Source organism: Hyalangium ruber (genome assembly GCF_034259325.1).
Taxonomy (GTDB): Bacteria; Myxococcota; Myxococcia; order Myxococcales; family Myxococcaceae; genus Hyalangium_A; species Hyalangium_A rubrum.
In genome coordinates this window covers 1-101,131 of the sequence record NZ_JAXIVS010000024.1, presented here as the reverse complement: position 1 = coordinate 101,131, position 101,131 = coordinate 1, and the positions used below count along the sequence as shown (strand labels likewise).

General features: G+C 67.6%; 87 protein-coding genes, 2 tRNA genes and 1 pseudogene. 47 read left to right on the top strand and 43 right to left on the bottom strand.

Features of this window, described 5'->3' with window-relative positions:
• Positions 1-811: 811 nt before the first annotated feature.
• On the bottom strand, positions 812-1,357 hold the full coding sequence (locus SYV04_RS41415) for a hypothetical protein (protein ID WP_321551627.1): 546 nt from the start codon (positions 1,355-1,357) through the stop codon (positions 812-814).
• 744 nt (positions 1,358-2,101) lie between these two features.
• Here SYV04_RS41415 and SYV04_RS41410 point away from each other — a divergent pair.
• Both SYV04_RS41410 and SYV04_RS41405 read left to right on the top strand, forming a co-directional pair.
• On the top strand, positions 2,102-2,554 hold the full coding sequence (locus SYV04_RS41410) for a DUF6310 domain-containing protein (protein ID WP_321551626.1): 453 nt from the start codon (positions 2,102-2,104) through the stop codon (positions 2,552-2,554).
• A complete protein-coding gene (locus tag SYV04_RS41405; RefSeq protein ID WP_321551625.1) occupies positions 2,551-3,309 on the top strand; it encodes a DUF5953 family protein in 759 nt (252 codons plus the stop codon). The genes SYV04_RS41410 and SYV04_RS41405 overlap by 4 nt, the downstream gene beginning before the upstream one ends.
• Positions 3,310-3,445: 136 nt before the next feature.
• Here SYV04_RS41405 and SYV04_RS41400 read toward each other — a convergent pair whose 3' ends face one another.
• The 3 genes from SYV04_RS41400 to SYV04_RS41390 all read right to left on the bottom strand — a co-directional run bounded on the left by SYV04_RS41400 (position 3,446) and on the right by SYV04_RS41390 (position 4,895).
• Complete coding sequence (locus SYV04_RS41400) at positions 3,446-3,526, bottom strand: hypothetical protein (RefSeq protein WP_321551630.1); 81 nt, start codon at positions 3,524-3,526, stop codon at positions 3,446-3,448.
• Entirely contained in the window at positions 3,489-3,980 is a 492-nt protein-coding gene (locus SYV04_RS41395; protein ID WP_321551624.1) for an RCC1 domain-containing protein, read from the bottom strand. The genes SYV04_RS41400 and SYV04_RS41395 overlap by 38 nt, the downstream gene beginning before the upstream one ends.
• 261 nt (positions 3,981-4,241) lie before the next feature.
• Positions 4,242-4,895 carry a glutathione S-transferase family protein gene (locus SYV04_RS41390; protein ID WP_321551623.1) on the bottom strand — a complete coding sequence of 218 codons (654 nt, stop codon included), beginning with the start codon at positions 4,893-4,895 and terminating at the stop codon, positions 4,242-4,244.
• Positions 4,896-5,057: 162 nt separating this feature from the next.
• Between SYV04_RS41390 and comJ the strand changes: the two genes are divergently transcribed.
• From comJ to SYV04_RS41375, 3 genes are all read left to right on the top strand, one after another.
• Complete coding sequence (gene comJ / locus SYV04_RS41385; RefSeq protein WP_321551622.1) at positions 5,058-6,161, top strand: competence protein ComJ; 1,104 nt, start codon at positions 5,058-5,060, stop codon at positions 6,159-6,161.
• A gap of 137 nt (positions 6,162-6,298) precedes the next feature.
• The gene (locus tag SYV04_RS41380) at positions 6,299-7,309 is read left to right on the top strand and encodes a pesticin C-terminus-like muramidase (protein ID WP_321551621.1); all 1,011 of its coding nucleotides are present in this window, start codon (positions 6,299-6,301) and stop codon (positions 7,307-7,309) included.
• 10 nt (positions 7,310-7,319) lie between these two features.
• Complete coding sequence (locus tag SYV04_RS41375) at positions 7,320-8,357, top strand: hypothetical protein (RefSeq protein WP_321551620.1); 1,038 nt, start codon at positions 7,320-7,322, stop codon at positions 8,355-8,357.
• A 20-nt stretch (positions 8,358-8,377) separates the two neighbouring features.
• Here the strand turns inward: SYV04_RS41375 and SYV04_RS41370 are convergent, their stop codons facing one another.
• Positions 8,378-9,814: a DUF92 domain-containing protein gene (locus SYV04_RS41370; protein ID WP_321551619.1), complete on the bottom strand. Its 1,437-nt coding sequence runs from the start codon at positions 9,812-9,814 to the stop codon at positions 8,378-8,380.
• A gap of 321 nt (positions 9,815-10,135) precedes the next feature.
• Here SYV04_RS41370 and SYV04_RS41365 point away from each other — a divergent pair, with 321 nt between their 5' ends.
• Positions 10,136-10,396 carry a hypothetical protein gene (locus tag SYV04_RS41365; protein WP_321551618.1) on the top strand — a complete coding sequence of 87 codons (261 nt, stop codon included), beginning with the start codon at positions 10,136-10,138 and terminating at the stop codon, positions 10,394-10,396.
• 13 nt (positions 10,397-10,409) lie between these two features.
• Here the strand turns inward: SYV04_RS41365 and SYV04_RS41360 are convergent, their stop codons facing one another.
• The 7 genes from SYV04_RS41360 to SYV04_RS41330 form a co-directional block, all read right to left on the bottom strand.
• Entirely contained in the window at positions 10,410-11,654 is a 1,245-nt protein-coding gene (locus tag SYV04_RS41360; RefSeq protein WP_321551617.1) for a c-type cytochrome, read from the bottom strand.
• 63 nt (positions 11,655-11,717) lie between these two features.
• Positions 11,718-12,548, bottom strand: a complete 831-nt coding sequence (locus tag SYV04_RS41355) for a nucleic acid/nucleotide deaminase domain-containing protein (protein WP_321551616.1) — start codon at positions 12,546-12,548, stop codon at positions 11,718-11,720.
• A 71-nt stretch (positions 12,549-12,619) separates the two neighbouring features.
• Positions 12,620-13,477, bottom strand: a complete 858-nt coding sequence (locus tag SYV04_RS41350) for a hypothetical protein (RefSeq protein ID WP_321551615.1) — start codon at positions 13,475-13,477, stop codon at positions 12,620-12,622.
• Between the two features lie 37 nt (positions 13,478-13,514).
• The gene (locus tag SYV04_RS41345) at positions 13,515-16,331 is read right to left on the bottom strand and encodes a serine/threonine-protein kinase (protein WP_321551614.1); all 2,817 of its coding nucleotides are present in this window, start codon (positions 16,329-16,331) and stop codon (positions 13,515-13,517) included.
• Between the two features lie 130 nt (positions 16,332-16,461).
• Positions 16,462-17,058: a response regulator transcription factor gene (locus tag SYV04_RS41340; RefSeq protein ID WP_321551613.1), complete on the bottom strand. Its 597-nt coding sequence runs from the start codon at positions 17,056-17,058 to the stop codon at positions 16,462-16,464.
• 82 nt (positions 17,059-17,140) lie between these two features.
• Entirely contained in the window at positions 17,141-19,363 is a 2,223-nt protein-coding gene (locus tag SYV04_RS41335) for a sensor histidine kinase (RefSeq protein WP_321551612.1), read from the bottom strand.
• Between the two features lie 57 nt (positions 19,364-19,420).
• Positions 19,421-20,608 (bottom strand): alpha/beta hydrolase family protein, encoded by a 1,188-nt coding sequence (locus SYV04_RS41330; protein ID WP_321551611.1) that lies wholly within the window; start codon positions 20,606-20,608, stop codon positions 19,421-19,423.
• 174 nt (positions 20,609-20,782) lie between these two features.
• Here SYV04_RS41330 and SYV04_RS41325 point away from each other — a divergent pair, with 174 nt between their 5' ends.
• Complete coding sequence (locus tag SYV04_RS41325; protein ID WP_321551610.1) at positions 20,783-21,463, top strand: hypothetical protein; 681 nt, start codon at positions 20,783-20,785, stop codon at positions 21,461-21,463.
• Here the strand turns inward: SYV04_RS41325 and SYV04_RS41320 are convergent.
• Positions 21,457-22,446 carry a hypothetical protein gene (locus tag SYV04_RS41320; RefSeq protein ID WP_321551609.1) on the bottom strand — a complete coding sequence of 330 codons (990 nt, stop codon included), beginning with the start codon at positions 22,444-22,446 and terminating at the stop codon, positions 21,457-21,459. The genes SYV04_RS41325 and SYV04_RS41320 overlap by 7 nt on opposite strands.
• 44 nt (positions 22,447-22,490) lie before the next feature.
• On the opposite strand from SYV04_RS41320, the gene SYV04_RS41315 reads away from it, so the two are divergent.
• Both SYV04_RS41315 and SYV04_RS41310 read left to right on the top strand, forming a co-directional pair.
• Positions 22,491-24,641 (top strand): xanthine dehydrogenase family protein molybdopterin-binding subunit, encoded by a 2,151-nt coding sequence (locus SYV04_RS41315; protein ID WP_321551608.1) that lies wholly within the window; start codon positions 22,491-22,493, stop codon positions 24,639-24,641.
• 2 nt (positions 24,642-24,643) lie between these two features.
• A complete protein-coding gene (locus tag SYV04_RS41310) occupies positions 24,644-25,141 on the top strand; it encodes a (2Fe-2S)-binding protein (RefSeq protein ID WP_321551607.1) in 498 nt (165 codons plus the stop codon).
• Between the two features lie 11 nt (positions 25,142-25,152).
• Here SYV04_RS41310 and SYV04_RS41305 read toward each other — a convergent pair whose 3' ends face one another.
• The gene (locus SYV04_RS41305; RefSeq protein WP_321551606.1) at positions 25,153-25,716 is read right to left on the bottom strand and encodes an imm11 family protein; all 564 of its coding nucleotides are present in this window, start codon (positions 25,714-25,716) and stop codon (positions 25,153-25,155) included.
• Positions 25,717-25,725: 9 nt separating this feature from the next.
• A complete protein-coding gene (locus tag SYV04_RS41300) occupies positions 25,726-27,096 on the bottom strand; it encodes an AHH domain-containing protein (RefSeq protein WP_321551605.1) in 1,371 nt (456 codons plus the stop codon).
• A gap of 227 nt (positions 27,097-27,323) precedes the next feature.
• On the opposite strand from SYV04_RS41300, the gene SYV04_RS41295 reads away from it, so the two are divergent.
• Together SYV04_RS41295 and SYV04_RS41290 are read left to right on the top strand one after the other, a co-directional pair.
• Positions 27,324-27,830, top strand: a complete 507-nt coding sequence (locus SYV04_RS41295; RefSeq protein ID WP_321551604.1) for an RNA polymerase sigma factor — start codon at positions 27,324-27,326, stop codon at positions 27,828-27,830.
• Between the two features lie 2 nt (positions 27,831-27,832).
• The gene (locus SYV04_RS41290) at positions 27,833-28,510 is read left to right on the top strand and encodes a hypothetical protein (RefSeq protein ID WP_321551603.1); all 678 of its coding nucleotides are present in this window, start codon (positions 27,833-27,835) and stop codon (positions 28,508-28,510) included.
• A gap of 4 nt (positions 28,511-28,514) precedes the next feature.
• Here the strand turns inward: SYV04_RS41290 and SYV04_RS41285 are convergent, their stop codons facing one another.
• Genes SYV04_RS41285 through SYV04_RS41275 form a run of 3 tightly spaced genes read right to left on the bottom strand, consistent with a single transcriptional unit; the run spans position 28,515 to position 32,829 of the window.
• Positions 28,515-29,381 carry a fatty acid desaturase family protein gene (locus tag SYV04_RS41285; RefSeq protein WP_321551602.1) on the bottom strand — a complete coding sequence of 289 codons (867 nt, stop codon included), beginning with the start codon at positions 29,379-29,381 and terminating at the stop codon, positions 28,515-28,517.
• A complete protein-coding gene (locus tag SYV04_RS41280; protein ID WP_321551601.1) occupies positions 29,378-30,787 on the bottom strand; it encodes a cytochrome P450 in 1,410 nt (469 codons plus the stop codon). Before SYV04_RS41280 ends, SYV04_RS41285 begins: the two co-directional genes overlap by 4 nt.
• A gap of 11 nt (positions 30,788-30,798) precedes the next feature.
• Positions 30,799-32,829, bottom strand: coding sequence for a lipoxygenase family protein (locus SYV04_RS41275; RefSeq protein WP_321551600.1), 2,031 nt, complete (start codon positions 32,827-32,829; stop codon positions 30,799-30,801).
• Positions 32,830-32,920: 91 nt separating this feature from the next.
• Between SYV04_RS41275 and SYV04_RS41270 the strand changes: the two genes are divergently transcribed.
• Positions 32,921-34,993, top strand: a complete 2,073-nt coding sequence (locus SYV04_RS41270; protein ID WP_321551599.1) for a lipoxygenase family protein — start codon at positions 32,921-32,923, stop codon at positions 34,991-34,993.
• A 21-nt stretch (positions 34,994-35,014) separates the two neighbouring features.
• The gene (locus SYV04_RS41265; protein WP_321551598.1) at positions 35,015-36,193 is read left to right on the top strand and encodes an alpha/beta hydrolase; all 1,179 of its coding nucleotides are present in this window, start codon (positions 35,015-35,017) and stop codon (positions 36,191-36,193) included.
• A 6-nt stretch (positions 36,194-36,199) separates the two neighbouring features.
• Here SYV04_RS41265 and SYV04_RS41260 read toward each other — a convergent pair whose 3' ends face one another.
• The 5 genes from SYV04_RS41260 to SYV04_RS41240 form a co-directional block, all read right to left on the bottom strand.
• On the bottom strand, positions 36,200-36,760 hold the full coding sequence (locus tag SYV04_RS41260; RefSeq protein WP_321551597.1) for a DUF2780 domain-containing protein: 561 nt from the start codon (positions 36,758-36,760) through the stop codon (positions 36,200-36,202).
• A gap of 1 nt (position 36,761) precedes the next feature.
• Positions 36,762-37,361, bottom strand: coding sequence for a hypothetical protein (locus SYV04_RS41255; protein ID WP_321551596.1), 600 nt, complete (start codon positions 37,359-37,361; stop codon positions 36,762-36,764).
• Positions 37,362-37,454: 93 nt separating this feature from the next.
• Positions 37,455-38,195, bottom strand: a complete 741-nt coding sequence (locus SYV04_RS41250; protein WP_321551595.1) for a hypothetical protein — start codon at positions 38,193-38,195, stop codon at positions 37,455-37,457.
• Positions 38,192-39,538, bottom strand: coding sequence for a hypothetical protein (locus SYV04_RS41245; RefSeq protein ID WP_321551594.1), 1,347 nt, complete (start codon positions 39,536-39,538; stop codon positions 38,192-38,194). The genes SYV04_RS41250 and SYV04_RS41245 overlap by 4 nt, the downstream gene beginning before the upstream one ends.
• A gap of 42 nt (positions 39,539-39,580) precedes the next feature.
• Positions 39,581-40,168 (bottom strand): hypothetical protein, encoded by a 588-nt coding sequence (locus tag SYV04_RS41240; RefSeq protein WP_321551593.1) that lies wholly within the window; start codon positions 40,166-40,168, stop codon positions 39,581-39,583.
• 130 nt (positions 40,169-40,298) lie between these two features.
• Here SYV04_RS41240 and SYV04_RS41235 point away from each other — a divergent pair, with 130 nt between their 5' ends.
• From SYV04_RS41235 to hisS, 9 genes are all read left to right on the top strand, one after another.
• Positions 40,299-41,114 carry an MlaE family ABC transporter permease gene (locus tag SYV04_RS41235; protein WP_321551592.1) on the top strand — a complete coding sequence of 272 codons (816 nt, stop codon included), beginning with the start codon at positions 40,299-40,301 and terminating at the stop codon, positions 41,112-41,114.
• Positions 41,115-41,156: 42 nt separating this feature from the next.
• Entirely contained in the window at positions 41,157-41,897 is a 741-nt protein-coding gene (locus SYV04_RS41230; RefSeq protein WP_321551629.1) for an ABC transporter ATP-binding protein, read from the top strand.
• Between the two features lie 84 nt (positions 41,898-41,981).
• Positions 41,982-43,505, top strand: coding sequence for an MlaD family protein (locus tag SYV04_RS41225; protein ID WP_321551591.1), 1,524 nt, complete (start codon positions 41,982-41,984; stop codon positions 43,503-43,505).
• A 107-nt stretch (positions 43,506-43,612) separates the two neighbouring features.
• Complete coding sequence (locus tag SYV04_RS41220) at positions 43,613-44,536, top strand: PfkB family carbohydrate kinase (RefSeq protein ID WP_321551590.1); 924 nt, start codon at positions 43,613-43,615, stop codon at positions 44,534-44,536.
• Between the two features lie 140 nt (positions 44,537-44,676).
• Positions 44,677-45,018: a TIGR02266 family protein gene (locus tag SYV04_RS41215; RefSeq protein WP_321551589.1), complete on the top strand. Its 342-nt coding sequence runs from the start codon at positions 44,677-44,679 to the stop codon at positions 45,016-45,018.
• 29 nt (positions 45,019-45,047) lie between these two features.
• Positions 45,048-45,779 (top strand): metallophosphoesterase family protein, encoded by a 732-nt coding sequence (locus tag SYV04_RS41210; protein ID WP_321551588.1) that lies wholly within the window; start codon positions 45,048-45,050, stop codon positions 45,777-45,779.
• Between the two features lie 74 nt (positions 45,780-45,853).
• Positions 45,854-46,540 (top strand): hypothetical protein, encoded by a 687-nt coding sequence (locus SYV04_RS41205; RefSeq protein WP_321551587.1) that lies wholly within the window; start codon positions 45,854-45,856, stop codon positions 46,538-46,540.
• A gap of 52 nt (positions 46,541-46,592) precedes the next feature.
• A complete protein-coding gene (gene asd, locus SYV04_RS41200; protein ID WP_321551586.1) occupies positions 46,593-47,435 on the top strand; it encodes an archaetidylserine decarboxylase in 843 nt (280 codons plus the stop codon).
• Between the two features lie 26 nt (positions 47,436-47,461).
• Positions 47,462-48,727, top strand: coding sequence for a histidine--tRNA ligase (gene hisS, locus SYV04_RS41195; RefSeq protein ID WP_321551628.1), 1,266 nt, complete (start codon positions 47,462-47,464; stop codon positions 48,725-48,727).
• A 3-nt stretch (positions 48,728-48,730) separates the two neighbouring features.
• Here hisS and cobT read toward each other — a convergent pair whose 3' ends face one another.
• Positions 48,731-49,789, bottom strand: coding sequence for a nicotinate-nucleotide--dimethylbenzimidazole phosphoribosyltransferase (gene cobT / locus SYV04_RS41190; RefSeq protein ID WP_321551585.1), 1,059 nt, complete (start codon positions 49,787-49,789; stop codon positions 48,731-48,733).
• Between the two features lie 146 nt (positions 49,790-49,935).
• Here cobT and miaA point away from each other — a divergent pair, with 146 nt between their 5' ends.
• Positions 49,936-50,832, top strand: coding sequence for a tRNA (adenosine(37)-N6)-dimethylallyltransferase MiaA (gene miaA, locus SYV04_RS41185; RefSeq protein ID WP_321551584.1), 897 nt, complete (start codon positions 49,936-49,938; stop codon positions 50,830-50,832).
• Between the two features lie 3 nt (positions 50,833-50,835).
• Here miaA and SYV04_RS41180 read toward each other — a convergent pair whose 3' ends face one another.
• The 3 genes from SYV04_RS41180 to SYV04_RS41170 all read right to left on the bottom strand — a co-directional run bounded on the left by SYV04_RS41180 (position 50,836) and on the right by SYV04_RS41170 (position 54,723).
• Positions 50,836-52,560, bottom strand: a complete 1,725-nt coding sequence (locus SYV04_RS41180) for a response regulator (protein WP_321551583.1) — start codon at positions 52,558-52,560, stop codon at positions 50,836-50,838.
• Between the two features lie 48 nt (positions 52,561-52,608).
• Complete coding sequence (locus SYV04_RS41175; protein ID WP_321551582.1) at positions 52,609-53,574, bottom strand: diguanylate cyclase; 966 nt, start codon at positions 53,572-53,574, stop codon at positions 52,609-52,611.
• A gap of 396 nt (positions 53,575-53,970) precedes the next feature.
• Entirely contained in the window at positions 53,971-54,723 is a 753-nt protein-coding gene (locus SYV04_RS41170; RefSeq protein WP_321551581.1) for a tetratricopeptide repeat protein, read from the bottom strand.
• A 101-nt stretch (positions 54,724-54,824) separates the two neighbouring features.
• On the opposite strand from SYV04_RS41170, the gene SYV04_RS41165 reads away from it, so the two are divergent.
• The 6 genes from SYV04_RS41165 to SYV04_RS41140 all read left to right on the top strand — a co-directional run bounded on the left by SYV04_RS41165 (position 54,825) and on the right by SYV04_RS41140 (position 58,901).
• Positions 54,825-54,910, top strand: a tRNA-Leu gene (locus SYV04_RS41165).
• Between the two features lie 39 nt (positions 54,911-54,949).
• A complete protein-coding gene (locus SYV04_RS41160) occupies positions 54,950-55,600 on the top strand; it encodes a response regulator (protein WP_321551580.1) in 651 nt (216 codons plus the stop codon).
• A 22-nt stretch (positions 55,601-55,622) separates the two neighbouring features.
• The gene (locus SYV04_RS41155) at positions 55,623-56,993 is read left to right on the top strand and encodes an RsmB/NOP family class I SAM-dependent RNA methyltransferase (protein WP_321551579.1); all 1,371 of its coding nucleotides are present in this window, start codon (positions 55,623-55,625) and stop codon (positions 56,991-56,993) included.
• Positions 56,994-57,049: 56 nt separating this feature from the next.
• Positions 57,050-57,454 (top strand): hypothetical protein, encoded by a 405-nt coding sequence (locus tag SYV04_RS41150; RefSeq protein WP_321551578.1) that lies wholly within the window; start codon positions 57,050-57,052, stop codon positions 57,452-57,454.
• Positions 57,455-57,510: 56 nt separating this feature from the next.
• Positions 57,511-57,583, top strand: a tRNA-Ala gene (locus SYV04_RS41145).
• A gap of 49 nt (positions 57,584-57,632) precedes the next feature.
• Positions 57,633-58,901: a TCR/Tet family MFS transporter gene (locus SYV04_RS41140; protein ID WP_321551577.1), complete on the top strand. Its 1,269-nt coding sequence runs from the start codon at positions 57,633-57,635 to the stop codon at positions 58,899-58,901.
• 10 nt (positions 58,902-58,911) lie between these two features.
• Here the strand turns inward: SYV04_RS41140 and SYV04_RS41135 are convergent, their stop codons facing one another.
• A complete protein-coding gene (locus SYV04_RS41135; protein WP_321551576.1) occupies positions 58,912-59,835 on the bottom strand; it encodes a class I fructose-bisphosphate aldolase in 924 nt (307 codons plus the stop codon).
• A 300-nt stretch (positions 59,836-60,135) separates the two neighbouring features.
• Here SYV04_RS41135 and SYV04_RS41130 point away from each other — a divergent pair, with 300 nt between their 5' ends.
• Both SYV04_RS41130 and SYV04_RS41125 read left to right on the top strand, forming a co-directional pair.
• Positions 60,136-61,659: a TolC family protein gene (locus SYV04_RS41130; protein WP_422724025.1), complete on the top strand. Its 1,524-nt coding sequence runs from the start codon at positions 60,136-60,138 to the stop codon at positions 61,657-61,659.
• A gap of 63 nt (positions 61,660-61,722) precedes the next feature.
• The gene (locus SYV04_RS41125; RefSeq protein WP_321551574.1) at positions 61,723-62,295 is read left to right on the top strand and encodes an MlaC/ttg2D family ABC transporter substrate-binding protein; all 573 of its coding nucleotides are present in this window, start codon (positions 61,723-61,725) and stop codon (positions 62,293-62,295) included.
• Positions 62,296-62,308: 13 nt separating this feature from the next.
• Here the strand turns inward: SYV04_RS41125 and SYV04_RS41120 are convergent, their stop codons facing one another.
• Genes SYV04_RS41120 through SYV04_RS41110 form a run of 3 tightly spaced genes read right to left on the bottom strand, consistent with a single transcriptional unit; the run spans position 62,309 to position 66,058 of the window.
• The gene (locus SYV04_RS41120; RefSeq protein WP_321551573.1) at positions 62,309-63,307 is read right to left on the bottom strand and encodes an NAD-dependent epimerase/dehydratase family protein; all 999 of its coding nucleotides are present in this window, start codon (positions 63,305-63,307) and stop codon (positions 62,309-62,311) included.
• A gap of 15 nt (positions 63,308-63,322) precedes the next feature.
• Positions 63,323-64,501 (bottom strand): N-acetyltransferase, encoded by a 1,179-nt coding sequence (locus SYV04_RS41115; protein WP_321551572.1) that lies wholly within the window; start codon positions 64,499-64,501, stop codon positions 63,323-63,325.
• A 6-nt stretch (positions 64,502-64,507) separates the two neighbouring features.
• A complete protein-coding gene (locus SYV04_RS41110; RefSeq protein WP_321551571.1) occupies positions 64,508-66,058 on the bottom strand; it encodes an aminotransferase class I/II-fold pyridoxal phosphate-dependent enzyme in 1,551 nt (516 codons plus the stop codon).
• Positions 66,059-66,417: 359 nt separating this feature from the next.
• On the opposite strand from SYV04_RS41110, the gene SYV04_RS41105 reads away from it, so the two are divergent.
• From SYV04_RS41105 to SYV04_RS41090, 4 genes are read left to right on the top strand one after another with little or no spacing between them, the layout of a single operon-like run.
• Positions 66,418-68,874: an efflux RND transporter permease subunit gene (locus tag SYV04_RS41105; protein WP_321551570.1), complete on the top strand. Its 2,457-nt coding sequence runs from the start codon at positions 66,418-66,420 to the stop codon at positions 68,872-68,874.
• Positions 68,871-69,827: a phosphatase PAP2 family protein gene (locus SYV04_RS41100; protein WP_321551569.1), complete on the top strand. Its 957-nt coding sequence runs from the start codon at positions 68,871-68,873 to the stop codon at positions 69,825-69,827. The genes SYV04_RS41105 and SYV04_RS41100 overlap by 4 nt, the downstream gene beginning before the upstream one ends.
• Positions 69,828-69,867: 40 nt before the next feature.
• Positions 69,868-71,061 (top strand): aminotransferase class I/II-fold pyridoxal phosphate-dependent enzyme, encoded by a 1,194-nt coding sequence (locus tag SYV04_RS41095; RefSeq protein ID WP_321551568.1) that lies wholly within the window; start codon positions 69,868-69,870, stop codon positions 71,059-71,061.
• 56 nt (positions 71,062-71,117) lie between these two features.
• Complete coding sequence (locus SYV04_RS41090) at positions 71,118-73,025, top strand: acyl-CoA mutase large subunit family protein (RefSeq protein WP_321551567.1); 1,908 nt, start codon at positions 71,118-71,120, stop codon at positions 73,023-73,025.
• Between the two features lie 72 nt (positions 73,026-73,097).
• Here the strand turns inward: SYV04_RS41090 and SYV04_RS41085 are convergent, their stop codons facing one another.
• Positions 73,098-74,501 (bottom strand): Gfo/Idh/MocA family oxidoreductase, encoded by a 1,404-nt coding sequence (locus tag SYV04_RS41085; protein ID WP_321551566.1) that lies wholly within the window; start codon positions 74,499-74,501, stop codon positions 73,098-73,100.
• Complete coding sequence (locus SYV04_RS41080) at positions 74,498-76,759, bottom strand: nucleoside monophosphate kinase (RefSeq protein ID WP_321551565.1); 2,262 nt, start codon at positions 76,757-76,759, stop codon at positions 74,498-74,500. The genes SYV04_RS41085 and SYV04_RS41080 overlap by 4 nt, the downstream gene beginning before the upstream one ends.
• Before the next feature lie 62 nt (positions 76,760-76,821).
• Between SYV04_RS41080 and SYV04_RS41075 the strand changes: the two genes are divergently transcribed.
• The 3 genes from SYV04_RS41075 to SYV04_RS41065 are packed head-to-tail and all read left to right on the top strand — an operon-like array spanning position 76,822 to position 78,903.
• Complete coding sequence (locus tag SYV04_RS41075) at positions 76,822-77,550, top strand: class I SAM-dependent methyltransferase (protein ID WP_321551564.1); 729 nt, start codon at positions 76,822-76,824, stop codon at positions 77,548-77,550.
• Positions 77,543-77,947 carry a coenzyme B12-dependent isobutyryl CoA mutase small subunit gene (locus tag SYV04_RS41070; RefSeq protein WP_321551563.1) on the top strand — a complete coding sequence of 135 codons (405 nt, stop codon included), beginning with the start codon at positions 77,543-77,545 and terminating at the stop codon, positions 77,945-77,947. The genes SYV04_RS41075 and SYV04_RS41070 overlap by 8 nt, the downstream gene beginning before the upstream one ends.
• Positions 77,914-78,903 carry a hydroxymethylglutaryl-CoA lyase gene (locus tag SYV04_RS41065; RefSeq protein WP_321551562.1) on the top strand — a complete coding sequence of 330 codons (990 nt, stop codon included), beginning with the start codon at positions 77,914-77,916 and terminating at the stop codon, positions 78,901-78,903. The genes SYV04_RS41070 and SYV04_RS41065 overlap by 34 nt, the downstream gene beginning before the upstream one ends.
• Positions 78,904-78,909: 6 nt before the next feature.
• Here the strand turns inward: SYV04_RS41065 and SYV04_RS41060 are convergent, their stop codons facing one another.
• Complete coding sequence (locus SYV04_RS41060) at positions 78,910-79,548, bottom strand: prepilin-type N-terminal cleavage/methylation domain-containing protein (protein WP_321551561.1); 639 nt, start codon at positions 79,546-79,548, stop codon at positions 78,910-78,912.
• 168 nt (positions 79,549-79,716) lie between these two features.
• A complete protein-coding gene (locus tag SYV04_RS41055) occupies positions 79,717-80,493 on the bottom strand; it encodes a dienelactone hydrolase family protein (protein ID WP_321551560.1) in 777 nt (258 codons plus the stop codon).
• Between the two features lie 126 nt (positions 80,494-80,619).
• On the opposite strand from SYV04_RS41055, the gene SYV04_RS41050 reads away from it, so the two are divergent.
• Positions 80,620-82,014 (top strand): NADase-type glycan-binding domain-containing protein, encoded by a 1,395-nt coding sequence (locus SYV04_RS41050; protein WP_321551559.1) that lies wholly within the window; start codon positions 80,620-80,622, stop codon positions 82,012-82,014.
• A complete protein-coding gene (locus SYV04_RS41045) occupies positions 82,011-83,060 on the top strand; it encodes a hypothetical protein (RefSeq protein WP_321551558.1) in 1,050 nt (349 codons plus the stop codon). Before SYV04_RS41050 ends, SYV04_RS41045 begins: the two co-directional genes overlap by 4 nt.
• A gap of 9 nt (positions 83,061-83,069) precedes the next feature.
• Here the strand turns inward: SYV04_RS41045 and SYV04_RS41040 are convergent, their stop codons facing one another.
• Together SYV04_RS41040 and SYV04_RS41035 are read right to left on the bottom strand one after the other, a co-directional pair.
• Positions 83,070-83,981 (bottom strand): hypothetical protein, encoded by a 912-nt coding sequence (locus SYV04_RS41040; RefSeq protein WP_321551557.1) that lies wholly within the window; start codon positions 83,979-83,981, stop codon positions 83,070-83,072.
• A 212-nt stretch (positions 83,982-84,193) separates the two neighbouring features.
• Positions 84,194-86,116 (bottom strand): TIM44-like domain-containing protein, encoded by a 1,923-nt coding sequence (locus SYV04_RS41035; RefSeq protein WP_321551556.1) that lies wholly within the window; start codon positions 86,114-86,116, stop codon positions 84,194-84,196.
• Between the two features lie 102 nt (positions 86,117-86,218).
• Between SYV04_RS41035 and SYV04_RS41030 the strand changes: the two genes are divergently transcribed.
• Both SYV04_RS41030 and SYV04_RS41025 read left to right on the top strand, forming a co-directional pair.
• Complete coding sequence (locus SYV04_RS41030; protein WP_321551555.1) at positions 86,219-86,995, top strand: enoyl-CoA hydratase-related protein; 777 nt, start codon at positions 86,219-86,221, stop codon at positions 86,993-86,995.
• A 249-nt stretch (positions 86,996-87,244) separates the two neighbouring features.
• Entirely contained in the window at positions 87,245-88,795 is a 1,551-nt protein-coding gene (locus tag SYV04_RS41025; RefSeq protein ID WP_321551554.1) for a ricin-type beta-trefoil lectin domain protein, read from the top strand.
• 47 nt (positions 88,796-88,842) lie between these two features.
• Here SYV04_RS41025 and SYV04_RS41020 read toward each other — a convergent pair whose 3' ends face one another.
• Both SYV04_RS41020 and SYV04_RS41015 read right to left on the bottom strand, forming a co-directional pair.
• Entirely contained in the window at positions 88,843-89,406 is a 564-nt protein-coding gene (locus tag SYV04_RS41020; RefSeq protein WP_321551553.1) for an imm11 family protein, read from the bottom strand.
• Positions 89,407-89,418: 12 nt separating this feature from the next.
• The gene (locus SYV04_RS41015; protein ID WP_479691459.1) at positions 89,419-90,783 is read right to left on the bottom strand and encodes an AHH domain-containing protein; all 1,365 of its coding nucleotides are present in this window, start codon (positions 90,781-90,783) and stop codon (positions 89,419-89,421) included.
• 100 nt (positions 90,784-90,883) lie between these two features.
• On the opposite strand from SYV04_RS41015, the gene SYV04_RS41010 reads away from it, so the two are divergent.
• The 3 genes from SYV04_RS41010 (at position 90,884) to SYV04_RS41000 (ending at position 94,886) form a co-directional block, all read left to right on the top strand.
• A complete protein-coding gene (locus SYV04_RS41010; protein WP_321551551.1) occupies positions 90,884-92,377 on the top strand; it encodes a papain-like cysteine protease family protein in 1,494 nt (497 codons plus the stop codon).
• Between the two features lie 236 nt (positions 92,378-92,613).
• A complete protein-coding gene (locus tag SYV04_RS41005; protein ID WP_321551550.1) occupies positions 92,614-94,158 on the top strand; it encodes an AAA family ATPase in 1,545 nt (514 codons plus the stop codon).
• On the top strand, positions 94,158-94,886 hold the full coding sequence (locus tag SYV04_RS41000; protein WP_321551549.1) for a hypothetical protein: 729 nt from the start codon (positions 94,158-94,160) through the stop codon (positions 94,884-94,886). Before SYV04_RS41005 ends, SYV04_RS41000 begins: the two co-directional genes overlap by 1 nt.
• A gap of 271 nt (positions 94,887-95,157) precedes the next feature.
• Here the strand turns inward: SYV04_RS41000 and SYV04_RS40995 are convergent, their stop codons facing one another.
• Together SYV04_RS40995 and SYV04_RS40990 are read right to left on the bottom strand one after the other, a co-directional pair.
• Positions 95,158-95,472 carry a helix-turn-helix domain-containing protein gene (locus SYV04_RS40995; RefSeq protein ID WP_321551548.1) on the bottom strand — a complete coding sequence of 105 codons (315 nt, stop codon included), beginning with the start codon at positions 95,470-95,472 and terminating at the stop codon, positions 95,158-95,160.
• Entirely contained in the window at positions 95,473-95,838 is a 366-nt protein-coding gene (locus SYV04_RS40990; protein ID WP_321551547.1) for a hypothetical protein, read from the bottom strand. It abuts the gene before it with no gap.
• Between the two features lie 744 nt (positions 95,839-96,582).
• Here SYV04_RS40990 and SYV04_RS40985 point away from each other — a divergent pair.
• Positions 96,583-99,732 (top strand): tetratricopeptide repeat protein, encoded by a 3,150-nt coding sequence (locus tag SYV04_RS40985; RefSeq protein ID WP_321551546.1) that lies wholly within the window; start codon positions 96,583-96,585, stop codon positions 99,730-99,732.
• Positions 99,733-99,781: 49 nt separating this feature from the next.
• Positions 99,782-100,300, top strand: a complete 519-nt coding sequence (locus SYV04_RS40980) for a DUF1801 domain-containing protein (RefSeq protein ID WP_321551545.1) — start codon at positions 99,782-99,784, stop codon at positions 100,298-100,300.
• Between the two features lie 9 nt (positions 100,301-100,309).
• Here the strand turns inward: SYV04_RS40980 and SYV04_RS40975 are convergent, their stop codons facing one another.
• Both SYV04_RS40975 and SYV04_RS40970 read right to left on the bottom strand, forming a co-directional pair.
• Positions 100,310-100,564, bottom strand: coding sequence for a YaeQ family protein (locus tag SYV04_RS40975; protein WP_321551544.1), 255 nt, complete (start codon positions 100,562-100,564; stop codon positions 100,310-100,312).
• A pseudogene (locus SYV04_RS40970) lies at positions 100,543-101,131 on the bottom strand (hypothetical protein); the annotation flags it as partial. The gene SYV04_RS40975 and the pseudogene SYV04_RS40970, both read right to left, overlap by 22 nt.

The following is a 101,131-nucleotide window of genomic DNA, read 5'->3' as shown; positions in this document are numbered from 1 at the left end:
CCGCTGCGCCTCCTGACGGAACTGCTCCAAGTCCTTCTCCAACTCCACGGACCACCTCCTGGTGTGTGGCCGCAGGTGGTCTCACGAGAAGGGGAACCCGTCACGACGGGGCACGGCGAGGTCTTACAGCGATGCTGGCGGCGCTCTGCCCCTGCGCGCTCCATAGGACGATGGCCGCTCGCAGAGCGACGCCCTCTTCACCCTGCTGCCGCAGGGCTCGCAGGAGCCTCTTCCGCTCCGTCGGCGTCAGCTTCAGACTCCGCTTGGCCCGGGCCATCGCGCCGCCCCTCCCCATCCCAGCGGGGAGCGGCGATACTACCCCTGAAAAGACTTAGCCCCGATTACTTAGAGGCGGCGGGAATCGAAGCCGTGTAGGGGTAAGACCTCGCCGTGCCCCGCCGTGACGGGTTCTCCTTCTCGTGAGACCACCTGCGGCCACACACCAGGAGGTGGTCGGTGGAGTTGGAGAAGGACTTGGAGCAGTTCCGTCAGGAGGCGCAGCGGCTGAAGGCTGGGCGGCGCAGTGGCTCGTTGCCGTTCCCTGAGGCGCTGCGCGTCTTCGCGGTGCGCTATGCCGAGCACACCGTGGCGGCGGGAGGGACGGTGACGGACGCGGCGCAGAAGCTGGGGGTGTCCGGGCCGACGCTCTACCTCCGTGCGGCCAAGGACGGGGCAGCTCCGTGTCGGGACGGGGCACGGCGAGGACTTACAACTCGCCCAGCGCGTTGCGGCCCCAGGCCCTGTGCAACTCTGCCTGCTGTTGTGTGCTCATGCCCGCCGCCCCTGCGCGGTGCATGCCAGGGCGCGGGCTCTACTTCCCAGGCTCCTCGTCTTTCCCTGCGCCAGCCTCTTCAATCGATTTCCGGTAGCTCTGCACGTGTTTCTCTGCCTTCTTCAGCATGGCTCCAGCCCCCTTCGCCTTGACCTGGGCGCCTTTGAGAGCACGCTTGAGGTTGGTGAGCGGGACACCATTGGCCATTCTCGTAAGGCGCGCCTCGAGCCTCGGGACCTCGTCGCCGATGTTGCGCCGCCACCAGTCAATCACCTTCTCAGCCTTCGGCTTCGGCTTCTGCTGGGTTTGGGTCTTCGGCTTGAGCCCAAGCTTCTGGCGCCTGATTGGTCGTACACTCCGGTGGACCTCATCCAGGATCTTCTGAGGATCCTTGTCGGGATGTTTCGCCAGTGTGCTCTTGAGGGCGTTCCATACGGTCGGCGCTTTCAGGTGCGTCAGCAGTCCTCCGAGCGCCGCTTCCAGAATCGCTGGGCGCGGTCCGACCTCGGCTTCCCACCATGTGACCATGGCGTTGGTCTCCTTTTGCCGCGCCTTCTTCTTCTCTTTCTTCGCGTTCGTTGGCATCTGCGCCCCCTCCGGTCCGCCGCATCCTACTACGCGGCGCGCCCGTCAGCGTGCGGAGGCCGCTGGCACCGGGATCGCACTTGGGGCGCGCGTGCTGCTCGGTGCGCTCAGCGCCTCCTCCGCCGAGCCCACCTGCACGTCCTCCGTGGGGGCTTGCGCAGGCGCGGTGTTTCGGATGCTCGGGAGGCACAGGCTGGCCACGCGGAGTACAGCGCGAAGCGCAGCCCAGTAGGGCGAGCTGTCCGCCGCTCGCGCCACCGGGGCCGAGCTGGGCGCCGCGACGATGGCTGCCGTCCTAGTGCGCCACCGGGGCCGAGCTGGAGCTGTCCGACGTGCGCGCTTTGCTCCGAGCTGGAGCTGACGGACGCGCGCCCCCGGTTCAAGCCGTCAGAGCATGTTGGCAGACTTCCGAGCGGAACTGGCCCAGCCTTGACCCGCACCGCCCCCTCTTCGGTGAAAGGACGTGGAATGAACTTCCGAACTCGCAGCGCGCTCCTCCAAGCCGTTGCCGCTGCCGTGTCCGTTGCTGGGTGTGCCACTTCTCAAAAGGCGCATGAGACTCAAGAGGCGCCTGAGACCTACGCTTGGGCGCCCGTACGCCCACCCGCTGTGCCCGGCACGGGCCTTCCCACCCCCGGGCAGCCAGGGCAGGTTCGCCCCCAGCCCCTGCCAAGGAGCCCGCACAAGCGCGTCTTGCCGCCAACCCAGGAGCCGGGCCTTTGGGCCGGAGACGCTCCTCGGGCCTTGAAGGAACCGGAGGCGAACCCCGCACCGGAGGAGCCCAGAGCGAACAGGAGCGCCCCGCCTGCCCCAGCGACGCTGGAGCGCCGCCCGGAGTGCCATCCCATCTTCGTGCCGCACGCGGGCGGGGATGATGCGCATGACGAGTGCGCCGATAAGTTTCCGCCCAACCGTTATCCCGGTATGGACGTGCTCGTGCGCGGTGTGCGCTTCGATGCGCTGCAAGTGGGCGTACGCATGCTGTGGGAGATCAAGACCAACAAATTCGACACATACGCTCCCTTCATCCGGAGGCGGGAGATTGAGAAGGAAATGGAGCAGCTAGAAAAGGAGCAAGACGCGGCGGCGGCATGCGGATATGGCTACAAGATTGGGGTGAGCACCCAAGCGCACAAAGACGCGCTGCTGGAACGGGATCGGTCCCTCAATATCGTCGTCACGGGGTGCAAACGATGACCAAGCTTAGAACCCTCAGCGTCAGAGCCTACGCGCCTGCTCTCGTGGGGAACGACGGTCGCGCGCTCGCTGTCGTCCACGGGATGGAAAAGGCGCTCCCTGGCTTGTGCCTGGAGTGGCGGATCTCCGACAGCGGGCGCCCCATCGCCTTGCCGCAGCGCGATGCGTGGCTCGCAGAAAAGACGCGTGACGGGAAATTCCCTCTCCTGTGCAACGGGGACGAGAGCTACCCCGTGACGGTTAACGGTAGGGAAAGATCGGGACGCCGCAACCCAGGCGGTCAACCCCTGTTTGAAGTGCATGCGGAACTGCCACTGGACGAGCGCGTGAGCGCGTCAGCGGCGGCTGTGCTCGAGGGCGTGGCGGAGGGGGCGTGTGCGCTGTGGGGGGAGGCGACGCCATACGACGCTGCGGTAGACATCGCGTATCAGACGGCCCCCACGGAGGAGGGGCCGCCATCCCCACGCCGGGGGCTGCCCGCCCTGAAGTTCTACGAGCACCTCCGCTCACCCGAAATTCCCGCTCACCTCGGGTGGCTGAACTACTGGTCTGCCGCTGCCGCACGAGCCATCGGATTCCCAGATTCCTCGCGCGACGCCGAACTGCTCTCGCGGGCGCGGCGCACGGCGTCGGGCGGGTGGGTGGTGCAGCTCACGGAGGCACCGCTTGATCTCGATGACCGCGCCCACTTGGACGCGCTGAAGCGGGCTTACGAGCGCTTCCCGGAGATCGGCGGGCGCGTCACTCCGCGCTGAGGGGACTGCTGCGCGTCCCCTGGCACGCTCCACCGGCCCGGGATGGAGCTGTCCGACGTGCGCGCAACCGGGGGCGAGCTGAACGCGGTGACGATGGCTGCCGTCCTGGTGCGCCCACCGGGCCGAGCTGGAGCCGTCAGACGTGCGCGCCACCGGGGCCGAGCTGGAGCTGTCGGGTATTACTGCCCCAGGCCCACACCGTGCCATCCGAGCGCAACGCCAGCGAGTGGGTGGCGAGCGTGGCCACGGCCACCACTCCCGCTCACGCCCTGCACCGCCCACGGAAGCGTGCGGTTGCTCGTGGTGCCATCCCCCAACTGGCCCGAGGTGTTGGAGCCCCAGGCCCACACCCTGCCGTTCGCGCCCAACGCCAGCGAGTGGGTGTAGTTCGCGGCCACGTCCACCACGCCGTTCACGATGAGCACCCGTACCGGCACCGTCCGGCTGGTCGTGTTGCCATTGCCCAGCTGGCCGTAGGTGTTGTCGCCCACGGCCCACACTGAGCCGTCCGAGCGAACCGTCAGCGAGTGGGAGGCACCGGCGGCACGGGTTCGTGCCGGGGCGCCACGGAGGGCCGAGAAGCGTGAGGTCTGCTCTTCCCGCTCCACCGTGGGCTGTCCGCAGCCAACCCCCAGCCAGAGCCCAAGCCACACTCCCAACAGCCTGCTCATCCATCCTCGAGGACTGATCGGCATTCGATGACTCCTAATCATGAAGCATTCGATGCGAATGCATCCAAAGCCAGGGCGTAGCATCAAATCCGTCAACGCCAACAAAGCGGCTCGTCACCAGACGGACGAGAGGCCCCAGCTTCGAGTCCGCCGCGGCGCATCCCTGGGCCGCGTGGGGCGGCCCGCGCCCGCGCCTTGCCTGGCTTACCCGGGCCACTACCTGCGGGGCGCTGCACTCGCGGCCAGTAAGCTCGCGCGCCGTCACCCGGTCGGCGGGGCGGCGTTGAACACCGCGAGTTGCGCAGCGAACGCACGCTTGTAGGCCGGCCGCGCTTCGGCGCGGGCGATATAGGCGGCGAGGTTCGGATACGCCTCGAGAATGTCCGACCCCTGCAACCTGCGCAGGACCGTCACCATGAGAATGTCGGCCGCGCTGAAGGCGCCGTCGAGCCAGTCGGCGTCGCCGAGGCGCGCGGAGAGATCGTCCAGCCGTTTCCGGATGAGGTCGTCCAGCGCGCGCAGGCGATGCTCGTACCAGGGCTGGTCGCGCTCGAGAATCATCACCAGACTGCGGTCGAAGATCGGCGGCTCGACCGTGTTGAGCGCCGCGAACATCCACGCGATCGCGCGCGCGCGGCCATTCGCATTTTCCGGCAGCAGGCCGGCATGGCGCTCCGCGATGTGGAAGACAATCGCGCCGGACTCGAACAGGGAGAGATCGCCCTCCTCGTAGGTTGGGATCTGCCCGAACGGATGCAGCGCCTTGTGCGCGGGCTCCTTCATCGCATCGAATGACAGCAGACGGACGTCGTAGGGCTGGCCCACCTCTTCCAGCGCCCAGCGCACCCGCATGTCCCGCGCCAGTCCCTTGCCGCGATCGGGCGAGCGTTCAAAGGCGGTGATAGTGATGGTCATGTCCTGCTCCTTGATCGCTCAAAGGACGAGCCGATGACGGCGTTCCCAGCACCCCGCCTCGGCGCGGCGTGAGTCCGGTTGCATCCGACCTTGCGATAGCACCATACCGGTTGTCCATCACGGCTCAGCCGAGGCCGTCCGTCCATAACGAGAGAAGAGCTCATGGCCACGCGAAAGAAGAAGGTTGCGGTAAAGAGGGCTTCCGCGTCGAAGCGCCCGAAGCGTGGCTCGAAGGCGAAGCGCGTCATCCTCGCGGAGTTCGTCGTCAGCATCGTGCAGAGCTTCGTGACGGTCAGCTCACGCTGGTTGCCTTATCCCGGTCACAACAGCTGGACGGATCAGGCGATGCGTCAAGGCTTCTCCTGGCGTCGCGGCAATGTGTCGTTCCGCGTGAACGAAGACGCCGGGGACGTGCCTTTCGAGGTGGCGATGGCGGACACGCTGCAAGTCTCGCCTGGGGCGTTTCGCGCGATCGTCGTTCCGTTCGAAGCGGCGAAGGGCGGCATCGAGATCTGCGACATGTACTACGCGAGCGTGCATCCGATCGAGCTGCCAGAAGGTCACTATGCGCTGCTCTTCGAGATGGAATATCGCAATCCCTCTCCCGAAATCGAATCTTCAGAGGACAAGCCCGTGCGCTGCCGGGTCACCTTCGTACCTTCCGAAGACGTGAGTGCCGCCATTCTCAAGAAGGATTCCGAGCTTCGGCCGCCGAAGTCCCTCGCCCTCGACGGCCAGCGCGCGAGTCCCGACAGGAGGCTGACAGAGCTTCTGGAGGGCCGCAGCGCCGATGACCAGGGCGCTGCCGCGCGCAGGAACGCGGCGCTGGCGCCGCTCGACGAGCTCCTCGACGCGCTCGACCTCGAGCCGCTCGGCGAATGGGCGCTCCTTCACATTACCTACGAGTTGACCCAGCGCGGCGCGGAGATCATCGCGCCGATCGCGGCAAGGCTCGTGGCGCGCCCCACACGGCCCGCGACATATGGGCTCACCGAGGCGCTGATAGGACTCTTGAGCCGCGAGCCTGATGCCGCGGGGTCCGCGATCGTCCGCGCGCTCATCGGGGGTGGGGAAGCGGCCCTCCGCGCCGGGGCCAGCTCCCGCAGTGCCGGTACCTATGTCATCCAACTTGCAGGCTGCGCCCAGATAATCGAGCGGCCACTGCCGGAAGCGCGGCCGCTAGCGCTCGCCTTCCTCGAAAGAGCCCAAGGCGAGGCGGAGCCCGACCACTTCGCCGTCGGCGAAGCGGCATTCCTCGTCAAATGAAGGTGAATGTGTGTCAAAGTGGTTGCCGATCCTCCTCTCATCCAGAGACAGCGCTCACATACGGATTGTCTCGACATGGACACACACGGGGAGTACCATTCTCACCATCGCTCACTTCAGCCCCCCCGAGATTACCCATGGGTCTTGATTCCGTCGGTGGTTCGTCTTCGCGCTCCTCTGCCTCCCGCTCTGCTTCGAACTCGGTCTCCGCCGACAACACTCGGGGGCTCTCGAACACCACCGCCAACAAGGCCGCCACGGACGCAGCCAAGGACCAGGCCGCCGTTGCGACCTCCCCGGTGAACTTCGAGCAGAGCTCGTTCGAGCCCGCCAAGAACCTCTCCGGGATGCCCAACCTCTCGGGGGTGTCCAACCTCACGTCGTCCACGCCCATCGCCAACGCGACGCTCGATGCGGCCGCGTTCAATCCGGCCCAGGCCGTGGCGGCGATGCCTGAGCTCCTTCAGGCCACCCCTCTGAGCGCCACGCCGCAGACTTTCGTCAGCGACTTCACCGTTCCGGAGGGACAACTGACGTTCGATGCCGAGGGGCTCGAGACGAAGGGGGCCTACTTCAGCCGCGTCTCCCACTGGCCCGGAGGCGCCTCGGGGGTCACCATCGGTCGCGGTTACGACATGAAGGAGCGGGAGACGGAGGACATCGTCTCCGATCTGACCACCGCGGGCGTGCCTCAGGCAGATGCCGAGCTCCTCGCCCAGGGAGCGGGCTTGACCGGCCAGGAGGCCGCCGACTTCATCGCCAGGGAGGATGTCAAAGCCGTCGAGATCTCCTCGCTGGCACAGAAGAACTTGTTCACCAAGATGTATGACCAGTACGAGGCGGATGTGAAGCGCATCTCCAGCAAGACAGACACGGTCGCCAAGTACGGCACCGTCGACTGGGACAAGCTGGACCCTGCGATCAAGGACATCGCCGTGGACCTCAGGTACCGGGGGGATTACACGACGGCCACCCGCAAGGAGGTTCAGGAGCTCATGGTCGCCAATGATCTCCAGGGGCTCCGGGATCTGCTCAGTGACGAGACCAAGATGACCGTCGACTGGGGAGTCCCGCAGGATCGCTTCGAGCGGCGCAGGGATTACTTGCAGGCGGCGGTAGACGCTCAAGCGGCGGTGGACGCTCAATAGGCGCTCGGGCTTGAACGCGAGATTGCTGCCCCTGGCTGCCCTGGTGTTCGCCGGGGCTCTGCTCACGCAGTGCCGGCATGGCACCGTGGCGGGCGGGGCCCCAGCGGCCTCCATGCCGGTTGAAGCGCTCGAGGTCTCCACGCTGCTCGATCTCCGAGACAGCCGCCTGGAGGAGCTCCGGGTCTCGGCCAACGGCACCTTGCTCTTCACCCGGTGGGCGCTCCCCGAGGGAGCTTTCGACTACCGCGTGGTGCGCCTGCCAGATGGAGCACCGGTGTGGAGCTGGCGGGGCCGCTTGCGGAACGATCTCTGGCATCTCGCGCTGAGCCCGGACGGGACGGCGGGCTTCGTCTTTCTGCCGCTGGGCCCGGAGGCCCCCTTCATCATCTTCCGGGACTCCGGCGCTCCCATCCCCATGACGGATGTGGAGTTCACGGGAGGAGCCTGGGCCAGCGGCAGTGGCTGGTTCGGAGGCTCCGCTGGAGCGTACAACGCCGACGGCACGCTCCTCGGCAGTCCGGTTCCGGACTGGGTGAAGGTGAAGGACGAGCTGTTCATGACGGGCACCCGGCCCAACACCTTGCGGTACATGCATGGCGGGAGCGTGATGGAGTGGGATGGCCGCTCCCCGCCTACCGTGGTCGGAGCCTGGCAGTGTGCCTCCCGGGTGGAGCAGCACCGGCTCTCGCCCAAGGCACCCGGGCGATTCTCGCCTGACGGTCGTTACATCGCCTGGATACTCCAAGCTTCGAGCGCACTCACCGTCTGCGATGGGGAGAGCGGCCTCGAGTTCCAGATTGCTTCCAGCCTGGCTCCCGCGGCCTGGACGGACAGCAGGCACCTGTGGTGGCTCGACGCGGGAGACCTCGCCGGCATGGATGTCCTCACGCGCGAAAGCCTGCCGCGCATCCAACTGCCCGGTGGAGCCAAGGCTGTCTCACTGGCGGCCTCGACCCAACCTCCCGCCCTGTTCGTTGGCACCGGCACGGGGCACCTGTTCCGGGTTCCCCTGAGCCATGAATCGAGCGGGAAGGCCGTCCCGGAGTAGCTCCACTTGAAGGGAAGAAGTCATGCCCAGAAGGCCAGCAAGGCTCCTGCGGCGGTGGCCACCCCGTTGACGGTGTCGTTGCCCAGCCAGGACAAGCCCCGAAGGGCACGGGTGGGCTGGCCGCAGCGGTGGATGCGGCGCTCGGTCTCCCGGGCACAGGGCTCGCACCAGCGCACGTCCTGCACCGTGGCTCCGAGGAAGCTGTCCACCAACGAGCCCACGACTCCCGCCAACACGAGCCAGGGCAGGAGCTTCCACGAGAGGCCCGCCAGCAGGGCGAGGATTCCCACGAAGGCGGCGCCCGCGGTGGAGGCCAGCAGTCCCACTCCCGATACCGCGCCGGACGTGCCGGGAGCCACTGGCCGCAGGGTGGTGATCAGCCGGGGAGGGGAGCGAGAGAGAACCCCCAGCTCCGTGGCCCACGTGTCCGCGTTGGCTGCGACCAGGGCGCCGAGCATCGCCAGCAGATAGCGCGAGTCCCCCGTGAGGGCCAGGAGCACGGCCGCCAGCGCCGCCACGCCACCGTTGGCCAAGGCCTGCCCCAGATCGCGTGTCCCTGTCTTGGCGTACTCCGCCTCCACGCCGGCCTTCCGCTCCCGGAAGGCCTTGGACAGCGCGCTCGAAGAAAAGAAGAAGCCGAGCAGCGCCGCCACCCCCACCGTGCCCGCCAGCCCGAAGACCGGTGCCCCGACGACGATCGCTCCCAGTACGCCGCTGGGACTCAGTGAGCCCCGAAGCCAGGCGGCCACGCCAATGAGCAGGGCCACCCCCGCGCCCATGCCCAGGCCCGTGGCATAGGCAGTCGGAGTCCAGGCGAGCACGGCCAGGGCGCTCAGCGGCACCCACAGGTTGTCCCGGCCCCGGATGCCGAGAGCTTCGGCGCAGGTGGCCACCACGGCGCACAGCACGGCCAGTGACACCCGGGGCATGTCCGGCGAGAGGCCCGGCATCCACGTGAGCACGGCCAGCACGGCCAGGAAGGTGCCCGCGAGCATGGCCAGCGAGCCCTCCAGACTCTTCCGCTCCCCGCTGAGCGTCTCATAGCGGTGGCGGCCGAAGCGCCGGCCCACCAGCGATGCCAGCGCATCCCCCACGACCATGGCCAGCAGGCTTCCCGCCGCTACCGAGGGCTGGTCCCACGCCACCCAGAGGCACACCGAGAAGGAGAGCGCGAACCAGACCGTTCCCAGGTTGTCGGGCTCGGTCTCCACCGCCTTCAGCAGGCGCTTGCGGTGGATGACCCAGTTGGCCACCGCCGCCGTCAGCGAGGGCACCACCGCCAGCTCCCGGTGCTCGAACAGCGCCAGCGCGCCGAAGACCCACAGGCCCACGCTCACATGGATGAGCTTGCGCGAGAACTCCCGGGACACCCCGCGTCGAGCCGCCACCTCGCCCACCAAAACGCACGCGCCCACGTAGGCATAGGACACGAGGAGTGCCTGGAGATCCTGGCTCATGGCGACCGAGTTTAGCCCTCGCCTCGAGACACCGGAGAGATAGAGTGCGCGCCCTGGAGGTCGTCCGTGCCGAAGATGCGCTCTCTTTTCCGATGGGCCGTGCTCGCCATGATCGTCGTGGGGTGCAAACCCTGCACATCCGAGATCAAGCAGCCCCCCAGCGCGGACAGCGCCCCCCGTGACTCGGGTGTCTCCACGGCGAGCGCTGCCACTCCCGAGCCTCCGAACGCGTGCCGGGCGCCCACGGAACCTGGCTGCAATCCATGCTGTGCGCCGCAAGCGGATGGTTCCTGCGCCGTCAACAGGTGGGAACCCTCGGGCATGACGGAGCAGGAACTGGCGGGGATAACGCCCTGGTACAACGCCAGCAGCTTCGAAGAAGGGGCCTGCCCCAGCGAGTGCCGGATCTGCGCGCGGTGTACGCAGCGCGCGGCCTCGGATCTCCAACAGCTCGGCAAGCGCCCCGACTGTGACTGCTCCAAGCCCGTGGGCATCGACGCATGCAGATCGCCAGACTCGTGCGGCTGCTACTGCTCGAGGTTCCAGCGGCTCTCCGAGGCTTGCCCGAACCTCGTCCCGTGAGCGAGATCGCCGCCTACTCGGGCGCGCCCTGCTCGATCCACGTGTAGATCAGATCGATGTCCTCGTCAGGAAGGGGCGGGAGCCCCAGCGGCATGCCCAGGACTGTCGGGTCGTATCGCCCGTTCAGCTCGGCGTGGCGGGCGCGCAGGCTGGCGACCAGTCGGGGCGTTCCATCCTCCAGTCGATCCGGAAGCCCCTGGAACCGACCGTCCCGGTTGATGCCACGGAGGATGCCCTCCCGGGTGGCCAGATCGAGCAAGACGCCGTCGTAGCCGAATCCGCCGGTGTTTCCCGGCCCCTGATCACCCGGCCGGCTCATGTCGGAGTGGCAGTGGAAGCAGAGATGGCGTGAGAGCTTCTGCGCGACCTCCGGGTAATGCACCTCGCGATCGAGCAGCCGGGGCGGAGGAGCGGGTCGTGGCTCGGCCGTCACCTCTGGCAGCGCTTCGCTCAGGAAGGTCACCAGATCCTCGACCTCCTTCGGGGTGAACTGGAAGGTGGGCATCTCGGTGTCGGGGAGGAGGCGGTGCGGATCCACCAGCCAGCTCCGAAGCTGCGGGAGCGACATGCGGCTGCGCACATACCGGAGGTCGGGGGCTCGCCGCCGGGCCGAGGGGCTACGGAACTCCGGCGCGCCGTAGCGCAGGGACGCGACCGGAGCGTCTCCACGGTAGTGACAGCTCGCGCACTGGCTCTTCGCGTAGAGCGCGCGGCCCGCCGCCGCGTCTCCTCTCGCGGGCTCACCGGACTCCTCCTCGGTCACCGCGAAGAAGTCGGCGATGAGCTCGGCTTCCCGTGGGCCGATCTTCAGCTTGGGCATGGTGGCCCCGTAGAGCGGCCGCACCGCGTGCGGCGCCTGGAGCCAGCCGGTGAGCCAGCTCCGCTTCACGCGCTGGCCCAGCGAGCCAAGGTCCGGGGTCCGAACCAGGTGCGTGAGGTTCTGGTTCCAGCGCGCGATCTCCTCCTCCTGGTACCAGAGGTCGAGCCGCCCTGCGTTGATGGCCTGATGGCAGGTCACGCAGTTCTCGCCCAGGGACGCCGACTCCGGCTCGACGCCGGCCACCACGTGGCACCGATTGCACTGGAAGTGTTCCACGGCTTCTCGGGGGCCCTCGATTGCGTGCTGTGTGGGAGCCAGGATCCGCGTCGGCAGGCGCAGCGCCAGCACGTCGGCATCGCGGACCAGCACGAAGCCGCCGGCGGCCGTTGCCAGCAGGATCGCGGTGCCGGCCAGGTAGGCGAGGGGAAGGGAGCGCATGGACACGAGGAGCTTCGGAGGGCTCAGGACTCCTCGCAGAATAGCAGGTGCCGCGGCGTGCCCTCACGTCTGCAGGGCGTGCTTCAGCGTCTTCCAATACGCGATGCCGTCGGTGAGTCGCTTGAGTGCCCGGGGGACGTGCCACTGGTGGTCCACCCGCCCATGGACTCCCTGCCGCTCGACGGTGAACCACCCGCCAGCCCATCCGTTATAGGCTGCGAGAATGGCCTCGCACTTGGCGCAGCACAGCTTGGAGATGCCGATGTAGTGGCGATCCGCGAGCCTGGCCACCCCCGCGCCTCGGTCTCCTCCGAGGTGCAGATGCATGTACTCGAGCACGCGCATTTCGGCATGAATCGTCAGCCGGTTGTCGTAGGCGAGGGTCACCGCGGTGGGCGCGCCGCCTGCGTAGATCTGGCCGCTCGTGCCGTTGAGGAAGATCACCCGACGGACGCTTGTCTTGTACGCCGCCAGCTCCTTGCTGACAGCCACCGTCGCGGCTTTGACCTTGTCGGTGACGTTCGACTCCGTGCTGCTGTCGTTGACGCCCATCACCAGCTCCACCGTGGACTTGTCCGTGGTGCCGACGGCCTGCTTCTGCCAGACGCACAACGCCAGGCAGGTACCGAACACGTTGGACTTGGCCACGGAGTCCAGCGCGTAGCCCCAGGCCGACTCGTTGTCCGTGTGGAACTTCTCGGTGAGGGGAGCCGCGGTGCCCTGGAGCTGGGTGAACAACACCTTGCCGACAGCGGTCTGCTCGGCGGAAGAGAGCTGGGAGAAGGACGTCGGCTTGGCTCCCTGCGCCCGCAGCGCGACGTAGTTGTGCGCAAAGCACTTGGCCTTGGTAGGCAGAGCCTCTTGCGTACAGCCTGTGGCGTTACATTGGGCCATTGCCTCTTCCCGGATGACAGGCCCAGCCTATTCGACCGCTGGGCCTACTCCGATTTTCTGGCCGCCCTCGCTCACTGACAGCTGCTCGTCTCCAGCTTCGCCCGGACCGTCTCCGTCTGCAGCGGAGCCAACAGGCCCGGCCGACATTTCCAATACGGGCCATTCTGCACACACGACAAGGCGCAGGGCCCCACCGGGATGGCGCCGCACAGCGGGAGGTCGTCGCAGATCCGCTTCTCCAGGATGAGGGGCAACCCCAGCAGGCCACAGGACTGGGGCAGGAGCGGCTCCCAGCAAACGAACACGTTGAACGCGGGCAGCAGCCCCAGCAGGGGCGTGGTGGACGAGAACAGGTCTCCGAAGACGGTCGACTCCGAGATGGGGTACTGCGAGCCATACGTCTCGCTCTGCGCGATGGCGGGGGAGGGCCCCTCCAGGAGGAGGGGGACCTGGGCTCCGTAGTAATTCAACCGTTGGACCATGCACCCCGTCACGTACCGGCGGCCCGGCACATCCAACACCTCGCCCAGCCACGAGGGAGCAAGCCCCCACCAGCCCGTGTAGACCTCTCCCGTCACCGGATCCTGTACGGACTGCTCCTGGGTGAGGGCACACTCGACGGCGGAGCGGAGGACGTGCCGACAGGACGCGTTGACCTGGCTCAGGGGGATGTTCGACAACCACCCCTCGCCCTGATCGAGCGCGGCGCCGCCCAGGGACCTGAGCGCCTTCTGGGTGCCGTGGGCCCAGAAGCAGGAGGGACTCGTCCCGTTGAGTCCATTGGGCGGAGGACGCTGGGAGTTCCTCGCGGCCTGTTCCGTAGTGTCGAGGTGCGGGTCCAGCTCGAGGTCCTCCTCGATGGGCCCGCATCCAGCGAGGCCGGTCATGAGGACCGTGAAGATCAGAAGACGCGGGGGCGCGAGCGGCATGGGCTTCTCCGGGGGGAAGAACGGGTGAGGGGGAAATTCAGGGGACAGGTGCGTGGGCTTCAATCGAGACTCGCCGGCACTCCCGGGCAAGGCTCGGGCTCAGCAGAACCGCCGCCTCGCACGCGGCCATGGCGCGCTGGCGGTTCAGGTTGCCCAGCGTTCGCACTCCCGCGCGTGCCGCTTCGAGCGCGGGTGCCGAGTCGCGGTCCTGGCGCCGCTCATTCTCGACCGAGAGGGCACGGCCCAGGACCCACTCCTCGATCAGCCAGGCATCCGTTGGGGGCACACCGGCCAGGTCGCGGATGACCGAGGAGGCCCGCTCCAGCGGCAGCCGCGCATCCCGGCCGAGCACGAAGTCGTGGTGGGCTTGGAGTCGGAACGCGCGCGCCTTCCAGAGCGCGATGACCCAAGGGCTGGAACCGATCGGCTCGAGCCGGTTCACGGCCCGAGAGAGCGCCTCCAGCGCTTCGGGTGCCTCGTGCTTTCGGGCGATCTCCGCCTCGAGCCGCATGGTCGCCGCTTCCAGCAAGCCGCCCACGGGCAATGTGAAGGCAGGATCGAGCTCCAGAGCCTTCTCGTACTGGGCGATCGCCAGCTCCAGCAGGGGCGTGGCCGCTCGGCCCTGATTGAGGGCCGTTCCCGCCTCATCGAGATACGCCTCTCCCAGCTCGTTGTGAGCCCAGGTGAAACCGGGCTCCAGCGAGAGGACCCGCTGGTACGCGGTGATGGCCGGCTCCATGGATGCCTCGTGGCCCAGCACCTCCAGGAGATAGGCTCGACGGTAGAGGGCCTGGGCCACCGCGTAGTGGGCCATGACATCCTCGGGGCGCGCGCGCATTCCCGCCTGGGCGCTCTCGAGCGCCTCTTCCACCACGGGGAGCGTGGCCTCCGAGACGTGGATGCCCAGCACATGCACCCGCGCCAGGAGTACGAGGGCCCGCTGTACCAGGGCCCCGCTCTGCTTCGAGCTCGAGCGCACCGCGCGGTCGCATGCCGCTTGAGCGGTCTCGAAGGAGGTATCCGACGGCACGCCCTGGGAGAAGTCCGCCCACCCTCGCTTCTGCCAGAGCTCACACTCCGCCTGGTGGAGGGAGGGATCGCTGCGGCCCATCTCCGCCGCGACCTGGTAGGCCCGCGAGGCCCGCTCGAAGTAGCCCTTCATCTTCTCGTAGTCGAACGCCGCGTCATGTCGGTACTTGCTGCCCTCCGCGTACAGGGCGTCCCCCTCGAGCTTCTTCGGCTCGTACATCCACGGGGCCTTGGCGAACGCCGCCTGGGCCTTCGCGATCGCCGCCTCGTGGTTTCCCGCGTAGAGGGAGATCAGCCCCTCCACATACTCGGGGACCTCGAGTCGGGCGCCCATCGCCGCGCGCAGGTGGAGCAGGGCAGGGTCGCGGAGCTCCCGTTCGAGGAGCGCGACCTTCTTCTGTCGCTCCTTTGGCTGGGTGATGCGCCGGGTGTCCTCCAAGGCTTCCCGGAAGAGCTCTCCGAGCGCTCGCCCCAGCGCATATTCGAGGTTCGCCGAGGAGTATCCGGCCGCCAGCGCCTGCTCCAGGTGGGTTCGAGCCCTCGCAGGCTCACCGAGCGCGAGCGCTCCCAACCCGAGCGCGTAGTGCCCGGGCCCCACGCCGGCCTCGCCCGTCTCGCGCATGCCCCGCTCGAGCTCCTCAAGCCGGGTGCGCACCAGGCTCCGTTCCCGCTCCACGTCATGGAGCGGCAGGGCGTACGCTCCGCGAAGGAACAGCTCCATCTCCTTCACGCTCTCGCCCAGCTCCTGGGCCAGCCGTGACTGCTCCGCCGCGTGCCGTTGGCCCTGTACCCAGATCGTTCCCGAGGCGAGCAGCCCCAGCAGGAGCGTTCCCAGGCTCACCGTGAGCAGCTTGTGCCGCAGGGCCTTCTTCCAGAGGCGGTACCCCCACGAGGCCTGCTTCGCGTGGATCGGCACGCCATCCAGGGTGCGCCGCAAGTCCTCCGCGAGGGCCTTCGCTGACTCGTAGCGGCGCGAGGGATCTCGCTCCAGGCACTTCATCACCACGGTCTCGAGATCCTTCGGGACGCCGGGCTTCACCTGTCCCAGCGGAGGAGGGTCCTCCAGCGCCGAGATCAACAGCAGCTTCCACGGGTGCTCCGAGACGAAGGGAGGCCGCCCGGCGATCACGTCGTACAGCGTGGCGCCCAGCGAGTACACGTCCGAGCGGCGATCGAGCTGGTGGACATCCCCATTGGCCTGCTCTGGAGACATATATGCGGGCGTCCCGAGGACCTCACCTGTCTGCGTCTGTCCTTGCTCCGCGACCTGGCGCGCGAGGCCGAAGTCCACGATGTATGGCTTCCACGTCCCGTTCTCGCGCTGTTCGACGAGGATGTTTCCCGGCTTGAGATCCCGATGGATCATCCCCTGCCGGTGCGCCTCGTGCGCCGCGAGGGAGACCTCCTGGAGCAGCTTCACCTGCTGCTCGAGCGTCATGCGCGTGCGCACCCGCGACAGCGGCTCGCCATCGATGTACTGCATCACGATGTACGGCTCGCCATCCGCCAGTCCGGCTTCGTACACGCAGCACACGTGCTCGTGCTGGATGCGAGCCTGGGAGCGCGCCTCCGCGATGAACCTGAGGCAGAGTTTGGGATCGTCGCTCTTGAGGAGCTTCAGCGCGATGGGCCGTCCAAGCCGCGCATCCACCGCCCGGTGGACGGTGCCCATCGCCCCCTCACCCGCGAGCTGGAGGTCCTCGTACCGCGCGGCGAGTGTGGGAGGTATCCGCCTGCGCGCCGTGGGGGACTTCGGCCCCTCTTTCATCAGGGTCGCGTCGAGCTCGAGATCGCTCGGGCTGTCCTTCGGCGGCATGGGACTCATGGACAGTCATCCCGAGAAGCGGTGAGGGGCAGGGCTTAAGTAGTCATGAACTCAGAGTGAAACTATAGGCTTTGTGTTGAATGGATGCGGATTGTGGAGATTTGCTAAGATTTCGAAGTTCTGCGGACCGTCAGGGCTGTGTGTCCAGGCGCTCCACCAAGCGCACAAGCTCCGCGACGGAATCCACCGCCAGCTTCTCCATGACGCGGCTGCGCTGCAGGCGTACGGTCTGCTCGGCCGTGCCCAGCTCGGCGGCGATCTGCTTGTTGAGCATTCCCCGCGACACCCCTCGGCAGACCTGCCACTCGCGAGGTGTCAGCGAGGAGAAGCGGGCTCGAAGCGTCTCGAGTTCTTGCTCGGAGTCCCTCGCCGCCTGCTCCCACGCCAGCGCGCGCCCCACCGCCGCCAGCAGCTCCGCAGTGCCGACAGGCTTGAGGAGGAAGTCCACGGCTCCGGCCTTCATGGCCGTCACCGCCGCCGGTACGTCTCCGTGGCCACTGATGAAGATGATGGGATGCTTCCACCCCGCCTGCCGCAGCTCCGCCTGAAGCTCCAGCCCGTTCAACTCGGGCATGCGCAGGTCCATGACCACGCACCCCGGGCGACGCCCGGGCCCACGCTCCAGCATCTGCCTCGGGTGGGCGAAGCTCTCCACCGCGAATCCCTCCAGCTCGAACATGCGCGAGAGGCTGCGCAGCACCGAGGGATCATCGTCCACGACGAACACCGTGGGACGCTCTTGGCTCGAAGGGCTGGGCACGGTGTGGTTTTGGTTTGCTCTCCCCGTGCGTCAGTCTAACACAAGGAGTTCAGGCGAGCGGAAGGGTGCAGCGGAAGAGGGCGCCACGCTCCGGCCGGCGCTCGCCGTGGAGGCGGCCCTGGTGTACCTCGAGGATGGAGCGGCTGATGGACAAGCCCATGCCCAGGCCCTTGGGCTTGGTGGTGAAGAAGGGCTCGAAGATGCGCGCGAGTACCTCGTCATTCAGTCCCGGGCCCGTGTCCTCCACCACCAGCTCCACCCGGTCTCCCTCCTTGCGGGTGTAGACCCAGACGTTCCGCTCTCCGGGCAAGCATGAGCCCGTCGCGTCCATCGCGTTGACGATCAAGTTGAGCATGACCTGCTGGAGCTGAACGTCGTCTCCCCAGACGGGGAGGGGGGCTTCGGCCAGCCTCAGCGTGAGGTGGACTCCGCGAAGCTGTGCGTCATTGCTCACCAGGCGCGACACTTGACGCACCAGCTCGTTGAAGTCGTGGCGGGCGTACGGAGTCTCGCCCTTCTTCAACAGCGTCCGCATGTGGTGGATGACTTCTCCTGCCCGCTTGTTGTCGGAGACGATGTCCTCGAGCATCTCGTGCAGCAGGGAAAGGTTCGTGGGCGAGCGCTGCAGCAGGCGCTGAGCCATCTCCGCGTTGGTGAGGATGGCCGCCAGGGGCTGGTTCAGCTCATGGGCGATGGAGACGCCCAGCTCCCCCACGGCGGCCACGCGCTCCAGGTGGGCGCGCTCGTCCCGGGCCTTGCGAGCCTCCTGCTCGGCGCGTCTGCGGGGAGTGACGTCCACCAGGGAGACGACGGCCCCTCCCTCGGGCAGCCGCAGCCGCCGGGCACGCAGCTCGAACCAGGTGTCCGCTTCGAACCCACGGAACTCCGCCAGGGCCTCATGGCTGCGGCCCGAGAGCACGTCCTCGAGCCGCGTGGCCACCATTGCCGCCTCGGAGTGGCCCGAGCGCGCCGCCTCACGGAAGGTCTCCAGGTATGAGCCTCCGGAAGAGAGGAGGGGGGCCGCGAGGGGTTCTCCCAAGCCCTCGAGCTGACTCGAGGCCTGCGTGGTCCGCCGCACCACCCCGTGCCTGTCGAGAATGGCCACGGCGCCTGGCAACGAATCCAGCACGGCCAGGTTCAGCACCTGGGCGCCCATGCGGCGCCGGCGCTCCAGCAGCAGCACGATGATGAGCGCCGCTTTCAGCAGGCTGGCCACCAGGATCGCAGACACCTGCCAGCGGTAACGCTCCCAGAGGCCCGGTTCGCGAAACCGCACCACGCTGCCGGGGGGCAGCCTGCTGTCGGGAATGCTCCAGCGCTTCAGCTCCCGGTCATCGAAGGCGAGCAGGTTGGTGTCCAGGGCACCCTGGGGCAGGTTCGAGACGGGCTCGCCCTTCAGCACCCGCAGGGTGCGCCGCGCCACCTGCTGGCCGATCAGCTCGTAGTCCAGCAGCACGCCCCCGACGATGCCCTCGCCCAGCATCGTCTTGTGGACGCTGAAGAGGGGAGGGCTGCCCTGGGCATGCAGCAACCGCAGCACGTCGCGTGAGACGAGGCTCCGCTGCTTCGCGTCCTGCATGAAGCCCACCATCATGACCACGCTGTCCTCGGGCAACGTGCGCACCTGCTGCTGCAACTCCTCCAGCGTCAGCCCAGAGAGGGAGATGAGCTCGCGGTCCGGTGCGGCGGAGCGGATCTCCTGCTCCACGAAGAGCCGGGCGTCCAGCTCCCGCTGGCTGGAGCCCAGGACGAGGGCGACATGGCGTGTGTCCGGTAGGAGTCGCAGTGCCACCTGCGTGGCGCCGGGGACGTCGAGGTCCGCCCAGTTGGCTCGGATGAAGGGGCTCTGGGGAAGCTCCTTGGCCAGGAAGTCATCATTGAGAACGGCGAGGAGCGGCACCTGCGGCCACAGCTCCTGCTGGAGCTTGACCACGAAGGGGGTGGCATCCGCGAAGACGACGATGGCCTCGGGCCGCCGTGCCCGGTGCTTGGCGACATAGAAGTCGCGCAGCGCGCGTGCGTACTCGGGGCTCTCGAACCAGGCCATGTCGAGGTATTCGATGTTGACCGTGACGGGTTCCTGCCGCTCACGCTCGACCGTCTGCCGGAAGCTGCGGGTGAACGAGGCGATGGACGGAACCGTGGAGTCCTCGGGGACGAAGATCAGCACCGTCTTCGCCTGGGGGGACTGCGCGAACGAAGGGGCCGCCAGCAACAAGAGCAGGAGTCTCAGGGCACGCATGCCGAAGGGAATGATACTCGCTGAGGGCATGGCTTGGTGAGAGGGATCCCGCCTCCGCGCAAAGGAGCGGAGGCGGGGGCTGGAGCTTTATTCGACCTTCGGGAGGAATCCGGCGAGCCAGTCCGTCACCTCGTCCGAGTCCGTGTCGATCAGGCCAAAGTGGAATCCGAGCTCTTCGGGATCGTGGGTCGGCGCGACCCTGAGATACGGCCGATACAGCACGTTTTCTTTTCCGTTCGTTGTCTTGAGTTGTTGCTCGAGGATGCTCGTGAGGGCGGCGTTCACGCGCTTGTCCGCGATGGCCTGAGAGATTCGGATCGGCACCTTGATGACGAGGTTCGGGTGCATGGCCTCGAACTGCTTGTACAGGGCATCCTTGCTCGCGCTCGCCTCCGGCCGGAGGAGGTTGGTCCCCGCCAGCCCGCCCCAGGAGTCTGTCTGGCTCAGCTCGACACGGGCCCGCTTCTCGACATGGGCGAAGCGCTCGAGGGCATCGGGCGTCAGCACCTCTTCCAGTTTGATGCTCGGGTCTCCCGCGAGGGCTCCGGTGATGAAGAGGGCAACGAAGGCGTTGCCGCCCTCGGGTTCTGTCTCCACGCAGGCGAGATCGACGAGGGCTCCGACCGCCGAGGCAGGGGCCAGCGCCGCCACGGCGCGCAGGGTGAGCTCGGGTGTCCAGTCCGGGGCGTAGTGGGCGCCGAACAGCGCCGCTTGACCGCCCTGGGAGTGACCGACGATGGCGAACTGGTCGGAGAGCTCCGGGTGGAGCTGGCGCGCGGCGAGCACGATGTCGAGGATGCCGCGGGCCTCGGATTTGCCAAGCAGGTAGGGGTGCGGGCCCTCCGTGCCGAGCCCCTCGTAGTCGGTCATGAGCACGGCCCAGCCCCGATCCAGGAACTTGTTGAGCAGGATATGAGGGAAGGCATTGTAGGGGTGCGCCGCGGCGCCCTGGACGTCGCGGGAAGGCGCGGCGGTGTCAGCGCTGCCCACGGTGCCGTGCGCCCAGCTGATGACCGGGTAGCCATTGGTGGGGGCGGCCTTCTTGGGCAGGGCGATGATGCCAGAGACAGCGATGGGCTTTCCGTGAACGCTCTCCGAGACATACACCACGAGTTCGTTCACCCGGGCGGAGGAGAGGGCGGCCAGGCTGTCTTTGTCCAGCGGGCGAGACCAGATCACGTCTCCATGCTTCTTGCCCTCGAGCATGGACGCGGGCGGGTGATAACAGTCCGGGCTCGCGGGGGCTTGCGGCAGTGTGGTTGTAGGCTCGGTCATGGTTGCCTCAATCCCTTTCATGAGGTGAACACCGCGGGTGAATTCAATGCAGGCACTGTCTTTTACGAGTCGTCCAGCACTCTCGCCAATAGGCACTTTGTTGAATTGACGTGCTCAGTAAGGAAGTAGGCTAGGCTGGGGGCCGAAGAACGCTCATCCCAAGGAGTCCCCGGCATGGCCGATGGCTTCGAGACACCCAAAGGCCCACGCCCTGCGAGCCCCGCGTCGCAACCCCTCGTCCAGATCGAGGCCGCCCTTCGTCGGACCGGAGTGCCCGATGCGAAACGCGCGCGCATCGCCGCGCACCTCAAGAGCCTGAGCGGTGCCGACCTTCAGCGTGAGCTCCTCCTGCTTCAGCACGTGCTGGAGAGCCCCAACGCGAAGCAGGCCGTCGACACCTATGCTCGCGTGCTCGACATGTCCCAGGAGAGCCCTCGGGCCACCCAGCGGCTGCCTCCGGAGATCCGTCATGCGTTGACCAAGGGCGTGGCGGATCCGCGCGCCACGACGCTCACAGGGCACGAGGGCATCCTGGTGCCAGCTCAGGCGGAGCTGGCCGCTCAGACGCTGACGCACATGCCGCAGGCGCAGTTCGAGCAGGCGAAGACCCTGCTGTCCCGGGCAGGGCAGGGAGGCGCGCATGGGCTCAACGAGGCTCGGGCGGATGCCGGGGCCGAGCGCGCCTACATCCTCAAGTTCATCGCCCAGCGCAGCGAGCGGCTGCGCGCCACCCCCGAGGACGCGAACGCCAAGGGCTCGGACACCGAGGCCAGCCGGGCGATGGATGAAATCTCCGGCATTGCCGATGACATGCGCGCCATGAGCCGCACCCAGCTCATCCGGTTGAATCAGTAGCCCAGGTAGACGAAGCGCACGGAGGAGGTCTTGTCGCCGAAGCCCACCGAGTGGAGGTTCAAGGAGCCCGAGCCGTTCAGCTCCTTGTAGCTGCCGCCGTACGAGTCGTTCTCGTAGAGGCGGACGCGCCAGCCGAAGGGCAGGCACCAGCGCACCGACGACGTCTTGTCGCCGAAGCCCTCCACGTTCCGGAAGTCGTTGTAGCGCTCGAGCGAGACGTCCCGGTAGTCGATCATCAGCCCGCGATCGCTGAAGTCCGAGTCGTCATAGAGCTCGACGAAGGCCTCATTGATCGAGCTGCCGCAACTGGGGTTGGGGAAGATGGAGCGGAACTCCATCATCTTCACCGAGGCGCCCGGTCCGTCGTTGTCGTGCTCCGTCCCATAGACCAGGAGCTGGCCGGAGGGGTCCACGTACACGCCGCCCGCGGCGTCCAGGTTGCAGTGGGTGTTCTGGCCCGAGCTGCCCCCCGGCGAGGGGTAGCTGCAGAAGAGGTGCTTCTTGGCCACCTTGGTGATGACCATCTGGCCGGACTCGTCGGTGAGCCGGTACAGGTCGATCCAGTCCTGGCTGGTGGCCGAGTTGCGGTGCGTCCCCGCCAGGAAGAGCGAGCCGTCGCACTGCGTGATCAGGTTGAGGTTCTGGTAGTTGCCGAACTCCCAGTCACCGATCGTGGAGCGCAGCTCGCCCTCGTTCCACAGGTCCACCGGGTCGAAGCTCGTCGTGGACTGGGTGAGATCTCCGGAGCTGGAGCGATAGAACTCCAGGTTGTTGGCATCGGTCTGTCCGAGGATGAGCAGGAACGCGCCGTCCGAGAGCTTCGCCAGCGAGGCCGTCCCCGCCGCCGCCGTGTTCCCCATGCGTCTCGGGGGCAGGAGAACGGGGGTTCCGGGGTTGCTCATGTCGTAGAAGACGACCTGACCGTTCTGCCCGGTGCTGCTGGTCTCCAGCGAGACGGCGAGGATGTTCCCCGCGGCCTGCATTCCTCCGGAGTGCGTATAGGAGAGGTACCCGGGCAGCCCCCCGGATGGCTGACTCGCTGAAACCGGATACAGCCGCTTCGGGGGGACTCGACCGCCGCCGCTTCCTCACGTGGGTCGTGGCTTCGCCCACGTTGGTGGTCGCGGCGCGATTGGGGCTCGACGTTCCTTCCGCGGAGGCGGCGACGTCGTCCGAGGAGAGGGCGTTCAACCTCTACATCGCCCTCCAAAGTGATGGTCGGGTCCTCACCACCTTGCCTCGCACCGAGATGGGTCAGGGCATCACCACGGGTGTGGCCATGCTCGTCGCCGAGGAGCTCGACACGGACCTCGGCTCGGTGGACGTGCGCCCCGCCGATGCGGATTCGCGCTGGCTCATCCAGCTCACCGGGCTGTCGTCGACGATGCGCTACCTGGCTGGCCCGCTGCGTGCCGCTGCCGCGGAGGCCCGTGCGCGGCTGGTCACCGCCGCCGCGCACCGCTGGCGCGTGCTGGCGCTCACCCTGACCACCGCCAACGGCGAGGTGATCGCTCCCGATGGTCGCCGTGCCAGCTATGGGGAGCTGGCGGAGGAAGCCGCGCGCGTGTTGCTTCCCGAGGTGCTTCCGCTGCCGAAGGATCCGAGCGAGTACACGGTGGTCGGGCAGCCCACGGGCCGCCTCGATGCCCGGGACATCGTCACCGGCGCGGCGAACTACACCCTGGATCTCGACATCCCCGGCGCGGTGCCGGTGGTGTTGGCGCGGCCTCCCACGATTCGGGGATCGGTCCAGTCCTTCGATGCCTCGGCGGCGCTGGCGATGCCGGGCGTGCTGGGGGTGGCGCCCCTGCCCACGGGCATCGCGGTGGCCGCACAGAACTTCGCGCAGGCCTTCGCGGCTCGCGAGGCCTTGCAGATCTCCTGGGCGCCGGGCCCCGCCAGCCATCTGTCCGACGTGGACATCCGGGCTCAGCTGCGTGAGGCCATTGGCTCCAGGCCGCTGCCTCCACTACTCACGGTCAAGACGCTGGAAGGGCGCTTCGACTTCCCCTATCTCGCCCACGCTCCCATGGAGACGCAGAGCTGCGTCGCCAGCGTGGTGGGAGACCGCGCGGAGGTCTGGTCGGGGGCCCAGGATCCGAAGTTCGCACAGCGTGAGGTGGCCGCGGCGCTCGGGTGGGCGCTCACTCCGCAGCGGGTCAAGGTGCATGTCGTTCGCGCGGGGGGTGGGTTCGGCCGCAGGTTCTTCCCCGAGGCCGCGGTGGAAGCCGCTCTCGCCTCGCGAGCGCTCGGGCGGCCGGTGAAGCTGATGTGGACGCGCAACGATGACATGCGCCATGGGCGCTACCGGCCCGCCAGCCACCACCGGATCCTCGCCTATGTCGGCCTGGGGGGATTGATCCTGGGCTGGCATCACCGCGCCGCCATCCCCACCGTGGAGTTCCCGCACGGCTTTGGCGATCTCGTCACCGCGATGGCGGGGAAGTACCTGCCCGATGTGACCAGCGCGGTGTTCTTCGCGATCACGCAGCATGTACCGTACCTGTTCGGCCTCGTGTCGCAGGAGTTGCGCGAGGTGCCGCTTCCGATTCCCACCGCCTCTTTCCGGTCCGTGTTCACCAGTCAGGTGGGCGTGGCCAATGAGATCTTCGTCGACCAATTGGCCCGGGAGCTCCACCGCGATCCGGTCGAGCTGAGGCGGTCCCTGCTCACGTCGAACCGGCTCAAGGCGGTCCTGAACAAGGTCGTGCTCGAGGGGCAGTGGGGCAGGGCGCTGCCGCCCGGTGTCGCTCAGGGAGTCGCCGTCCTGGAGGAATGGGACAGCGCCATCGCCCACCTCGTCGAGGTGGATGTCACCGGAGAGGTTCCCCAGGTGCTGCGCGTCGTCATCGCGGCGGATGTCGGCCTGCCGATCAACCCCAAGAGCGTCGAGGCCCAGCTCCAAGGCGCCGCCGTGGACGCGATGTCCACCACCCTGAGCGCGGGAATCCACATCGACTCGGGGGCTGTGCGCGAGGGCAGCTTCGCCGACTACCGGTGGCTGCGGATGAAGCACACTCCCAAGACGATCGAGGTACACCTCGTCCGGTCGGATGACCGCGTCGGTGGCGTGGGGGAACTCGGTTACCCCAGCGCGGCTGCGGCGCTGGCCAACGCCATCGCCCGTGCGCGAGGCATCATGCCCACCCGCTTCCCGATCCTCGACGGAGGAGCCTGACCATGCCGGCCTATCAATTCACCCTCAATGGTCAGACGGTGTCGGTGGAGGCGCCCGGGGATCTGCCTCTGCTGTGGGTGCTGCGCGACATCCTGGGAGTGACGGGGCCCAAATATGGCTGTGGGGTAGGGGTGTGCGGCGCCTGCACCAGCCACCTCGATGGCGAGGCCTTCCGCCCCTGCATCCAGCCCGTGAACGGCGTGGTGGGTCACCAGGTGACCACCATCGAGGGACTGGGCGGCGAGGGGCTGCACCCGGTGCAGCAGGCTTGGATCACCGAGGATGTGGCCCAGTGCGGCTTCTGCCAACCGGGACAGATCATGGCCGCGGTCGCGCTGCTTCGGACCCACCCGAATCCGTCCGACGCGGACATCGACGCGGCCATGAGCGAGAACGTCTGCCGGTGCGGCACCTATGTCCGCATCCGGTCCGCCATCAAGCGGGCTGCCCTGCTGCTCCGGAGCGGAGCGGGCGCCACGACCGGAACGGCAACCCCCTGACAGCCTTCAGGCTATACCTGCTCGAACTTCACCCCGGTGGCGCTAATGGCCTCTAGCGCCTCCTTGATGTCCCGAGAGACGATAAGAGCAACCTCCCAGCCCTCGGGGCGGAACACCTTGGCGGGCCCGACCTTCGCCTCGTCAATGTGCAGGTCATCCACGGCGTAGTACTTGCCGACCATGTCGGGGAGCCCGTCTTCGGGCTTCCAGCGCTGCACCTTGGAAGCTTTCTCGTCGATACAGCGGATCGATCGCGTGGCCACGAGGACCAAGTACTGATCCGGCTGGCCCTCGACGTCCACAGGGAGGAGCTGCACGTCCGAGGAAGCTCGCTCTGTGAACACGGACGCTGCCTTGACGTGGACAACGGGGACCATCACCCCTGCCTCCGAGAAGTCGAGCGAACTGCCTGCATGCTCAAGGGGTATACGCAATCGACCCTTGGACTTCACGGCTGCTCCTTTCGTGAAGTCCCAGCAGTCCACCTTGTGTCCTTGCCCATCGAGAGGTGTAGCGAGGTGCCACCGGCGCGGGACGTAGACATCGTCAACGAGTCTGTAGAAGCGCCGCGACATGAGTCCCCTCTATCGTGGATTGCCCTGGGTGACGAGTTGGTTGAGTTCTGTCCCTGGCGTGCCGATCTCCTGCGCCAGTCTCTCGAGCGTCTGCGTCAGCTTCGCACGACACTCCGTGATGCTTCGGCAAGTGGCCGTCGCCCTGACGACACGGTCATACACGATTCGATGGTACCGCTCAGGGTGTGGCCCTTTGTGTCCCTGAACGGGCAGCCTGTTCGCTGGGTCGTTCAGCTTCATTCCCGCTTTGGCGAAAAGCTCCCGGAACCTGGGAGTCCACGGACCACCCCGCGAGGCAGACTTGTCGTTGCAGATGGTCGCGATGTGGTGCGTTTCGATGCAGGTGTCATTGCCCCGACCCGCCCCTGCCGCCATGGCCACCACGCCCGGTGGCAAGGTCATGCTGAAGCCCTCGGCCGTCACTGCCACCTCCTCCACCATCCCGGCCGCGGATAGCGAGAAGCCTGCCTGCGCTTCGGCCTGTGTGGCCACCTGTGCCGAGCCGGGCAGCGTCTGCACCTTCCCCGCGAATCCCTGAGCTGTCTGGCCGATGGCGGCTACCGCGAGCATGGCAAGAACCCGCGCTGCATCGCGTCCGATCCGCTTGCCGTACCTCTCGCCTGCCGCGCGGAGCTCCTCGAAGGTGGTGGCGGACGTCACCTCTTGCGCCAATTCGAGCCAGCCCGTCACGAGGTTGTAGAGCGTCTCGATCCCCACCCAGAAAATCAGGACCACGGCCAGACTGGCCGCCAGCCCCTTGGTCACCGGCTCTGGTATCGCGAGCAGAACCAGCAGGGTCATGATCATCCATAGCGCCGCACTCATGATCGCTTGGAAGCTGACCATCTCCCCCAGCGCGGCCTGCATTTCGGAGATGACGGGGCTCTTACTGAGGGCCAGTGCCAGGACATAACGGCCTTGCAGGTCCAAGTAGCGCCCACCTACCAGTGCGCCCCCGAGACAGTCTCCCACGAAGCCATGTGCGCGAGAGCACCAGCCCCTGTAGTCATCCGCCAGCTTCTCTTCCTCCGCGGTCAGCGCCCCTTCCAGCGAAGCCCCCCCTCCCATGGGGACCAGCTTCCTGTCTCGGGGCAGATAGAGGAAATCGCCGCTCAGCGTATCGAGGCTGAGCGTGTCCAACAGGAACGTCCTGCGCACGGTTTCTCGAGCAGTACCGAGCAGACGCACCTGTCGAGCCACGCCTCGAAAAGCAGGAGCGAACTCATCTGCTTCCAACTTCACCGGCGCTGCCTGGTTGGAGCGGGGAATGCGGATGACGATGCTTCCACCCTTGCCCGTGTCCGAGTGAACGATTCTCGAAGTACCATTGCACCCGACCACCAGTGCCATCAGCAGCGCGGTTGCTCGCGGTAGCAGCATGGGTCACCCCTCCTCGTGAGAGGGGCACAGGTTAAATTCGGGGAGAGCCTCCCGTGAACCAAGGACCCGAGGAGGGAGTCCATCCTCCGGGCGCTCGGTACGCTGCCCCCTCTGGCCAAGGGAAGCGAAGAAAAAAACACCCCGTGTGATATCCGTCGACCTGCCGCGAATAACGGGGTGAGAGCTACCCAGGCGCCGAAAGCGCTGGAGGCACCCACGGGATCGCGATGGCCGAACTGGACCCACAAGAACGCTTCCTCGCCCTCGTAGAGGACCACCGACGGATCCTTTACAAGGTGGCGAGAGCCTACGGCCGCACGGCCTCCGACCAGGATGACCTGGTGCAGGAGACCATCGTCCAGTTGTGGAAGTCATTCCCTCGCTACGACGCGCGGTACCCGTTCTCGACCTGGATGTACCGCATCGCCCTCAACGTGGCGATCTCCTTCCAGCGCCGCGAGAGCACTCGGCACCAGCACCTCACCGCCGCTGGCGACGAGGTGCTCCAGGTCGTCGGCGAGGCGGGCTCGGAGCCGACGGAAGAGATCGAGCTCCTCTACCGCTCCATTGCCCAACTCGATGACCTGAACAAGGCCCTGGCGATGCTCTACCTGGACGGCCACAGCCACGCCGAGATCGCCGAGGTGCTCGGCATCAGCACCACCAATGTGGCCACCCGGATTGGACGCCTGAAAGAGCGGCTCCGGGACCACCTACGCGACATGGAGGCTTGACCATGGAACTCGATGAGCTTCGGCAGCGTTGGGCTGCGCAGGATCGACGGTTGGATGAGGTGCTCCGCCTCAATCGGCGGCGGCTGCGCACCCTGGATCTCGACAAGACGAAGTCCGCGATGCAGCGCGTACGGGCGATGATCGCCATCCGGCTGGTCATCGACGGGGTGGCCGTGGTGGCCATGGGCGCGTTCATCGCCGCGCACCTCTCCGAGTTCCGCTTCCTCGTCCCAGCCCTCTCCCTGCACCTCGTGGTCCTGGGCGTGCTCATCTCGACGATCCGGGAATGGGTGATGGCCAGTGCCATCGACTACGACGCCCCGGTGATCGAGATCCAGCGCCGCTTGGAGTCTCTGCGCGTGGCCAGGATCCGGACCACGCAGGCGGTGATGCTGCTCGCTCCACTTCTCTGGACACCGCTCTTGATCGTCGGCCTGCGGGTGCTGCCGGGGTTGGATGCGTACGCGCTGCTGGGTGCCAAGTACCTGCTCGCCAACCTGCTGTTCGGGCTGGCGTTCATTCCCGCCATGGTGTGGGCCTGCCGGCGGTTCGCGGACCGCCTCGACCGGGCTCCGTGGGTACGGAGCCTCGCTCGGGACGTCGCCGGCCCGAGCCTCACCGCGGCGCTGGATCAGCTCGCTCGAATCTCTGCCTTCGAGCACGAGGAGCGCGGCACCTGAGCGCTCAGGTGCGCGCGGTGCGGCCGTACTGGGCAAGCGCCTCGACTTCCGAGGGGCTCAGTTCCACCTTCGCCCCCGAGCCGAACCACACGAACGGAATGCCCGCCTGCCGGTAGAGGGTGGGGGGAATGTCCTTCGCCATCTGCGCGTGCAGTTCGGGCAGCTGCGACCAGTGCAGGCCGTGCTTCGCGTGGTGCGCGGCGTGGTAGCCGAGGTTGCCCGTCATCAGGTTGTAGCCCCGATGAACGATGTTGTACGAGGCATGGCTGTGCTCCGTCGTCTCGAGCCCCGTGTGGTGGAAGTAGGTGGCCCAGACCGTCACGTACAACGACACGCACATGGGCAGCAGGAAGACGCAGAGCGCGTTGTACCAGTTGTGCCAGAACAGCAGGCCCAGCAGCGCCACCTGCAGCACGCCCATCACCAGGAAGGTTCGCAGCGCTCGCGGGTGCTGCAGCCCTACCTTGAACGCCCGGGGGTAGGCCACCAGGGCATTGAAGAACGAATACTCCAGCTCTCCCATGGTCGTGCCATCCCGGCGCTTCCAGCGTGACTCGTCCTTCTCCTGGTCCAGGTAGTTGCGGTGGTGGCCGACCACGTGGTGCAGGAACCACGCGTGCGAGGTCACTCCCGTCAGGAAGCCGAACACCACCTCGAGCAGGCGGTTGGGCAGGGTGTGCCGGAACATCGGCACGTGCTGGTGGTGGTGGTTCCACGCGCAGATCCAGCCCTTGGGAATCACCCCCAGGCCCAGCCACAGGATCGGGAACCACCAGTTGGTGGCCGTGAAGTACACCGTCAGGTCCAACGCGAACATGCACGCGAACAGCAGAACGGGGATGCGGTCTCTAGGGTGTCGAAACAGGGTCATGCGGATTCCACGAGGGAGGTGGGACGGGAGGCGACGCGAGGGACGAGCTTGCCAGTAACGCCTTTCGGGAGGACCACCCCGAAGAAGAAGCCCTCCTCGAAGGGCTCTGTCGAGTCTACGTGGACCTTCACGCGAGCGGCGATTGTCGCGAGCGCCGTCTGCAGGACGGCCACCGCGAAGGCGCCACCCACGCATGCTCGGGGTCCACGCCCGAATGGGAAGAAGTGACCGCTCCCTAGCGGGTCGCGCGCCACGCCGCCGTCCAGCCACCGGGAGGGATCGAAGGTGTCCGCGTCACGCCAGTAGGAGGGATCGCGGTGCAGGTGCTGGTTCGAGATCATGATCAGCGAACCCGCGGGCAGGGTAACGCCGGCGAGCTTCGCGTCGGCCACCGGCGTACGGGTGAAGATGCGCACCGCCGGCAGGAGCCTCATCGACTCATACGCGATGGCCTCGATCCAGTGCGCGCCGCGCAGCCTCTCCAGGGTCAGCCTGGCCTCGGCCAGCGTGGCGGCCTCGGCAGCGAGGCGCTCCTCGGCGGCAGCGTGCTTCTGGAGTTGGTGGAACGCCCCGACCAGGGTGGTGCTCGTGGAGAAGACACCGCCGAAGTAGAGCGCTCCGAGGATGTGCGCCAGCGCCAGGTCATCGAGCTGGGGCATCTCGCGCAGCATCCGCGACAGCAGGTCCACCGCGCTCGGGTTGCGTGCTTGGCGTGCCGCGCGGGCCCGTTCGGCGAAGTACCCGTAGAAGCGGGCCCGGGCGGCCTCGAAGCCCTTGGGCGGAGAGACGAACTTCAAGGGGAGCTTCGCCTGGATTCGCGCGTCCGCCGCTTGGGCGAGCAGCATGAAGTCCACGAACACCGGCTCCGGGAGCTTCTCTCCGACCGCCGCGACGGTGAACGCGTCGGCGGTCATCCGGCGCAGCGCGGGGGTGAGATCGATCGACGCTTGCCCGATGAGGGACTCCACGGCCTCCGCGATCGACACCTGCATCGGGCCCACCTGGGCGGCCAGCCAGTCCTCGTACCACGGCTGCTCGAAGGGGTCGGCCCTGCGCTTCTCCGCCCAGTCCTCGTTCAGCTTGGCGATGAAGAGTGTGTCGTGCGGGACGCTCGGCCGGATCTGATCGCTGATCGCGCCCTTCTCGAACTCCATCCGGCGGGAGTCGAGCACCTGCTCGATGAGCGCCGGATCGTTGAGCACCAGTGCCGGGCTGGGGCCCATCCAGATCAAGGTGATTCCGCCGTACTCGCGGCCATAACGCGCGCAGACGTCCCAGGGCGAGGCCCCGATGAAGTCGCCGACGGTGCCGAGAATGCCGGGCTGTGGCCCCGGGAGGGACTCCAGGCCTTTGCGCCTGGAGCCGAAGAGCAGGTTGAACACGCTGCGAGAGAGCAGGTTCGGCACGGGTGGGCGCCTCAGATGGTGATCCCGCAGGGGATCTTGTCAGCCTGCAGGACGGTGTAGGGCGCATCGCTCTTGGCGTTGCGCGCCTTCACCGCGGCAAGCTGGGCGCGCAGGCGCTCGTGGAACCGCTCGCGGATCGCTACCAGCTCGGGCTCCTGGAAGTACTCCTCGCGCCATCCGCCCTCGTGGAGCAGGAACTCCTCGTCCTCACCGAAGCTGGAGAGCGCGCGACCGATGGCGACCTGCCAGAGCGTCTGGGACTTGGATGGGATCATCTCGGCGATGTCGTTCGGGCCGAGCACTCCCTTCGTCCTCGGCGGCGGCTGGCGCATGCACAGCGGCGCGTTCGGCACGAAGGCGTAGTGCTCGTATTGGAGGTAGTTCACCGCCGCGTGCTGAACGCTGACCGTGAAGATCACCGTGGCGAGCATGTCGACGAGGTCCGCCACGCGCGTGAGCTGCGTGCAGGGGAGCTTCTCGACGGGCAGCCCTCGCTCGGTCAGATCCGCCCACCAAGCCTGCATCTCGGGGTCGTTCACGAGGTCGGCATCGGACTTGTAGAAGTGCCGGAGCACATCGCCGACGTACTCCTCGATCGCATCCCACAGCGGCAGCGCGTCGTCCCGGTAGGGGTAGTGGGGGAGGACCGCCGGATCGAGGACACCTCGGCGCTCGATGTCCGGCCGTGGCTTGTTGTCCGCCAGCTTCCAGCGCACGAAGCCCTTCTTGCCCAGCTGCAGGTGGCCCTTGTCAGGACCTCCCGTGGCGATGAAGGCATCGAACACGCCGCCCTCGGCGAGCAGGCCCTGGCGCGCTCCCTCGTTGATCGCCAGCGTGTAGCGGAAGTGGCGCCGCATCAGCTTGTAGACAGGGTGCGGGTCCGGGAGGTTGCGCATCGTCGCCATGACGAACGGCTCCGCCACGAAGTGCGTCCGCAGCGCGTGCCCGACCATCTGGTGGGTGTTGCCCTCGCTGCAGCGCACGTAGATCTTCGCGGCGAGCCAGTCGTGCTCGGCGTCATTTGGCGTGAACACCGGATCCTGCGCGGGATCGCGGCCGAGCTGGATCGCGATCGGCCGGAGCTGCCGGGTGTCGTCGAGATACAGGAGGCATCGGGAGGCCGGCGCCCAGCGCTGCTCCTCGACACCGTCCTTGTTGACGTGCCGGTACATCGCGATGTCTTCCAGGATCTCGAAGTCCAGCAGGAAGACCCGCTTCGCCGCCAGGGCCTGCTCCAGCGAGGTGCCCGGAGAGAGGAGGCCTCGCAGCTCGCTGTCGGTGAGCGGCAGCCCTTCGGGCAGGGCGGTGATGGACTGGATGTGGACCGGGCTGATGCCCTGCACGGCCTGGCGCGCGAACTCGTAGTCGTCCTGCCACCGCTGGGCGATCCGGGGCAGCTCGATGCGCTTGAAGACATCGAAGATGTCCACCAGCCCGTTCCAGGCGTTGGCCAGCACGGGCATGTGCAGCTTGATCGCCGCCATCGTCTTGGCGAAGACGGCCTCGTAGCTACCGTCGGTCAGCCCCCGGTAGCGCTCATCCTTCGGGAGCGGCCGCTCCTTGCTGATGTCGAGCGCGCCGGGAAGCTGGGCGGTCGCCTCGGCGGGGCGCCAGACATACAGCGCCTTGCGGCTCTCGAGCTGCTCGCCACGGGCGGATGCCTCACGCTCGTTGCGCGCGTGCTGCGGGAGCCGCGCCGTGCCTTCGAGGACCTCGGCCGTTGAGCCGCTCACGACCCAGCGGAAGTAGGGGAAGTACCAGCGCTTCTCTCCCGCGGTGACGTGGACGGAGTCGAGCAGCCAGTCGCCCGCCAGGCCTCCCCCCGCGTTGGTGAACCGAAGCAGGAGCAGCTCGCCGAGATCGCGCGTCTGGATGTCGTAGACGCCCTCCGACCCGGCCTCGAAGTCATTGTGGAAGCGCTTGTCCAGCTTGTACTTCTCGCTCTCGCCCTTCGTCCCGACCATGCTGACGCCGATCTCGGCGTTCGTCCCCGAGCCGAGCTTGGCGCTCGTGCGGATCGTGAGCTTGTAGGTGACGGTCATGGAATCCCCAATGGGCGGCTATTCCAGACCATGGATTGACCGGAATGCAACACTACTGGGCACTTCGACTCTCTGATACCTTCCTTTTGGCATGAGCCCCGCCTCTCGCGGCCCGCTGCGCCGCCTGCTGTCCTTTCTGGGTGTCAGGACCCGAGACGGCGAGTCAAACCTCCTCGAACCCTCCGAACTGGCCCGGTGGTACGCGAGCCTGGGTCCCGAAGAGCGCGCCGCGGTCAGCCGCGAGCTGGCTCCGCGCGTGCGGCCTCGGCCCACCCGGGACCTCGCCACGCTCCCCGCCGTCGCCACCGGGCGCCTCGTCTTCGAGCAGGACGGCCCCCAGGGCCCCATTCCGCTGCACCACCTGAAGGTCGAGCTGTGGGACCGGGACCCTGGTGCTCCGGACGACTTCCTGGGCGAGGGCTTCACGGACGCCGAGGGGCACTTCGCCATCCGCTACGATCCCGCGGATGCGGGGAGCGGGGACCTGCCGGATCTGGAGCTCCTCTTCTTCGAGCCCCAGCACACCTTCCGCAAGGATGGGCGGGTGGTGGAGAGCTGGCGGCGCATCGGCTCGCAGCGGGGACCGGACGATCACGGCGGGCTCCATTACGACTTCGGCACGCTCCGGCTGCCCTACTGGGAATACGATCCGAGCACGCCCCTGGCCCGGCTGCTCGTCAACGAGGAGGGCACCCCTCCGACGGCCTATGCCCCGGGGCGCTCCCTGGCGATGTTGAAGGCCGTCAATCCCATCGAGCTCGTCAAGCGCCAGCACCTCCTCCAGATCCGCCTGGGGCGGGTTCCCAGCATGGAGAAGCTGCAGGCCGACTATCCCGAGTCGATGACCGTCCGCATGGAGCGGCAGGAGCCGGGCTCCTCCCGCAGTGATGCCTTCTTCGGCGAACGCCTGCTCAACGGCATGTTCGCGACGATCCTGGACCGGGACCCCGAGGTCCCCGGCGATCCGAACGCCTTCCGGCTCTACTTCCCGTGGAACGCCTATGAACAGGACGGCATCCACTGCCTGCCCGACGTCGACGTGCGGCTGCGGCTGGTGGAGGGCCGGGTGCTGCCCGTGCGCATCATCCTGGGGCTGCGGGAGCCCGGGGCGACGGCGCCTGGATCGCCGATCACCCGCAGGACCTTCACACCCGAGGATGGCCCGGACTGGGAGGCCGCCAAGCGCATCGCCCGGGTGAGCGCGACGCTGGACACCGAGCTGGGCAACCACCTCGGGCAGTGTCACTTCAACGTCGAGCAGTACGCCGTCGCCGCGCACCGGAACCTGCGATGGAACCCCGTTCGCTGGCTGCTCCTGCCCCACCTGCGGGAGGTGGTGCTCATCAATCAGTCCGCCAACAGCTTCCTGATCGGCCCGAGCGGCTACGTCACCCGCGCCAGCGCGTTGACCGAGAAGGGGGTCGAGGAGCGGCTGCAGCACCTGATGGGCAGCTACGACTGGCGGGGGTTCTCACCCGCGACGCCGGTGTGCGAAGGGCACCGCTACGCTCACGCCGCGCAGCTGTTCTGGAAGCTGCTCGGCGAGCACGTCGACGCCTTCTTCGCCGAGCACGGCAACGCGGTGGTGGCGCAGTGGAAGGAGGTTCGCCGCTTCTCGGAGGATCTCGTGGCCCACTCGGTGCCCGCCTTCGTGTGCCGCTACCTGCGGGCGCGGGTGGCGGGGAAGGACGCGCCGTGGTTCGTGCGCTCCGAGCGCATGAACCTGGACGAGAAGGCCGCTCAGCCGCCGCCCCGGGCCGTGAGCGCGGTGACCCAGACCGACGCCCCCCAGCCCGGCGAGCTGGAGGCGCTCAAGCAGCTCTGCCGCTACGTCATCTACTTCGCGACCTTCCGGCACGCCTGGGCCAACAACCTCCAATGGGACGACGCCGGCGAGGTTCAGTACGCCTGCCTGGGGCTGCGCTGGGGCAAGGACGGGCGCCTGCCGTCCGAGGACGATCTGGACACCGCTCCGCCTCCGGACCAGGCCACCGAGATGCTGTGGATCTCCTGGATGCTGTCCAAGACCAACTACGGCTTCCTCCTGACCAACGAGGAGGATGACGTACACCCGAGGCTGGTGGAGATGCTGCGCGCCCACGCTACCGAGTTCTCAGCGCTGGGCATGGACATCCGAACGGTCAGCTCGCGCATCAACATCTAGGTTCTGCTGGGAGTCCCTTTCGTGGAACTGCTCGACATCCTGCGTCTGATTCTCTCCAGCCTGTTGTTCGGGCTGGGACTGCTCGGGTTCTTCAAGGCCCCCGTGGGCTCCCTCTGGAAGCCCGCGGTGGCCGCGACCGAGTGGGGGCACGTCCTGGCCGTCTTTCCGCTCCTCTTGTTGCTGCTGCCGGGCGGCGTGGGCCTGGGCTCCCAGATCGCCTGGGGGCTGGCCGCGCTGGCCGCGCTCCTCCTGCTCTCCTCGCTGGGTCGAGCCCTCGGCTACGTGAAGGGACTGGAGGCGCGCTTCGCGCAGACCTTCGGCCCCGTCCTGCCGCAGGGGCGCCCAGGTGCTCCGGCTCGGACCTCGCCCCTCGTTTTGGGTGATCTGCTCTCGGTCTCCACCCCCAAGGTGGTGCCCACCCGGCACACCTACCGGGAAGTCGATGGCCATGTGCTGCAGCTCGATCTGTACCGGAGCCCGGATGCGCCCCGGCCCCTGCCGCTCGTGGTGGTGGTTCACGGAGGCTCCTGGAACAGTGGGGACAGCACCCAGCTCGACTGGCTGAACAGCTATCTCGCCGCCCGGGGCGTCGCCGTCGCGGCGATCAACTACCGGCTCGCGCCCCGGCACACCTTCCCCAGCCAGCGAGACGACGTGCTCGCGGCCCTGGCCTGGCTGCGGGAGAACGCCTCCCAGCTGGAGCTCGACGCCTCGCGCATCGCCTTCCTCGGGCGCTCCGCGGGAGGCCAGCTGGCCCTGCTCGCCGCCTATACCGCCCGCGATCCCGCGATCCGCGCCGTCGTCGCGCTGTATGCGCCCACCGATATGAACTGGGGCTGGGCCAACCCCACCAACCCCAGGGTGATGGACAGCCCGAAGACGCTACGCGAGTACCTCGGAGGAACGCCCGCCCAGGTCCAGGAGCACTTCGACGCGGCTTCGCCCATCGACTTCGTGATTCCCAGCTCGCCTCCCACGCTGTTGGTCCATGGGACCCGGGACGAGCTGGTCTTCGCCGAGCAGAGCCGACGTCTCGCCCGGCGCCTGAACGAGGCCAAGGTGCCCCACCTGGAACTCGAGCTGCCCTGGGCCACCCACGGCTGCGACGCGAACCCCGCGGGCCCGGGTGGGCAGATCACCACCTGGGCCGTGGAGCGCTTCCTGACCGCCGCCTTTCAGCGCGGCAGCGAGAGCCGGTGAAGGAGCTCAGCCCAGCAGTCCGCCGAGCGCGCCGCCGAGCCCACCTCCACCCGGTCCACCCGAGCCGCCGCCAGCCAGCATCGGCACCACGGAGAGGATCTTGCTCACCAGCCCTGGATCGAGCCGCGACTTGAGGAAGTCGAGGACGAGCGGGGCCACCAGCATGGCCTTGCTCGAGTCGATGTTGAACCGCTGGGCCAGCGACACGAGCGCCGCCACGTCACCAGCCTGGGACGCGGCCCCGCCGAGCGCGCCCAGCATCCCGCCCAGGCCGCCGCCTTGCGAGCTCCCACCGCCCAGCATCCCGCCGAGCGCGCCCAACATCCCGCCGCCCGTGTCCGACGCGGGCGCCGCCGCCTGAGCCGCCTGCTGCCAGCCCTGCAGTTCGGGCACCGCACGACCCACCTGGCTCGCGGCGTCCTCTCCGAGCTTCTCCTTCACGGTGCCCTGGACCAGGCCCAGCACGGAGCCAGCGAGCCCCTGCGCTTGCTGCGGATTGACTCCGAGGTGCTGCGTGAGCTGCCCAATCAAGTCCATGTGGTGGTCTCCCAGCAGGTGGCGGTACACGTCACGGCCTCGAGTCGAGGCGGAACTCGTTCGACTTAACCACCCGACCCGTACAGTCCTCCACCTCGATGAGGACGTTGTTGCCCGCAGCGTCATCCATCGTGACTTCCTGCACGAGCACCCCTTCCACGAAGGGCGCGCTCAAAGCCGGCTCGATGCGGGCCCGGTTGGAGCGCAGCTTCACCCGGCTCTGGAAGAGCTTCGCGTCCGGCCCTGTCACCCGGATCGTCAGCGTGAAGGGCACCTGGCGCACCTGATCCAGCACGTATTCGATCTGGAACCCCTCGAGCACCAGCGGCCGGGTCACCTCGAAGGCCGCCGGGCGCACCAGTTGCTGGCCATCCGCGAGCGTCACGCGCACGTCCTGGACCCCCACGGGCAGCCCCGCGGGCACCTCGGTGAGGAGCCGCCGTCCCTGGTCCTCCATCCGGAGGATGGAGAAGCTCCGGTCCGCGATGCCCAGCGCTCCCAGCGAGAGCAGCTCCACCGAGTCCTTGGCGTAGTCCAGCTTCAGCGGCAGCGCGCCGTTCAGCTCGACCGCCAGCGCGACGCACTCACTGGTCGAGATGCGCTGAGGCGTCACGGACGCGATGGAAGGCATCGGTGGCTCGGAGGAGCCACAGGCACACAGCACCAGGCCAAGCAGGGAGGTCCATCGATTCACGAGGGACAGCATAACCGGAGCAGTGCCCGCTCAGTGCGGTCGCACCCGGAAGGAGTTCGACAGTCCCCGATTGCCCAGCGAGTCCTCGATCATGAGGTAGATGTTGGGACCTGGGTGGTGCAGGGAGATCTCCTCCACGAGGACGCCGGTGTCGAAGCGCCCCGGCCTGCCGGATTCCACTCTTCCCCGGTTGGCGCGCAAGGACAGCTCGCCCTGGTAGGTATTCGCGCCCGGCCCCAGGGCCCGCACGGTGACCCGGAACGGAACTCCCCGGACCTGATCCCGGATGGGGTCGATCTGGAAGCCGGTCAGGCCTCCCCGGACGATGCCTCCGCCAGGATGGGGCGGGTGACGTGGATCCTTGCCACCGCCACCGGGCGGGTCCGAGAGCGTGGACGCGGGCACGACGGAGAAGGCGGCTCCGCGCACGGCCTCGCGGCCATCCGTCATCGCCACGCCGATGTCATAGGCGCCCAGGGGGAGCCCCTCGGGCAATGGCGCCACCAGTGTGCCATCGGGATCGGCGAAGGCGATCTCGGTCGGCACCCCGGCGACGCGCAGCTTCAGCTCGAGCTGAGCCGGATCCACGCTCTCGTTCCCATAGTCCACCGAGACGGGCAGCACCGCGTCCACCCGGACCACGAGCACCGCGGGGCCGCCCTCGACGATCTGCTCGGGCTCCACGGAGAGGATCGACGGCACTGGCAGCGGAGCGGGCTCGCAGCCTCCCAGCAGGAGCAGGGTGAGCAGTACGCCGGTGACGCGGTTCATGGTTCGTACCTCACACCGAGGGTTGCGCCCACGCCGCCCAGCTGTGCATCGAGGCGCGAAGTGTGGGCGGGGCCATACTCCGCACGCAGTTCCACCAGGCCGCTCACGCGCCCGAAGCGGTACGCCCCTTGCGCGGAGAGGAAGGCCATGAGGCCCAGCCTGCTCTCATCGAAGCCGGGCTGAAAGTCACTGGAGACCACGTGCTGGAAGGGCATCACGCCCAGGCCCGTACGGCCATACAGCGTGAAGGCCGAGCGCTCCAGGACGGCCATCCGCGCCGAGGCCAGCACCGGCCCCGCGAGCACGCGTGAGTGCAACGTCCCGTAGCCTTCGATCCGCGCCTCGAGCGCGGCACGGCGCAGGCCGACCTCCAGCTCCGCCGCGAGCCGGCCGTTCCAGACGGGCAGGGCATAGGACACGCCCAGGGCCGCCGAGGGCCCTCGATTGGCGCCTCCCGCGAAGAAGCCCCCGGCCAGCAGGTGGACGGCGAGTCCCCGGCGAACGGGAGCGGCTTGCGCCACGGTAGGCGCTGGCACTTCCACCGGTTCGCCCGGAATGACGGAGGCCTGCGCTCGAGCGCTGTCCGCGGCGTCCCGGCGCTTCACCTCCACGGAGACGCTTTCCGCATCCTGGAGCGGGCTCACCCGGTACCTGCCGGGAGCACCCGGCTCGGGAGCCACGCGCGCCCCCTCGACGGTGAGCTGCAGCGCCGAAGCCTCCACGCTGCCTTCGCCCGCCACCACCAGCCATCCACCCGAACGGGGCAGGGGCTCCTGCGGGAACACGGCCACCAGCGGCTTGTGGGGTGGCACTTCCAGCGGCACGCGGCGATCCGTCTTCAGTGCTCCCCGCGTGGCCAGCACGCGCGCGTCCTTCACTCCGGGGGGCACCTCCACGGGCACCTTCGCCTTGCCGCGGCGATCGGCCTTCACGGGCCCGAACTGCGCCTCGGCGATCTCGATCACCACCTCCGCGCCGGGATCCGTGGTGATGGGCAGCGTGGTGCGCCCCAGCAGCGGGACACGGACGACGGCCACCTCGGGAGTCCCGCTGCGCCCCTCCTCCCAGAAGACCAGGATGGCGGCCAGCGGGTAGCGGACCTCCGGCGGCGTCCACTGGAACACCCGCACCGGGCCCGACTCCACCACCGGCTGCGCGAAGCTCCCCGAGGAAGCGGCGGCCCGCACCGGCCCGGCTCCCGCCGGCACCCGGACCTCCAGCCGCACCCCCACATCCCGGCCGAGCACCACCCGCGCCGGCTCTGCTCGAACCTCCGGCGCCACCGCCACCGCGACGCGGGGCAGGGTGAGGACAGCCAGGGAAAGCAGGAGCACCGCGCGCATGGAGAAATCCCCGGCGCAGTTCACCGCTCCCTGGGCTTCAGGTCAATCCTCGGCTGGCACGGAAGGAGCCGAAGCCTCCGGCGGCGCGGCCTCCGCGCCCTCTGTGGGCGAAGGTGCGACCGGCTTGTCCGCAGGCCCCGACTGCCGCGCGCTGGGCGGCTGGAAGGCGGGGCGCTCGGCGGGAGCGCCTCCGCGGCCGTGGACCAGCGTCTTCGTCTCCGACTTGAAGGCGATGTCCACCTTGTCGCCTCGAACCACGGTCACCAGCCCCAACCCGAAGGTGGGATGCTGAATGACCTGGTCCACCTTATAGGTGTCCTTGGGGCTGTACTTGGGGGCGTTGGCGATGTCCTTGCCGGCCAGCTGCTCCTCGAAGGAGATGACGACCTTCTCGGGCTTCTCGGCCCGGGGAGTGCTGGAGCGCGAGCTGCTGCTGGCGCGCGACGTGGTGGAGGCGGAGGGACGATCGGTCGTTCCCGGGGCGCTGCGGTAGGCGTGGTCACCTCCGCAGGTGTTGCAGCGCACCCGAGCGATTTTGGTGCCCACCATCGCGAGGATGGTATGCGCCAGGGAGAGCTTGCAGCGGGTGCAGAGCGCGTCGACCTCGCCGCCAACCTTCTGAGTAGCCATCGTGAAAGTCCTGCTGTCGTGAAAAGAAAAACGGGGCGCGCAAGATAGCGATCCACCCCGAGACGTACAACCCAATGAAGGCCGGCACTTGTGCCCGGGCCTCGGGCACGTAGAGTAGGTCCTACCCGCCATGGCCACTGAGAACGCAGACCAACCCCCCAAGGAGCCAAGCCTCCTCCAGCAGTCGGTGGAGAACTTCGGAAAGGGCGCCGTAGCCGCCATCAGCGATGTGGGGGGCGTGGCCTACCTGGGCTTCCAGGTTTTCCGTTGGACGTTCCGGCGGCCTTTCCGGCTGCAGAACTTCTTCGCGCAGCTGGACTTCGTGGGGGTGGGCTCCATCTTCATCGTGGGGCTGACGGGCATGTTCACCGGCATGGTGATGGCCCACCAGTCGGCGCGCGCCTTCGAGCTGTTCGACGCCGAGAGCATGGTGGGCCCCACGGTGGCGCTCACCCTCACGCGCGAGCTGGCCCCGGTGTTCTCCGCCCTCATGGTGACCATGCGAGCAGGCTCCTCCATGTGTACGGAGCTGGGCACCATGCGCGTCACCGAGCAGGTGGACGCCCTGGAGACCATGGCCGTCAACCCCATCCAGTACCTGCTGGTGCCTCGGGTGCTCTCGAGCCTCATCATGGTGCCGGCGCTCACCATGCTCTTCAACACCGCGGGCATGGGCGGCTCGTACATGGTGTCCGTCATCCTCAAGGGCATCTCCGCCGGCACCTTCCTCAACCGCACCCAGCAGTGGCTCGACCCCATCGATCTCTATGAGGGCCTCATCAAGGCGGCCGTCTTCGGCCTCTCGGTGTCGCTGGTGTGCTGCTACAAGGGCTTCAACGCCTCGGGCGGCGCCAAGGGCGTGGGTCAGGCCACCACCCAGGCCATGGTGGCCAGCGCCCTGTCCATCTTCATCCTCGACTTCGTCGTCGGCGTGATGCTGCACTGATTCATGAGCGCCGCCCCCGCTACCTCTCCCGCCGAGCGGCCGATGATCCAGATCGTCGACCTGCACAAGACGTTCGGCGCGCACAAGGTGCTCACCGGCATCAACCTCACCATCCCCGAGGGCGCCACCTGCGTGATTCTCGGCGGCTCGGGCTCGGGCAAGACGGTGCTGATGAAGCACATGATCGGCCTGCTCAAGCCCGACAGCGGCCAGGTGCTCGTGGACGGGGAGGATCTCGTCCCGCTGGGAGACCGGGAGCTGGAGCAGGCGCGGCGCAAGTTCGGCATGGTGTTCCAGGCCGCCGCGCTCTTCGACTCGATGACGGTGTTCGAGAACGTGGCCTTCCCGCTGCGCGAGCACCGCAAGGAGCTGTCCGAGGAGCAGGTGCGCGAGCGGGTCCGCTCGAAGCTGGACCTCATGGGCATGCCCACCTCGGTGGAGGGCAAGTTCCCCTCGGACCTGTCGGGCGGCATGCGCAAGCGCGTGGGCCTGGCGCGCGCCGTGGTGCTGGAGCCGAAGATCGTCCTCTATGACGAGCCCACCACCGGCCTGGACCCCATCACCACCGACTACGTGGACGAGATGATCCTGGCGGCGCAGGCGAAGCTGAAGGTGACCAGCGTCGTCATCAGCCACGACATCTCCTCGGCCTTCAACGTGGCCGACTACATCGCCTTCCTGTCCAAGGGGCTGATCGTCGAGTTCGGCCCACCCGAGCAGCTGCGCGCCTCCGAGCATCCGGCCGTCAAGCTGTTCCTGCAGACCTGGTTCGGGAACATCTAGCCCGGCAGGTCGGTGGGAAATGCTGGAACGCACCCTGCAAACGGCTAGAGTCCCCCCGGCCGGACCCCCTCGGAGTAAGCCCTGGTGAAGAAGCTCGTCACGCCGTTCCGTGTAGGACTGCTGGTGCTCACCGCGGGAGCCTTCTTCTTCGCGTTCTTCATGTTCACCCGCAAGGGAGGCCTCAGTGACAAGGAGGCCACCACCGTGTGGGCCTACTTCCGGGATGCCTCGGGCCTGTCCGCCAAGAGCCGCGTGCAGATCGCCGGCATCGCCGTGGGCGAGATCAGCTCCATCACCCTCGAGGGCACGCGCGCCAAGGTCTTCCTGAAGATCCGCCGGGACGTGGACCTGCGCGAGGACGCGGTGCTCACCAAGCGCTCGGAGTCGCTGCTGGGTGACTTCCTGTTGGACCTGAACCCCGGCACCGAGCAGGGCCAGCCCATGCCGGACAACGGGCAGATCCGCCGGGTCATCGACACCCAGGGCATGGAGGCCGTCTTCCAGTCGCTGAGCCAGATCACCGCCGACATCCAGCAGGTGACGGCGGCGCTCAGAGACGTGCTGGGCGGAGAGCGGGGCGCTGGCTCCCTGCAGCGCATCGTCGAGAACCTCATCCGCCTGTCCGAGTCGGTGGACAACACGGTGCGCAGCAGCGGCGAGCGGCTCAACGCCATCCTGGCCAACTTCGAGGGCGTGTCCGAGGACGTGCGCGGGCTGACCCAGGAGAACGAGGCGGAGGTCACCCGCATCGTCAACAACATCGAGACGATCACCCGCGATGTGCGCGAGGTGCTCGGCGACGTGAAGAAGATCGTCGGCAACAACGAGGGCGACCTGAAGGAGGGCGTGGCCAGCCTGAAGGACACGCTCCAGAAGCTTGACCGGACGCTGGGCAACATGGAGGAGATCACCGCCAAGGTGAAGAACGGCGAGGGCACGGTGGGCACGCTGCTGGCCGACGAGCGCCTGGGCCAGAAGCTCGCCGAGACGGTGGAGGACGTGTCCGACTACGCCTCGCGCCTCACCGGCCTACAGACGGAGGTGGGCCTGCAGAGCACGTACCTGGCGGCCCAGGGGCGCTCCAAGAACAGCTTCTCGCTGCGGCTCATCCCCAAGCCGGACAAGTACTACCTGCTGGAGATCATCGACGATCCGCGCGGCATGGTGGAGGTCCAGGAGGTGCAGACCAACCCTCCGGGCTCCGGCCAGCCGGTGACGCAGGTGCAGAAGATCACCAAGGAGACCTTCAAGATCAGCGCCCAGTTCGCCAAGCGCTACTACTTCACCACGCTGCGCTTCGGCCTGATCGAGTCCACCGGTGGCGTGGGCGCCGACCTGCACTTCCTGCAGGACGCGCTGGCGCTGAAGCTGGACGCCTTCAACTTCTCCGCCGAGGAGCTGCGCTACCCGCGCATCCGCGCCCAGCTGCGCGCCCAGGCGTTCGACCACCTTTTCGTCGTCGCCGGCATGGACGACATCCTCAACGCTCAGCAGCGCGACCAGTCCACGAACCGGCTGATCGCCGGCCGGGACTTCTTCTTCGGCGGCGGCATCTTCTTCACGGACGATGACCTGAAGGCCCTGCTTCCGAGCGTACCTACGCCCTAGCGGCGGCGCCTTGACCCGGCGCGCCAATCGTCGTAACTCGCCGCGGCACGGCTCCTGCGTTCTCCCGTGCCCGGACTGCTCACCTCTGGTCTTTCTCAGGAAGCCCCATGTCTCTCCTCGTCGTTGGCTCGGTCGCGCTGGATTCGGTGGAAACCCCCTTCGGGGTGAAGGACGAAGTCCTCGGGGGCTCGGCCACCTTCTTCTCCACCTCGGCCTCCTTCTTCAACCCCGTGAAGCTCGTGGCGGTGGTGGGCGAGGACTTCCCCGAAGCGCACGTGCAGTTCCTGCGCTCGCGTGGTGTGGACCTCGAGGGCCTCATCCGTGAGAAGGGCCGCACCTTCCGCTGGAAGGGCAAGTACGGCTACCAGCTCAACGAGGCGCAGACGCTGGACACCCAGCTCAACGTCTTCCAGAGCTTCTCGCCCAAGCTGCCCGAGTCCTACCGCAACCCCACCCACGTCTTCCTGGGCAACATCCACCCGGAGCTCCAGTCCCAGGTGCTGGACCAGGTGAAGAGCCCCCGCCTCGTGGCCGCCGACACCATGAACTTCTGGATCCAGGGCAGCCGTCAGGCCCTGCTCCAGACGCTCAAGCGCGTGGACCTGCTCTTCGTCAACGACGCCGAGGCGCGCCAGCTCGCCGGCGAGCACAACATCCTCAAGGCCGCCCGCGCCATCCTCGGCATGGGCCCCAGCCGTGTCGTCATCAAGCGCGGCGAGTACGGCGCGCTGCTGCTCGAGCGCGAGCACATCTTCGTCTGCCCCGCCATGCCGCTGGAGGAGGTGTTCGACCCGACCGGCGCCGGAGACACCTTCGCTGGCGGCTTCATGGGCACCTTGGCCACCTCCGAGAAGCTCGATCGTGACACGCTGCGTCGCGCCATGGTCATGGGCAGCGTCATGGCTTCCTTCACCGTGGAGCGCTTCAGCCTGGACCGTCTGCGCGAGTTGACGCAGCGTGAAATCCACGCCCGCTTCAGTGAATTCAAGCGGTTGACGCACTTCGAGGACCTCGGCCCCTTGGAGGGGTGACAAGAAGGCTGAGAAAGCCGGTTTCTCTGACTTGACGGATGTAAGCCCACCCCGTACTGTGCGCCCACACTGTCTTTTTCCAGGGTGCTGGAAGGGCTGGAGCGGGCTTTATGGGCTACGCGGTGGAGGAACTCGGGTCGATGGAGAACCGTAGGAACGCGCGGGTTCCGTCCCGTATGCGCTGCTGGTGCGAAGGGGGCAACGTCACCCTGTACTCGCGCGTGGGCAATCTGAGCGAGGGGGGCATGTTCCTGCGCACGAGCACGCCGCTGCAGGAGGGCACGCGCGCCACGGTGCGACTGGGGGTGGGGGAGGAGAACGGACCGGAGCTGCACACGGCGGTGAAGGTGGTGTGGTCGCGGAAGAACGGGCACACCTGGCCGCCGGGCATGGGCTTGGCGTTCGAGGAACTGGATGCTGCGAACCTCGAGAGATTGAGGCAGATCATCTCCCACGAGCAGACCCGCTGGCCCGGGGCCTGATGGGCTCGGCAACCCTGGAAGAGGTTTGAATGCGGATCGCCGTCATCTCCGACATCCACAGCAACATCGAGGCGCTCACCGAGGTGCTCCGCGCGGCGGATCGGCACAAGGTAGACCGCATCGTCTCGCTGGGAGACATCGTCGGTTACGGCGCTTCGCCCAACGAGTGCTGTGAGCTGGTGCGCTCGGTGACGGAAGTCACGCTGCTGGGCAACCACGACGCGGCGGTGGCCGGCCGCATGGACTACTCGTACTACTACGACGCGGCGAGGCACGCGCTGGACTGGTCCGCCAGCGTGTTGTCGGACGAGAACATCTCGTGGCTGCGCAGCCTGCCGTACACCTACCGCATGGGCGAGGTGGGCTTCTGCCACGGCTCGCCGGTGGAGCCCAAGGCGTACGAGTACATCTTCGCGCTGGAGCAGGCCCGGGAGCTGACGCCCTTCGTGGCGGAGCTGCCGGAAGTGACGTTCATCGGCCACAGCCACCTGTGCAAGGCGTTCGCCATCGGCAACGGCGAGGTGAACGACGTGGTGGCCCAGAAGTTCGGCATCCGCCGGGGCTACAAGTACATCATCTCGGTGGGCAGCGTGGGGCAGCCGCGGGACTACGACAACCGGGCCTGCTTCGTCATCTGCGACACGGACGCGCGCACGGTGGAGTACACCCGTGTGGAGTACGACATCGAGACGTCCGCGCAGAAGATCTTCGACGCGGACCTGGCGCTCAATTTCGGCAAGCGACTGTTCCTGGGTGTCTGAGCCCGGGTGGCGTATAAACGCCCCCCGTGCGGACCCATAGCCTGATTTCCCTGCGTCGGCCCCTCGCGGGCCTTGTGTCCACCCTGCTGCTCGTGCTGGCGCCTGTCGCGTGCCGCAAGGAGTCCGGGCCTCCGTCCCAGGACTACGAGCAGGCCCACACGCGCTTCAGCAAGCTCTACGGCCAGAAGCTGGACGAGGCCTTCCTCGAGCCGGAGATGGCCGAGATCGAAGCGCAGCTCCAGCTGGTGCCTCCCGACAGCATGGACGCGCAGTCGGCCCGGGAGCTGAGCCAGCGCATCCAGCAGGGCCGCGCGCGCATGGAGGCCGCGCAGCAGGAGAAGGAGGATGCCATCGCCTCCGCGCGCGAGTTCGACACGTTCCCCAGCACGGGGACGGGCTCGGGCAGCACGGGCACGGAGCCGGCGGCTCCCGCAGAGCCCGTCCCGGCCCCTGCGGCGCGGGATGCGGGCACGCCGGACGCGGGCGCGGCCTCGGTCGGCCCCACGATTGGCAGCCCGGCGTCCGAGCTCTCGTCTGGCTACTCGCGCTGCTTCCAGCGGGGCCAGCCCATCAACGTGGAGGGCCGCGGCAGCCGGGAAACGTGGGAGATGATTGATCGGCTGGCGTGCCGCCAGTCGTTCCCTCGCTTCGTCGATCAGGTCGTCCTCGTCGAAGAGGGCAAGGTCCTCACGGTGTTGCCCAAGAGCGCCATCCAGATCACCTACTCGGGGAAGGATGGCGGCGCGGCTCCTGCCCGTTAAGCCTGTCCACGCGTTTCCTCTCCTCCATCCTGGAAGTCGAGCTCCGGTCGCAATGAACGATCAGACCTTCATGAAGTTGATGCAGCTGTTGCCCAAGTCCGCCCTGTCCTCCGCGGTGGGGCTGGCCACGCGCCTGCCCGCGCCGGCGCCCGTCCACCGCATGGCGATGAAGGCCTTCGCCAAGGCGTACAACGTGGACATGCAGGAGGCGGAGCACTCGTTCGATCGCTACTCCACCTTCGCCGAGTTCTTCACCCGTGGCCTGAAGCCGGGCATGCGCCCGGTGGACGCGGGGGAGAAGGTGGTGGTGTCCCCGGTGGACGGCCGGGTGTCCCAGGTGGGCTACTCCGAGCACGGCCGGTGCCTGCAGGCCAAGGGCATCGAGTACACGGTGGACGAGCTGCTCGGGGACTCCGAGGCGGCCAAGCCCTTCCATGGGGGCGCCTGGACGACGGTGTACCTGTCGCCCCGCGACTACCACCGCATCCACGCGCCGCTGGGCGGCATGATTACCGGCTACGCGTACATCCCCGGTGAGTTCTGGCCGGTGAACCCCGCGTCGGTAAAGAACAAGAAGTCGCTGTTCTGCGTGAACGAGCGGCTGGTGACGTACCTGGACACCGTGGCCGGCAAGTGCGCGGTGGTGAAGGTCGGCGCCACGTGCGTGTCGCGCATCAAGGCGGCGTATGACGAGGTCGTCACCCACACGGGCCAGCCGGGCAAGGTCCACAAGTACGACGCGCACAAGCCCGTGGAGAAGGGTGGGGAGCTGGGCCGCTTCGAGATGGGGTCCACGATCATCCTCCTGTTCGAGCCCAAGCGGGTGAAGTGGGACGAGAGCCTGCAGCCGGAGGCGGTGCTGCGGTTGGGGCAGCGCATCGGGGAGATTCCGTGAGTCAGAAGATCAGCGGCGTGAAGGGGATGAACGATCTCCTGCCCGGAGAGCTGGGCGGGGAGATGGCGCCGGTGGAGACGTGGCAGCACGTGGAGCGCACCACGCGCGAGCTGTTCTCGCGCTTCGGCTACGGAGAGATCCGCACGCCGACGCTGGAGGACACGGCGCTGTTCGTGCGCAGCGTGGGCGAGGAGACGGACATCGTCGGCAAGGAGATGTACACCTTCGACGACAAGGCGGGCCGCAGCCTGTCGCTGCGTCCGGAGGGCACGGCGCCCGCGGCGCGCGCGTACATCGAGCACGCGGTGTCCAACCAGGAGCCGCTGACGCGCTGGTACTACATCGGCCCGATGTTCCGGTACGAGCGGATGAAGACGGGCCGCTACCGGCAGTTCTTCCAGATCGGCGCGGAGGCGTACGGCTCGAAGGAGCCGGCGCAGGACGTCGAGGTGATGGACATGGTCGTCCAGCTCCTCGAGGCGCTGGGGCTCCAGGACATCTCGCTCAACATCAACTCGCTGGGCGACGAGGCGTGCCGGCCGGCGTACCAGCAGAAGCTGGTGGAGCACCTGACGGCGCACCGGGCCGAGCTGTGCGAGGACTGCCAGCGCCGGCTGGAGCGCAACCCGCTGCGGGTGCTCGACTGCAAGAACGAGAAGTGCCAGGCGATCGCTCGGGCGGCGCCGGACATCCTCCAGTTCCTGTGCGAGCCCTGCAAGGCGCACTTCGATGAGGTGAAGCGCAAGCTGGACGCGCTGGGCGTGCGCTACGTCATCAACCCTCAGATGGTGCGCGGGCTGGACTACTACACGCGCACGACGTTCGAGTTCATCGCGGCGCACCCGGCGCTGGGCACGGCGAGCACGGTGGGCGGCGGCGGACGGTACGACAAGCTGGTGAAGAGCCTGGGCGGGCCGGACGTGCCGGCGGTGGGCTTCGGGCTGGGGCTGGATCGGCTGACGCTGCTCTTGAAGGAGGGCGGTCAGCAGTACGGCGCGCCGCCGGACGTGTTCATCGCGGTGGCGGACGAGGGCTCGGCGGACGAGGCCTTCGCGCTGGCCAGCCGGCTGCGCCGCGAGGGCCTGAAGGTGGAGTTCGACACGCGTGGCGGCAGCCTCCGCAGCCAGATGAAGCGCGCGGACAAGACGCGGGCGCGCTTCACGCTGGTGCTCGGCCAGGCGGAGCGCGAGAGCGGCAAGGCGCAGCTCAAGCCCATGGCGGGGGGCGAGCCCATCCCCGTGGCGCTGGGCGAGGTGGCCCAAGCGGTGCGAGCCGCCGCGGCCCCTCGCTGAGCCTCAGCGGCCCGTATCGATGACGCCTGCCGAGGTGAAGGTGGCCATCTCGTGCAGGATGCACAGCGCGGTGTCCACCAGCCCGAAGGCGACGGCGGCGCCGCTGCCTTCGCCCAGCCGCAGGCCTAGATCCAGCAGCGGCCGCTGCTCCAGCTCCTGGAGCACCCGCGTGTGCCCCGCCTCGACGGAGAGGTGGCTGGCCAGCAGGTAGGGCTTCACCTGGGGGCACAGCCGGGCCGCCACCATTCCGGCCACCGAGGAGATGAAGCCATCGAGCACGACGGGCACGCGCCGGGAGGCCGCGCCCAGCGCCGCACCCGCCAGCCCGGCGATCTCGAAGCCTCCCAGTTGGGCCAGCACTCCCAGGGGATCCTCCGGGTTGGGGCGGTTCACCTCCAGCGCGCGCTTCACGGCCTGGACCTTGCGACGCCACCCCTCCTCATCCACGCCGGTGCCGCGCCCCGTGGCCTCCTCGGGAGAGAGCCCGGTGAGCGCGCAGGTGAGCGCGCTCGACGCGGTGGTGTTGCCAATGCCCATCTCGCCCAGGCCCAGCAGCGTCACGCCGGTCATGGCCATGTCGACGGCCAGCCGCGTGCCCACGTCCAGGGCTTCCTCGGCCGTCTCGCGGCTCATGGCCGGGCCCTTGGTGAAGTTGTCCGTGCCCGGGCCCATGCGGTGGACCTTCACGCCGGTGAGGCTCTTCACCGGGAAGCGCACTCCCATGTCCACCACCGTCACCCAGGCTCCCACCTGGCGAGCCAGCACGTTGATAGCGGCGCCGCCCCGGGCGAAGTTGGCCACCATCTGCCCCGTCACCTCGGGGGGATAGGCGCTGACGCCCTCCTGCACCACGCCATGGTCGGCGGCCATGACGAGCACGGCTTTGGAGGGCATGGCGGGCCGGGCCTCACCGCGCAGGGCGGCCATGCGACAGGCCAGCTCTTCCAGACGGCCAAGACTGCCACGTGGCTTGGTCTTGGCGTCCAGCAGGGCCTGGCACTGCGAGGCAGCACGGGAGTCCGGAGCCGGAATGGCTTCACAAGCGGAGCGATAGGCACGCACGAAACGTCCCCCCTGGCGACAGTCACGACTTGGACATTCTCTCCAAGGAGGGTGGGAGATACCAGGGCGGAGCACGCTCCTCACATGTAGGAGGCGAGGCCCTCTTTTCAGCGACGTCTATCGAGGGGCTCTGGCACACTCAAGGCGTGAAGCCACGGCTCACCGTCATTGCGGGCCCGACGGCCTCGGGCAAGACGGCGATCGCCGTGGAGCTGGCCCGGCGCGCTGGCGGGGAGATCGTCAACGCGGACTCGCAGCAGGTGTACCGCTCCTTCGACCTGGGTACGGCCAAGCCGTCCGCCGAGGAGCTGGCCGCGGTGCCGCACCACCTGATCTCCGTGGTGGATCCACTCGAGTCGTTCTCCGCGGCGGAGTATCAGCGCCGGGCGGACGCGGCCATCGAGGACATCGCCTCGCGAGGGCGTCCGGTGTTCGTGGTGGGAGGCACGGGCCTGTACCTGCGCATCCTGCTCCACGGGGTGGTGGAGGCACCGGGAGCAGATCCCACGCTCCGCGCTTCCTTGGAGGCGCTGGCGGCCGCCGAGGGCCGGGAGGCCGTACACCGCAAGCTCGCCGAGGTGGATCCGGAGACGGCGGCGAAGCTGCCGACGCAGGATCTGGTCCGCACCATCCGGGCGCTGGAGATCCACGCGCAGACGGGTGTGCCGGCCTCGCAGTGGCGGCGGGAGCACGGCTTCGCGCCGGACCGCTACCCGTTCCGACTGTTCGTGTTGGAACCGGAGCGGGAGTCGCTCTACCGCGCCATCAACGCGCGCACGGAGGGCATGTTCGCGCGGGGACTCGTGGAAGAGACGCGGGAGCTCCTGGCGCGCGGCTACGCGGCAGCGGCCCCCATGCGCAGCGTGGGCTACGTCCAGGCCCGCGCCGTCGTCGAGGGTCGGATGACGCGAGAGGAGGCCATTCAGGACACGGCGCAAGAGACACGCCGGTACGCCAAGCGGCAGCTCACCTGGTTCCGCAAGGAGGCTGGGGCGGTGCATGTGGCACCGCCGTATGAGGTGCTGAGGACGCTGGAGAGCTGAGCGTCAGGAGGCGTAGCGGTCGGACTCCAGACCCGTGGTGCCCTCGGCCACCCGAACCGGCGCCGGAGCCTCCGGAGCATGGCCCATCAGCAGTCGCAGGAGGCGCTCGGGTTCCACGGGCTTGGGGAAGAACGCCTCGGCGCCCGCGTCCAGGGCCCGCTGCCGCACGTGGGGCCGGTTCAGGCCGCTCATCACCACCACGCGCGTGTTGCGCGTCAGCGGGTGCTGCTTGAGGCCCTCGCACAGCCGCAGCCCGTCCACCCAGTGCAGCACCACGTCCAGGAGGATCGCCGTGGGGGGCCGCCGCGCCACCGCGCAGAACAGCGCCAGCTCATCCGCGAAGGACACCACCGTGGCGCCCGTGGACTCCAGGAGCTGGGTGATCGCCTCGCGCGCGTCCGGATCGTCATCCACCACGTAATAGAGGTCCGGCTCCAGCGAGGGGATGGCCGTGGGCACCGGCTCCACCGTGGTGCGCAGCCACGAGCCCAGCACCTCGCGCAGGCCCGCCCAGCGCGCCGAGGCCAGCAGTGCCAGTGGGGTAGGGGCGGCCAGTCCCAGCACGCCGCCGCTGTAGACACCCCCCACCGAGCCCCGGCGCCGCGCCGCGAGAAACGCCTCGGGCGCCCGAGGACCGGCCCGCCGCAGCCAGGCAATGGAGCGAGCTCCCGCCGCCGCGTCCTCCATCAACTCCGAGAGTCCCTCGCGCACATAGCGGCGCTCCAGGGCAGCGGCCTCCAAGCCTCCATCCAGCAGGCCCACCGCCGCGCGGCTGCACGTGGCCAGCGTCTCCGACAGACCGATCTGCAGCGGATGCCCGAGCGCGGCCGGCCCCACGGCGACCTGTCCCGGCGCCACCACACAGCGCCCCGGACCGAAGGGCAGCCGGGTGGTCTCCATCGCGGAGAGCTCGAAGCCTTCCTCCAGGAGCCCATCCCGCGCCGCCATCATCAGCACCTGGCACAGGTCGGCCGGAGTCACCGCCGGGCCGAAGGCCAGCGCGTAGACGGAGTGGGCGCCCGGCAGCAGGAACAGGCCATCCACCGTGGGAAGGGGAGCGATCCACAGCCGCGCCAGCGGAGCGATCGACAGCCGCGAGGAGCCATGGCGCACCCGGGCCTGCACCGCGGCCACCGTGGGCGCGGGCTGGAAGCCAGGGAAGAAGGCATCGCCGAGCGAAGCCCCGGCGCCCGTGGCGAGCGCCACCGCGTGGTAGCGCTCACCGCTGCCCTGGGCGCGCACCACGAGCGGACCGCTGTTCTTCACCGCGGCGGGCGCATCCGGAGCCGGAAGCTGGCGCTCGACGCGCTCGACATGGCGATCCAGGAAGCGAGCGCCCTGGGCCGTGGCGGCCGTGACGAGGGCCTCGCGAACCACCGCCAGCCCGCCAGCGCCATTGGGCCAGCCATCCACGACCCACAGGCCACCGGGAGGCGCGGGCAGCAGCTCCCGCCGTCCCTGGGCAAGCACCTCCACGCCGCGCAGCTCATGCGCGCGCCAGTCCATGGACACGCGGCAGCCCAGCGCGGCGAGCCGGGAGCGACACTCCGGCGTGAGCACCACCGGCGGCGGCACGCTCTCCGGATCCCCATGCGAGTACACACGCACGTCCAATGGAACCCCGCGCGCCCGTCCATTGAAGAGCAGGGAGGCAGCCAAGCCCGCGCCAGCGATGCCCCCACCGATGACCGCCACCCTCGAACCGCTCACCAGCCTGCTTCCGCTCATCCTCGACCCCGCTCGCCCTCGGTTCGCTCTTCGCCAGGAACAGCCGCCTCAGTGTCGCTGCGCTACCGCCGAGAGGTGGACCGCCATCGAGGCGCCGTACACCACCACCCGATCCCGTCCCTCGCGCTTGGCCACGTAGAGGGCCGCGTCCGCCGCCTTCAGCAGCGCGTCCGTGTTCTCCCGGGGCGTCTCCTGCGAGTGGTCCGCGATGCCCACGCTCACGCTCAGCCCGAACGGAGCGGGCCGGCCGTCGCTGCGCTGGACGATCACGTTGCGAAGCCCGGCGCGGATGCGCTCGGCGAAGGCCGCCGCCTCCATGGCCGTCTGGTGGGGCAGCAGCGCGACGAACTCATCCCCGCCAAAGCGCGCCGCGAAGTCCGAGTCGCGCAGGTTGCTCTTCAGGTGGGAGGCGAGCGCCAGGATGGCCCGGTTGCCCACGTCATGGCCCATCCCGTCATTGATGGCCTTGAGGTGATCCAGATCGATGACCACCACCGAGAGCGGATACTGGTAGCGGCTGGCGCGTCGGAACTCCTCCTCCATGCGCAGGGTGAGCGCCCGGAAGTTGGCCAGGCCCGTGAGGGCGTCCGTCTGGGCGAGCACCCGCAGGCGGTGCTGCTGCTCGCTCTGACGCAGGGCCCGGTCGATGCGCGCCAGCAACTCGCGCGCGCTTGCCGGCTTCTGGATGAAGTCCACGGCTCCCATGTCCAGGCAGCGCTCCAAGGTGGCCTCGTCGGTGTCTCCCGTGAGGAAGATGACCGGCAGCGCCTCGGTGCGCACATCGCCCTGCAGGGCCTCCAAGACCGACAGCCCATCCCCGCTGGGCAGGAAACGGTCCAGAAGGATGAGATCTGGCCCCTGCTCGCGGGCAAGCTCGATGCCAGCCTCGGCATCACTCGCGGTGAGCACCTCGAATCGCGAATCGAGGAGATCCAGGAGACTTTCTCGAACACCTGCATCGTCCTCGATGATGAGGACGAGGGCCCGCTCACTGCCACGGCCGCGCCGTTCCATGCAACGCTCCGCTGCGCACGCCTGCCCCGAAATGGCAGGCCGAAGATCTCGAGCGCTACGCCCCGCCGAGTGCCCCCCACGCCCACGCGCCCCACGCGCTTCCTGCGTCACCCGCGACTGCGAGCACTCTCCAACCGTTGCAACCTTCACCCGAGACCCCCGGCTGCCAAGTCCGTCCGTCTCTTTTCTCCGGTACGAGTTACCGGAGCCATGCAAGACAGGGGAGCAAGCTGCGTGCCCCCGGGACAACCTGGGCGGTCGGAGTGTTTTCGGGTGGTTGCACTGACCTCTGCGGAATCAGGTCTTACTCGGATGGAAGAGCTTTCAGCGTAAGAACTCTCGTCCCAGTAGGATTTCCCGTGCGCCGGAGAACGGATGCCGGACGGGAGTACGCCGCTAACGTCGATTAATGAACTGCACGCGGCGGCCGCCGCCTCCGCCGCCCCCCATGGTGGGCGCGGGCGGGGCCTCGAGGCCGAACTGCCACCAGGTGGGCTCGTAGGGCTTCATCTTCAGCCGCTTGTCGTTCTGCAGCTGGGTGAGGCTGGCCTTGAGCTTCTCATCGGAGGGGTTGGTCTGCGTGGCGCGGGCGAGCACCTGCAGGGCCTTGTCCTTCTCCTTGAGCTGCAGGAGGCACCAGGCGTACACGGCCCAGACGATGGACTCCTTCTTGCCGGTCTTCACCGCGGCCTCGAAGGAGGCCTGCATGGCGGCCATGTCCTTGCGCTGGTAGTGCAGGGCGCCCTCCATGGCCTTGGCCATGTAGTTGCGCGTGCTGGCCTTGGCGAAGTGGACCTTGGCGCCGTCCAGGTCCTTGGCCATGTACTTGAGCATGCCGATCTGGGCGTGGATCTCCGGGCCGACCATGATCTGCCACTTGTCGTAGATCAGCCCCTGCTCCAGCGTCTTCACGGCGCGCTCCACGCGCTGGAGGGCCTCCTTCTGGTTGGCCGGCTGCCCCTGGAACTCCTTCTGGACGGAGTCCATGAGGAGCTGGATGCGCTTGGCGACCCAACGGGCCAGCAGGATGAAGGTGATGATGAAGGCCAGGGTCCCCGGGATGAGGCCGGCCCAGATGGAGAACCCGGCGGCCCTGACGCCCAGGGCCACCAGGATGCCGACACCCAGGGATATAAGGAGGTTGTACATTGTGCGGTCCCTCTAGCCATTCGAGCGCGGGGCCGCAATCTTCCGATGCAAGGAAACGTCGGGCGCGGTATACGTCTGCCCGCCGTTCGAATGTCCAAGAGGGCCCTCTGTCGAAATTGGTAGACGAGGCGGACTCAAAATCCGCTGCGGCTGACCCCGCGTCCCGGTTCGAGTCCGGGGAGGGCCATACGAAGTGCGCGTCGCGCGACCGGGCGGGAGGTTCCCCATGAAGGTGCTGCTGGTCGAAGACGACCCGAGCCTGCGCGAGGGGATGGGCGAGGTGATCGCCGACTTCGTGGATGTCCGCACGGTCGCCTCGGTGGACGCGGCCCTGGCGGCGCTTCGAGAAGAGCGCTTCGAGCTGGTCCTGGCGGATCTGCGCATTGGCGGCGCGGCCACGGGAGGGAAGACGATCCTCGAGGCGGCCCGGCGGCGGCTGCAGCCAGTGGCCATCGTCAGCGCGGCGGCCGAGGAGGAGATCCGCAAGGCGCTGCACCCCTTCACGGCGGACGCCCTCCTGGGCAAGCCCTTCCAGCTCGAGGAGATGACGGCGCTCGTGGAGCGCTTCCTGGCCTTGAGGAAGGACGCGGACCGGCTCTCGAAGGAGCAGCCACCCGAGTCGGCGTGGACGGAGGCTGCTCCGGGAGTGTACCTGGCGCGGCAATCGTCCGAGACATGGGTCCGGTTCCAGCCAGGGACCCAGAGCGCCTGGCCGTTTCCTCTCGAGGGGACGGCGAGCCTGCTCCTCGAAGGGGATCTCGAGGTAGGGGGCGAGCCGCAGACGGCCCCCCGGTACTTCTTCCTCTCGACCGGTCATCCCCCCACGGCGCGCAGCGAGAAGGGGTGCCTGGTGCTCTCACTGCCGCTGCGCGGTTGAGCCCCACGGGACGCGTCGCTCTGTGAACTCGCTCTGGCCCACACCTTTGGATCCGTCCCATCTGGGACGCCCCTCGCGGCGGGCCGCCACGGCTGCCATCGAGGCGCATGTGGCGGTGCTGCGGGGTGAGCCGCTGAAGGCCTCCCTGGCCACGGCGCTGCGGGAGGCCGAAGGGCTGGGCGGCCAGGAGCGTCGCTTCGCGGCTCTGGCGGTCCGGGAGCTCTCCCGGCACCAGCGCCTGTTGGATCTCGCGGCGCGCACGCTCGGCCATCCTCCGGGCAAGGTGGGGCTCACCGAGGATCAGGCCCTGCTGCGCTATGCCCTCTGGCGGCGGCTCTTCTGTGGAGAGAGCTGGGCCCGGATCGGCCCCGAGGTGCGGCTGCCCGGGCCGGTGCGGCCCCGCACCATCAAGGACGATCTGCTCTCCAAGATCGTGGAGTCTCCGCTGTCGGAGCCTCCGCTGCCGGAGAGCGCCGCCGAGCGGCTGGCGATCCGCTACTCGTTCCCCAACTGGCTGGTGGAGCGGCTGGCCGCGCTGCACTCCGAGCCCGTGTTGGAGGCCCTGCTCGCCGCGCTCGACGAGGAGCCGTCGCTGCACTTCCGGGTTCGTCCTTCGGGAACGCGAGCGGAAGTGCTCGCCCAGCTGGTGGAGGAGGGGGTGGCGGCCGAGGCCGTGGAACTGGCGCCGGATGCCGTGCGCATCGCGGATGCGAGCCACCGGGTCTTCGAAACGAAGGTGATGAAGTCGGGCCGCCTCCAGGTGCAGGACGTGGGCAGCCAGCTCATCGCCGAGGTGTGCCGTCCCCTGAGCGGCTCCCTGGAGGGGAGCATCGTGGCGGACGTCTGCGCCGGGGCAGGGGGCAAGACGCTGGCGCTGGCGGACATGGTGGGGACCACGGGCCGGGTGCTGGCGGGCGACCGCTCTCGGCGTCGGTTGTCCCAGGCGCGCGAGCGGGTGCGAGACCTCTCGGTGCGCAACGTCTCCTTTCCGCACCCGCTGCCCATCGGAGAGGCGCAGGTGCTGCTGGTGGACGCGCCCTGCAGTGGAACGGGCTCGCTGGGGCGTGAGCCGGATCAGAAGTGGAAGCTCACGCCCAAGGCCATCACCGACTTCCAGGCCACTCAGCTCTCCTTATTAGAGGAGGTGGCGCGGGAGGCCCGGCCCGGGGCGTTGATCGTCTACGCCACCTGCTCGCTGCTGCCCGAGGAGAACGACGAGGTGGTTCGGGGCTTCCTGGAAAAGTCGCCGGGCTTCACGCTGGAGCCGGTGGCGCCGGTGCTGGGCGCGGAGCGGGCAGCGGTGCTCTGCGACGGCCCCTTCCTGCGTCCCATTCCCCCCCGGGTACCGGGCGGGGGCTTCTTCGCGGCGCGCCTGCGCAAGGCTCAGGGTTGACAGTGCCCAACGCGCCACGCTACGGAACTTGTCCGCTCTTCCGGGGGTAGCCCGTCTTGGCAGATGGAAAGCAGCAGTCCCAGACCGACGTGATGAAGCAGATCCAGCAGGCGTTCCAGGCGGCGCAGGCGCAGCTGGCGCAGCTGCGCGAGGCCGTGACGCACACGGCGGAGCTGGCCCGGTTGAACTCGCAGGGCAACTACCTGCAGATGGAGAAGGAGAAGGCGCTTCGGGAGCTGGGCGAGGCGGTCTGGCGGCAGGTGCAGAAGGGCAAGCTGGAGCTTCCCTCCTCGCTCGCACAGGCGGTGAAGGCGGTGGAAGCAGCCGAGCAGCGGGCGGCGGCGCACGCGCACGAGATCTCCGACATCCTCCAGGAAGGAGTGGAGGTGGCGGCGCGGTTGAAGGGAAAAAACGACGGGAAGGCGCAAACTTCTCTAGCGCCCAAGCCGAAAAAGAAGTAGAAGTCCGCCCGCTTCAACGGCACCCGCTCCCCAGAGCGGAGGCGCCACAGAGTTTCGGGGCTATAGCTCAGCTGGGAGAGCGCTTGAATGGCATTCAAGAGGTCACCGGTTCGATCCCGGTTAGCTCCACAATCAAGCCCGCCAGGTTCGCCTGGCGGGCTTTTTGTTTTCCCGCCCCATGACTGACTCGACGTCGCCCGCCCCCGTGCGCCAGGCAGCGCTGGCGTTCATCTTCATCACCGTCGCGCTCGACATGCTGGCGGTGGGGATGATCGTCCCCATCCTTCCGAAGCTGGTCGTCTCCTTCCTGAACGGGGACACCGTACGGTCGGCGGAGATCTACGGCCTGTTCGGCACGGTGTGGGCGCTGATGCAGTTCGGGGCTTCGCCGGTGCTGGGCGCGCTCTCGGATCGCTTCGGCCGGCGGCCGGTCATCCTCGTGTCGAACTTCGGGTTGGGGCTCGACTACGTGCTGATGGCGCTGGCGCCGTCGCTGGCCTGGCTGTTCGTGGGGCGCATCCTCTCGGGCATCACCGCGGCGAGCATCAGCACGGCGGGCGCCTACATCGCCGACGTGACGCCGCCAGAGAAGCGCGCGGCCTCCTTCGGCATGCTGGGCGCGGCCTTCGGGCTCGGCTTCGTGCTGGGGCCCGCGCTGGGAGGCATGCTCGGCGCCACGGATCCGCGCCTGCCGTTCTGGATCGCGGCGGGGCTGAGCCTCCTCAACGGAATGTATGGCCTGTTCGTACTGCCAGAGTCGCTGCCGCGCGAGCGCCGCGCGGCCTTCTCGTGGCGGAGGGCCAACCCGCTGGGCTCGCTGAAGCTGCTGCGCTCCAACCGCGATCTGTTCGGGCTGGCGACGGTCACCTTCCTGAGCCACCTGTCGCACGGGGTGCTGATCAGCGTGTACGTGCTCTACGTCGGCTACCGCTACGGCTGGGACGAGCGCACCGTGGGCCTCACCTTGGCGGGCTCGGGCATCGCCTCCACCGTGGTGCAGGCGGGCCTGGTGCGGCCCATCGTCGCGCGACTCGGGGAGCGTCGCACGCTCCTGCTGGGGCTGGGGTTCGGCGTGGTGGGATTCGCCCTCTACGGGCTGGCCACGACCGGCGTGGGCTTCTGGATGGCGATCCCCGTGATGGCGCTTTGGGGCCTGGCTGGACCCGCGGCGCAGGGGTTGATGACGCGTCGGGTGGGAGCCTCGGAGCAGGGCCAGCTGCAGGGCGCGAACAGCAGCCTCATGGGGATCTCCTCGCTGATCGGGCCGATCCTCTTCACGCAGACGTTCGCCTGGTCCATCAACCCGGACACGGGCTGGCACCTGCCCGGCGCGCCCTTCCTGCTCGCGGCCGTGCTGCTCGCTTGCGCGGCGCTCCAAGCCTGGCGGGTGACTCGCCCGGTGGAGCAGGAGGCCGAGGTCATTCCGCCTCCCGCTCCAACGATGTAAGGCCTAGGGCCTACGCCTTACCGGCGAAGACGTTCATCACGTCCTTGAGCAGCTTGATGGACTCGTCGCGCGGACGCTGGAAGGCGTTGCGGCCCATGATGGAGCCGAAGCCGCCACCCTGGTGGATCTGCTTGATCTCCGCCAGCAGGTCCTCGGTGGTCTTGGACTCGCCGCCCGAGAAGATGACGATGCGCTTGCCGTTGAACGCCGAGCGCACCACCTCGCGCACGCGGTCGGCCATCGTCTTGGTGGCGATGCCGGCCTTCTCGAAGGCCTTCTTGGCCTCGGGCTGCTCGAGGAAGTCCTGCGGCGGCTTCACCTTGATGATGTGGGCGCCGAGCTGGGCGCTGATCTGCGCCGCGTAGGCAATCACGTCGATGCCCGTCTCACCCTCCTTGGACAGGGCGCCGCGGGGGTAGGCCCAGAGGACGGTGGGCAGGCCGTAGGACTTGGCCTCGGCAATGATGTCGCGCAGATCCTGGTACTGCTCGTTGCGAGCGCCCGAGCCCGGGTAGATGGTGTAACCCACGGCCACGCAGCCCAGCCGCACCGCGTCCTTCACGGAGGACGTCACCGCGGACATGGGGTTGGGCACCTTGGCCAGCGTGTCCGAGTTGTTCACCTTGAGGATGAGGGGAATCTCACCCGCGAGCTTGCCGGCGACGGCCTCCAGGAAGCCGAGCGGCGCCGCGTAGGCGTTGCAGCCCGAGTCGATGGCGAGCTGGGCGTGGTAGTCGGGATCGTACCCGGCCGGGTTGGGCCCGAAGGAGCGGGCCGGGCCGTGCTCGAAGCCCTGGTCCACCGGGAGGATGACCAGCTTGCCGGTGCCGGCCAGGGTGCCGGTGTTGAGCAGGCGGGCCAGGTTGGTGAGCGTGCCCGGGCTGTCGGAGGGGTACCACGAGAGGATCTGCTTTACGCGATCGGTATACGCCATGAGGCTCCTCGGGTTTCAGGGACCCGGCCTCCCCGGCCGGGCCAGTCGAAAACGGCGCGGATTGTGCTTCTGGCGTAGCAGCGCGCCAAGGAGTTCCCGCGAAAAAGTGTCAGCACCCGTACGGGAGCGGGGGGCGGAAGTCAGAAGCGCAAAGAAGCGATGACGGAGCCCCCGCGAAGATGGATGCTGCGCCGCCGCGGTCCGTTCGAGCTGAGGGGGCCGCGAATGAGGCCATCGGTGAAACGGACACTGCTGGGACAAGTCGTGGGAGTGGGGCTGGCGCTGGCTGCAGGAAGGGCGATGGGGCAGAGCGCGCCAGGAGTGGCGCCCGCCGCGCCGGCTCCCGTGCCCGGAGCTTCGAGCCCTGGGGCGGCACAGCCGACACCCGCTCCAGCGACTCCGGGGACAGACGCGCCAACGAGGGGCGTGACGCCGGATGCCCAGGGAGAAGCGGGCCAGCAGGCTACCCAGCAGCCTACGGGCGTCCCGAGCACGAAGGGCCCAGCCGCCTCGAAAGAGGAGCCCCTCACGCTCGAGCAACTGGTGGAGCGGGCGCGCCGCACGGACGCCCGGGTGGAAGAGTCGGAGGCCGAGCTGCGCCGACTCCAGGCGCTCCAGCGCCAGGCCCACTGGGCGTGGTTCCCCAAGTTCGAGACGGTGGTGGGCTTCGGAGGCCCCATCCCCGAGGCGCGCAATGACGGGCTCGGAGGGCCTCCCACCACGGAGGCCTCGCTGGAGGGAGACTGGAACTTCGGTGAGCTGGGGGTGACGTTCCGCGCGGAGGCCAATGCGCTGCTGCCGCTCTACACCTTCGGCAAGCTCACGGCGCTGGAGAAGGCGGGAGACCAAGGGCCTCTCATCGGCGCGGCGCTGAGGGAGCGCGCCAAGGACGAAGCGGGCTTCCAGGCCGCGCAGGCCTTCTACGGGTATCAACTGGCGCACGCCGGCCTCGTCCAACTGGGCGATGTGGAGAAGCAGTTGGAGAACGCGGGCAAGCGCATCAACGATCTGCTCGAGGAGGAGTCCGAGCAGGTGTCCAAGGTGGACACATACAAGGTGAACTTCTTCCGGCAGGTGGTGGCGGCACGCCGCAGCGAGGCCCGGCAGGGGCAAGCGTTGGCGCTGGCGGCCATCCGGATGCTGTCGGGCGCCAAGCCCGAGGAGCCGCTGGAGATCGCCGAGGTGGACCTGCCGCTGGAGGAGGGGGAGTTCACTCCTCCTTCGCTGGAGAAGGCGCTGGCGCTGGCCGAGCAGTACCGGCCCGAACTGGGCGCCATCCAGGCCGGCATTGCCGCACGCGAACAGGAGGTCATCATCCGCGAGCGCGCCTACTACCCGGACCTGGGGCTCGTGGGCTTCGCGAGGTTCATCCACACCACCAACGCCACGCCTCAGCGCTCCCCGTTTGCCTTCGATCCTTATAACGAGGCCAGCGCGGGCGTCGGCTTCGCCGCGCGCGGGACGTTCGACATCCCGATCAAGAACGCGCAGGCCGATCAGGCCCGCGCCGAGCTCGACAAGCTCAAGGCCCAGCAGCGGCTGCTCCAGGCCGCCATCCGCCTGGAGGTGACGAAGACGCACGGCGACCTCATGACCGCCATCGAGCGCGCCCGGGCCCTCACCGAGGCGGAGAAGAACGCCAAGCGCTGGTCCACCGCCGCCTATGCCGCCTTCGATCTGGGCACTGGCGACACTCGCGAACTGGTGGACTCCTTCACCGCGTTCGCCCAGGCCTCGGGCGACAAGGCGAAGAGCTGGCATGACGTGCGTGTGGGAATAGCGGCCCTGGACCGCGTCACCGGCACGCCTCCTGCAAGCCGTTGAATAACGGGCCACCTTGGCCTGTCGACTCAAGCGACACGACACTCATCCGGAGACTCGCACACGATGCTCGCAACCCTGCTTACCGCCACGCTGCTCGCCGCTGCCACGCCGGGACCGTTGGACGTCGTCAAGTCCGGCAACACGGATGTTCAGAAGGCGGCCTCGGCGCCGGGCGCCACCGTTGAACAACTCGCTACTGTTGTTGAGAAGTTCGTCGACTTCGAGGAGCTCGCCAAGCGCGCCCTCGGGAAGGAGTGGGACAAGCGCACTCCCGCGGAGCAGAAGGACTTCGCCGACACCATGAAGGGCCTGCTCCGGGCCTCCTACGCGCAGAAGGCCATCGGCCAGGCCAATGCCGATGTGAAGTACGGCAAGGAGACCGTCGAGGGCGCCGAAGCCACCGTCAACACCACCCTCGCGGTGAAGAAGGACCAGATCCCCGTTGACTACAAGCTCTACAAAACGGGGAAGGGCAACTGGCGCATCTACGACGTCGTCACCGACGAGGTGTCCCTGGTGGAGACGTACCGGGGCCAGTTCCGCAAGCTGCTAGCCGACAAGGGCTTCGATGGCTTGCTCTCCACCTTGAAGAGCAAGCGGGCGCAGCTGGAGAAGTCGTCCGCCACCACCAAGTAGCAGCGGGCCGGGGTCAGCGTCGCAGCTCGGGGTAGTCCGAGAGGGCGCTGACCAGTCCCTGGGCGAGCGGGATCGCGGGCGTGAAGCCCAGCTCCCGCGCTGCCCTATCCGTCGAGCAGGTCCACGCCGGGCACCGCATCTCGCGGACCTTGTCCCGGCTGAGCATCGGAACCGTGCCACGCACGCGCGCGGCCAGCTCCGAGCCCAAACCCACGACATAGCTGACAGTCTCGGGCACCGGCACCACCGCGGGCGGAGAGCGTCCCAGGGCCTGCGACAGCGTCACGCAGAAGTCCTCCCAGGCGTACTCGGTGCCGTCGGACACCGTGTACACACCGGCGGAGGGGTCCTGCTTGCTCAGCGTCTGGCCCCGCTCGGCCGCCGCGAGCAGCGCGGTACACAGATCGTCCACATGGATGAGCGAGTAGTGCTTGGGGCCGAAGCCGCTCTTGAGCACCAGCCCCAGCCGCGCCATGGGCAGCAGGGAGGGGAGGAACTCCTGATCCCCCGGCCCGTAGACGATGGGCGGGCGCAGGATGAGGCTGGGCACGCGGTCGGCGAACTCCCGCAGCGCCTGCTCTCCGCCCAGCTTGCTGCGGCCGTAGAGCGAGACGGGGGCGGGGATCTCCTCCTCGCGCCGGGGACGTCCCGGAACGGAGGGGCCCGCGGCCGCCAGGGAGGAGCAGTAGACGAGCCGGGGCGGGGTGGGCAGCTCCGCCAGGGCCTTCGCCAGCCGACGGGTGCCCTCGGCGTTGCCCTGGAAGTAGCCCTCCGAGTCCTTGGACTTGGTGACACCGGCCAGGTGCAGCACGCAGTCCACGCCGCGCGCGGCCTCGGCGAGCCCCTCACCGGTGAGCAGATCGCCCGGGGCGAAACGGGCGCCAAGCTTCTCCAGCGCCCCGCGCTTGGACGTCTTGCGCACGAGCACGGTGAGCGTGTCTCCGCGCTCGATGATGCGGCTGGCAAGGCGCTGACCGATGAAGCCGGTGCCGCCCGTGAGGAGGAAATGCACGGTGACTCTCCTTGATTAGAGCGGACGCTGGTAGATGCGGTGGGTCTTGGAGCGCTGGCCACCCATGGACTCGATGGCCCGGTTCACGAGGTGGTTGTCCTCGAGCGTCCAGGAGATCTCTCCGCCCTCGTAGCCGAGCTGCTTCGCGGTGCGCAGGGTGTCCAGGTACAGGATGGCGTCCAGGCCGCGGCGGCGGTAGCCCTCCTTGATGCCCAGGGTGATGAGGCGCAGCCGGCGGATCTTCTTCGAAGCCAGCACCAGCTTCACCAGGCCGATGGGCAGCCCGAAGGTCGTCAGGCGCCCGTTGGCGGCCTTGATGGCCGAGTTCGCGTCCGGAATGGTCATCGAGAAGGCCACGGGCTCGCCCTTGACCTCCGCGATGAGCAGCAGCTCCGGCCGGACGATCTGCTTCATCTCCCGCGCCAGGTGATCGAACTCGCGGTCCGTCATGGGGACGAAGCCCCAGTTCTTCTCCCAGGCCGCGTTGTAGATCGTCTTGATGAGGGCGACTTCCTCCTCGAACTTCTTCAGATCCACCGAGCGCACGGTGATGCCCTCGCGCTGGCGGATCTTCTCGGCGATGCGGACCACCTTCTCCGGCGGCTGGGCCGACGAGGACAGCTCGAAGGCCCACAGATCCTTGGCCTTGGTGAAGCCGTTCGCCTCGATGAGCGAGGCGTAGTAGGGCGGGTTGTACGTCGTCATGATCGCCGGGGGCGTGTTGAACCCGTCCACCAGCAGGCCGCACTCCTGGTTGGTGGAGAAGTTCATCGGCCCGATCACCGAGTCGAAGCCGCGGGCGCGCAACCACTGCGACGCGGCATCGAACAGGGCACGGGCCACCCCCGCGTCATTGACGCACTCGAACAGGCCGAAGAAGCCGTGGTTCGTCTCGTGGAACTGGTTGAAGTGCGGATCCTTCACCGCCGCGATCCGCCCCACCACCTCACCGCCCCTCCGCGCGAGGAACAGCTCCACCTCTCCGAACTCGAAGAAGGGGTTCTTGCGCGGATCGATGAAGTCCTTTTGCGCCATCTCCAGCGGCGGCACCCAGTTCGGGTCGCCCTGGTAGATCGGGTAGGCCATGCGGACGAACGCGGTCTTGTCCGCGCTGCTCCGAACGGGCGCCACCGCCACATCCGAGGGGAGTGGGGGCAGGGAAGGGGTGGAAGACGGCTCGGCGGGGAGGGCCATGTGCGGCTAGTTCCTTTCGGCCTGGGAGCCGTTGCTGTCCTGGCCGTTGCGCATGAAGAAGTGGGCGCCCTTCTCCAGGATCTTCCCACCCAGCTCGCCGCGCTTCTCCCACAGCTTCAGCGAGGCACCGCCCAGCTTGCGCAGGTCCGCCGGCTGCAGGTTGGCGGCGCGCCACGTCAGGTGCTCCACCGCGTCGAAGAGCTTGCCGGCCATCTCGCGAGAGGACATGCGCGAGAGCTGATCCAGCGTGAAGCCCTTGGCCGCGAGCTCGCCCGCGCTGGCCGCCGCCCACTTGTCCGAGGCCTTGTTGGAGCGCACGCCCGAGCCCGGCCGGGCGATCTGCACCTTCTCGTACGAGGTGGGCCGCGTCTCGGGGATGACCTCCATGCGCCGGCCGATCTTCTCGAAGGTGTCCAGCACCCGGTCCAGCTGCGCGTCGGTGTGCGTGGCCATGAAGCTGGTGCGGATGAGCGCGTGGCCCGCCTCCACCGCCGGCGGAATCACCGGGTTGGCGAACACGCCCGCCTCGTGCAGCGCCTTCCAGAAGCGGAAGCACTTCACCTGCTCGCCGATATGCACCGGCACCACCGGCGTCACCGACACGCCCGTGTCGAAGCCCATGGCGCGGAAGCCGTTGTGCATCTTCTCCGCGATGTCCAGCAGGCGCGCGCGCCGCTCCGGCTCCGCCTCGATGATCTCCAGCGCCTTGAGCGCCGAGGCGATCGACGCCGGCGTCATGGACGCCGAGAAGATGACCGAGCGCGCCTTGTGGCGGATGTAGTTGATGACCTCGAAGGGCCCGGCCAGCACACCGCCCAGCGACGCGAAGCTCTTGGAGAACGTGCCCATCACCAGGTCCGTCTCCGCCTCCAGCCCGAAGTACTCGGGCACGCCGCGGCCCTTCTCGCCCAGCACGCCCATGGAGTGGGCGTCATCCGTCATTACCCGCGCGTTGTACTTCTTGGCCAGCTCGACGATGCGGGGCAGGTTGCACAGGTCGCCCTCCATCGAGAAGACGCCGTCGGTGACGATGATCTTGCCCGCGTCGGGCTCGGCCGCCGCCAGCAGCTGCTCCAGGTGGTCAACGTCGTTGTGGCGGAACTTGCGCTCGGTGGCGAAGCCCAGCCGGATGCCGTCCACCAGCGAGGCGTGGTTCTGCCGATCCGTGAAGACGATGTCGTGCCGGCCCAGAATGGACGAGAGCGCCAGGTTCGTCTGGAAACCGGTGGAGATGACGAGCGCGGACTCGCGGTTGAGGAACTTGGCCAGCTTCGTCTCGAGCTCCTCGTGCAGCGCCAGGGTGCCGTTGAGCAGGCGCGAGCCGGAGCACGTGGTGCCGAACTTCTCCACCGCCTTGATGGCCGCCTCGCGTACGCGCGGGTCGGCCGACAGGCCCAGGTAGTTGTTCGAGCCCACCATGATGACCCGACGACCTTCGATCTCCACCTCGGTGGCCCCGTGCGAGGCCTCGATGGAGCGGAAGTAGGGGTAGAGGCCAGTGGCCTTCGCGATGCGGAAGTCCTTCCAGTTGCTGCACTTGTCGAAGACGTCGCTCATGGTGGTCCTTCTGTCTGCGTCGGGGGATCCGGGAACAGACCCGGGGCGCGCACATTGCAGGGCGCGTTCCGGCCTGCCGCACCCATGTGTGCTGCGTGCGACCTTCTCGGGGCGACGCGGGGGCGTGAATAAAGAGGGTTTCCAGGACTGTCAAGGCGCCAACTTTCGATACCATGGCAATCGTGTCAGGGGGGTGACTCGGAAAATCGGCGTCTTGCGCGCCAACCCCCTGGAAGTCTTGCCCCCCACTGGATTTAGGCGCGAGAGCCTGACAGGAATGTGGCCGAAAGTTTGCTTCATGCGGCCTATAGCGGGGGAGCCCGGTGCAGATGTGGCGTCAGCAGGGGTTCAGTCGATTCATGCGGTTAGCGCTGACCCGCCCCTGGCGGGTGCTGGCCGCGTTCCTGGTTTTGGGGGTCGGCGGCGGGCTGTTGGCGTCGCGGCTGGAGTTCCGTGGCTCCTTCGTGGAACTGCTGCCCGAGGGGGCGCGCGAAGTTCAGGATCTGACACGCGTGTCGCAGAAGGCGGGGGGTGACGGGTACCTGGTGCTGCGCGCCCGGGGGGCCGCTCCCGACGCGCTACGGGCCTTCGCGGTGGAGCTTCAGGGCCGGCTGGAGGCGCTGCCCAACGTCCGCTACGTCGAGCACCGCTATGACGTGGGCTTCTTCAAGCGCCACGGTCTGTTGCTGATGCCGACCGAGCAGCTGCGCGCGCTGTACGCCGAACTCTCGGCGCGGCTTCGCTACGAGCGGCAACAGGTCAACCCCTTCTACGTGGAGCTGGTGAAGACGCAGCCTCCGCCGAGCTTCGATGAGATCAAGGCTAAGTACACGGCGGCCCCGCCGGTGAAGGAGTACCTGGCCTCGGCGGACGGCTCCGAGGTGTACCTGATGATCAAGCCGGCCGGGACGGCCGGAGACCTGGGCTTCGCGCGCCAGTTCGTGGAGGAGGCCAAGGCAGTCGCCGCGACGGTGGCCAAGGGCTACCCGGGTGTGGAGGTGGACGCGACGGGCAACTTCCAGAGCCGCATCGAGGAGGACGCGGTGATGCGGCAGGACCTGGCTCGCTCTGGCCTGTTGTCGGCGCTGCTGGCGGCGGGGCTCATTCTGTTGGCCACGCGGAGGCTGTCGGCGCTGGCGGTGGTGGGGCTGCCGGTGATGGTGGGCGTCATCCTCACGTTCGCCTTCGCGCAGCTGGCCATCGGGCACCTGAACGTGGTGACGGGCTTCCTGGTGGCCATCCTCATCGGCCTGGGCATCGAGTACGGCGTGCATCTGTCCATGCGCTACTGGGAGGAGCGCCAGCGCCAGGACGTGCCCGAGGCGCTCGCGGCGGCGGTGCGCGGCACCTTCGCAGGCGCCATCACCTCGGCTGTCACCAACGCGGCCGCCTTCTTCGTGCTGATGTTCGCGCAGTTCCACGCCTTCAATCAGTTCGGCCTGCTGGCCGGCATGGGCGTGCTGCTGGCGGTGCTCGTCACGTACGGGCTGGGGCCGTCGCTGCTGGCCATCGCCGAGCGTCTGCGCCCGAACCGCGCGCGGGCCGCCACCGTGTCCGAGGGGGCGCGTCCCAGCACGCCGGAGCGCTCTGGCAGGCGCTGGCCCACGCCCATCATCAGCGGCGTCGCCCTGGCGGTGCTGGCCTTCGCGAGCTTCTCCGCCATCGTCTCGCCCCAGCTCGGTTTCGAGACGGACATGCGCAAGCTCAAGGGGGACTCGCCCTCCTCGCGCCTGGACGATCACATCACCACGCAGCTCGGTGCGCCCCTCAACCCGGCCATCCTCCTGGTGAAGGATCTGGAGGAGGCGCGGGTGGTGCGCGACCTCATCTCCGAGGTCCAGGCTCGGCACGGCGCCGACTCCGTGTTCCTGCGCTCCACCTCGCTCGTGGATCTGCTCCCCAGCGATCTGGAGAACCGGCAGAAGGAGCTCCAGCGCCTGCGCGAACTGGTGGCCAACGTCCCCGAGTCGTTCGACGACGATCCGCGCCTGACGGTCTTCAAGTACCTGCTGAAGGCCCAGCCGTATGGCTTGAACGAGCTACCGGTGGAGGCGCGCCGGCGCTTCGAGGCGCTGGATGGGCAGGGGATGTTCCTGCTGCTGTTCCCCTCGGTGTCCAACTACGACACGCGGGATCTGCACCGCTGGGCCGCGCAGCTCGATGAGGTGGTGGAGGGGGCGCGGGGGCGGAACATCGATCTGTCGGTGCTCGACAGCAACCGCATCGCCTCGCGCATCTTCGCGCTGGTGCGGGGAGATGGGCCCTTCATCCTCGGCGCGGCGGCGGTGGTGGTGTTCCTGGCCATCTTCGCCAGCCTGCGCAGCCTGAAGCGCGCGCTGCTGGTGGCGGGGCCGCTGTTCCTCGGCATGGTGTGCCTCGCTGGGGGCATGTACCTGTTCGACGTGCAGCTCAACTTCATCAACGCGGTGGTGTTGCCCAACCTGCTGGCCATCGCGGTGGACAACTCCGTACACCTCTTCCACCGCTATGAAGAGGAGGGGCCGGGCTCACTGGGCAAGGTGGTGCGACACACAGGCCTGGCCGCCGTGGTGGCCACGCTGTCCAACGCCGCGGGCTACGGCGCCTTGCTGGTGGCCAGCCACCAGGGCCTGCGCTCCATTGGACAGATTGCGCTCCTAGGGGTCGTGTGCACCTTTCTGGGAACAACAATCTTCTTCCCGGCGCTGCTGGCGCTGATTGAGCGGTGGAAGGCACGAGGGGTAGAGGGGGCAGGGGAGGGAGCGGTGGTTCGAAGCCTGGAGATCGACGCGACACGTGCGCATGGGGAGGCCGCCGAGGAGCGGAAGTCGGCATGAGTCCCTGGTCGCTCGACAGCTTGAGATGGCTCGAACGCGGGCGAAAGGTGCGCCTGCGAGGCGCGGACCTCGTCCTCATCGCCGCCTGCTCGCTCGCTGCCCTGTTGCTCCTGGGACCGGCGCGCTGGGCGCCTGGAGCGCTGAAGTCCGCGCTGGCCTTTGGCCTCTTCGCCCTCGGGCTGCTGGGGCTTCGCACGGTGCAGGCCACGTGGCCGCGTTTCCGGCCCGTGAAGTGGGTGGCGGACTTCTGGCTGCTGCCCGTGGCGGGCTTGGGCCACGATCTGCTCAACCCGCTGGTGGATGCCCTCAACCCCGTGCTCCGGGACGCGCAGCTTGCCCAGTTGGAGGCGCGGCTGTTCGGCGTTCAGGTGTCCGTCCACGTCTCGAACGCGGTGCCGCCGTGGCTCCATGACGTGCTGATGCTCTGCTACTACGGCCACTTCGTGTGGGCCGTGGCGCTGGGCGTGGTGCTGTACCTCCAAAGGCGCACCACGGCTTTCGATGAGCTCATCCTGGGCCTCAGCCTCTTCTTCACCCTGAACTACGCCGGCTATGCGCTGGTGCCCGCGATCGGCCCCCGGTTCTTCCTCCTGGATGCCTTCCCGGGGCCCCTCACCGGGCCGCTGCTCACCCCGCTGCTGGATTCGCTGATGCGCCTGCCCGCCTTCACCCGGGATTGCTTCCCCTCGGGCCACACCGGGACGACGCTGCTGCTGTTCTTCTATGCGTGGCGGTTCGCGCGGCGCTTCTTCTGGGTGATGCTGCTGCCCGGCCTGGGCCTCATCGTCGCGACGCTCTCGGGGCGCTTCCACTACGCCACGGACCTCGTGGTCGTGCTGCCCGTGGTGGTGCTGGTGGCGGGGCTCTCGGTGGCCCTGTCGCGGGTGGGGAGCCGCCGCCGGAGCTTCGCAACCGAGCGTTCCGTCGCCATGAACGCTATCGTGCGCCCCTAGCGCCGGCCGCTCCTCCACCGCCGGCTCCAGGAGTCTCCCCATGAGCCGGTCTCCCGCCGCGGAACGCGTCTCCCGCTTCGGCACCACGGTCTTCTCCGAGTTCAGCGCGCTCGCCCTGAAACACGGGGCGGTGAACCTGGGGCAGGGCTTCCCCGACTTCGACGGCCCGGAGGCGGTGAAGGAGGCCGCCCAGCGCGCCATCCGCGACGGCGTCAACCAGTACGCCATGGGCATGGGGGCCAAGGACCTGCGCCAGGCCATCGCCGAGCACGCCGCGCGCTTCTACGGCCAGCAGGTGAACCCGGACACCATGGTCACCGTCACCAGCGGTGCCACCGAGGCCATCCTCGACGTCATCCTCGGGCTGGTGGATCCCGGCGACGAGGTGGTGGCGTTCGAGCCCTTCTACGACTCCTACGACGCGAACATCACCTTCGTCGGGGCCAAGGCGCGCTACGTGCCGCTGCGGCCGCCGGACGCCCAGCACGCCACGTGGTGGTTCGACCGCGAGGAGGTCCGCGCGGCGTTCGGTCCTCGCACGCGGCTGCTCATCCTCAACACGCCGCACAACCCCACTGGCAAGGTCTTCACCCGCGAGGAATTGGAGTTCCTCGGAGGCCTGTGCGCGGAGCATGACGTGAAGGTGCTCTCGGACGAGGTGTACGAGCACATCGTCTTCGCGCCAGCCCGACACGTGCGCCCCTCCACCGTGCCCGTGCTAGCGGACCGGACCGTCACCGTGAGCAGCATGGGCAAGACGTTCAGCCTCACCGGGTGGAAGATCGGCTGGGTCATCGCGCCGCCTTCGCTCCGTGACGCGGTGCAGCGCGCACACCAGTTCGTGACATTCGCCACCGCCTCGCCGTTGCAGGTGGCCACCGCCGCCGCACTGCGTCTACCGGACAGCTACTTCCAGGAGCTGGCGACGCAGTACCTGGCCCGGCGTGAGAAGCTGCTGCGCGGGCTCAAGGAGGCGGGGCTTCCGGCGCACGCTCCCGAGGGGAGCTACTTCATCCTGACGAACATCTCCCACCTGGGCTTTCCAGACGACATGGCTTTCTGTCGGCACCTGGTGACGCAGGTGGGCGTGGCGGCCATTCCCCCCAGCGTCTTCTATTCCCCGGAGCACCGGCACCTGGGCCAAGGCTTCGCGCGCTTCGCCTTCTGCAAGACGGACGGGGTGCTGGACGAGGGCGTCCGCCGCCTGCGTGAAGGGCTCACGAAGCACCGCTAACAGCCGGAGTCCGCTCGGCTTGCGACCCCTGGGTGCGGGTGCTACATCCCCGCGCCATGCCTGCGCGCACTTCCTCCAAGACCGTCGCTCGCTCCATCTCCACGAAGTCCTCCAAGAAGGCCGTTGCCCCGCCGAAGAAGGCAGGCAAGCCCTCGAAGCTCGCCAAGGCCGGCAAGGCGGTGGCCAAAGCCAGCAAGGCGGTGGCCAAGGCTGGCAAAGCGGTGGCCAAGGCCAGCAAGGCCGTGGTGAAGAAGGCCGCACCGAAGAAGAAGGCTCCCGCGCTGAAGGCCTATGACGCGGCGGCGGTGAAGGCCACGGCGAAGGCCTCGGAGAAGTGGGCGAAGGAGGAGCTCGCTCAGATCACCTCGAAGATGCCGCTGCGGCGCAAGCAGTTCGTCACCGACTCGGGCATTCCGATCCCGGACCTGACGACGCTGGCCGACCGCAAGGACGAGCAGCTCGAGCGGATCGGGCTGCCGGGACAGTTCCCGTTCACCCGCGGCACGCAGCCGACCATGTACCGCGGTCGGCTCTGGACGATGCGCCAGTTCGCCGGCTTCGGGACTCCGGCCGATACGAACAAGCGCTTCAAGTACCTCATCAGCCACGGCATGACGGGCCTGTCCACGGCCTTCGATATGCCGGCGCTGATGGGCTACGACGCGGACCACTCCATGAGCCGCGGCGAGGTGGGCAAGGAGGGCGTGGCCATCTCCTCGCTGCGTGACTTCGAGATCCTCTTCGACGGGATCCAGCTGGACAAGGTCACCACGTCGATGACGATCAACGCGAGCGCGATCGTGGCGCTCTGCATGTACATCGCGGTGGGCGAGAAGCAGGGCATTCCGATGTCGAAGCTGGCGGGCACCATCCAGAACGACATGCTCAAGGAGTACATCGCGCAGAAGGAGTGGATCGTCGCTCCTCGGCCGGCCGTGCGCATCGTCACGGACATGATCGAGTTCTGCACGAAGAACATGCCCAAGTGGTACCCGGTGTCGATCAGCGGCTACCACATCCGCGAGGCGGGGGCGACGGCGGTGCAGGAGCTGGCCTTCACGCTGGCCGACGGCATCGGCTACGTGGAGGAGTGCGTGAAGCGCGGCATGGACGTGGACGCGTTCGCTCCGCAGCTGAGCTTCTTCTGGGACGTGCATAACGACTTCTTCGAGGAGATCGCCAAGTTCCGCGCCGCGCGGCGCATCTGGGCGAACGTGCTGCGCTACCGGTTCGGGGCGAAGAACCCGCGCTCGTGGCAGCTCAAGACGCACGCGCAGACGGCGGGCGTGTCGCTGACGGCGCAGCAGCCGTACAACAACGTGGTGCGCACGGCGCTGCAGGCGATGGCGGCGGTGCTGGGCGGCACGCAGTCGCTGCACACCAACTCGCTGGATGAGACGTACGCGCTGCCGACGGAGGAGTCGGTGACGATCGCGCTGCGCACGCAGCAGCTGATCGCGCACGAGTCGGGAGTGGACCGGGTGGTGGACCCGCTGGCGGGCAGCTACTACGTGGAGTACCTCACCGACGAGATGGAGAAGCGGGCGATGGAGTACATCCGCCGCATCGACGAGATGGGCGGCATCATCCGCGCGGTGGAGGAGCAGTACCCGCAGAAGGAGATCGGCGAGAGCGCCTACCGCTTCCAGCGCGAGGTGGAGCAGGGCGATCGGCTGATCGTGGGCGTGAACGCGTTCAAGTCGGAGAAGGACGCGCCGATCGAGCTGCTGCACATCGACGACAAGGTGGCCGAGGAGCAGAAGGCGCGCCTGGCGCAGGTGAAGGCGGAGCGGAACAACGAGGCGGTGCAGGCGGCGCTGGCGAAGGTGGAAGCGGCGGCGCGGGGCACCGACAACATGATGCCGCCGGTGCTCGAGGCGGTGAAGGCCTACGCCACGCTGGGCGAGATCTGCGACGTGTTCCGCAAGGTCTGGGGCCAGTACCGCGAAGGCGGGGCGTTCTAGGCTCCTTCGGGCGCACTTCAGCTAAACCTGTCTGGTTGTCAGACAGGTTTGCTCAGTGCCCCACCGAGGGGCTCAGTCCTTCCAGGGCAGGGTGCAGACCGAGAGCGCCTCGGTCTGCCGCCCGTGGATGGCCTGGTAGATGCGGGAGAGCCAGAGGTTGGTCCGGCGGTGGTCTTCCAGCTCGGAGCCGCTCGGACGCCCTTCCACGAACGTCTCCAGCAGGTCCATGCGCGCCTGCTCATTATGGCCCTGGCGCTGGGCCGCTTTGCCGAACTCGAGCTTCTCGAAGCTGGTGCCTCCCACCACGTCCGAGTTTCGGAACACGTGGACGTCGAAGTGGTCGAGGTGCCCCGGGCCGTAGGGAAATTGCTCCCGTCGGTCCCGTACCTCGTAGGCCTGGTAGGAATGGACCTGGAGGTTGAGCAACGGCCCCACTTGCAGGTTCAGTCGCTCGTGCCGCACTCTCCCGGCTCCCTTGTAGAGGTCGACGGGTGGAGCCGGTGATGCGCGGCGGGAGAAGGAGTTCTGCAACAACTGGAGGGAGAGCAGGGTGCGGACGTGCCCCTCCGAGAGGATGCGTCCCATAAGCATCAGGTCCATCTCCCCGTGGTTCTCGACGGATGGGACCGGCTTGGGCGCGCTCCCTGCTCCGAACAGTCGCTCGTAGCGACCGTCCAGCAGCGCCAGGAAGTCACTCGGCTGGAACGTCTGGACCTGGAACTCCAGGGAGCTTGGCGCGGAGCTCAGGCGGTCGTTGCTCTCCAACAGCCAGGAGGCCAGGTCCACGAAGTGGTAGCCCGAATGCAACAGCTTGCCGGTTCGGTACTTGTAGGCGTGGTGCTCGCGGTCCCACTCGTCCGGCATCACCCACATGCCGTCGGCGTGGTAGCTGTCCAGGAAGGAGATCGGCACTCCGAACTCCTGGAGGAAGCCGTCCAGGTAGCGCTTGATGAAGGTGTAGCCCGGATGCACCCGGCGCTGGGCCTGCACCACGAGTCGCGCCTTCGAGGCCGCCAGCGCTCGGGAGATGTCCTCGAAGTCACTCCACAGTTCCTGGGCGACCTCCGCTGTGTTCGTGGCGGTGGCCGGAGCCGTGATGGGCTTGTCCAACAGCACATGGACGTCGTTGCTCAGCGCCCACAGCACGTAGCCCTTATGCGCTCGGGGCTCGGTGGAGATCACCACTCCGTCCAGCTTCCCGGCGGACCTTAGCGTGGCGAGCTGCGCGGTGACCGTTTCGGGCAGGCGCCCGGGCTCGGTGCTGGGCTCTGTCAGGAGGAGTTGGTCCGGCGTCACCCGGCGCTGGTCGAGGAAGCCTTGCACCGCAGTGCTGTTGTCGTGCAAGTCCACCACCGCGCTGATGCGCAGGCGTCCCTGGAGCGCGGCTTCCTCCAGCCATGGGTAGTAGACGCGGCGGGCGTGCCAGCCCAGGCCGATGATCGCGATATGGCGGATGGGCTCGTGGGAAGGGCTCACACCAGGAACCTGCGGAGATCGGTGAAGAACTTCAGACGCTCCCGGTCGATGGCGCCCTGACTGGCGACTTCGAGGAAGCGTTCCGCCCACGGCGCACCCAGGTTGTGCTGCACGGACCAGTGGGCCAGGGCGATGTCCCAATAACGGTCCCCTAAGCTGACCCCTGAGAGATCCAGGGCTCCGATGAACGCGCCGCGGTCATCCACCCGGAAGTTGGGCAGGCAGGGATCTCCGTGGAGGAATACTCGTGGCCCCTCTGGCAGTGCCCGCGCAGCGCTCTCGATGCGCTCGAGTTCCTGGGTGAGTTCGGCGGTGTTGTTCAGGGTGAGGCCATACTTGGCGGTGAAATTGCGCAGCGGCACCTCGCCTCGGGTGAGGCGCTCCCGCGCGCGTCGCAGCAGGGCCGCTATGGAATGGTCGGTAAGCCCCTCGGTCACCGGTAGCGCGTGGAACTGTCCCAGTGCCCAAGCCAGATTGCGCACGAGCGCGTCGCGCTCTGTGTCCTGGGTGAACGCCTGAGCGGCGCGCTTGGCGGAGGTCCCGGGGAGTTCCTCGGTGACGAAGGCCGTCACGTCCCCTCCGATCGTGAAGAGGCCTCGGCAGGTGGGCACGCTCAGCCCGAGTCGACGGGCGCTCGCGGACTGGAGGAAGCGGGCTTCGGTGCTCAGCGGTGCTCCCCAGGGGGGTGCCAGCTTGAGGTAGAGCGCGGGCCCGGATGGGGGCTCGTACCGGAACACCAGGGAGTCCGGGCGGGATGCGCGGTTCACTCCGTCGCTTGTCGCGTTGGCCAACAGCTCGGACAGGGCAGGGGGGAAGAGGGGAGTGGCTTCTTCCAGGAGCCTCCGAGACAAAGCATGGAGGATGGCGCGCGTTACCTCTTCGGGCGGCCCGTTGGCGTCCACCTCCACCGCCACCCCGCGCTTGGCGTAGTGCTCCAGGAGCGGCACCGTGTCCCGCTCCCAGTCCACCATTCGCGCGTTCACTGACTCCGGCGCGTCCTCGGGCCGCTTGACGGCCTGTGCCGGCTGGCTCGATGGCGCGTGCTTCGCATGGAAGGGTTGTCCCGTGGCCGGATCGATGGTTCGCCCCTGCAGGCGCTCCTCCCGCACGCGCTCGTCTACGCGCAGGTACACCGCCGCGAGCAACAGCCAGCGGCTGCCCTCCAGGAAGTTGGACTGGGAGCGCATGCGCGGGAAGCCGTCGATCAGCACCCCGCGTGAGAGACCGAGGCCCTCGATCTGCTTCTCGACCATCTCCAGGCCCAGGGCATCCGGCAGCCACCCGCCCGGTCTCCGCTGGGCCCCTGTCGCTCCGAAGGCCGCATCCTGCAGCGCCGTTCGCTTCCTCCGGAACTCCTGGATGCGCGCGCCCAGCTCCGTGCCCTGTGCCAACTCGCGCCGGACGCAGTGCCCGAAGTCCAGCCCCGTGAACCCCAGCGCCTCCGAGACCTGGCGAAGCTGGGTGCTCTTCCCCGCGCCCGGAGGCCCCAGCAGCACCACGCACCGGTGCATCTCCGGACTGCGCCCGAAGAGCGTGGCGCTCGCGGGCACCGGCTCCCGCTCGTAGAAGATGTCCGTGCGGATGATGTACTTCGGCCGCTGGCACCGCACCGGAGAGAGCCCCGAGTGCCTCGGGCTCAGCGGTCCGTAATGGTGGAACACCAGCGCCGTTCCCGCCGCCGGCCGGACGCGCACCTCCCGTGCATCCTCGTCCCCCGGCAGCATGTTGTCCCGCGTCTGTCCCCCCGGGAAGAAGACCGTGTCTCCCTCCTCGAAGTCCTCGTTCAGATAGAGGATGACGCTCAGCAGCGAGCGGCTGTCCCGCCCCAACTCGTACCCCGTGTCGAAGTGCGGGAAGAACTCTTCGCCCTCCGAGTAGCGGTTCATCCTCCAGCGCTCGTTCGGAAAGCGGCTGCCCTCCAACAACCGCCACCTGCCCGCCGCGCTCACGTCGATCGACTCCAGGTGAGGCCGCATCCGCGACGCCAGCGTGGAGACCAGCTCCGGGTGCGCCTCGTACAGCAACCGCATGTTCGTCCGGATGGGGGGCCCCGAACGCCGGCTCTTCTTCGGCGCGTACCCCAGCGCCTCCGTGGCCGCGATCAGCTGCTCGCACTCCTCTCGCGAGAGCACCGGCGCCAACAGGTACGCTCCCGGCACTCCCTCCACCGGCTGGAGCGAGCAGGTGCGATCCGTGAGCCCGGGATCGAACTCGACCGGACACTTCTCACTCGTGCGCAGCAGGGGCGAGCCAGCCATACCTCTAGACTCTAACGACTTATGATGACTCCTGGACTCCCCTCGAACCCCTCCCAGGCCCCGTGAGCTTCTTCGGTGAGCTGTACCTGCGCAGCACGCTGCCCTTCCTCGCCCCCGAGGTGACGACGCGCGAGGTAGCCTACCTGCAGCGTTGTTTCTCGGGCCTCGCCCCCTCCGGTCCCATCGTCGATCTCGGCTGCGGACACGGTCGCCACGCCGCTCCCCTGAATACCTCCGGGCCCTTGGCCGGGCGCGTCATCGGCCTCGAGCTCGACGCGTACTCCCTGTCCCACCGAGCCCCCGGTTTTCCCGCCGTCCGGGGGGACCTCCGCGCCCTCCCGTTCCAGCCTCGCTCGTTGGCCGGCGCTTATGCCTGGTACTCAACGCTCTTCGCCTTCTCGGACATGGAGCACCGCGTCATCCTCCAGGAGATCGCTCGGTGTCTGAAGCCCGGAGGACTCCTGGTCCTCCAGACCGTCCCCTACGAGCGACTGAGCGAGCAGCCAAGCGCCGCCTTCCAGCGTTCCCTGCCCGATGGCAGCCAGTTGGAGGAGGAGAGCCGCTTCGATTCCGCTACCGGCCGGGACCACGGCCGCCGCCAGCTCACACTGCCAGATGGGCGAGTGCTATCAGGGGCTTACGCCATCCGTTACTATCCTCTTGCGGAATTGGTCCAACTGTTGGAATCGACGGGCCTCGCGCCGAAGTGGGTACACGGCGGCCTGGCAGGCGAGCCGCTATCGTCCGCCTCGACGGACCTCATCGTGGGAGCTGAGCTGCGACATGGTTGAGAGGAAGCTTCGAATTCTGGTGGCCAAGCCGGGCCTGGATGGGCACGACCGCGGTGCGAAGATCATCGCGCGGGCCTTGCGCGACGCGGGTATGGAGGTCATCTACACAGGGCTGCACCAGACGCCCGAGATGATCGTCAACGCCGCCATCCAGGAGGACGTCGACGCGATCGGCATGTCCATCATGTCCGGCGCGCACATGACGCTCTTTCCCGCCGTCATCGACCTGCTCAAGGGCAGCAAGGCCGAGGACATCCGGGTGTTCGGCGGAGGCATCATCCCGGACGACGACATTCCCAAACTCAAGGGCCTGGGGGTGACGGAGATCTTCACCCCGGGGAGCTCGACGCAGGACATCGTCAAGTGGATTCGAACGAACATTCCCAATCGCGCATAAGCGCCTGGCTCGGCAGCCTCCCCCGGAAGGTCGACGTCTACGAGGTCGGCCCTCGGGATGGCTTGCAGAACGAGCTGCGCACGCTGCCCACCCGGGACAAGGCGCGCCTGATCGAAGCGCTGGTCGCCTCGGGCGAGAAGCGCATCGAGGTGACGTCGTTCGTGTCACCCAAGTGGATCCCCCAGCTCGCGGACGCCGAGGAGCTCTTGCGCCTGGTCGGCCGCAAGGAGGGCGTCGTGTTCTCCGCGCTGGTGCCCAACCTCAAGGGCCTGCAGCGGGCACGAGAGGCCGGCCTTCAAGAGGCGGCGATCTTCATCTCCGCCTCCGAGGCCCACTCCAAGAAGAACATCAACAAGACGATCGCCGAGGCGATCGAGTCCTCGCGCGAGGTGGTGACGGCGGCCACCCAGGCGGGGATGCGCGTGCGCGGCTACCTGTCCACGGTGTGGGGCTGCCCGTACGAGGGCCACGTGCCGGTGGAGCGGGTGGTCGACGTCTGCCGCAAGCTGGTGGACATGGGCATCTACCAGCTCAGCCTGGGGGACACGATCGGCGTGGGCACGCCCCGGCAGACCGAGGAGATCCTCTCCGGGCTGCTCAAGTACATCCCCGTGGAGAAGCTGGCGCTGCACATGCACGACACGCGCGGCACGGCGCTGGCCAACGCGCTGGTGGGCCTGTCGGCGGGCGTCACCACGTTCGACGCCAGCATCGGCGGGCTGGGCGGCTGCCCCTACGCTCCGGGCGCGGCGGGCAACCTCGCCACGGAGGATGCCGTCTTCATGTTCCACGGCATGGGCGTGGAGACGGGCATCAACATGGACAAGCTCGTCGAGGCGGGCGAGCTGGCCCAGGAGCTCATCGGCCGCAAGCTCGCCGGCAAGTTCCTGCAGGCGGCGCTGGGCGAGCGCGAGAAGCGGGCGCGCCGGGCTCACGCCCAGAGCGCCCCGCGCTGAGCGGGCTCAGTGGCACCCGTTGTCGGCGTTGGTCTGGTACGGCTCTCCCGCGGGGACCAGATCGGGGGGCGAGTTGCCGTCCGTGCAGAGCCCATACATCTCGCCGTCCGCGGAGGAGATGATCCAGGTGTCGGCCCAGTCGATCGGGTTGTCGTCCAGATCTCCGGCGGCCGCTGCGAGGTAGTCCCAGTTCGTGTCCGATCCGAAGACGCCCGGCTCGGTGCCCATACCGTTCACGATGGCGTCATGCTCCCAGGTGACGGCGGCAATGGGCATGGGCGCGAAGGTGTTGGGGAAGCCGGTATGGTGGAACGTGTCCACCCCGATGCACTCGTCCATCGCGTTCACGACCGCATACTGCGCGCTGCGATCCTCGTAGGCCGCGCACGTACTGGAGAGGTGGTAGCTGTAGCGGTTGCGCCGCTTCGGATCGAAGCCCGGCACGTGGATGGAGGTGGGCTTGAGCTGCTGCATGCTCATGCTCGCGTGCAGGCCCTTGAGGTTCTTGATCGCCTCGAACGCACGGGCACGCTTCTCGGCTCGGAAGAAGTTCGGCAGGCTGATGGCGGCCAGGACACTGCTCATGGCCACCACGATCAGCACTTCGGCGAGGGTGAAGCCGCGGCATCGGACATGCTTCGTCATCTGCGCTCCGTGGGGTAGGGGTTCGCGTAGCGCGTTCCCCCAAGGCACTCCACGTGCCAACCCCTGTCACCCGTGCAAGTCCGCGAAATCAGGAGCCTGTGCGCTCCAATGAGACTCCGAGTGACGACATTTGCGGGCACTGGCGACGAATCTTGTCCCTGAGCCCGCTCAGCCCCCGAAGGCCTCGGCGAAGAAGTCGTTCATCGCCTTGTAGGAGCGCTTGGCCACCTTGGGGTTGTACTGGAACTGGCCGGGCACATTGGCGTCCACGTCGGTGAAGCTGTGGACCGCGTTGCCGTAGGACACGAGCTGCCAGTCCGCCTTCGCCTTGCGCATCTCCTCCTGGAAGCCCGTCACCTCGGCGGCGGGGACGTATGGATCCTCGGCGCCGTGCAGCGCGAGCACCTTGGCGGTGATGCCCTTGGCGTCCGCCGCCATGGGCGCGTCCAGGCCGCCGTGGAAGGACACCACCCCGGCCACGTCCGAGCCGCTGCGCGCCAGCTCCAGCACGCTGGTGCCGCCGAAGCAGAACCCGATGGCCCCCAGCTTCTTGGCGTCGAGGCCCGCGGCCTTGCCCTCGCCGCGCAGCACCTCCAGCGCCTTGTTCACCCGCGCCCGCATGAGCTTGCGATCGCCCTTCACCGCGCCGGAGACCTTGCCCGCCTCATCCGTGTTCTTGGGCCGCACCGTCTGGCCGTACATGTCGGCGACGAAGAGGATGTAGCTCTTGCCAGCGATCTCCTCGGCCTGCTTCAGGTTGGGCGCGTTGATGCCCAGCCAGTTGGGCACCAGCACCAGGCCGGGACGGGACGTCTTCACCGCGTCGTCGTAGATCAACACGCCCTCGAGCTTCGTCCCCTCCAGCTCGTACTTCACCGGCTTCTGCACGGGCTTGGCCACCGCCGTCATCGCCATCAGCCCCACCAGCACGCTCAGGACTCGCATTGCGTCATGCTCCTTGTTTGGAATGCGGCGGGATGAGTGTTCGGTGCGCGCCCGGAGGTCAAGCGAATCCCTCCACACTCGGGGCGTGCTAGCCTTCCGTCCTCCACCCGACACGCAAGGCACCCCATGCGGCCCGTCCTGCTCGCTGTCCTGCTCCCGTCCCTCGCCGCCGCCGGCGACTTTCAGCGCCTGCACTCCGACCAGGCCACGGCCTCCAGCTTCCTCAAGAGCAACTGGAACAAGTACGAGGAGAACTACCACCCCAGCTACGTGCTCGATGACGATCCGAAGACCGCCTGGGTCGAGGGCGCCGAGGGGGACGGCATCGGTGAGTCGCTGACCATCCCCGTCTCGGATCTCAAGTCGGCGCGCGCCATCCGCCTCGTGCTCTTCAACGGCTACCAGAAGTCCCAAGGGCTGCTGACCGCCAACGCCGCGCCCAAGCAGCTCACCGTCACCGTGCGCGGCCCCGGCGGCGCCGAGTCCGCCAAGAAGCAGCTCACCCTGGAGCGCAAGCTGGGGCCCCAGTCCTTCGAGATCCCCGTCACGGGCGCCGTGTCCGAGGTGACGCTCACCATCGACAGCGTCCACGCGGGCTCGAAGTACAAGGACACCTGCGTCTCCGACGTCCAGGTCTTCGTCGACAGCGAGGTGCCGTACAACGCCGCCGTCGAGAAGGGGAAGCGCGCGGCGATGCTCCAGTGGAAGAAGGAGCGCCTCGATGCCGCCAAGTACTTCGCCAGCCTGCCGAAGACCTACCCCTTCGCCTCCACCACCTTCGAGTCCAAGTGGGACGACTCGAAGCTGATCTCCAAGCGCTACTCGCAGATGGTCGATGAGGACAAGGACGGCTACGCCGAGAAGGGCATCCCCGCGAAGGACTTCGTCCCGCTCAAGGAGCAGATCAAGAAGGGGAGCATCGCCGGGCCCCTGAGCGATGCGGACAAGGCCCTGATCAAGGAGCTCGACACGCTTGCCGCCGCTCCGCCCAAGGACGGCAAGTGGTACTCGCTCACCCAGAAGGGCCGCGCCGTCATGCCCGAGAACTTCCAGTTCTCCAACCTGATGACCCCGCTGTTCAACCTGAACGAGGCCACGCTCTTCGAGGCCAAGGGGCGCGGCTCGCTCAAGCCGAAGATGAACGATGACGAGGGCTACTATCAGGGCAAGGTGCTCTCGAACCTGCTGCTGCTCGAGGGCTCATCCGCCGATGTGAAGAAGGTGTACTTCACCCAGACGCACATCATCGCCGAGCGCACCACCGCCACCATCACCACCCATGCCATCGCGCTGCTGGAGGGCGGCAAGCTCCAGCGCATGGTGACGCTGGAGAGCATCGAGGACGAGATGGGCGGGACGACCGTGTCCGTGGGCGTGACGGTGCCCGCGTACACCAACGGCAAGGTGTCCCGCCTCGAGAGCACCGAAGTGGTGGACCGCCTGAACGAGTACGACGACGAGGGCTCCACGTCGGGGATCTCGGTGCAGAAGATGACGCTCGAGGCCGTGTCGCGCTCATGAGGTGGGGGGTACTCCTGGCGCTCGTGCTCGCCACGGCGGCGGGCGCCGAGTCCCCCTCGCCGTGGGACTTCGGGAGCTTCCTGGAGCCGGTCCGCGTGGCCGGCGCCTCGGCGGAGACGTGCGAGCCGTGCCACACCGAGGTCTTCGAGGCCTGGAGCCAGTCGCGCCACCGGCAGAGCCTCGACAACGCCGTGTTCCTCGATGGCTTCGCGGCCGAGCCCCACCCGCGCTGCGTGTACTGCCATGCCCCGCTGGAGGAGCAGGCGAAAGCGGCGCTGCGACGGCGCTCGGCGCTGGTTCGTGATCGCAACCTGGCCTCGGTGCCCCGGGCCTCGCTGGCCCACGAGGGCATCACCTGTGTGACGTGCCACGTGCGTGACGGCGTGGTGATGACGGCCAACCCCAAGCCTCCGGAGGCGGACCACCCCCTGCGCTCCGAGCCGAAGCTCGCCGACCCATTCTTCTGTGCGAACTGCCACGAGTTCCTCGGCCACGAGGTGGTGGACGGGAAGTCCTCGCTCACCGACGAGAAGATGCAGACGACCTGGACCGAGTGGCGCGACTGGCAGGCGCGCGGTGGACAGGGCACGTGCCAGAGCTGCCACATGCCTGGGAAGTCGCATGCGTTCCGAGGAGCGTATGACCTGGCCTTCCTCCGGGGCGCGCTCTCCGTGCGGCTGGAGCAGGTGCGTGGGCAGCTCATCGCGGTCCTCGAATCCAAGGGAGTCGGGCACGCCTTCCCCACGGGGGATGTGTTCCGCCACATGACGCTGTGGGCCGATGACAAACCCGCCGCGCGCTTCGGACAGACCTTCGAGATCACCGCCACGGAGGAGGGGACCTTCCAGGTGCGACGGACCGGGAACACGTCCTTGATGCCCTTCGAGCCCACGCGCGTGGTGCTGCCCGCGGGCACCCGGCGCGTTCGCGTCACGTACCACTACGCCGAGGACCGGCACGAGCGGCGCGGCACGGTCCCTCGGGATGAGCTCATCGTCGAGCTGGCGGCCCTGGATGTTCCCACCCCCAGCCCACGCAAGAGGTAGGCATCGCGTCTATGGGCAGAGGCCGCAGTCGGCCTGGCAGCTGGTCGCCGTGGTGCCCGTACCGCACTGCTCGGTGATCTGGCAGACGCCGTCTCCGCAGCTGTAGATGTCCTGCGGGCGGATGCGAGTGGTGATCGGCCGGTACACCTTGCCGTTGTAGGTGCAGCGCTTGTAGTACCTCGACTCCGGATCCATCTCGCAGTTGAGCGCCTGGCACGAGCCCACGCGCGTCACCGGCGGACACGCTGGATCGGTCCCACTCAGCGTGGGCGACAACGCGCAAGCCCGCGAGGTGCTCTCCACCGCGCTCAGGCTGTTGCGATCGTTGCCGGCGAAGAGGCCGTCCCCATTGAAGAGGTTGCCGAAGAAGCAGGCCTCCGTCTCGCTGAAGGTGCTCAGCTCGTTCGGCTCGATGGGCAGCGGGGTACCGTTGCCCTTCAGCCCCAGCACCGAGATCGGCACATTCACGCCGTGCGTGTTCACGTGGGCCGCCAGGCACGCGGACACCACCTGCTGCTCCGCGATCGTGGGAGGCGCCCCCGCGGCCCAGCCGGGCGCCAGGCCCAGCTGTCCCACCCACGTGTACGTGACGTTCGCGACGTGGCTGGTGAAGCTCCGCGTGAAGCCCTGCGGCGCCGCGCACCGGATGACGTAGCGCATGAACTCCTCGCGCAGCACCGGATCTGCGTCGAACCAGTTCCGGAAGGTGTGCGACGACAGGACGCGAAGCGACAAGCCGTTGGCCGACAAGCCGTTGGCCGACAAGCCGTTGGCCGAGAGCCCGTTGGCCGAGAGTCCGTTGTCCACGACGATGGGCTGCTCGAGCCCGTTCATCGGGTCTCCCGGCTGCCCAGCCCACTCTTCACCAGGCCCACACGCACTCAAGGCCAGGAGCAGCACCGCACCCAAACGCTTCCGCATGGTACGCCCTCCCTTTCAGCGCGGACGGGCCAGGTGTCAGCCTCGCGCAATTCCAACCTAGGAACGGATCAGGGGGGCGGGAAGGGGTTGTCTCGTTTTACAGGTCTATCCAATAAGTAAAATCTTACAAGTCTAGAGCCCCGTAGCCCCATCCGAGGGGGGTATAGGTAGTCAGTAGGGGGAGGGAGGGCGCCCTGGGTGAAGGTACGAGCTCATTGTCGCCCGAGCATCGACTCGAGCTGGGGCAGGACGTTGAGGTGCGCGGCGGCAGCCTCCAGCAGGCGTCGCTCCTTGCGGTCCACGCGTCCGTCCACCATCGCCATCTCCACCAGGTGGCGGAGGAAGACGGAGGCCTCAGGGCTGCCCCGGGGGATCAGCCGGTTGAAGAGCTGAGGCCCCGCGCCCAGCGCCATCTCCACGTTCTGCCAGGACACGTTCCAGCGCGTGGCGCACAGCTTGAGCAGCTTGCGCTCGCCGGCGTCCACCGTCCCGTCCGCGGCGGCGATGGCGGCCATCATGTAGAGCATCCGCTCGCGCTCCTGGAGGTCCATCACCGTGTCCGTCCCGGTGGCCTGGACCGGGCCGGTGGGCACCGGGCTGGCGTCCACCGGACGGCTCATGGCCGGGGAGGGCACACGCCCGCGCGCGCTCCACGTCTCATAGAGCGAGGCGGAGGCGAGCACCCAGTCCTGCTCGCCGCTGCTGAGCTGCGCGCCGCAGTAGGTGCAGGTATTGGCGCCCGTACTGGTCAGGGGCGCGTTGCACTGGGGGCAGCGATCGGTGGCCATGCCGTTGCCCGTGTTCGTCTTCGCGCCGTGCTTGCGCGTCAGCGTGAAGACCCAGCGCTGAGGCACCGTGGGAAGCTGCGGAGGACGCCCGCCCGCGGGGGCCAGGCCCATGCGCGCGCTCCAGCGGATCTCCACGTAGGCCTGATCGTAGCCCTCGGGGTGAACCTCGAAGGCCCGGGTGTTCACGGCGCCTACGGCGCACTCCAGGATGAGGCGGCGCTTGCCCTGCTGACGCAGCGCTTCCAGTTCCTCACCCAGCTGGGCGCTCAGCTCGTCGCGCGCCACCTGGGCCATCCACTTCGCATCGCCCCGGCTCTGCGCGTCGATCCACTTCCAGAACAGCAGCGAGGCACGGTCCTCGAGGACCTCCAGGTTGAGCGCCGGATCCGCCTGACGCGCCTCGCGCAGCCCCTGCACCGCGGGCTCGTAGCGGTTGAACTCGCTGCCCTGGGTGATCTCCGAGAGCGTCCAGTCGTAGTTGCCCGAGTTGACGATGGCGCCGCAGTACTCGCAGACGTTCGCGGCCCCTCCTTTATAGGGCGCCCCGCAGTTGGGGCACTTGCCCTGGTACAGGTCCTGGCCGATCCGCGTCTGCACGCCGGGCTTGCGCACGAAGGTCCACACCTCCGTGAAGGCCTCGGGGGGCGCCTTCTGCGCGGCGGCGCGGGCCTGTTCATCCGAGTGGCTCGCGGGGACATCCGTGTCGCGCATCTCGGCGCGCACGCGGACGTGGAGGCTGTCGAACCACTCGCTCTGCTGAAGCCCGATGATCTGCACGCCCAGCAGCCGGATGTCGGCGATGGCGTCCCGCACACCCTGGTCGTTCATGAGCCGCAACTGCACGTTGAAGCGCTGATACGTGGCGTCCGAGAGGAACGGGCGCACCGGGGTGAGCTCCCTCTTGAACCAGGCCTCCTGCAGGGCAGGGAAGAGCTGGCGCACCTTGTCGAGCATGACCTGGGGCTCGAACTGGGGGTCCTTGCTCTTCAGCGCCCGGACCCAGCCCTGGACGTCCTGCTCGGAGACCTGGGTGCGCTGGTCGGCCTCGCGCCGCTGGAGGGCGCGCCGGGTCGCCCCCGTGGGGTGAACGTTCCGGTTGTAGAAGTAGTAGACGAGGCCGCCGATGAGCAGCAGCGGGATCCCCACCTTGGGGTAGCGGATGACCAGCTCCAGGAGCCGGAAGAGGAGGTAGAGATCGACGCCATCTCCCCCGCCTCCCGAGTCCCTGTCGCCGCTGGTGTAGTGCTCTCCACCGCCGCTGCGGGCCAGGGCCACGAGGGGGAGCAGGGCTCCCAGGATCAGCAGCCAGGGAGCCAGGCGGGGCAGGTGTCTCGACGCGGTGCGCATACCCTCTCACTCTAACCGCTTCGACCTTGCCAGGTTGGCGCGAACGCCGCAGGCTGCCTCGGACAGCGGCGGCCCGACCCAGGGCCTGGAAGGGGAGCCAACATGCCGGAATTCAAGGTCGACGCACGGGGAGCCATCGAGATCTGGACCATCGACGGGGAGGACCGTCGCAACGCGATCAGCCGGGCCATGCTCCGGGAGCTCGGGGAGATGGTGACGCGCGTCTCCTCGGGCCGACAGGTCCGGGCGGTCATCATCACCGGCGCCGGGGACAAGGCTTTCTGCGCCGGCGCGGACCTCAAGGAGCGCGCCACCATGAGCGAGCCGGAGGTACGCGCCTTCCTGGATGGGCTGCGGCAGACCTTCCGCGCCATCGAAAAGAGCGACTGCATCTTCATCGCCGCCATCAACGGGGCGGCCTTCGGCGGAGGCACCGAGCTGGCGCTCTCGTGTGACTTGCGGGTGGCGGCGCCCGCCGCGGAGCTGGGCCTTACCGAGGTGAAGCTCGGCATCATCCCCGGCGGTGGTGGAACGCAGCGGCTCGCCCGGCTGATCGGCCCGGGACGCGCCAAGGACCTGATCCTCACCGGCCGGCGCACCAACGCGGCGGAGGCGTTCAGCATCGGCCTGGTGAACCGGCTGGCTCCGGAGGGACACCTGCTGGAGATGGCCTTCTCGCTGGCGGAGGCCATCGTGGAGAACGCGCCCATCGCCGTGGCCACCGCCAAGCACGCCATCGACGAGGGCACGGGGCTGGAGCTGGACGACGCGCTGGCGCTGGAGCTGCGCAAGTACGAAGAGGTCCTCAAGACGGAGGATCGGCTGGAGGGCCTGCGCGCCTTCGCCGAGAAGCGCAAGCCCGCCTACAAGGGCCGCTGAGCGAGCGCACGGTGGTAACAAGAGTGATCACCTGATCACTCCTGTTACCAGGCAGGGAAGAGGGAAATCCCTCGTACGTGGGAATGCTTGCTCTGAGAGCTTACCTGGAAGGCTCTTGAAAGCGCTGGCATAGCCTGTGCTCTGGGACACCCGCGAAACGTCGGGGACATCCCAACCTCCACGCGCAGGGACACCTCCGCCCTGGCGTTCGCATCCGCCTCTGCCGTGGACCCAACTCCTTCCATTCCCATGAACCGAAAGTTTGATTGGCTCTCCGCCACCACGGCGATGTTCGCCGGAATCGCCACGCTGGTCGGCACTCCCACCTCCGCCGAGGCCGCTCCCCAGGAAACCGTGTCCGTGCGGGACGTGTCGTCGGAGCTCGTCTCCGCGATGCGGCGCGACCTGGGCCTCACCGAGGAGCAGGTCCACCGCCGGCTCGCGTTCGAGGCGAAGGCTCCTCAGCTCGAGAAGACGCTGCGTGAGCAACTCGGCGCGAAGTTTGGCGGCGCCTGGCTCGATGCGTCCGGCAGCCAGCTCATCGTCGCGGTCACCGACGAGGCCAGCGCCGCGCGTGTCCGCCTCGCCGGTGCGCGGCCCCAACTCGTGAAGCGGAGTCAGGAGCAGCTGGAGCGGGTGAAGGCGGAGCTGGACCGCAATGTCCAGGAGCTCTCTCCCGCCATCCACTCGTGGCACGTTGACCCCGCCACCAACACCGTCGTCGTCCATGCGGACACCGCCAGTCAGTCGAAGCTCCGCACCGACGCCTTCATCGCCCGCAGCAGCGGCGCGCGCGACGGCAGCATCCGCGTTGTACACTCCACGCAGGCGCCCCAGCCCGCCTATGACGTGCGTGGCGGTGACCCGTACTACTTCACCAACTACCGCTGCTCGGTGGGCTTCTCCGTCAACGGGGGGTTCGTCACCGCGGGACACTGTGGCGGGGCGGGCACCACCACCACCGGGTTCAACGGCGTGGCGATGGGGACCATCCGGGCCTCCGTCTTCCCTGGCAATGACTTCGGCTGGGTGGCGACCAACGGCTCCTGGACTCCCCAGCCCTGGGTCTACAACTACAACGGCGGCAACGTGACGGTCGCCGGCTCGCAGGAGGCTCCGGTGGGCGCCTCCATCTGTCGCTCCGGCTACACCACCGGCTGGCGGTGTGGGACGCTCGAGGCGAAGAACGTGACGGTCAACTACTCCGTGGGCCCCGTCTACGGTCTTCACAAGACCAACGCCTGTGCCGACGGAGGCGACTCCGGTGGAGCGGTCATCTCCGGCAATCAGGCCCAGGGCGTGACTTCCGGCGTGGCGGGGACGTGCGCCAACGGCAATCCTCCGCAGACGTTCTACCAGCCCATCAATCCCATCCTGAGCACCTATGGCCTGACGCTGAGGACGAGCGGCGGTGGAGGCGGAGGGGCGTCGTTCATCTCGCGCTGGAATGGCAAGTGCATCGACGTTCCCAACTCGAACTTCTCCGATGGCGTGCAGCTCCAGATGTGGGACTGCAACGGCACCGGCGCGCAGAAGTGGACCTTCATCAACGGCACGCTCCAGGCGGGAGGCAAGTGCATGGACGTGGCCTGGGCGTCGACCGCCAACGGAGCGGCCATCCAGCTCGCCAACTGCAATGGCAACGCGGCCCAGCAGTTCGTGCTGAGTGGGGCAGGGGACCTGGTCAGCGTGCTTGCTAACAAGTGCGTCGACATCAAGGACTGGAACTCGGCGAGCGGCGCCCGGCTGCACATCTGGGAGTGCAACGGCGGCGCGAACCAGAAGTGGGATTACCGCTGAGCGGACAGTAGCGTCAGGCCACGTCCGCGGACACCCCGCGGGCGTGGTTAGACCTCCTCGAACCTAGTGCCTGTGGCCCCTATGCGATCCAAGGCGTCCTTGATCTCCCCGGAGACGATCAGCGGGCCCATCCATCCCTCGCAACGGAACACCTTGGCGCTTTGCACCTTCGCCTTCTCGATGCGCATGTCACGCACCGAGAAATACTGACCGACCTTTTCGGGCACTCCGTCCTCATGAGTCCAGAGTTCGATCCGGGACGCCTTTTCGTCGATACAGCGGATGAGCCGTGTGGCTACGAGGATGAGGTATTGATCCGGATGGCCATCCACATCCACGGGCATGAGTTGCACGTCGTCAGGGGCCAATTCCGCGAACATGGACGCGACCCGGACATGAACCACAGGGATGCTGATCCCCGCCTCCGTGAAGTCTAGTGGGTTGCCAGCGATCTCGATGGGGATTCTCAAACGATCCCTGATGTGGACGGGTTCCCCGCGCATGAATTGCCCGTCATCCACTTTGAGGCTCTGACGGTCCCTGGGCATCGCTAGATGCCAGCGGTGCGGGACATTCACATCGTCGGCGAGCTTGAAGAAACGCTTGGGCATGGGCGCGATGATCTAGCGCGGTTGCTGCTGGGTGACGAGTTGGTTCAGCTCTGTTCCTGGGGTGGCGATCTGCTTGGCCAGTTTCTGGAGTGCGCCGGTCAACGCCCTCCGGCACTCCACAATGCTACGACAGGTCAACGTTGCACCTCGCAGTTCCTCAAGGACGATCTGGTGATACCGCTCGGGGTGTGGCCCGTAGTGCCCCGGCAGAGGCATCTTGTTCACCGGGTCATCCATCGACATTCCCGCCTTGTCGAAGATCTCCCGGAACCTGGGAGTCCACGGTCCACCGCGCGCGGTGGACTTGTCGTTGCAGATGGTGGCGATGTGGTGCTTCTCGATGCAGGGGCTCGTGCCGCCACTTCCACTCGCTCCCATCGTCATCGCGGCGGAGGCCACGGTTACGCTCACGCCCTCTGCCGTCAGCGCAATCTCCTCCACCGCGCCCAACACGGGCAGCGAGATTTTTGCCGTGTCCTCTGCCTGCACGAACAGTTGCGCCGATCCGGGCAGCGTCGGCACCTTCGCCGCGAACAGTTTCGCCGTCGAGCCGATTGCCGCCATCAGCAGCATGGCGAATGCGCGGGCTGCCTCGCGTCCGATGATCTTCCCGAAGCGCTCGCCTGCCTCGCGGATCCGCTCGAAGGTGGTCGCCACCTTCACCTCTTCCATCAACTGGCTCCAGCCGGTCACGAGGTTGAGGAGCGTGTCAACGCCCACATACAGAATCAGTCCCGTGCCGACTACCGCCACCAGTGCTGGAGCCACGGGGTTGATCGCCATGATCAGCAGCATGGAACCCAACGTCCATAGGACTGTGCTGATGAGCGCGCGGACTTCCACCATCTCTCTCAGCGCCTTCTTCGTCTCATCGATTACTGGGCTCTTGCTCAGGGCCAGCGCCCAGATGTAGCGACCGTGCATGTCCAGGTATCGCCCACCCACCAGCGCGCCCCCGAGACAGTCGCCGTAGAAGTTGTGAACGCGCTGGCACCAGAGCCGGTAGCGTTCCGCCGTCTCCAGGTCCTCGTTCGTCAACGCCCCTTCCAGGGGCTCGCCCGGCCCCAGCGGCACCAATTTCTTGTCCTTCTCCAGCCAGAGGTAGTTGCCGAACTGAGGATCCATCTGAAACATCTTCTCCACCGTCTGGCGCGGAGTGCCTGACAGCCGCACCTCGCGCGAGAGGCGCCTCATGGCCTGCTGGAACTCTGCTTGCTCCAGCGTGACGGGTTGTAGGCCAGCGTTACGGGGAATGTGGACAACGGCTCTTTCCTGGCCTGTGTCCTCCACTCGGGGGACCTTCGGGAGGCTGCTGCACCCCACGAGCAACACCATGAACAGTGCTTCGGCCTTCCACAGAATCCGCCACGGAATCATGTGTCACCCCTTCTGGCGAAGAAGGGAGCAGAGTAGAGGGCTGCTACGGGGAAAACGAGGAGCCGTTGGAAGTCGCCAGGGTCCAACAGAGGAGGGGTGCATGGCCGGGAATGCGAAAGCGCTGCTGAAGTGGGTATCGTTCTTCGCCGCCTGGTTGGCTATCGACCAGTCCGCGATGGCCCAGCCCTGGGAAGCCCGCTACAACCTGACGCCCGCGGCGCTGCAGGAGGCGATGGATACCCTGTCGCCGCAGGGCTACGTTCCCATCGAGATCAGCGGCGTCGCCAACGAAAACGATGTGCGCTACCACGCGGCCTTCGTGCAACAGCCCGAAGTTGCTTGGCAGGCCTCCTTCGGCCTGAACCTCGACCAGTTCACGAAGCGCCTGGAACGCCTTAAGCAGCGCGGTTTCGTGCCGGTTTCGCTCGCCATCCACTCCGAGGGCACTACCGCGCGTTATGGCGCCATCTGGCAGCGCAAGGTCGGCGTGGCCTGGGAAGTGCGCGTGGACATGGATGCCGAACATTTCCAGGCATTGGCCGACAAGTTGACCCAGGAGGGGTACGTGCCCGCCTCGGTGGTGGGCTACGCCGTGGACGGTGAGCCGCGCTACGCTGCGCTCTGGACACGCCGGCCCGGCGTCGAGTTCGAGTCGCGCAGCGACCTGAGCGCGGCCCAGTACCAAGCGCAATATGACCGGCTGACACCCCTGGGATTCGTGCCAGTGGACATCAGTGTGTACTCGCGAGGAGGCGAGACGCGCTACGCAGCCATCTGGGAGAGGATGGACGGCGCCGACTGGCAGGCGCGTTCGGACGCCACCCTGGACGCGCACGCCGCGCGGGTCCGCACCCTGGCGGCTCAGGACTTCGCGCCCTACGTGATCGCACCCTACGTCGAGGACGGCGAAGTGCGTTTCGCCGGCGCCTGGCGAAAGCGCGTTGCCCCCGTGCGCACCCCGGACGTGCGCGCGGAGCAGGCGATGAACGTGGTACCTGCTGGGACGGGTGGGCGCGTGCTCGACATCGCCGCCGTGCGGCAGCAGACCCACGTCTGGTGCTGGCTGGCCGTGGGCGAGATGGTCTTCCAGCACTATGGCGTGCCCAACGTCAATCCGGCTGGGAACTTCCAGTGCGGCATCATCGGCAGGATCTCGCACCCGTCCGCGCCCTGTGGTTCGGAATGCTTCGCCTGTGTGGTGCCCAGCGGCTCCAACCGTGGCACGCTGTCGATGCTGTCCAACTACGCACGCGCCGCCGCTGGCCGCACCGTCACCTACTCCGAGGCCGGCGCGATTTCACCGGCCGCGGTGCTGGCCAATATCGATGCTGGCCAACCCGTGATTGCCGGCATCTCCTACAACCATCGAATCGCCAATGCCGACGCCGAGCACGTGGTGCTGATCGTCGGCTACCAGCGCCGTGCTGGCCGCCTTTGGCTGGTGGTGAACGATCCCTTCCCCTACGGCACCAACCAGAATCCGTTCTTGAAACAGGGCGGCGTGATGCTTGCTCAGAACCAGTACCGCATTCGCTACGCGGATTTCCGCGATGGCGTGTTCTGGCACTGGTCCGTGTTCAACCTGCAGATGTAGTCCGGCCGCCGTCGGGCGGTAGATGCAATCTCACCGGCTGAACCGCGCCTCCTGCTCGGCGTTGAGGTCCACGCCCAGGAGGAGCGCGGTCTCCGCCGTCTGTAAAGGTTTCTTCGAGTGGGGGCTCATGCACTGCGGGTCTGTCCCCCGTGGAGCGACGGAGCGTCCGGGGGCCTGCTATAAGTGCGGGTATGGCATCGGTAGGCGCAGCCCCCTCATCCCCCCGGCTTCCAGCAGTGCCATGGCTGGAGGATCTCGACATCCTCATCAGGGCTCGGTACCCGCTGCTCTACCTCGTCTCGTGGGAGGAGCATCGGGTCGATACCATCCTGGGAGAGCTGGCCCGCTCGCACAGCAAGGCGCTCTACCACTGGTCCATCACCCGGGGTCTGCGCAATGTGGGCGGCACACGCTCGGCCACCGTGCCCGAGGAGACGCGCAACCCCATCGATGCCCTGGCTGCCATCGAGAAGCTCACCGAGCCCGCGCTGGTGGTGCTCAAGGACTTCCATCCCTACCTCGAGGACAAGGGCGTGGTGCGGGCCCTGCGCGAGCTGGCCCACTTCCTCAAGAGCACCTTCACCACCGTCCTCATCCTCTCTCCCGCGCTCAGCATCCCCATCGAGCTGGAGAAGGAGGTCTCCGTCATCGACGTGCCGCTGCCCAGCTACAACGATCTGCTCTCGCTCCTGAAGGAGATCGTAGCGGTGGTGCGAAAGGGGAACAAGGCCACCGTCGAGCTGTCCCGCGAGCACGCCGATCAGCTCATCAAGGCAGCGCTGGGGCTCACGCTGTCGGAGGCGGAGAACGCCTTCGCCAAGGCGATCGCGCATGACGGGAAGCTGTGCGCGGACGACATCAAGCGCATCCAGGACGAGAAGCGGCAGGTGATCCGTAAGAGCGGGCTGCTGGAGTACTACCCGCCCGAGGAGAGCCTGGGGAACGTGGGCGGCCTGCAGAACCTGAAGGCCTGGCTGGGCCAGCGCAACACCGCCTTCGGAGAACGGGCCCGCCAGTTCGGCCTGCCGGAGCCGCGAGGGCTGCTGCTGCTGGGAGTGCAGGGCTGCGGCAAGAGCCTCACCGCGAAGGCCGTCTCCGCGCACTGGAGCCTGCCACTGCTGCGGCTGGACATGGGGCGCATCTTCAGCGGGCTGGTGGGCTCCTCGGAGGAGAACCTGCGCAAGGCCATCCGCGTGGCCGAGAGCGTGGCGCCCGTGGTGCTGTGGGTGGATGAGATCGAGAAGGGGCTGTCGGGAGTGGCCTCCTCGGGCGCGACGGACAGCGGGGTGACGGCGCGCGTCTTCGGCACCCTGCTCACCTGGCTGCAGGAGAAGACCGCCCCCGTGTTCGTGGTGGCCACGGCCAACCGGATCGAAGGCCTGCCCCCAGAGTTGCTGCGCAAGGGGCGCTTCGACGAGATCTTCTTCATCGATCTGCCCGAGCGGGCTGAGCGTGGAGAGATCTTCCGCATCCACCTGCAACGCCGGAAGCGGGATCCCAAGACGTACGATCTCGAGGGCCTCGCGGGCATGACCGAAGGCTTCAGCGGCGCGGAGATCGAGCAGGCGGTCATCGCCGGGCTCTACGAGGCCTTTGCCGAGGGAGTGGAGCTGGGGCAGCAGCACCTGGCGCGTGCCATCCAAGAGACCTTCCCGCTGTCGGTCACCCTGAGGGACGAGATCTCCCGGTCGCGGGAGTGGGCCAAGGGGCGCACGCGTCCGGCCTCTCCTGGGGGGCCGCCCGAGGGCCTGCCGAAGCCCCCTGCCAGGGGAGGTCGCTGATGGCATCCCGGTTCTCGCGCTTCCTGCACCTGGAGCGCTCGCGCGGTGAGAACGAAGGGGTGGGAGAGCAGCCCCAACTGCAGAGCCGCGGCCGCTTCGAGGACATGGCGGACCGGGCAGAGGGGGTCGATGCGACGCTCGTCCCCGAGGCGCACGTCGAGCGCTTCAAGCGGCATGGGGAGACCCCGCTGGCGCTCGCGGAGAAGCCCTCCGTGGGGCGGCGCTTCCCGCGCTGCGCTTCGTGCGAGAGCGAGAACGGTCTCTATTCCCAGAGCTGCACGGTGTGTGGCGCCGATCTCACGACGCCCGAGCAGCGTGCGTTCAACGAGAGGCACTGGCAGCAGCAGGAGGCCCAGGAGAGAGAGGCGCAGCACGCCCTCGAACAAGAGCAGCAGAGGCGGGAGGCGCATCGACAGGAGGAGGAGGACCGACGGGCCCAGGTGATCTCCCAGCTCTATGGGAGGAATGGAAAGAAGGTCGAAGCCTCCTGGCCGCGCTACATCCTCGACCGAGCGTCTCGCGGCCTGGGGTTGGTGGGGCTCATTCCCCACCTGGCGGTGCGCTGGGCCGTCCTGTTGGGGGCCCTTGCCTTGCCCCTCCTGCTCATGCGGTGGGGCTCGGGCTGGGTCCGCGCCTCAGGGTTGCTCGTGGGGATCGTCGTCATCCTGATGCTGATCCCTCGCTCCTTGTTCGTCCACAGGGTCGACAAGCGGCGCTGGTTCTTCTGAGCCCGAAGCGCGGGAGCGGCTCAGAGGAGGGCCGCTGACGGGTAGCTGCTGGGTGGTAGCCCCCTTGAGTCGCAAGGTGGCCTTGTTCACGTCTTCCAGCTGCGCCAGAAGAGAGGATCCACGCCGTCTCAGGACGGCGAGCGCGTCTCCCGGGTCAGCGCAAGGGGGGCGCTCAAGGAAGTCGTACCGTAAGCGTGCCAAGCGCACGAGGGTCTAGCAGATGAGAGTGGGCACCAAGCGGCTGCATCAGCAAAGATTCTGAACATCCTCTTCAGCGCTGATGACCCCTGCCTTTTGCAGATGGCTGCGCCTCTTCTTCGTCAAAGGCGTGTTTCAGCAGAAAGAACAAGGCTGCGGCGACCCCGGCTCCCATCAGTACCTTCGCGACCGTAGCTCCACCCGTACTTGCCGAGCGCTCCCTAGCCTTGGCGAAAGAGCTGATCAGCGACCCCTGATAGGGAGAAGGCGATAGAAGTCCCCGTTCCCACTTTGAAACCGTGAGCGTATGAACACCCAAGAGTTGAGCGAACTGCTCTTGGGTGAGACCGAGGCCATCACGGACCTTCTTGATTTCTTCTTTGGTCACTCAATCCTCGTCGCTCAAGGCACTGACGGCCTTCGCAGCGACGATGATACCAGCGACGGCGAGGGTTGTTTTGCCTGAGGTGGACTCTGTCAACCAGTGCCACATCGCTTCCATAGGCCCCCTCTTAGGATCAGTCTCATCCCGATGCACGATCATGGAGCCATTGCTGTATTCGTGTACGTGGATGCGACTCCCGTCCATGTACGAGACAACCCAGTCCTCGGCCTGTCCGACGGGCTCGGCGAGTGGTGGCCGCTCAAGCCCCGATCGGCTGGGGTGCGGCAGCCAGCTAGGAACTCGGAGCTTCTGTCCGGCGGACAGCGCACTCCAGTTCGCGCTGATCCAGCTCTGCCAATAGGGATTCATCGTTAGCTCCTTGGTTATAAGCCTAGGCTTAGCATAGAGCTTAACCGAGGGCAAGCTCCCTTGCTTGGCGCCAAGCGTAGACGGCAAAGAGCAGCGTCCTGCCGAGGACACGGACGGCGACGGCCGAACCACCCCAACACGTTCTGCAGCGCGACTCCGGAGTGCGGCAGCGGCCAGGTGTGTGAGGCCGGAGTGTGCGTGGACGACACCTCCGCTCCGGACAAAGACGGCTGCTGCTGCTGCAACGTTTCGGGAGCCGGCACCTCGGTGTCTAGACTGTTGCTGCTGTCGATCCTCGGGCGCGTGGGCCCGGCTCCAGCCCGCCACCGCTCCACAGCCGCTTCCTGCGCTTCATGGCGTGGATGACCGCCACCATGGCCGCGTGCGGTTTCACCTAGTGTCTGCTCGTGCTGGTGAGGCGGCCGGTAGCACTGAGATGCTCCCGCTCCAGTACCTGCAGGGCTTCTTCGAACTCAGCTACGTGGCACTTATCCTCCCTACGCTCTGTGGCTCAAGCTCGCCGGAGACGGCCGCATCATCGGTTCCCGCATGTCGCTGGATCCGCTGGGCGGCACGCGCACGCTACGAGCGGACCAGCTTGAGCGCATCCAGATGTGGATCCTCGCGGGCGCGCTCATCTTGAGATCTTCAGAGTAACGTCGTTCTATGTTCCTGACTGGGCTAGGCGATGGGGTAGAGGCGCGGAACGACTCCCCGCCGACCGAGCTTCTGGAGGTACATGCCGTGGACCACCTCTTCACCTGGGTTCATCTCTCGGACTTGCACGTGGGCCATGGTGATGCAGGCACCCGGTGGGATCAAAAGCTCGTGGTTCAAGGCTTACTGGAGGACCTTCGCGGGCTGAGCGGGCTCGGCGTCCCCCCACCAGATGCGATCATGGTGACCGGCGACATTGCGTTCAGCGGAAATGTCCTCGTCCATGATCATGAAACCGAAAGCCGTGAGTACGCACTCGCAGGACAATGGCTGAGCTCTGCCAGCACTGCTGTCGGACTCGATACCACGCGCGTCTTCCTCGTCCCAGGAAACCATGACGTCCAGCGCACAGCGGACCGCGATCGGTCTATCCGCCGGCTCGTCAAGGCCTTGCGCGTCGGCCTGGAGCCTCTTGATGAAGCGCTGGCCGACCCCAATGATCGAGCGCTTCTCGCTCGTCGCCTCGCCAACTACCTGGACTTCTCGGCAGGCTTCGCCCCTGCCTGCCTGGCACCGCTCGAACCTTCTGGCAAGCGGCTCTTCTGGCAATACCGGTTCAGAGCACGAGAGGTGCTCCCGATTCGGCTCGTCGGGCTCAACACCGCTCTGCTCTGTGCGGATGATCAAGATCAGGGCCAGCTCCGACTCGGCATGCAGATGCTGGCCCAGGCGCTCACGCATCCCCCCAAGGAAGCTGGAGAGCTTCTCCTGGTCCTCAGCCATCACCCCTTCCAAGGGAGATGGCTCGCCGACGAGCGCGAGTCACACAACTGGGTGCGTAACCACGCGCAGATTCATCTTTCGGGTCACGTTCACGATCAGAAATCAGAGGATACTCGTGCGGGCTGGGGTCCAGGGCTGGTGACCATCGCCGCAGGCGCGGTCCACGGCGAGTCTCAGCCAACAGGAGTCCCTCAAGGCCATGGCTACAATATTGCCTCTGTCGTCGCTGATCACCAGGGGCATCTCCACCTCCGCGTCTGGCCGAGGGCTTGGTCGGCCACGAAGAAGCGGTTCCATGCCGACATCGATCTTGTGCCCGAGGGACGGAACTACGCTGAGCACTCACTGGGCTTCACGGTGCCCTCTCTCCGCAAGGAAACCAAGCCCAAGAGTCCCCCTCAGGAGCAGGACAGAGCCTCCAGCGCATCTCCCTCCCCCCTCTTTGAGGGACCAGGGGGAGTCCCCGCGCTCGAGGTCCGGCACTTCCTAGGAAGAGTCGACGAGTTCGCTGCCCTGCGTGAAGCGCTCACAGATGATGCTACTCCCTGCATCGTTGTGGCAGGTCCTGGCGGCATCGGAAAGACGTCTCTCGTCCATCAATTCGTCGCTACCGAGGCTCGCGCGCTATTCGCGGAGGCCGCGTGGCTTGACGCCAGTGCCCTGACGAGCGAACTCAGTCGGGTCGCCATGCGCTTTGGATGGAAGGCCGAAGCACACCTTCGAACCGTCAGCGAGGCCAACCGCTACCTAGCCCAAACGCTTCATGAGAAGCCAGTGCTCCTGATCATCGACAACGTCGATCCCCAGCACGTGAATATGAATCTCGGAGAGATCCCCGTGCCTGGAGGACGCTGCCGTACGCTCATCACGACACGCGCGGCTATCCTCCATGAAGACCTGGGCAAGCCCGCCCAGGCGTTGACCCTAGGGCTTTGGGACAACAAGACCTGCCGCACCTACCTGCGCAAGGTCGCCGCAGCGCTGAACACGACCCCAGATGCTGAGCTTGATGCGCTCGCTCAGTTTGTGGGGAACCTGCCGCTGGCGCTCCGGTTGCTCGCCCGGCTGCTCCTACGTCCTGGGGCTACACCGAATCGCGTCCTCGCCAGCTTGCACTCCAAGCCTTTGTATACGCTCGATTCAGTGGCCAAGGGCGATGATCGAGGCATCGCCGCAACGCTCCTGGCCTCATGCGAAGGCTTGAGTCAGGATCAGTGGCGCGTCCTGCACGCGATGTCCGCATGCGCCAAGGCTACGTGCGAGCCTGTCGTCGCAGCCGTAGCGGCGCTTCCCGAGCAGGTCGTCGCCAATGCCCTGGCGGAGTTGGCTCAACGCTCGTTGATCGACTTCTCTTTCGATGCACCGCGCCGGTGGGGCATGCACGACTTGGTGCGCCTCTTCATGATCAACAAACCGGAAGCACCTGAGGTCTCTGCGACTCACCTCTCGTTCGTCCGAACTCATCTGGAAGCACACAAGGATCCGTCGGACTGGCAGGCCCTTGAGAGTCAGCTGCCAGAGGTGCTTTGGGCATTGGACAGGCTGCTCGTCACGGATGGAGAAGGTGCGCGAGAGGTGCTCGCCGCCGTGCGCGAGCATCTCATGAGGCGCGGCAAGTACGGCGAGATAATCGACTACTATACACGCCTTTTGAAGCTCCTTCCTCCGGAGAGCGCCAGCCTTGCGGAGGCGCAAGGAGACCTCGGCTACTGCTATCGTCGGCTCGGTGACCTGTCGAAGGCCCTTCATTTCAGTCAGTACTCACTGACCATCAGTGAGCGGCTCGGCAACATCGAGTACCAGGCCAACGCGCTTGGAAACCTGGGCCTCTGCTACCGCAGACTGGGAGATCTCCCCAAAGCCATTGATCACAGCCTTCGCGCCCTGGCCCTTGAGGAACGTCTGGGGCGGCTCGACCGACAGGCGAACGCGCTCGGAAACCTGGGCCTCTACTATCGCTCCCTCGAAAAGCCCGCCCAAGCGCTGGAGTACCACCAGCGAGCCTGGAAACTGGATGAGCAACTGGGGCGGCTCGAAGGACAAGCCAACGCGTTGACGAACATCGGCCTTTGCTATGGGATGCTCGGCGAGATCGAGAAGGCCCTCGATCACCACCAGCGCTCCTTTGCTATCGACACGGGCCTCGGCCGGCTCGGTGGCCAAGCGACCTCGCTCGGGAACATGGGCCTCTGTTACAAGGAGTTGGGTGATCTTGAGAAGGCCATTGCCCACTATCAGCAGGCCCTGGAATTAGACGAGCGTCTCGGCCGCTACGAAGGACAAGCCAACCACCTTAGCAACCGCGGAGATTGTTACCTGCAGATGAACCGCAGCATCGACGCCGAAAATAATTACCGTCTGGCGATTAAGCTCTATAAGCAGATGGGTCTCGCCGACAATCATCCCAGCATCGAACGGGTGTCCGCGTCACTACAGAAAGCGCTGAGACGGTAGAGCCCTCTTCTGCTCGTATCGGTTTGTGTCCGGATGACGGTGGGGCAACATGAATGCGCCTGATGATGAGCCCGTAGTTCACATCCAAGACCTGCTGAGCAACGCTCTGCAGCAGACCGCTTGCCTCATCGTGCTCAGCGCAAGGTCCGTGGAGGGTATCGGACGAATGCTCAGGTTGGATCGCTCGGAGACAGTGCTAGGACGCAGCTCGGAGGCGCAGTTCCAACTGGAGGACGACGGTATCTCTCGCAAGCACGCAAAGGTCTTGATGCTAGGAGTGATCCTGGAAGCCGATCCCGAGATGACCGAGGAGTGGAAGTGGAGCACTCCGGTCTGGTCGCACCACGGGATTGTCTGCACCGGGGAGGCGTACGCGAAGGTCGTGAAGCTCACGTTCGCCCGGGGGGCCAGGCTCCCAGTCCCATCGCGCCTCTTCAATTCCAGCTTGGAAGGCAACACGCGAAGGGCGATCGACATCCGAGAAGGGGAGAAGGTCGACGCGCGCGCGTTCAAGGCGCTCGTGAAGTCCGCGGTGGCTCAGAATGGCTCGCCGGCGAAGAAACGGTAGAGCCTGAGGTTAGCTCCCCACCGCATCCTCCACGAGGCTCTCTCGTGCAAGCGCCGCTTCGATCGTCTCTCCGTCGAGGGTGACGTAGAGCTGACCGTCGGTGCGCGTCAGCTCCAGCTTGGTGGCGCGGCCTACCTTCGCCTCGAGCGCATCGAGGAACGCGGGGTTGAACCGCCACACCTCGATGTCCTCGACTTTGTGGATGGCCTTGGTCGCCGCCTCGCGGCGCAGCAGCGCGATCTCTACGTGCGTGAAGAGCGCCACCCGGCGGGCTGCCCAGGCCTGATCCAAAGTCGGCTGTTTGCGATGGGATGAGCAGAGCTTGATAAGAGCGGTCGCGCGCGGGCAATGAGGTGCCGTTCGGCCGGGCGACCGTGCAGTGACTGCGCGTTGAGGGAAGGCGGAGGGGCCGGCGAGCCCTTCAGGCGAGTGTGGGCAGGAGCACCTCCGCCCGACCGTGGACGAGCGCGTCGCGCAGTATCTCGCAGGCGCGTGCCCAGGCCACCGACCGGCAGCCGGTCCTTGAGAGGCAGCCGCGCGCGCCAGGCCGACAGCAGGTTGTAGGCCAGCACCCGCAGCCAAGCAGTCACTTCCAGGGCGGAGCGCGAGTGCAGGCAGGGCTGGCGGTCGTCTTCCTCGAGCACCATGTCCAGAGTCCAATGGTGTCGGTTCTCGATGGCCCAGTGCAGGCGCACCAGGCGCAGCAGGTGGGCAAAGCCCCACTCCACGGTGGACAGGGAGGTGACGAAGTAGCGCCACTCGATGCTCTGGGAGCCGTCGTCCTTGAGGTGAGTCTGCCGTACGCACAACAGCAGCCGAGCTCCGGCAAAC

Bases quoted from the DNA above. Each gene is read 5' to 3' on its own strand.
- SYV04_RS41415 (WP_321551627.1), bottom strand. From the start codon at position 1,357: ATGCCAACGAACGCGAAGAAAGAGAAGAAGAAGGCGCGGCAAAAGGAG.
- SYV04_RS41405 (WP_321551625.1), top strand. From the start codon at position 2,551: ATGACCAAGCTTAGAACCCTCAGCGTCAGAGCCTACGCGCCTGCTCTC.
- SYV04_RS41395 (WP_321551624.1), bottom strand. From the start codon at position 3,980: ATGAGCAGGCTGTTGGGAGTGTGGCTTGGGCTCTGGCTGGGGGTTGGC.
- SYV04_RS41390 (WP_321551623.1), bottom strand. From the start codon at position 4,895: ATGACCATCACTATCACCGCCTTTGAACGCTCGCCCGATCGCGGCAAG.
- comJ (WP_321551622.1), top strand. From the start codon at position 5,058: ATGGCCACGCGAAAGAAGAAGGTTGCGGTAAAGAGGGCTTCCGCGTCG.
- SYV04_RS41380 (WP_321551621.1), top strand. From the start codon at position 6,299: ATGGGTCTTGATTCCGTCGGTGGTTCGTCTTCGCGCTCCTCTGCCTCC.
- SYV04_RS41370 (WP_321551619.1), bottom strand. From the start codon at position 9,814: ATGAGCCAGGATCTCCAGGCACTCCTCGTGTCCTATGCCTACGTGGGC.
- SYV04_RS41365 (WP_321551618.1), top strand. From the start codon at position 10,136: ATGACGGAGCAGGAACTGGCGGGGATAACGCCCTGGTACAACGCCAGC.
- SYV04_RS41360 (WP_321551617.1), bottom strand. From the start codon at position 11,654: ATGCGCTCCCTTCCCCTCGCCTACCTGGCCGGCACCGCGATCCTGCTG.
- SYV04_RS41355 (WP_321551616.1), bottom strand. From the start codon at position 12,548: ATGGCCCAATGTAACGCCACAGGCTGTACGCAAGAGGCTCTGCCTACC.
- SYV04_RS41350 (WP_321551615.1), bottom strand. From the start codon at position 13,477: ATGCCGCTCGCGCCCCCGCGTCTTCTGATCTTCACGGTCCTCATGACC.
- SYV04_RS41345 (WP_321551614.1), bottom strand. From the start codon at position 16,331: ATGAGTCCCATGCCGCCGAAGGACAGCCCGAGCGATCTCGAGCTCGAC.
- SYV04_RS41335 (WP_321551612.1), bottom strand. From the start codon at position 19,363: ATGCCCTCAGCGAGTATCATTCCCTTCGGCATGCGTGCCCTGAGACTC.
- SYV04_RS41330 (WP_321551611.1), bottom strand. From the start codon at position 20,608: ATGACCGAGCCTACAACCACACTGCCGCAAGCCCCCGCGAGCCCGGAC.
- SYV04_RS41325 (WP_321551610.1), top strand. From the start codon at position 20,783: ATGGCCGATGGCTTCGAGACACCCAAAGGCCCACGCCCTGCGAGCCCC.
- SYV04_RS41320 (WP_321551609.1), bottom strand. From the start codon at position 22,446: ATGCAGGCCGCGGGGAACATCCTCGCCGTCTCGCTGGAGACCAGCAGC.
- SYV04_RS41315 (WP_321551608.1), top strand. From the start codon at position 22,491: ATGGCTGACTCGCTGAAACCGGATACAGCCGCTTCGGGGGGACTCGAC.
- SYV04_RS41310 (WP_321551607.1), top strand. From the start codon at position 24,644: ATGCCGGCCTATCAATTCACCCTCAATGGTCAGACGGTGTCGGTGGAG.
- SYV04_RS41305 (WP_321551606.1), bottom strand. From the start codon at position 25,716: ATGTCGCGGCGCTTCTACAGACTCGTTGACGATGTCTACGTCCCGCGC.
- SYV04_RS41300 (WP_321551605.1), bottom strand. From the start codon at position 27,096: ATGCTGCTACCGCGAGCAACCGCGCTGCTGATGGCACTGGTGGTCGGG.
- SYV04_RS41295 (WP_321551604.1), top strand. From the start codon at position 27,324: ATGGCCGAACTGGACCCACAAGAACGCTTCCTCGCCCTCGTAGAGGAC.
- SYV04_RS41290 (WP_321551603.1), top strand. From the start codon at position 27,833: ATGGAACTCGATGAGCTTCGGCAGCGTTGGGCTGCGCAGGATCGACGG.
- SYV04_RS41285 (WP_321551602.1), bottom strand. From the start codon at position 29,381: ATGACCCTGTTTCGACACCCTAGAGACCGCATCCCCGTTCTGCTGTTC.
- SYV04_RS41275 (WP_321551600.1), bottom strand. From the start codon at position 32,829: ATGACCGTCACCTACAAGCTCACGATCCGCACGAGCGCCAAGCTCGGC.
- SYV04_RS41270 (WP_321551599.1), top strand. From the start codon at position 32,921: ATGAGCCCCGCCTCTCGCGGCCCGCTGCGCCGCCTGCTGTCCTTTCTG.
- SYV04_RS41255 (WP_321551596.1), bottom strand. From the start codon at position 37,361: ATGCCTTCCATCGCGTCCGTGACGCCTCAGCGCATCTCGACCAGTGAG.
- SYV04_RS41250 (WP_321551595.1), bottom strand. From the start codon at position 38,195: ATGAACCGCGTCACCGGCGTACTGCTCACCCTGCTCCTGCTGGGAGGC.
- SYV04_RS41245 (WP_321551594.1), bottom strand. From the start codon at position 39,538: ATGCGCGCGGTGCTCCTGCTTTCCCTGGCTGTCCTCACCCTGCCCCGC.
- SYV04_RS41240 (WP_321551593.1), bottom strand. From the start codon at position 40,168: ATGGCTACTCAGAAGGTTGGCGGCGAGGTCGACGCGCTCTGCACCCGC.
- SYV04_RS41235 (WP_321551592.1), top strand. From the start codon at position 40,299: ATGGCCACTGAGAACGCAGACCAACCCCCCAAGGAGCCAAGCCTCCTC.
- SYV04_RS41230 (WP_321551629.1), top strand. From the start codon at position 41,157: ATGATCCAGATCGTCGACCTGCACAAGACGTTCGGCGCGCACAAGGTG.
- SYV04_RS41220 (WP_321551590.1), top strand. From the start codon at position 43,613: ATGTCTCTCCTCGTCGTTGGCTCGGTCGCGCTGGATTCGGTGGAAACC.
- SYV04_RS41215 (WP_321551589.1), top strand. From the start codon at position 44,677: ATGGAGAACCGTAGGAACGCGCGGGTTCCGTCCCGTATGCGCTGCTGG.
- SYV04_RS41210 (WP_321551588.1), top strand. From the start codon at position 45,048: ATGCGGATCGCCGTCATCTCCGACATCCACAGCAACATCGAGGCGCTC.
- asd (WP_321551586.1), top strand. From the start codon at position 46,593: ATGAACGATCAGACCTTCATGAAGTTGATGCAGCTGTTGCCCAAGTCC.
- hisS (WP_321551628.1), top strand. From the start codon at position 47,462: ATGAACGATCTCCTGCCCGGAGAGCTGGGCGGGGAGATGGCGCCGGTG.
- SYV04_RS41180 (WP_321551583.1), bottom strand. From the start codon at position 52,560: ATGAGCGGAAGCAGGCTGGTGAGCGGTTCGAGGGTGGCGGTCATCGGT.
- SYV04_RS41175 (WP_321551582.1), bottom strand. From the start codon at position 53,574: ATGGAACGGCGCGGCCGTGGCAGTGAGCGGGCCCTCGTCCTCATCATC.
- SYV04_RS41170 (WP_321551581.1), bottom strand. From the start codon at position 54,723: ATGTACAACCTCCTTATATCCCTGGGTGTCGGCATCCTGGTGGCCCTG.
- SYV04_RS41160 (WP_321551580.1), top strand. From the start codon at position 54,950: ATGAAGGTGCTGCTGGTCGAAGACGACCCGAGCCTGCGCGAGGGGATG.
- SYV04_RS41140 (WP_321551577.1), top strand. From the start codon at position 57,633: ATGACTGACTCGACGTCGCCCGCCCCCGTGCGCCAGGCAGCGCTGGCG.
- SYV04_RS41135 (WP_321551576.1), bottom strand. From the start codon at position 59,835: ATGGCGTATACCGATCGCGTAAAGCAGATCCTCTCGTGGTACCCCTCC.
- SYV04_RS41130 (WP_422724025.1), top strand. From the start codon at position 60,136: ATGGGGCAGAGCGCGCCAGGAGTGGCGCCCGCCGCGCCGGCTCCCGTG.
- SYV04_RS41125 (WP_321551574.1), top strand. From the start codon at position 61,723: ATGCTCGCAACCCTGCTTACCGCCACGCTGCTCGCCGCTGCCACGCCG.
- SYV04_RS41115 (WP_321551572.1), bottom strand. From the start codon at position 64,501: ATGGCCCTCCCCGCCGAGCCGTCTTCCACCCCTTCCCTGCCCCCACTC.
- SYV04_RS41110 (WP_321551571.1), bottom strand. From the start codon at position 66,058: ATGAGCGACGTCTTCGACAAGTGCAGCAACTGGAAGGACTTCCGCATC.
- SYV04_RS41105 (WP_321551570.1), top strand. From the start codon at position 66,418: ATGCGGTTAGCGCTGACCCGCCCCTGGCGGGTGCTGGCCGCGTTCCTG.
- SYV04_RS41100 (WP_321551569.1), top strand. From the start codon at position 68,871: ATGAGTCCCTGGTCGCTCGACAGCTTGAGATGGCTCGAACGCGGGCGA.
- SYV04_RS41095 (WP_321551568.1), top strand. From the start codon at position 69,868: ATGAGCCGGTCTCCCGCCGCGGAACGCGTCTCCCGCTTCGGCACCACG.
- SYV04_RS41090 (WP_321551567.1), top strand. From the start codon at position 71,118: ATGCCTGCGCGCACTTCCTCCAAGACCGTCGCTCGCTCCATCTCCACG.
- SYV04_RS41080 (WP_321551565.1), bottom strand. From the start codon at position 76,759: ATGGCTGGCTCGCCCCTGCTGCGCACGAGTGAGAAGTGTCCGGTCGAG.
- SYV04_RS41070 (WP_321551563.1), top strand. From the start codon at position 77,543: ATGGTTGAGAGGAAGCTTCGAATTCTGGTGGCCAAGCCGGGCCTGGAT.
- SYV04_RS41060 (WP_321551561.1), bottom strand. From the start codon at position 79,548: ATGACGAAGCATGTCCGATGCCGCGGCTTCACCCTCGCCGAAGTGCTG.
- SYV04_RS41055 (WP_321551560.1), bottom strand. From the start codon at position 80,493: ATGCGAGTCCTGAGCGTGCTGGTGGGGCTGATGGCGATGACGGCGGTG.
- SYV04_RS41050 (WP_321551559.1), top strand. From the start codon at position 80,620: ATGCGGCCCGTCCTGCTCGCTGTCCTGCTCCCGTCCCTCGCCGCCGCC.
- SYV04_RS41045 (WP_321551558.1), top strand. From the start codon at position 82,011: ATGAGGTGGGGGGTACTCCTGGCGCTCGTGCTCGCCACGGCGGCGGGC.
- SYV04_RS41040 (WP_321551557.1), bottom strand. From the start codon at position 83,981: ATGCGGAAGCGTTTGGGTGCGGTGCTGCTCCTGGCCTTGAGTGCGTGT.
- SYV04_RS41035 (WP_321551556.1), bottom strand. From the start codon at position 86,116: ATGCGCACCGCGTCGAGACACCTGCCCCGCCTGGCTCCCTGGCTGCTG.
- SYV04_RS41030 (WP_321551555.1), top strand. From the start codon at position 86,219: ATGCCGGAATTCAAGGTCGACGCACGGGGAGCCATCGAGATCTGGACC.
- SYV04_RS41025 (WP_321551554.1), top strand. From the start codon at position 87,245: ATGAACCGAAAGTTTGATTGGCTCTCCGCCACCACGGCGATGTTCGCC.
- SYV04_RS41020 (WP_321551553.1), bottom strand. From the start codon at position 89,406: ATGCCCAAGCGTTTCTTCAAGCTCGCCGACGATGTGAATGTCCCGCAC.
- SYV04_RS41015 (WP_479691459.1), bottom strand. From the start codon at position 90,783: ATGATTCCGTGGCGGATTCTGTGGAAGGCCGAAGCACTGTTCATGGTG.
- SYV04_RS41010 (WP_321551551.1), top strand. From the start codon at position 90,884: ATGGCCGGGAATGCGAAAGCGCTGCTGAAGTGGGTATCGTTCTTCGCC.
- SYV04_RS41000 (WP_321551549.1), top strand. From the start codon at position 94,158: ATGGCATCCCGGTTCTCGCGCTTCCTGCACCTGGAGCGCTCGCGCGGT.
- SYV04_RS40990 (WP_321551547.1), bottom strand. From the start codon at position 95,838: ATGAATCCCTATTGGCAGAGCTGGATCAGCGCGAACTGGAGTGCGCTG.
- SYV04_RS40980 (WP_321551545.1), top strand. From the start codon at position 99,782: ATGAATGCGCCTGATGATGAGCCCGTAGTTCACATCCAAGACCTGCTG.